The following is an 88,866-nucleotide window of genomic DNA, read 5'->3' on the forward strand; positions in this document are numbered from 1 at the left end:
TCTTCCCCGTTAAATTTCTAACCGTATATAAATTTCCGCTAACCGTATATAAATTTTTCGCTAACCGTATATAAATTTTCCGCTTACCATATATAAATTTTTCGCTAACCGTATATAAATTTTTCGCTAACCGTATATAAATTTTCCGCTTACCATATATAAATTTTTCGCTAATCGTATATAAATTTTTCGCTAACCGTATATAATTTTTCTGCTTGCCGTATATAAATTTTCCGCTTGCCGTATATAAATTTTCTGCTTGCCGTATATAAATTTTCCGCTTGCCCGAAACCACCGCTTTTCCGGCCGTGGGCAGTATTCCACAGACGCGTATCCGTCCCTCCACAATGCGGATGCCCTTTCGCCGAATCTCCTTTCGGCCTTTTTGCCGTGCGGACAAGACGCCCTGCTGTGGCCCTACGGTCGTCTCGTTCCACTGGGAATAGTCCTGAAACCGGGCTGCCGGACGGGGCTTCGGTACTCCTTGGGATGCCTTCCCGTGGCTTTGCCCGTATTGCAGATAATGAGTACTACCCTATAAAAGTGTGTAAGCCCATTTTTATTATCTTTGTATTTGAAGAAAAAAGAAAGAGAGCTTACACACTTTTATGGACAATACCGTACCCATATACTAATCCCTTTTCCTGATGGCGTCATTAGAATTTTATAATAATAATGTTCTAATGACTGATTGGGGATAAATAAAGAAGGGAACAAAGCAAACAAAAAAGGGATGCTCCTACAGGAACATCCCTCTATAGTTACAAATGAAAAGTCTGTTTAGAAGAACAGGTAGCGGTTGTCAACAACATTTGCCTTAAGAACCAAGTCCTGCATAAAGTTGCCAATGTACTGCATGCCCTGCTGTGCGCACTGCTGCATCTGCTGTGCCTCGTTGAACTTAGAACCTGCACGCATGCCCTTTCTTACAACTTGGAACACATATACACCGGCATTGCCCTTCACAGGAGCCTTGGAGAACTTGCCTGCTGCAGTAGCTGCAACAGCACCTGATAGGGCTGGTTCTGCTGCACCTGTAGCCTGAACGAAGGCAGGAGCCGCGAAGGTAATCTGATTTACCGTGCTGACCTTTGCACCCTTTGCCTGAGCGGCAGAAATACTGGCGACACCCTTCAGCTTAGCCATCAGCTGCTCGGCCTTCTTGTCCTTGATGACCTCACGTTTCAGAATTTCCTTCACCTCGGCATCATCCCAATTACGGAAACCCTGCGGATGAACGCTGGTAAGGGCTACGACCAACAGGTGATCGTTGTCGCCACACTCATAGAGAGGAGAAACGTCGCCCTGCTTGGCATCAAAGAGCCATTTAAGAGTCTCACGAGTAGCATGGATACCGGCAATATAATGCTCGGCAGTAGAAACGTTCTTCAGTTCCTGAACCTTATAGCCATACTTCACAGCGTTCTTCTCTACATCTGCCAGTGTCGGACTCTTGGCAACGAACTCAGCAAACTTGTTGTAGGCAACACTGCGCGTATTCTTGGAGAAATCGATGGTCTTCTTGATGACAGCCGCTGTTGTCTTGGTAGTCATGGCCTTCTTATCAAGCACCTGAAGGATAACATTACCCTGTGTGAGCGCAAGATTCTGCACGCCATTCACTTCGCCATTCAAAAGTGCATTGATATACTCACGGTTGTCCTGTGTCATAGAAGGAGACTGCTCGTACTGCTGTCCCGTGAACCATGTTTTCTCGCCCGTCTGGCCATAACGCTTGGCAATAGCCTCAAACTCGGCACCGCCTGCCAACGCCTTTTGGATAGAGTCAGCCTTTGCCCTTGCCTCGTCAGGAGTATTTGCCACTACCTGAATCTGACGGAACTGTACGGAGTCTGGCAACTGTGCCTTGGAGAGTACGCGAATGATATTAAAGGTATTGTCCTGCTTGTTCTCCTGCACGCCGGTCGTGCCGACTGCCAGTGAATCAATCTTTCCTGCAATGTCAGGATAAGCCTGATAGGCCTTGCTGCTGACAGGTACGCCGAGGTAGGAGATGAAGCTGCCGCTCTTGCTGATAACCTGTGTAGGGTCGGCAGCGGTGGCCAACTGCTTCTGCAAAGTGTTCATTTCCTTCACAAGTTCGTTGCGGTCGGCCTTGCTTGCTTCAATATGGAAGTCAACATACTTGATGTCGCGGGTCTCGGAAGACTGCCGGAATGCTGATTTCAGTTCCTCATACTTTGCCTTGAGGTCTTCGTCGGTAACCTTTACATCAGCATCCTTAACAGAGCTGTAGGCGAGGGAAGCCAACTGAACCTGTGCCTCCTCGTTCTCGTCCTTGAAAGCCATCTTGGCTCAGCCTTGTTGGAAAGAACGCAGCTCGCCAACAAAGCCTGATACTTCTGTGCCAACAGCTGTGAGCGCAGGTTCTTTTCAAGGAACAGCCAGTAGTTATAGACCGGCCGCATCTGCTCAGCCTGATCAGGACTGGCTGTCTTTGCCTTGTTGTAGCCATCGAGGAACTGCTTCAGGGCATTTACATCGAAACGCCCAGTCTGCTGATTGACAAACGGAGTCTGTGCCAACATCGGATTCGTACCGTCTACCAGAACATTCTGAAGTTCCTTTTCTGTAACGGTAAGTCCAACCTTCTCGGCATCGGCCTCCAACACCTTGCTGCTGACAAGCTGCTGCCAAACCTGATCCTTCACTTGATTCATTTCCTCTTCGTTGAGGTTGTCGCGTCGCATCGTGAACTTGATAGCGTCCTGATACTCTTCAACAAGTTTCTGGAAATCCTGAACGTTGACTTTCTCGCCCATAATTTCACCTACCTGCTGTCTTGCCTCACCCTTGATTCCATTGCAGGAACGGAAGGCTTCTTCGGCAATAAATGCGAAAAGACCCAAGCCGATAATAATTATCAGCGTGATGCCTCTGCGTCTGATTTTTCCTAATGCTGCCATTTTATTTATTTGTTTTTAATTATTCTTCTTGACAAATTGCCCACAAAAATACAAAGAAAAAGGCAATTAACATAATCTTTTACTAAGAAAATGTAGTTACTCCCCGACTTTCAGTTTGACGAGTTCTATCTTCGTCATCGTATTCTTGATTATCTTGAACTCAAACCTGCCTATCTTCACAACCTCATTCAGCTTCGGGAAACTCTGATATTCGTGCAGAATGAGTCCGCTGATAGTCATGTATTCATCGCTTTCGGGCAAGTCCAAATCGAACATTTCGTTCACCTTATCTATCTCTAAGCGGGCAGAGAGCACGTATTCTCCCTCCTCCGTCCGCTTGGCTACATACTTCGCATTATCGTGCTCGTCTTCTATATCTCCAAAAATCTCTTCCACAATATCTTCGAGTGAAATAATGCCGCTCGTCCCTCCAAATTCGTCCACGACAACGCCCAGACTCCGCTTCTGCTGCAAGAATATCTGCATCATCTTCTGTGCTGCCATCGTTTCGGGCACAAAGAGTATCTGCCGGATGTGCTCATGCCATTGTCTGGGATTTCGGAACATCTCCGAAGAGTGTATATAGCCCCTGATATGGTCAATGTCTCCCTTATAGACTACAATCTTGGAGTTTCCGCTTTCTATAAACATCTGCTGAAGCTCCTCCACGCTGCAATTTTCCTCGACAGCATTGATTTCCGTTCGCGGAACCATGCAGTCCCTGACCTTCGTATCGGTAAATTCGAGAGCGTTCTGGAAGATTTTCACCTCGTCCTCTATGTCCTTGTCATCCTTGGCATTATCAATAGAGCTCTGAACCAAATAGTCCAAGTCCACCTTGGTAAAGGTACCGTCATTCTCTTCCTTGCTAATGCGCACCCCGACTATTCCCAAGAATATTCTTGATATAAAAGTAGAAAAGCGGCTAATGGGCCAAAGGATGATAAAGAATATATATGCCAGCGGAGCGAAAGCAGTCAGCAGGCGGTTAGGATTGCTTTTGAAAAAAGTTTTGGGAAGGAACTCTCCTGTAAACACCACTATAATGGTAGAGCAGGCAGTATTGAGAATCACCTGTGTGGCAGGGTCAAGGTTTTGGAACAGGGTCTGATTAAGCACGCTGGCAAAAAGAATACCATAAAGAACAAGTACGATGTTATTGCCTACGAGCATCGTAGACACGAATCCGTTGGGATTGCGGTAGAATACAGCCAGACAGCGTTGGGAAATGCCGTTCTTCTCCTTGTCCATCTCCGCCAACAGCCTGTTGCTGGCAACAAATCCAATCTCCATTCCCGAAAAGAATGCAGAAAGAACCAATGTGATAACGATACCGATTATTAAACTTATATCCAACTTGACTAACGTTTAGTAACAGGACTTCTCAGACTATCTCTATGCAGGGAGTCTACCGGCATCGGAGGCATGCTGCTTTCTGGTGCCATATCTTCCTTGGCAAAGATACTCCATCCCTTTGTCTGCCTAATTTCATAATTCGTCATCTGCTCGTCGCTCCGGAACCAGTTGCCTTCAAGTTCCTTGTCGGGAGTCTTCAGATGTGAATAAGAGTGCGACCATATTTCGTGATTCCGCTCGTCCCAAAACAGCTCACTGCTCCGAAAGCTCAACCCCTGCGCTGTCAGGATACGCACCCTGCCACGGAGCTCCCACCTTCTTTCTTGGTCGAAATAAACGGCCGTATCGCATTGTATATAGCCCACCACATGTTTTTTTAAGTCGAACTGAGTCAGTAGCACACCTTTATTAAATGTCCACCGGGAAGGCTTTTTGTTGGTATTCACCTCCCATTCTTCGGCAATAATACGGTACTTGATGACACCTGAATCCGACACGAGCGTGTTGACACCGTATGTCGTCATCGTCGGGACAGAATCCTGCTCGCGGATGGCAGGCGCGGTATGCTCATGTTCGCTGCCACATGCTGTAAGCAACAACAATGCAGCAAAGACCGGAAATACTCCTGTCCTTAGCCTTGGAAGGCCTTGGTTTATGCTCATCATGACAGACACCGTTTCTTGTCTAATCAACTTTGAACTTGGCAAACCAACGCTCGTTGAACGTCAGGCCGACATTGATACGGAACATATTTTCCTTTATCAGTCCCGTTGCCTGACGGTTTACCCATTCGCCACTGATGTTGAGGATGCTTCTGTTATTATAGCTATTAATAATAGGTATGCCCACACCAAGGCTTGCGGAAATCTCACGGGGACCGTCCTGTCCGTTTATCTTCAGATAAGGAGAAGTATAGCTGACGCCTGCACGGTAGTGTATGCGGCTAAAGAAGTTCTGCGAACGCTCGCCCTTGCAATATTCACCACCGAAAGTGAACTTCTGACGGTCTTTCAGCTGCCCCGGAGCCAGCGCGTATGCCGAGACACCATTGGCAACACTAAACTGCGGCATGTCTATCTTGCCCCATTTCTGCAACTCATAGTCGAATCCCAGCTTGAGACGGTTATCGTGATTCCACATCAATCCGGCACCGAAAGTATGCGGAAGCTCCAAGGCGTTGCTGATGCTATAATGCGTCGTGTCTGTAACCGAAGTCTGCGTATTGGTCGAAATGACATCACACTCGGGGTCAGAACCCAACTTATGTCCCAAAGAGTAAGAAAGGCCCAAAGTCAGCTCGTCTGTCTTGGACATCCGCCGTGTATACTGCAATCCGAAATCCACCTTATAGCTTGCAACGTCTGTGGTATATTTCTTCGACAGCGTGTTGACATAGGCATCGCTGTACGTGTTGACGACGGAACGGTTGACGGTTCCCCAGAGGTAGGCAACATTGGCACCGAAGGCCAATCCCCTGAAAGGCTCCCATCCTACGCCAAGATAAACCTGACGGACACCCCCGTTGCCGCTGAACGTATTGGAGTAGGTCGTACTGGCGGAGGAAGGATTCTGGAAGGCATTGACGTTGATTGTATTGCTGTAGTTATATCCTACGGTTGTGTAGGGCAGCAGTCCGAAACTGACACCAACATGCCTGAAGGCACGGAAAGCAGCCACTACATACTCTATATCTGCATTTTTAGCATTTTTCTTACGTCCATTCTCCTCGAAATTGGTAAGTTGCAGACTTACTCCGGCATCGAATATAAACGAGAGCGAATCAACAGCCGAATAGGAGGCAGGGTTCTGATAGTTCACCTGATTATGCTCGTGGAATCCGTATGCCAGCCCGTTCATACCACGGTTGAAGCCCGTAGACTGGGGCGACAGCGTTCCTAACCCAAACTGGCTATAAGGAGAATTGGTGCCACTTTGTGCGTATGCAACGGACGATAGTGCTATCAGCAGACAGCCGGTCAGTATCTTTCTCATTCGTAATTTCTTTACTTTATCTGTAGTCCTAAATGTTAAGACGAGCGCAAAGTTATTAAAAAAAAACGATACCTCGGAAAAACTATACAATAATTAAATGTTAAACACTTGTCCGGCTACTATTCATGGCCTGTCAAAAGCTATGCAGACTACCCTCAACACCTTGACTTACGGCAAGCCATTTCACTGACAACAACAACTGAAAGGAGAAGAAAACAATTCAGAATTTATATGACAATATTCACTCTGAGACTTGCGCAGAATCCACCAACGCCCCACATGCAGCAAAAATGGACCAAACGACCGCCCGCCACAACTCTCTGGAAGCCAAGATGTTAAGAAGAAGAAAACGAAGCTCTTATGTTTTTTCTTTCTCATTTGTATACTTTTCATCAGCGAAACGGCCATTATCACACGATAAAACAAGCACTTCTACAAGTCGGAAGTGCCGTTCTCGGATTATCAAAGTGCCGTTTTCGCATAGTCTCCGGAGGTCTGCCACCTTCAAAGACCTTCGTTCACCACACATCAAAGCAAATTATCTCGCATCTCGGATCTATTCCACAACTTTTCAAAAAGACTTTCTCTTGTAAATAATATTACAAAACAAGACCATGACCACAGGGACAAGCCACACCTTTGTCGCAAAAGTCATCAGCCCGAAGACGACAATTGACGGCTGCGAACAAAGCACTCCGGCAAGCCTGTCAGCACAATCTCCTTCTTTTCTTTGCTTTTTCCATCCTTTTTCCGTAACTTTGCCCACTAAATGAGAAAAAGGTTCGTTCATATCGTCCTGACGGTTTTGTTGTCGGTATTCGCACAGACAATGACGGCACAGCCGTTCACCTACTCCGACTCTGTGGAAATATCGCTGCTGACATGCTCACCCGGCAGGGAGATATGGGCGGAATACGGACACACAGCCATCCGATACAACGACCTGCACAATCATCAGGACTATACGGTCAACTATGGCGTATTCTCTGAATCACAGCCTTATTTTATTCCTCGCTTTGTGTTTGGGCTGACCGACTACAGCATGGGCATCGTCCCTACCGACCTGTTCATAGAACAATACAGTTACGAAAACCGTCTGGTAACGGAACAGAAACTGAACCTGACAGCCGCTGACAAATTGGCAATCTGCAAGGCTTTGCAGGAGAACATGAAACCCGAGAATGTGGTTTATCGCTATAACTTCTTCTACGATAATTGCACCAGTCGCGCCCGGGACATTATTCTCGGTCATCTGCACGGCAAGGTAACATTCCCTCCTGCCGACAATAAAGCCACTTTCCGCTCCATGATTCACGAGTGGAACGGTAATGGAAGCTGGACACAGCTGGGCGAAGACATTCTCTTGGGCATCAATGCCGACCGAAAGACCACCAAGGCAGAACAGCAGTTCCTGCCGGACAATCTGCGCAAGGACTTTGAACGGGCTGTCTATAATGGACGCCCGTTGGTCAGTACAACAAAGACACTCAACATCAAGTCCCCGATGGTGGAAGACGAAAGGGGTTTTCCGCTTACTCCAATGGAAGCTGCCATTCTGTTTGCCATCATAGCCACGACAATACTTCTTGTTGAATACAAGACCCGTAAACTCCTTTGGGGATGGGACTTGCTGCTGATGCTCGCCAGTGGGACCATCGGAGTGGTACTCTTCACTATGATTTTCTCGCAGCATCCCTGCGTCAGTCTGAATATGATTATCTTCATCTTCAATCCGCTCGCACTGGTATTTGTCCGTCGGACTATCCGAAGCGAGTGCAGGAGAGAGAAAGGACATTGGTGGCTTCTTTGGGAAATCAGCCTGTTTATAGGCTTCATCGGGGGATTTTTCCAACACATTCCCCTTCCCGTACTCATTGTGGCATTGTTCTTGCTGCTTAATTGCGTGATGCACCAATGGATAGACCGTCATCACACGACAAACATTCCCACAATGTAGAGCACACGTCTCGCATATCCGCTCCGCAAGGACAAAACAGACAAACGACGAAGAATGAACAAATACATCACCGCGCTGCTCGTAGTATTGGCAGCAACAGGCGTAGAAGCACAGAGTTATCAGTCTGCGCTCAAGGTCGCATTGGGTGATTTCACCTTCGAAGAGATATGCCATCAGCCGGAGTTCACAGGCTTGGAGACAGAACTGCGCTCCATTATTGAAGCCTACAAGAGCATCCGAAAGGAGAAAGAGACCGAACCGGCAAAGGTGCATGCGACTGTTTATACAGAACTGCACCCGGCTCTACTTCCCTACCCTCTCTCCACCGACCCGAATTATTCCGATCACACAATACTCCCGAACGCCTCTGTGTGTTCGTCCATAACCATAAGGGCACCCAGTTCATTTCATCAGGAATAAGGCCATTATAGTAAGGTAAGGCGGAAACTTGCAGGGAGCAGACTGCCTCGTCAGGTTTTCATCATCAAGAGGATGTACCGACATCCAATATCATTCATCAGCAAATTACAAGATAAAATGAACTTCAATAAATTCTTAAAATCCCTCTTCGGAGATAAGTCCGCACGCGATATGAAACTCATCCAGCCTTTTGTGGACAAGGTGAAGGAGACTTATCCGGAAATCAAGAAACTCACCAACGACGAACTGCGTGCCAAGACCAAAGAGATACAGCAATACGTACAAGATGCAGGCAAAGAACAGCGCGACGCTATTGACGAACTGCGCAAAACCATTGACGATACGGCCATTGACGAGCGTGAGGAAATATTCGACAAGATAGACAAGCTCGACAAGGAAGCTCTCGACAACTATGAGAAGGCTCTCAACGAGGTTATGCCGTGGCCTTCTCTATCGTAAAGGATACCGCCCGCCGTTTTGCCGAGAACGAGGAGACCATCGTTACCGCGACAGACTTCGACCGTGAACTGGCTGCCGACCCTGCCAAGGACTTCATTACCATTGACGGCGACAAGGCCATCTACCATAATCACTGGACGGCCGGCGGAAACGACCTCAAATGGGAAATGGTACACTACGACGTGCAGCTTTTCGGTGGTACGGTGTTGCATCAGGGAAAGATTGCCGAAATGGCAACGGGTGAAGGTAAGACCCTCGTGGCTACACTCCCGGTGTTTCTCAACGCCCTTACCGGCAACGGCGTACACGTTGTTACGGTCAATGACTATCTTGCCAAACGCGACTCCGAGTGGATGGGACCGCTCTACGAGTTCAACGGGCTATCGGTAGACTGCATCGACAAGCATCAGCCTAATTCCCCTGCACGTCGCAAGGCATATCAGGCAGATATTACCTTCGGTACCAACAACGAGTTCGGTTTCGACTATCTGCGCGACAACATGGCAGTATCTCCCGCCGACCTTGTGCAGCGTCAGCACAACTACGCCATCGTCGACGAGGTGGACTCCGTATTGATTGACGATGCCCGTACTCCTCTTATTATTAGCGGCCCCGTACCCAAGGGCGACGACCAGATGTTTGAGGAGTATCAGCCATTGGTTCAGAGTCTGTATGAAGTGCAGCGCAAGCAGGCTACAGAGCTGCTTTCCGAAGCACGCCATAAGATTACAGAGGCGCAGAAGGCTGCCGACGACAAGACACGCAACCAGTTGCAGGAAGAAGGATTCCTTGCCCTCTATCGCTCGTTCAAGGCTCTGCCAAAAAACAAGGCACTCATAAAATATCTCTCCGAAGAAGGAATCAAGACTGGTATGCTCAAGACCGAGGAATACTATATGGCCAACAACAACCGCGAAATGCCAAAAGCCATCGAACCTTTGTATTTCGTTACGGATGAGAAGATGAATTCCAGCGACCTGACAGACAAGGGAGCAGCATGGCTTGCAAAGCAAGTGAACGACGACACACTCTTTGTATTGCCTGACATCACGACAGAACTCTCGCTCTTGGAGAAAGAAAAAGAAGAAAAGAAACTCGACGATCAGACATACATTGACCGCAAGGACGAGCTGATGAGCCACTATGGCGTGCAGAGTGAACGCGTTCACACGCTTCAGCAGTTGCTGAAAGCGTACACTATGTTTAATAAGGACGACGAATACGTTGTTCTCAATGGCGAAGTAAAGATTGTCGACGAACAGACGGGCCGTATCATGGAGGGACGCCGTTGGAGCGACGGTCTCCATCAGGCCGTGGAAGCCAAGGAACACGTAAAGGTGGAGGCTGCTACGCAGACCTTTGCCACCATCACATTGCAGAATTACTTCCGCATGTATCACAAGCTCGCAGGCATGACAGGTACGGCCTCTACTGAAGCCGGTGAGTTTTGGGACATCTATAAGCTCGATGTAGTAGAGATTCCGACAAACCGCCCTATCCTCCGCCACGACTTGGAAGACCGCGTATACAAGACTACCCGTCAGAAGTATGCTGCCGTAATTGAGGAAATCGTAGAGATGCGCAACAGCGGCCGTCCTTGTCTGGTAGGTACTACCTCTGTGGAAATCAGCGAACTGCTGAGCAAGATGCTCGACATGCGCAAGATTCCACATCAGGTTCTCAATGCCAAGCAGCACCTGAAGGAGGCGCAGATTGTGGCAGAGGCAGGTCGCTCCGTCAACGGACTCGGTGCAGTTACCATCGCCACCAACATGGCCGGCGTGGTACCGACATCAAGCTGAGCAAGGAGGTAAAGGAGGCAGGAGGTCTTGCCATCATCGGTACAGAACGACATGAAAGCCGCCGCGTAGACCGTCAGCTTCGTGGTCGCGCCGGACGTCAGGGCGACCCGGGCTCTTCCGTGTTCTACGTTTCCTTGGAAGACAAACTGATGCGTCTCTTCGGCTCGGAGCGTATTGCCAAAGTTATGGACAGACTCGGATTCGAGGAAGGAGACCGCATTGAAAGTTCCATGATTTCCAACAGCATCGAACGGGCGCAGAAGAAAGTAGAAGAAAACAACTTCGGCATCCGCAAACGTCTGCTCGAATACGACGACGTGATGAACAAGCAGCGTACCGTTATCTACGAGAAGCGTCGTCATGCCCTGATGGGTGAGCGTATCGGAATGGATATTTCCAATGCCATCTGGGACCGCTGCCTCAGCATCATCGAACGCAACGACTACGAAGGCTGCAAGGAAGAGTTCCTGAAAGTACTCGCCATGGAGTGTCCCTTCTCGGAAGGCGAATTTATCAATGGCAATAAGGAAGAACTGGCGGAGCGCAGCTTCCAGTCAGCCATGGCAACCTTCAAGCGCAAGACGGAACGCATCCAAAGCGTAGCCTACCCTATCATAAAGGAGGTGTACGAAAATCAGGGAGCGATGTACGAGCGCATCATGGTGCCCATCACCGACGGCAAGCGCGTCTACAACATTCCCTGCGACCTGAAGGAAGCATACGAGAGTGAGGCTAAGTCGGTTGTCAAGCAGTTTGAAAAGGTTATTCTCCTCCATATCATTGACGACGACTGGAAGGAGAATCTGCGTCAGCTCGACGACCTGCGCCATTCTGTGCAGAATGCTTCCTACGAGCAAAAAGACCCGCTGCTCATCTTCAAGCTCGAAAGCGTGAAGCTGTGGGACAACATGATTGACGACCTCAACAACCGGACGACAAGCGTACTGATGCGCGGTCAGATTCCAGAGATGCAACCTGCCGAGCAGGTACAGGAAGCAGCTCCCGAGGAGCGTAGCCAGCGTTACAGCGAGCAAAAGGAAGAACTGGTCGACCCGAATCAGGTGGCTGCTGCCCGACAGGACACCCGTGAGACGGCAAAGGAACCTAACCGCGTGCCTTACCGTGCAGAGAGGATGCCTCGCCCGAACGATCCCTGCCCGTGCGGTAGTGGCAAGAAGTTCAAGAACTGCCACGGACGCGGCCTCCGCTAACGGCTGTTCCGGAAAAAACACCAAAAGGAGGAAGGGCTATAGGTCTTTCCTCCTTTTCATATAATAAGCCCTACATAACGAAATCTCCTATATGTCCCATTCTCCCCATATAGCCGTCATAGGCGGAGGGGCTGCCGGATTCTTCGCAGCCATCACGGCCAAGACCGTCAATCCCCAAGCCCGCGTTGCCATCTACGAAAAAGCAGGAAAAGTACTTGCCAAAGTCGGCATATCGGGGGGTGGACGCTGCAACCTGACAAATTCGTTTGAAGAAATAAAGGATTTGAAGAACGCCTATCCCCGTGGACATAAACTCATCAAGCGGCTATTCAAATCATTCGACCATCGCGACACTTACAGGTGGTTTGAGACACACGGCGTAGCACTGACCACCCAAGACGATCAGTGTGTCTTTCCCGTTTCCCAAGATTCACAATCGGTTATAGACTGCCTGACGCGCGAAGCCCATAAGCGTGGCGTCAGGGTGCTTCTCCATCATTCCATACAGAGTGTCGAAAAAGAAACGGACGGCAAGCTACTTGTGCACTTCAAGGCAGGGAGCCGTTATCCTTCGATAAAGTCATCATCACGACAGGCGGCTCGCCAAAAGCCGACGGACTAAGCTATCTGAAAAAATTGGGTATCCAGACTATAGCCCCTGTGCCGTCGCTCTTTACCTTCACCATCAAAGAGCCGTTATTCTGCGATTTGATGGGGACGGTAGCCGAAAACGCCATCCTCTCCATCCCCTCTACCAAGTTCCACAGCTCCGGGCCACTGCTCATCACCCACTGGGGAATAAGCGGCCCTGCCACGCTGAAACTATCATCATTGGCAGCACGATACATCAGCGAACAGGACTATCGTTTTCCCCTCGCCGTCAACTGGGTGGGAAACAGCAATGCCCAAGCTGTGGCAGAACACCTGCAAGTCATCATCGCCGCCCACCCTCAGAAACAGCTGGGAAGCATCCGTCCCTTCGACCTCCCTACCCGACTTTGGCTTTACCTCTTGCAAAAAAACGGCATCAACAACACCAAACGCTGGAGCGAACTGGGCAGGAAAGGCTTCAACAAGCTGACGGAGACCCTGACCAACGACCAATACACCGTTAACGGCAAAGGCACTTTCCGCGACGAGTTCGTTACCTGTGGTGGCGTGAGCCTCTCCTGTCTCACCCCTGCCCTTGAAAGCAAAGCCTGCCCCAACTTGTTCTTTGCAGGCGAAGTTCTTGATGTAGATGCCATTACGGGCGGCTTCAATCTTCAGGCAGCGTGGACAACCGGATACATGGTCGGAAAGACTTCAGCCAAGGGAGAACAGCCTTTGTCGTAGACGGGTTGCCCTCAATCCTCCATCTTTCCGTCCATGGGCAGTTGCTGCCTTTCCAGCAACAGCTCCATGAGGTGTTTCCTGAGATTTGTATTGGCCGGCACGTCCAGCTTCCGGCGGATATGGGCGCGCACCACACCGACGTTCTTCTCCGACTTCTCGAGCAGCTGCCCTATCTCACTCATTGTCTTGCCCTGCAGAATGAGGTTGCACACATCCACCTCCGACTTAGTCAGCATCGGGAAGAGGCGCGTCAGGTCGCTGTCGTCCGCCAGATGGCTGCGCAGGCACAGACGCACGGCATTGACGAGGTGGTGCTGCGACTTCGGTCTGAGCATACGAAACAGGCGGCCGGAGTCTTCGGCTGTCGGATGGCCATCTTATAAAGTTGGGGTAATCTATTACATCTGATAGCCTACAAAGCTAACTGCTGTTCCATCACCTACCTACTGATTAACTTTTACGATTTCATTTTGCATTACGTACCACAGGTAGCCACTGACATTTTGGTATCCCATACAAATAAGGAGGGAAATATAGCGGCGTACCTGCTCCTTGTATTCCTCGCGTGGCTTGCCAAACTTAAAGTCTACGATAATCATCTCATTGCCGTCAGTCATCACTCGGTCAGGACGGTGTTCAGTAGTTTCATCGGTTTCTTTGTCATATTGCAGGATGGTACACTCGTTAAAAAGCTGCCACTTGGGAGAAAACCAGTCCTTCACCTGTACGGATTGCATGGCTACTTCGATGCGATGACGGAGTTCGGAAGAGGTTATCTCGTCATTATAGACGATGCCTTCTTGCTCCAGTTCGTTAAGTTTAGACTCAATGTCGGCTTCTGTATAGATAGTGGAGAAAAGTTGGTGAAGAATGTTTCCCATTTGTATATATCTGTTTCGCTCACCAAGGTTATCCTCGTAACCTTTGACAAAATCGCGGCTCTTGTTGCTCTGCCGGAAACTGACAACGTGAGGGAATGTCTCTATGCGGATGGGAAGCGTATGGATGGGCGAGGTAAAGGGATTTCCGTCCGTTTCTTTACTCATGCCTGCGGTTTCGACAGGCGAGAGCGAACCATATTCAAAGTGTATAGGCTCGTCGGCATTGTCGGCTGTGTAGATGCTGCCAGAAAGTCGGGCGGCGATGTTCTCAAGTGAGAGTTCGATGGCCTGCGAACGGTTGACGGTCGTTTCGTTATCCATACGCTTCTTTAGCGTACTGGCAGACATGCGTTTGCCTGTAATGAAAAGATTCTTGGCGGCACGGGTGAAGGCGACATAAAGTAAGTTCATGTTGTCCACCGTGTTCTGAAAATGCTCCTGCCGATAGTCTGACTCGTAGACGGTGCCTGTCATGGAAGTTTTTGAGAAATCGACGGGAACGACAGGGATAGCATTAAATGGTTCTTCCTTGTCTTTGGTTTCACACCAGATGGTCGTCGTCTTCTCCAATTCCCAGTCGCAGAATGGAATGAGCACATTGTCAAACTCCAATCCCTTGCTCTTATGGATGGTAATGAGACGAATGCCTTCTATCTCGTCGCTCTGTATAGTTTTGCCTGAAAGATTGTCCGACCACTCTTTTAGAAAGTCGTCAATATCGGCAGGGTGGTCGTTCAGATACTCACTGAGCGTATCGTAGAATGTACAGAGGTAGGCACTCTGTCCATCAAGGCGATTTAGTTGGAAAAGACTGAAGAGTTTGTCTACCAAGTCCATGACAGGCATCTGTATGAGATACTCGCGCTGACTGACGTACTCTGCCGGTAGCAGGCTGTTGAGGTGATGCAACTGCGCCTCGTTGCGGAGCCGCTGCAACTCTTCCTTGGCCTGATTACCCTTTTCTTTCACAGATGCAACTACGAGCAACTGGCTGTCGGTAATAGTTTTTCCAAGAACTTTCTGTTGGTAGTTGATGATGAGCCTGCCACGGGCACAATTGTCATCAGGATGAGTGAGGAGGTGAAGTGCATCTATAAGCACGTTGACGGCAAGCGAGGCGTCAAGACGAAACGCCTCATCGGAAACAATGCTTACATCATTGCCGAAACGACGAACAAAGGTATCGGCAATGTCCTGTATGACTCCCTTTGAGCGGACGAGGATAGCAATGTCTTTCTGTTGGTAGCCCTTGGCAAGCAGCTCCGCCACCGCAGTAGTCAGATAATCAAGCACGCTCTGTTTGTAATCCTTGTTGGGTAGGAGGTCTATGCGCACACAGCCCTGTTGCCCCGTGCAGTGAGGTATCTGTACTGCATCCGCATAGGCTGTTTCAAAGAGAACTTTCTGAGGAATGTTGTCGGCTTCGAGTTCAGCAGTCGTTGTCTTGATAACTTCCTCAAAGAAGACATTATTGAACATGATGATATTCTCCTCCGAACGATAATTGTGTGTCAGCGTTTGAATATCTATCTGATGTTCCGGGAAGCTGAGCCGATGTTATTAAGCAATTCCCAGTCGCCTTGTCGCCATCTGTAAATGCTCTGCTTGACGTCTCCTACAATAAGATTATGTGATTCTGCCTGTGCCAAGCAGTTATCCAAAAGTATACGGAAATTGCTCCATTGGATGGTACTCGTATCCTGAAACTCGTCTATCATAATATGCTTCAGTCTTGCACCTATCTTCTCGAAAACAAAAGGCGTATCAGTGTCGCGCATCAGTTCCTTTAGCAACGTCTGCGTGTTGCTAAGCATGAAGCGGTTGGAATCGCGATTCATCTCGTCTACCGTCTCGGCAATGGCTTGCAACAAGCGGAGTTGTGAAAGATGTGCAAGGGTGAGGACCGCAGACTGGTAGGGTTTCCATACTTCCAGTCGAAGAGCTTCCAACGCTTTCAGCTGCTCTTGCAGCGTGGTTGCAGCAAAGTCACGAATGATGGTTTTCTCCGGATTAGGACATTTCCCCGAAGTCCACTTCTCGGCAGAGTCCATACATTTAAGGACGTAATTTCTCGTATCACCAGGCGTGGGCTTGCCTTTGGCTTGGTCTGTAATCCATTTATAGAGATTAGCAGTGAAATAACTTGAATCGTCTACGTTAGCATCACGGATTACACGAAGCAAGTCCTGTCCGGTCTTGTTGAGCCGAGCCTTAGCTTTGTCGCGCATCTCTCGTAACTGACGGGTATATTGACGAAAAAACTTCTCATCCTTGAACAACTTGCCAAGCTCCCGTTCATGTTCCTTGTAGAAGTCCTTGAAGATGTTTTCTCCAAAGTCCTTTATCTTTCTGATAACATTCCATCCAAGGTTGTCCTCAATGTTGCGGTCAATATAATCGCGAATCCACGCGAGTACTTCTTGTCCCTGCTCAAGCTGTCAATGAGCTCGTCAACGGCATGGTTCTCCACCTGCGTATCGTTGAGGTCAATGCGAAGATTGGCTGTAAGATTCAACTCGTGTGCCAAATTGCGAAGCACATGCTGAAAAAAGGCATCAATGGTCTGAACGCGAAAATCGTTGTACCTATGGATAAGTAGCGAGAGTGCTGTCTGTGCGTTGGAGCGAATGACTGCTTCTGACATACCTGTTTTCACCTTCACTTGCTGCAAATAGCCATCTGAAGAGGACAATTGGTGCGCGATGCCATAGAGCTGTGAGAGGATACGCGTCTTCATTTCCTGTGTAGCCTTATTCGTGAAGGTAACAGCGAGTATTTTGCGGTAATTGTCGGGGTCTTCCACCACGAGCGAGATATATTCTACGGTAAGTGTAAAAGTCTTGCCAGATCCTGCGGAAGCCTTGTAGACGGTGAGGGGCTTGAACATAGTTTAACAGGTTGAAGAGTTAGCAGAGAACTAAACTAATTGCTGACACAGCGTGTAAGGACAGACGCTTCCGTCAGTCCCACTACAATTAGTCGTTGAGTCGGATACACGGGTGCACCTAATTCAATAAGATATGAAATCGGCAGTTACCTTAAATCTATAATCTCCGCATTGGGATATGCCTTAGCAGGAAAAACAAACAGGGCATCGGACTGATTCTTAGCGTGGAAATTACGGATGTTTATAGTCGTCCAATGTTTACCTTGCAAGAGTTTTACGGTCATTGGCAAATAATTCTTGCCAATGGTAATATACATTTGCTGTACACTTCGGGATTTGTTAGTGGCTTGCAAATGTATCCGATAAGCACCATTGATGATTTTCATCGAAAGATTATAGCCGCTGCGATACATTGTAACAAAACTATAGGGATTCATTGCTGCACGCTGTGCCTCAGTAGGGCGTGAGACATTCACTTCGTCTGTAGACTTTGTATAAGACCATTGAGTTCTACCATCATACCAAACCTTCACCTGTGGTGTGCTTGCCATGAATTTGCTTCCCTTGATAGCTATACTTCCACCTGTTCGTCTGTATGAACCGCCAGATATGGTGAAATCGGCTGCAGCTCCACCTTTGCGTCCGACGATGGCTGCTGTCTTGTCAAGTATCCGTTTTGCCTGTGTCGCGTTCTGTGCATAAAGGCTACAGCAGAGCATCAGTGCCACAACAGTAAGGAATAGTTTTGCTTTCATAATTTCTGTTATTTTTAATAGTCCCATATTTCATTTAGTTCATTCTCAACCATTCGCTAAACAAAGAGAAAGTGAACACTTTTCTGGAATAAGTCCATGGATAAGGATTTGTTTTTGGATATTACCTTTACAAGAATTGGCAACAACTACGCCCAATGAGTTTAAGATATTTATCGTAGTTTTACTACTACCTGAAGCAGGCTTTAACATAAATAATTTGTCTCTCATCGTTGTAACTCTTAAAATCCTTCATCCTAACTAGATCCCATGCAGCGATGCCAAGAGATTATTAAGACTCACCTCGTCGCTGATAAGTACCTCGCGCGGTTTAGAGCCTTGGGCAGTACCTACAATACCAGCCCTTTCCATTTGGTCCATCAGACGGCCAGCACGATTGTAACCGATGGAGAAACGACGCTGAATCATGCTTGTTGACCCTTGCTGACTGAGTACGATGGCCCGTGCAGTATCAGCAAAGAGTGGATCAAGGTTGTGAGTGTCAAGATCGCTGCTTCCCGTACCATTATCTTCTGCTATGGGTTCGGGTATTTCGAGTGGCACGACAGGACCTGGCTGGGAAGAGATAAACTTTGTGATATTTTCTACCTCGGGTGTATCGACGAAAGCACATTGTACACGGGTCGGTTCACCTCCGTTTAAAAAGAGCATGTCGCCCCGTCCTACAAGCTGCTGTGCGCCCGGACGGTCGAGGATGGTTCGGGAGTCAATCATGGCACCCACGCGGAAGGCAATGCGTCCGGGGAAGTTAGCCTTAATATTACCGGTGATAATAGTAGTCGTAGGACGCTGTGTGGCAATAATCATGTGTATGCCGACTGCACGGGCAAGCTGTGCAATACGGGTGATTGGCATCTCTATTTCCTTTCCTGCGGTGAGGATGAGGTCGCCAAACTCATCTATAATAACCACGATATAAGGCATGTATTCATGCCCCTCTTCTATATTGAGCCTATGATTGAGAAACTTCTCATTGTATTCTTTTATGTTGCGTGCTCCAGCAGCTTTGAGACGATCGTAACGCTCGTCCATCAGTACGCAGAGGCCTTTCAGCGTCTTTACCACTTTTTGCACATCAGTAATAATCGGTTCATCCATGTTCTCGTCTACAGCCGCCATAAATGGCTTGGCTATGGGTGCATAGACGCTGAACTCCACTTTCTTTGGATCTACAAGTACGATTTTCAACTCGTTCGGATGCTTTTTGTAGAGCAGGGACGTAATGATGGCATTTAGTCCGACTGACTTACCCTGCCCCGTTGCTCCTGCTACGAGCATGTGTGGTATCTTCGCCAAATCTACCATGAACACTTCGTTGGTAATGGTCTTTCCTAAAGCAATGGGAAGTTCCATCTTTGAGTCTTGGAACTTGCGTGAGTTGAGGATGGAAAACATAGAGACAATAGATGGCTTGGCATTCGGCACTTCTATGCCGATGGTTCCCTTGCCCGGCATTGGAGCTATGATACGAATACCAATAGCAGCAAGGCTGAGGGCTATGTCGTCTTCAAGGTTTTTTATTTTGGATATACGTATGCCCTGAGCTGGAGTAATTTCATAGAGTGTAATGGTTGGGCCTACCGTGGCACGGATGCTACGAATCTGCACGCCAAAGTCACTCAGAACTTTGATAATGCGGTTCTTGTTAGCTTCGAGTTCTTCCTTGTCCACATAGTTCGTCAATCGGTCGGTATCATATTCCTTAAGCAGGTTCAGTGTCGGGAACTTCCATCTTGTAAATGGTTCACGTGGATTGATGGGCATAGAAAGGTCTACCTCACCTGCTACAGTCTTGCCCTTGGCTTCTTCTGTTTTCTCTGTCTTTGCTATATCAAAACCCGGTTCGTTGCTTTCCAACTTTGAATCTTTTTCTGTTAGAACAACGGGCGCGGATGGGGTTGGAAGATTGTCTGCCTCAAACTCCACCACATTCGGCAGAGGGTCTTCAGTCGGTATTTGCGGTTCCTCAACAGGTTCAATGTAGTCGTCAACAGGCTGCTCGGTTTCTTCTCCATGACCATGTACGACGGTAAACTTCACCTTGTCTCTTATATATCCCACGGGGTTGAGCATTTTGCGAATGACCGTTATCGTCTCGGATGTAATGTAAGTGAGGAACGACACCATCACGATAAGCAGTATCGCAACAAGTCCCGGTACTCCCACCATATTTTCCATATAGAGTACGCAGAACGCTCCATGATCACCACCGGCATTGAAAATCTGTTCGCCCATCAGCGGAGCAACGAATTTGGCAAAGGTTACCGAACACCATACCATTACAAGTGCTGTGCCGAAAAACCATTTCCATAAGCTGAGCGTCTTATATGCACCCATCATCTTTACTCCACACAGCACAATGAAGAATGGGATGAGAAAAGCCGAAAAACCAAAGCATTTTGCAATGAAGAAATGAGATAAAATAGCCCCTATGGAACTGCAAACATTCTGAAACTGCCGTCCATTGTTTTCAATTTCTCCCGGGCGCAAAGACATAACGAGACTTTGGTCTGCCTGTCCCGTAGAAAAGTAGCTGATGAAAGCTATAATAATGAAAATCGCCAGACAAATCAAGATAAGACCCAATATGAAACTTGTTTTGTCGTTGATTATATTGTTGACGCCGAGTGCTTCACTGAATGTTTTCGATTTGCGCTCCGGTTTTTTCTTTACCATCTTGCCTTAAGTATTTTCCTGCAAAAGTAGCAATTCTTATGCATAATCGGGTATAATTTCAGAACTTTTTTCTAATTTTGCACCTTCAAACAAGCTGTATGAATACGATTCTATATAACAAATTCGACAAACATCGCATTGGCGAGCTTCCCCGAGTAGCTTTTCCCGGCAGAATTGTCGTCGTACTCAATGAAGCCGAGGCGGAAAAAGCAGTCGACTATCTTCTTTCGCGTGATATTCTCGGAATTGATACTGAAACACGTCCGATGTTCCGGAAGGGACAGCACCATAAGGTTGCATTGCTTCAAGTAAGCGACCGCGACATCTGCTTCCTTTTCCGTTTGAACATTATTGGCATGCCCCCGTGCATAGTCCGCCTTTTGGAAGATACGCGTGTACCCAAGGTAGGACTCTCGCTGTCCGACGACATGATGATGCTTCATCAGCGTGCACCGTTCAATAAAGGATATTTCGTTGATTTGCAGGATATGGTCAAGGAATTTGGTATAGAAGACCTGAGTCTTCAGAAACTTTATGCCAACGTTTTCCATGAACGCATCGTAAAACGGCAGCAACTATCCAATTGGGAGAATCCCATCCTTGACGACAAACAGAAGATGTATGCTGCCACTGATGCTTGGACGTGTATCCGCCTTTATGAACGTTTGCAAGAGCTGAAAGCTACGCATGGTTATGATTTGGTCGCTACTACGGAAGACCCCCAAAAAGTCGGATAACCCAAATATATACGAGAACTGGCGTTGCCTTATTCAGCAACCCTTATAACTTCTCTAACTTCCTCAAAAAATGTACAAACAAATATACTTAAAGAAAGGTAAAGAAGACAGCCTGCTACGGTTTCATCCATGGATTTTCTCCGGGGCAATCAATAAGATGGACGAGGAGATTGCCGAGGGCGACTTCGTCCGCATATTGACTCAAAAAGGCGATTTCATCGCTGTCGGACAATTCCAAATCGGCTCAATTGCTGTGCGCGTATTGTCTTTCCGCGACATCACTATTGACAGAGACTTTTGGATTAGCCGTCTGTCTGCCGCATGGGAGGTACGCAAGGCCCTGAACATCCTCCGCTCCGACAATGCCCATGGCTATTCCAACACGACCTACCGGCTTGTCCATGGTGAGGGAGACAACCTTCCCGGCCTGATAATTGACATATATGGAAAGACTTGCGTCATGCAGGCGCACTCCGTTGGAATACATGTTTGCCGCAATGAGATAGCCCAAGCCCTAAAGGCTGTTTTAGGCAATGATTTAGACAGCATTTACTATAAAAGTGAAACTACGCTGCCTTTCAAGGCAGAACTCGGGCAGGAGAACGGCTTCCTTTATGGAGAGACCGACAACGACATTGCCATTGAAAACGGACTGAGGTTCCATATTGATTGGCTCCGTGGACAAAAAACAGGCTTCTTCATTGACCAACGCGAAAACCGCAGTCTCTTGGAGCATTATGCCAAGGGGCGCAGCGTGCTCAATATGTTTTGCTATACGGGTGGTTTTTCCGTCTACGCCATGCGTGGCGGTGCAAAGCTCGTACACTCTGTGGACAGCTCTGCCAAGGCCATTGAGCTGACCAACCAGAATATTGCCCTCAACTTTCCCGACGATTCACGCCATGATGCTTTCTGCGAGGATGCCTTCAAGTATCTTGACGACCACGATGACAAATACGACCTCATCGTGCTCGACCCTCCGGCCTTTGCCAAGCACCGCAATGCGCTGAAGAACGGACTTCGCGGTTACACCCGCTTGAACGTGAAGGGATTTGAGCGTATCAGGCATGGCGGTATTCTGTTTACCTTCAGCTGTTCGCAGGTAGTAACAAAAGACCATTTCCGACAGGCGGTCTTTACCGCAGCGGCACAGGCAGGACGAAAGGTTCGTGTCCTGCATCAGCTTCATCAGCCTGCCGACCACCCTATCAACATCTATCATCCTGAAGGCGAATACCTGAAGGGACTTGTACTCTATGTTGAATAAAGTAAGCGAATATATAGCGCGGCATGGTTTGCTTGACAAAAGCAAGCCTTATATTGTTGCACTTTCGGGAGGGGCTGACAGTGTCAGCCTCTTGCTCGTCTTGAAGTCTCTTGGCTATCGTGTAGAAGCTGCCCACTGCAACTTCCAACTGCGTGGAAAAGAGAGCTTCCGGGACGAAGACTTCTGTAGGAAACTATGTAAAGAAAGAAATGTGCCATTTCATCTTATCCACTTTGACACAAGGACATACGCCTCCTTGCACAAAGTAAGCATTGAAATGGCTGCACGCGATTTACGCTACCGCTATTTTGAAGAATTAAGAAAGGACATGGGGGCTGAGGCCATCTGCGTTGCTCACCATCGGGACGATTCCATCGAGACAGTACTGCTCAATCTCATCCGCGGAACAGGACTGAACGGACTGACTGGCATCAAGCCCCGTCATGGTTGCGTCGTACGGCCGTTACTTTGCTGTTCACACGATGAAATCATGGATTATCTACGCTTGCAGCAGCAAGACTATGTTACCGACAGCAGCAACCTTGTCAATGATGTCATGCGCAACAAGATACGGCTTGACCTTCTTCCGCTTCTGGAAACCATGAATCCATCGGTGCGTACATCGTTGGTGCGGATGGCGGGGCGACTGGCGGAAGCCAATAAAATAACAGAAGCCTCGTTACAGGAAACAGCCGACTCCCTTACAACCGTCAAAAATGAAATCATTCAGTGGGAGACTGACAAGATAAATTCATATATCTCTCCCGGCTATCTACTCTTTTATCTATTGTCTCCCCATGGGTTTAATTCGGTTCAGATAGAAGAAATCACCCGTTCCATCGGCCATGCCCAGACAGGAAAGTCATGGCAATCGGCTACCCACGAGCTGATTGTAGACCGTGCCTGTCTTCTTCTTACCCCATTGAGAAAGAGAGAAGACAAGATAATGAAACTCCCCGAGACAGGCAAGTATGTCTATTCGGAAGACTTGGCAGTAAAGGTAGAAACATCCGATTTCACCGACAACTTTATCATTCCCCATAGCAAGGATACTGTCGTATTCGACAAGGACAAAGTCTCCTTTCCCCTTATATTAAGAAAGGTGCAGGCCGGCGACCGCTTTACTCCTTTCGGCATGAACGGCTCAAAGCTCGTCAGCGATTTCCTGACCGACATTAAGGCCAATGCCATAGAGAAACGGACACAGACCATCCTGACCGACAGCCGTGGAGAGATTCTCTGGCTGGTCGGGAAGCGTATTGCCCACCCCTACCGCATTTCAGACAATACCCGCGAGGTCTTGAAAATAACCATCTGCTAAATAATAACCGGAATATTTTCACGGCCTTCCATAGCATCGCCTAAGGTACGGGAGGAAGTCTGTCAGGCATAAGAAGCCCGCTGAAAAGGCTCACAGAGTGTGGGGGTAGGCACAGGGCACATCCCACATTATATATTATAGACCCTGTGTCCGCCCGAAATCCAAAAGGGAAAACTGGGAGACACAGGGCATGCTTTCAGAATTGACAGAAAATGCCTTTCTCGGGAAAATTCGCGGACAATTTCCGGAAAGCTCAAGACCATTCTGTAAAAAGCCAGCGAGCAATTCCGAAAAGGCTCGCGAGCTATTTTGAAAAAGTTGGCGAACTTTTTTAAAAGAGTTGGCGAACTTTTTCAAAAAAGTTGGCGAACTTTTCAGACATTGATAATTTGGCCTTAAAAAGGTAATGATTTCCGGGATGCTTAGAGCGATTGTCTCTGCGAGTCTGATGTCCGGTCTGCTCCACATTCCCGTCCGGAAGCAAGGCATAAGGAAGTTTCTGTGAGAATATGACTGTTACGTCGGTTTGTTATGGATAAAATTTAGGGAGAATCTGCCGATTCTCCCTAAATTTGATTGATATTCTGATGATTCTTCTATCTGATTTTTTCCAATTCAGTCTCCATCTCTGCCTGAAGTTCCTTTGCCTTTTGCGCAGCTACCTCGCGAAGTTTTCAGCCTTGCTAGCGTAGATAATGCCACGGGAGGAATTGACGAGCAGACCGCAGTCCTTGGTTATTCCATACTTGCAGACCTCCTGCAGGCTGCCGCCCTGTGCACCTACACCGGGAACGAGGAGGAAGTGGTCGGGAGCAAGGCGACGAATGTCCTCAAACATCTTGCCCTGCGTAGCTCCTACTACGTACATCAAGTTGTCGGGTGTTCCCCATTCCTGTGATTTCTTCAGGACTTTCTCAAATAGCCGTTCGCCCTGCGCGTCCTCCGTCAGCTGGAAGTCGTGGCTGCCCTTGTTGCTCGTCAGCGCAAGAAGAATGACCCACTTGCCATTGTACTCGAGAAATGGCCTGACGCTGTCCTCACCCATGTAGGGGGCTACGGTAACAGAGTCAAGATTATATTCCTCAAAGAAAGTCTGGGCATACATCTTCGACGTGTTGCCTATATCGCCGCGCTTTGCATCGGCAATGATGAAATGCCCGGGATGATTCTCCTTTATATACTGAATGGTCTTCTCAAATGCCGACATGCCCTTTAGTCCGTAGCACTCGTAAAAGGCGAGGTTAGGCTTGTAGGCTACGCAGTAGGGGGCTGTAGCGTCGATGATGGCCTTGTTGAAGGCAAGGACGGGGTCTTCCTCCTTCAGCAGATGCCCGGGAATCTTGTTGATGTCAGTGTCCAGTCCCACGCACAGGAAGGACTTCTTCGTGAAGATTTGGTTGATTAGTTGTCTGCGGTTCATGTTGTTGGGAATTAAAGGGGGGTTATAGACTTGGAGAGATGTTGAAAGAGATAAGGGAAGTCATGGAATTTGTCGCTCGTTACGCTTGCCGGGGAAGTTAAGGGACGATGCTGCTTAGGCATGGAGATAGCCCTTTTTGCATTTGTCCTTCAGCTTCTTCTGAATCCCATAACACCCTTTAACTACAAAAATTACAATTCCGACTCTTTCAGCTTCTCGGCATTTTCAGCTACCGTGAGCGCATCGATCATCTCCTGAATATCACCGTTCATAAAACCTTGTAGGTCGTGGGTGGTGAAGCCGATGCGATGGTCGGTAACGCGGCCCTGTGGAAAGTTGTAGGTGCGAATCTTGGCACTGCGGTCGCCGGTAGATACGAGAGTCTTGCGCCGGCTGGCAATGTCGTCAATATATTTCTGATGCTCGTGGTCGTAGATGTAGGTGTAGAGACGGCTGAGAGCACGCTCCTTGTTCTTCGGCTGATCGCGCGTCTCGGTACACTCTATGAGGATTTCCTCCACTTCGCCCGTATTCGGATTCTTCCACGGATAGCGCAGGCGCACACCCGATTCCACCTTGTTTACATTCTGACCACCTGCACCGCTCGAACGGAAGGTGTCCCACTTGATGTCGCCTTCGTTGATGTTCACCTCAAACTTGTCAGCCTCGGGCAGCACAGCCACCGTTGCAGCAGAGGTGTGCATGCGGCCCTGCGTCTCGGTGGCCGGCACACGCTGCACGCGGTGAACCCCCGACTCGTACTTCAGGATGCCATACACGCCCTCGCCCTCAACGGCAAAGTCTATCTCCTTGAAACCTCCCACAGCTCCTTCCGATACGGCAGTGATGGAGAGCTTCCAGCCCTTCTTGTCGCAGTAGCGTTTGTACATGTTGAAGAGGTCGCCTGCAAATAGGGCAGCCTCGTCGCCGCCTGCTCCGCCACGTATTTCCATCTGTACGTTCTTGGCATCCTCGGGGTCTTTCGGCACAAGCAGGAGCTTTATCTCTTCTTCGAGCTTCGGCTGAAGTTCTTCGTTCTCGGAGAGTTCCTCGCGTGCCATCTCCTTCATGTCGGCATCGCTCTCGTTGGCAATGATGTCCTTCGCCTCCTTGATGGTTGTGAGGCAATTGATGTAACGTCGCCGGGCATCCATGATGTCGCCCAAATCCTTGTATTCTTTCGTGAGCTTCACATAGCGCGACTGGTCGGCAATGACGCTCGGGTCAGTGATTAGCGTCGAGACTTCCTCGTACCGGGCTTCAAGTCCGTCGAGTTTTTGGAGTATGTTGTTATTGTCTGTCATGTTTCTTTTTGGGGAGTTTATTGGGAGTTAAAGGAGTTAGGGAGGTTATCGCTCGCTACGCTTCGAGGAGCTAAGGACTCATACTACTCTTGCAGTGATGCAAGACAGGCTTTGCATTTATCCCTTGATTTCTTAAGGCTTCCCTGATTTCTTTAACTCGAAAATCAATATTCAAATGTTCCGAACTCGCTTTTAATTGTCAGGCTGCGCTTGCCTTCCTCTATGTATCCTACCACCTGCGCATCGATATTGAACGACTTGCTGATGGCAATGACCTGCCCGGCAACTTCGGGGCGGACATATATTTCCATGCGATGACCCATGTTGAAGACCTGATACATTTCCTTCCAGTCTGTTCCGCTGCAATCCTTGATGGCACGGAAGAGAGGCGGAACGGGGAACATGTTGTCCTTCACGACGCGGCAGTTCTCGCCGACGAAGTGGAGCACCTTGGTCTGTGCTCCCCCTGTGCAATGAACCATTCCGTGAATCTCGGGACGCAGTTCGTCAAGCAGCCGCTTGATGACCGGGGCATAGGTACGCGTGGGAGAGAGTACCAGTTCGCCTGCCGTAACAGGACTGCCCTCAACAGGGTCGGTCAGCTGGTACTTGCCGCTGTAGACCAGCTCTTCGGGCACGGCATGGTCGTAGCTCTCGGGATAATGCTCTGCCAGATACTTGGCAAAGACGTCGTGGCGCGCAGAGGTCAGTCCGTTGCTGCCCATGCCTCCGTTGTAGCGCGTCTCGTAACTGGCTTGCCCCGTAGAGGAAAGTCCGACGACGACATCGCCCGGGCGGATATTGGCATTGTCTATGACATCCTTGCGGCGCATGCGGCAGGTAACGGTGGAGTCTACGATGATGGTGCGCACAAGGTCGCCCACGTCGGCCGTCTCACCTCCCGTAGGATAGATGCCGATGCCCATCCTGCGTATGTCTGCCAGAAGCTCGTCCGTGCCATTGATGATGGCAGAGATGACTTCTCCCGGCACAAGCATCTTGTTGCGCCCGATGGTGGACGAGACGAGAATGTTATCCACCGCGCCTACGCAGAGCAGGTCGTCGGTGTTCATCACTATCGCGTCCTGTGCAATGCCCCGCCAGACTCCGAGGTCTCCCGTCTCCTTCCAGTACATGTAGGCAAGCGACGATTTCGTGCCTGCCCCGTCGGCGTGCATGATGTTGCAATACTCCGGGTCGCCCCCGAGGATGTCGGGGATAATCTTGCAGAAAGCCTGCGGATAGAGACCCTTGTCGATGTTCTTGATGGCGTTATGCACATCTTCCTTGGCAGCACTTACGCCGCGCATCATATATCTGTTATTCATATTCTTTTGTTAGCTGATGAGCTGAGAGGCTGCAACTCCTTCATCCTGCGGCCTGCCCGTCCACTTGAAATTCAAGTGCAAAGGTAGTATATATTTGTTGATTTTGAGCCGAAGACAGCCATATTTTTTGCCTTATCCCCATACGAATGGGAAAGACCCGGAAAGGACTGACGGGAAACACCAAAGAAATTCGCGAAAAATCCATAGGGCTGACTTATTATAAAGCTGACGAGCTTTTCGGGCATTGATGATTTGCTATGAAAAGGACGATGATTTCCGGGTTGTCTGGAGCAGCCGCCTCTGCGGATTTAATGGCATCCAGCCTGCGTGAAGCTGACAACAGATCGGCAAAATCCTGACTTACACGCTTCCTGTTTTGAAATTTTATGCCTATCTTTGTGCCGTCAAAAGCAAATAAAATCAATAACAAACGAAAACTTATGAAGATTCATCTCAAGCAAATGCTCCTTGCCGCAGGAATAGCCTGCACCGCACTCACGCATACGCCGTAACGGGAAAGCCACAAGGCAAGAAGACCACAACGCCTGTCAACCCGCTTATGAAACCAAGTCCACTACCCTTTAATGCCCCTGACTTCAGCAAAATCAAGGGCGAACACTACCTGCCTGCCATCAAGGCTGCCATCGACGAGCAGCGACGGGAAATAAAAGCCATCACTGACAACCGGCAGAAACCAACCTTCGCCAACACCATTCTCGCCTACGAGCGGAGCGGACGGACGCTGGAACGTGTGTCGAATATCTTCTTCTGCGTTGCCGAAGCCCATAAGACACCCGACATAGAACAAGCCGAGACGCTCATCATCCCCCTGCTGACCGACTTTGAGAACGAGGTGAAGTTCAACCAGAAATTCTTTCAGCGCATCAAGTACGTGTACGACAACGAACGTACACGGCTCAAGGGTGAGGATGCCAAACTTCTGGAAGAAGTCTACAAGGGCTTCACTCATGCCGGTGCCCTCCTCCCACAAGCCAAGATGCAGCGCATGCAGGAGATAAACAACGAACTGGCAAAGCTCCAGCAGGAATTCGGCAACATGCTCCCCAAGGCAGCCGGCGAGGCCACAGTATGGGTAGACGACGCAAAAGAGCTTTCCGGACTTGGCGAGGCCGACATAGCCCAGTGCAAAAAAGATGCCGAGAACCGGGGAAGCAAGGCACCCTACTGCATCGTCATCACCAATACCACCCAGCAGCCCATCCTCGCCAGTCTTGACAACCGGAGCCTGCGCGAGCGCATCTACAACGCATCCATTCACCGCACCGACGGGACAGGGGCTTTCAGCACCTTCCCCATTGTAGAGAAGATAGCCCGGCTGCGTGCCGAAAAGGCTGAGCTGATGGGATTCAAAGACTATGCCTCCTACTCTCTCGACCAGACTATGGCGAAGAACACTGCCAACGTATATACCTTCCTCCGCCAGCTCATCGCGGCCTATCAGCCCAAAGCAGAGGCAGAGACTAAGGCCATTGAGCAGTATGCCCGGCAGACGCAGGGAGCCGACTTCCGCCTGCAGCCCTACGACCGTTTCTATTATTCTGCAAAAATGAAGAAAGAGCAGTACAGCTTCAGCGACGACGACGTGAAGCCCTACTTCAATCTCGACTCTGTGCTGGTCAACGGAATCTTCTATGCCGCCCACCGTGCCTATGGTCTCAACTTCCATGAGCGTAAGGACCTGCCGACATATCACAGCGACATGAAGGTTTTCGACGTGCTCGATGCCAACGGCAAGCAGGTAGCCCTCTTCTATTGCGACTACTTCCGCCGCCCCACCAAACGCGGCGGAGCATGGATGAGTGCCTTCCTCAAGCAGAGCCGCGACCGCAGCCAGCTGCCCGTCATCTACAACGTATGCAACTACGCTAAGGCACCCGAAGGACAACCAACACTCCTGACATGGGACGAGACGACCACTATGTTCCATGAATTCGGACACGGACTCCACGGCATGCTGTCCGACTGCAACTACAATACGCTCAGTGGTACGGCAGTAGCCCGCGATTTCGTAGAGATGCCGTCTCAGTTCAACGAGTCGTTTGCGAGCATCCCCGAGGTGTTCAACAACTACGCACGCCACTACAAAACCGGTGAGGCCATGCCCGAAGACTTGAAAAGCAAGATGCTCGGCTCTCTCAACTTCCAGTCGGCCTACGCTCTCGGCGAGAACCTTGCCGCAACCTGCCTTGACATGGCATGGCACTGCCTCTCCTCCTCGCAGATACCTACAGCTGACAAGGCAAAGGACTTTGAGACATCAGCCCTGAGAGAAGTCGGACTGCTCAGCACACAGATACCTCCACGCTACTCCACCTCCTACTTCAACCATGTTTGGGGCGGGGGCTACGCAGCAGGCTATTACAGCTATCTGTGGAGCGAGGTGCTTGCCGTAAACATTGCCGACTACTTTGCAGCCCACGGTGCCCTGAACCGCTCGGTAGGCGATGCTTTCCGCGCGAAGGTTCTCAGCCGCGGCAACACCCTTGACCTGATGTCTGCCTTCTCCTCCTTTACCGGCCTGCAAGCTCCCGACGCCAAGGGGCTGTTGAAAGCAAGAGGATTGTAAGGCTGCTCCAAAACGGCACTTTGGCACAACGAACAAGCCCGTTTCGCACAACGAAAGTGGCACTTTGACACAACAAAAGTGCCACTTTTGTTTTTCCATATTCTCATGCTCGCACCAATACAATAAATATTATGGTTTTGACGTTATAGTAATTGTATGAATGATCAAATGGATTTTCACTCATTGTATAATCGTCTGCTGGTGCTTGCGATATTTTCCTGTGTTGCCGTAACACTGGGAAGCTGTGGTGTGGAGCGAAACATCAAGAAAGGAGAAAAGTTCCTTTCGCTTGGTGAATATTATGATGCAGCTGCACAATTCAAGACAGCTTACCAACGCACACCACCGAAAGACAGGCAGCAGAGGGGTGAAATGGCTCAAAAAATGGCATTATGCTACGACCGTATAGCTGTTTCTCAACGGGCAATTGCAGCCTACAGGAATGTTATCCGATACAAACAGGATGATGGGGAAACACATCAACGACTGGCAGACAACCTGATGAAGAATGGAAGTTATGCCGATGCAGCAAAGGAATACCGAATAGCTCTTGATTCTATGCCTGACAACCCGGGTATTATCAGCAAGCTGCAAGCAGCTTCAGCCGCGTCAGCTACCAAGGAGCAAGGCTCGAAATATATTGTAAAGAAGATGGATATCTTCAATTCACGCCGGCAGGACTTTTCCCCCATGCTGTACGGAGACCACTTTGAGCAGCTCTATTTCACCTCTACACGCAACGAGGCACAAGGCGATGAATTGAGTGGTATCACAGGCGTAAAGCCGGGCGACATCTTTGTCAGTGAGAAAGACGACAAGGGCAAATGGGGCAATCCCCACACAATAGAATCTGGCTGAACACTGTGGCCGATGAAGGGACGCCTGCGTTCTCAGCTGATGGCAGAGAAATGTACATCACCCAGTGTCTGACCGACCCAAGCTATCCGCGCTATGCACAGATAGCCGTCAGCAATCGCTCGGATGCTGCATGGGGCAAGGCTACCAAACTCGAAATCAGTCGCGACACGCTCTCCAGCTTCGCCCATCCTGCTATTTCGCCCGACGGCAATTGGCTCTATTTTACAAGCGACATGCCCGGTGGAAAGGGCGGACTTGATATTTGGCGCGTTCGTCTCATCGGCGGTACGACAGGTGGTGTTGAAAATCTCGGAGAACCCATCAATACACCCGGCGACGAGACTTTTCCTACGTTCCGCCCCAATGGAGACCTTTATTTTTCCAGTAACGGACACGGCGGATTGGGAGGCCTTGACATCTTTATAGCCAAGGTTGGCAGCGACCGACGCTACCATTTGGAACATCCCGGCTATCCGCTCAACTCTCAAGGTGATGATTTCGGCATGACCTTTGAAGGACCTCACAACCGTGGGTTCTTCTCGTCCAACCGAGGCGACGGCCGTGGCTGGGACCACATTTATAGCTTTGAGCTTCCCGAAATTATACAGACGGTCAAAGGATGGGTTTATGAGATGGATGGCTACGAACTTCCCGCAGCGCAGGTGTTCATGGTAGGCGATGACGGAACAAACAAGAAGCTGTCCGTTAAAGGCGATGGCTCATTCGAGCAGGAGATACAACCGGGAGTCAGCTATATTATGCTTGCGACCTGCAAGGGTTTCCTCAACCATAAGGAAGAATTGCGTGTAGAGCCGGTAGGCGAGTCAAAAGAACATACAATCCAGTTCCCATTGGCAAGCATCCGTGTCCCTGTGATGATTGACAATATCTTCTACGACTTCGATAAAGCCAACCTCCGTCCCGAATCGGAAAAAGCTCTTGACGGACTTGTCAGTCTTCTCAACGAGAATCCAAATGTAACGATAGAACTCTCCGCTCATACAGACTACAAGGGATCGGCCGAATATAACAAAAGGCTTTCACAACGACGTGCCGATGCCGTTGTAGCATATCTTACGGCCCATGGTATTGCCGCTGACCGACTGACTCCTGTCGGCTACGGAAAGGAACGCCCAAAAACTGTCCGTAGGAAACTCACAGAGAAATATTCTTGGCTGAAAGAGAATGATGCCCTTTCCGAAGAGTTCATCAAGAAACTCGACAAAGACAAACAGGAAATAGCCAACCAGCTCAACCGACGCACGGAGTTTGTTGTCCTCCGTACTACTTACGGTATGTTCGACGAAAAGGGCAACCTGAAACAGCAGCCGAAACCAAAGAAAAAGGTTGAGACAGAAGAAGATGAGATTATAATAGAGTAGCAAATGCAACTTCCACAAGAATTTGAAGCCTATACCCGGGCACTCTTCGGAGACAGCCTCTACCAGTCTTTCCTTAAAGGCTTGGAAGAGCCTGCCCCCGTAAGTATTCGTCTGAATCCTTTCAAGTTCCCTGCTCATGCAACTATCAGTGACGACTTGCACCCACAGCCAGTCCCTTGGTGCAGGGAAGGCTTTTGGCTCAATAGCCATCCGAACTTTACTTTTGACCCACTCTTGCACGCAGGAGTCTATTATGTACAGGAAGCATCGTCAATGTTTCTTTCACACGTCCTTCGTCATTGGGTTAAACATCCGGTTGTAGCACTTGACCTCTGTGCTGCTCCGGGAGGCAAGACCACCTGCGCCCGTGCTGCCCTTCCCACAGGTTCGCTGCTATTCTCCAACGAACCTATAGGGAAACGTGCACAAATCCTTGCAGAGAATGTGCAGAAATTTGGACATCCCGATGTAATCGTCACCAACAATTATCCACGCGATTACAAAAAGACAAAGCTCGTTTTCGATATTATCATTGCCGATGTGCCTTGCTCTGGTGAAGGCATGTTTCGCAAGGATGCACAGGCGGTTGAGGAATGGAGCCTTCAGAATGTAAAGAACTGCCGACAGCTACAACGTAGTATCATTGCAGACATTTGGGAGAATCTTAAGCCCGGTGGTCTCCTTGTCTATTCCACCTGCACTTTCAACGCGCATGAAAATGAGGAGAATATTGCATGGATACTTAGCCAATATGACGCTCAATTGTTATCCGTACCGACAGGAGAAGATTGGAACATAACCGGTTCACTTGTCAGCAACCCATTGCCTGATGGTAACGACTTTTCCGTCTATCGATTTATCCCCGGCAGAACGCGTGGTGAAGGATTCTTCATGGCTATTATAAGAAAACAGGATAAGGATAACTATCCTGACGACAACATTAAGACCAGTAAATACATCTCCGAGGCAGAGAAAAGACTACGCATACTCTCTCATGGAGTAAAGGAGGGGATGCTGAAAGGCAAGACGATTGTTCCTGACCATAGCTTTGCCCTCTCAACCACGGCAGACAAGTCAGCCTACCCTATCCTTCCCGTTTCTTACGCGACAGCAGTTAGTTATCTCCGCCATGAAGCCATTACGCTTCCCGATAGTGCGCCACGCGGCATAATACTCCTTGCCTATCAGGGACAAACGCTCGGTTTCGTCAAAAACCTTGGCAATCGTGCCAACAATCTTTATCCGCAGGAATGGCGCATCAAAAGCAGCCACGTGCCGGAAGAACATAAAATTATTATATCAAGGAGTTGATGATGTCAAAGAAATAAGGGAATCAAGAAGCGTTTAACACAACACTAATCCTCCTGTAAATTTCACAACAACTATATATTAGAAATTCTCCCACCGCTCCATAATCCTATAAATTCAATTATAAACATGCAACAATACCTTAACCTCCTCAACCGCATCCTCACCGAAGGAACAAAAAAATGCGACCGTACAGGAACGGGAACGCTCTCTGTCTTCGGCAATCAAATGCGATTTAATATGGCAGATGGATTTCCTCTCCTTACGACGAAGAAACTCCATCTGAAGAGTATCATCTACGAACTCTTGTGGTTTCTCAGGGGAGATACCAACGTACGCTATCTTCAGGAACATGGGGTGAGAATATGGAATGAATGGGCGGACGAAAAAGGAGAGTTGGGACCCGTCTACGGACATCAATGGCGGTCGTGGCCTGACTACAAAGGCGGAACTATTGACCAGATAAAAAACGTAGTAGAGCAGATAAGATACAATCCTGACTCGCGCCGCATGCTTGTAACGGCATGGAACCCTGCGGAAGTAGACGAAATGGCGTTACCCCCCTGTCATTGCCTTTTCCAGTTTTATGTGGCTGATGGCAGGCTCTCCCTCCAATTATATCAACGCTCTGCCGATACCTTTCTTGGCGTACCTTTCAATATTGCCTCCTACGCGCTTCTACTTCAGATGATGGCACAGGTAACGGGGCTTGAGGCTGGTGAGTTTATCCATACCACAGGCGATACCCACCTCTATCTCAACCATATAGAACAGGTTCGTCTACAGCTTACCCGTGAGCCACGCCCACTGCCGAAAATGAACATAAACTCTGATGTAAAAGACATCTTCGATTTTCAGTACGAAGACTTTGAGCTAATCGAATACAATCCTTATCCACACATAGCAGGTAAAGTTTCAGTATAAAGTCTGGGAGTTGGGAAGTTATGTAGTTAGAATAAAGGTTTATACACGACGTCTTCTAAACATCATTGCAGCAAAGTACTTGGTCAACTTCCTTTAACTTCCCAAACTCTTTTAACTTCCTTAATTCTTTTAAATCCACAAACAAGATAAAATGCATATCAATATCATTGCAGCTGTGGCATCTAACCGCGCTATCGGCTATCAAAACGACATGGTTTACTTCATTCGTGAAGACCTAAAACGATTCAAGCAGCTTACGACAGGACACACCGTCATTATGGGCCGCCGCACTTTTCATTCACTGCCCAAAGGCGCATTACCCAACCGTCGCAACATCGTCCTTAGCCGAACCGAAAAAAACTTTCCCGGTTGCGAGGTCTATGCTTCTCTCTCAGAAGCGCTTGCACACATTGAAACAGATGAAGAGACATTCATCATTGGTGGAGCAACGCTCTATAAGGAAGCTCTCCCCATTGCCAACCGACTTTATCTCACCGAAATAGCAGCCGTTCCTCCCCATGCCGACGTGTTCTTTCCAGAATATGAAGATGAGGCTTGGCGTGTTGAGCTAAAAGAAGAACATGCAGCCGTCGGAGATACACCTGCTTATTCTTTCGTGGACTATATCAGGACAAAATAATTCCCGACAAACAGATTTCCTCAGAATAAAGCTAAAGAAATTAGAGTCCTACGTACTTAAAAAGTCTCTGTTTCTGCTTCGTTTTATAGCGCTCACAACAACTTTTAATATACAGAAGCCGATAATTCCTTATAGAAGGAATTTATCGGCATTCAGAAAGGCAGGGATGATAGCCCTCCCCACATTGGGGGAAGACACTATTGTCTAACTTCTCTCTAACAAGGTCTGCACAATACGCTCTGCGGAACGACCATCCCAACGGTCAGGTATGGCAGCTGATTTCCATTTTCCTGCCACCATATCGGCAACAGAGGAGCCAAGCAGCCCGGCATCTTCCCCGACAAGGACATTCGTCCCTATCTTGACAGTCTCTATATGCTCCGTATAACTATTGAGAGTGATACAGGGGACGTTATTGAACGTAGCCTCTTCAGCCACATTTCCCGAATCGGTAACTATTCCGAGAGCATGTGAAGTCAGATAGCTGAACTCCAAATACCCCAATGGTTTGACGAGATAAAGATTGTGCAAATCAAAGCCATTACGAAGGCCGAGCGCAAGCAGTGTAGACTCAGCATCCTCTCGAAGCGGAGCTATTACGGGAATCTCTCCGGCAGCCTTTAACAGGGAACGTATCATCTGCTCAAGATTGTCCTTATTTGTCAACAAAGCCTTGCGATTAAGTGTAAATACAATATAGCCTTTATCTCGAAGATGTAAATCCTTAACAGCTTCAATACCATCAAACGATAACTTTTCCATTCGTTCACGATTGTAACGGATATTGTCTATAAGGATGTTTCCAACCATATAGACCTTTGACAGCTCTGCTCCCTCTTTATTGGCTATGCTGTTATTGCTGAATCCGGCAGTAAAAAGGATGTCGGAAAGTCCGTCTATGACGAGTCGGTTGATTTCTTTCGGCATCGTGATGTCAAATGATCGTGTTCCAGCAGCAATATGAGCAAGAGTAATGGCCTGCTTTTTTGCAACAATGGCAGCTGCCATTGTTGATGCGAGGTCGTCCACCACAATGACAACATCGGTGGGATGCTCCTGTAGATACAACTCGAACTTGGACATGACTTGCCCTGTCAATTCATTAAGATTCTGACATTCTACACCCAAAAAGACATTGGGACGATGGATACAGAGGTTGTCAAAAAGATTGTCTTCGAGGGTCGGGTCTGCTGCACGGCCTGCATAGACGAGCGAGTAAGAAACAATACGGTGATTTTCAATCCCCGAAAGGCTGTTAATAGCCTGATAATGGGTGCCACCTTGATAAAATTAGGGCGCGCACCGCAGAAAATACAGAGATGTAAGTTTTGTTTTGTCATTTATGAATGTAAAATAAAAGCCCACCCTGACATTCCCAAAGAGAAAGAGAATGTCTAACGGGATGGGCGACAACATATTCTTCTTTAGTTCTTCAACCTCTACTCTCCTTTTTCCGGGAGGGTGAAAACAGAATCTTTATCCTTTGAACATATCCTTTATACCCCCTATTGACCCCAAGAGGTTGGAAGCCTCAAAAGGCAGATAGACTGTCTTTTGATTGCCACTATGCGCCATTTCCGTGAGCATTTGGATATATTTCTGCGCAATGAGATAGTTAGCGGGATTAGTGCTCTTTCCTACTGCGTCGGTAATTTTTTGGATAGCTACAGCTTCTGCTTCTGCTTTGCGAATCCGTGCTTGTGCTTCTCCTTCAGCAATAAGTATTTGCTGCTGTTTATCGGCTTCGGCACGGTTGATAGTAGAAGCTTTTTCACCTTCAGATTTGAGAATGGCAGCCTGTTTCTCTCCTTCACTTGTAAGAATCGTCGCACGCTTGTTACGTTCAGCCTGCATTTGCTTTTCCATTGCCTGAAGGACACTTTCAGGTGGCGTAATATCCTGAAGCTCTACACGATTTACCTTGATTCCCCACTTGTTGGTGGCATCATCAAGAACAGCACGGAGCTTTGTGTTTATGGTGTCGCGCGAGGTAAGAGTTTGGTCAAGCTCCATTTCACCAATGATATTACGTAGGGTTGTCTGCGTCAGTTTCTCAATGGCATTAGGAAGATTGTTGATTTCATAGACAGCCTTGAACGGATCAACAATCTGAAAGTACAGAAGTGCATTAATCTGCATCTGAATATTGTCTTTTGTGATAACGTTCTGACGGTCGAAATCGTAAACCTGTTCACGCAAGTCTATCGCATTCGTATAGGTGTAGCGTCCATTCTTTAGGGCCACAATTTCCTTTGCACGATCTATAAAAGGGATAATGAGATTGATACCCGGCTGGAGGGTGGCATAATAGCGACCGAGACGCTCTACGATTTTGGTCTCGCTCTGCGGAATAATGACAAGGGCCATCTTGGCAAAGATAATAACCAAGACGACGATTGCTATGAAAACTACGCTTGTGATTGGCATAATAATAAAATTGTTAAAGATGTGAAAGGAATTGATAGGCCTCTACCTGCACCATCGCTTCCAAAATATTATTGGAAAATATATCTGCGCGGCTGTATAAAAACACAACGCTTAAATCATGATTAACTTTCTATTGCAAATATCCATGGTCAATTGTCAATACTTTCTACACTGATAATGATGGAGTCAAGACTGCACACACGCACCTGCTGTCCTACTGATAGAGAATGATGACCTGCTGTCTGCGCTTTCCATGAATCACCATCTATCTGTACCCGTCCATATCCGTCTGGCTCAATAGCTTCCGTTACTTTCCCCACACGTCCGATAAGGGCGTCAGCATTGCTCGTCCTGCAATCACCACTACGATGGAAATACTTTAATGCAACAGGGCGGACAAAGAAGATACTCAACAACGAGACAATGGCAAAGGCTATAATCTGTGCTGCCAGGCTATCAGCTATAAGCGAGACAAGGATTCCTGCCAATCCACCAATAGCAAAACACAGAATGAAAAAGTCACCGCTGGTCAGTTCCAAAACAAGACATAAGAGACTGACAAGCAGCCACACTAACCAAAGGTTCTGAACGAAATAATCTATCATTTTGGGTCTGGTTTTATTTCGATGGTAAAGTTACAAATAAAAAACAAAACAACAAAGGAAAAGAAAGAAAAGTAAATTGAAAAGAGTTAATTTACCAATAGACTATTTAACAGACCTCCTCAAATGAAAAATATCTTTCCGAAAGCCAAAAGAAAAAACCTCTGTTTTTTTGCGCTTTCCGAAATCTTTATTATATTTGCACAAAAATTATAAGTCCTGAACAACAAAATGCAATATATCGGTCTACAGACTCTAAAGCAAGGAAAGCTGAATTTTTATTTGGCCATAGAGAGACATGCCGCTTCCCATATTAACGAAAGAGAATATTTCTTTATGCGACAAATAGACTCAACACCATCGCTATACGAGACCAAGACATACTGCATTGAGAATCGCCTACTTAAAAACTAAAGCAATATGCAAAACAAAACAACCTGTCTCTACGACAAGCACGTAAAATTGGGAGCATTGATGTCTCCCTTCGCTGGATATGAAATGCCTATCCAGTACACCGACATCACAAGTGAACACAATGCAGTCCGCCACCATTGTGGAGTATTTGATGTTTCCCACATGGGTGAGGTCATTGTTTCTGGCCATGATGCCGAGAAGTACGTTAACCATATATTCACCAACGATTTCACTGGTGTTCCTTCTGGGAAAGTTCTTTATGGAATGTTCTGCTATCCCGATGGTGGAGTTGTTGACGATACATGTATCAGCAAACTTGACACAAACCTTTACCTTATGACCATCAACGCCTCCAATATAGATAAGGATGTTGCATGGTTTGAAGAGAATGCAAAGGGTTATGATGTTGTTCTCTGCCACAAAAGCGAATACTATGGCCAGCTCGCTGTACAGGGTCCGGAGGCCGAAGAGAAAGTTCAAGAACTTTTAGGCATAAAATGCGATGACCTGAAATTCTACGAAGTGAAAACCGTAGAGAAATTTGATGAAACTATTATCATCTCCCGTACTGGCTATACTGGCGAAGACGGATTTGAAATTTACGGTACCCACAAGTTTATCGTTGACTGTTGGGACAAACTGATAGCAGGAGGCGTTACTCCCTGTGGACTTGGATGCCGCGACACACTCCGTTTCGAGGCTGGACTTCCTCTCTATGGCGACGAGCTGACAGACAAGATTAGCCCTGTCATGGCAGGTCTTTCTATGTTTGCCAAGTTCGATAAGGAAGAATTTATCGGTAAGGAAGCTTTGTTGAAACAAAAGACAGAAGGTGTAGCACAGCGTCTTCGCGGTATTGAACTGGAAGGAAATGCCATTCCAAGACATGGCTACAAGATTCTTAAAGACGGCAAGGAAGTTGGTGAAGTTACAACTGGCTATCGCCTTATTTCTGTAGATAAAAGCTGTGCAGTGGCTCTCGTTGATGCTGATATAAAGTTGGGTGATCAGGTGGAAGTACAAATCCGCAAAAAAATATTCCCCGGCACCGTCATCAAAAAGAAGTTCTACGAAACAAAATACAAAAAATAAATCAAGGCACATAGAGGAGTCCAAAGTCCACAAAGACACGTAGGAAACTATCAAAGGACAACACTATATATTAGAAAATCACAAACAATAAAAGAATAAGAATATTATGGCAAAAGTTATTGAAGGACTCTATTATTCAGAGTCGCACGAGTATGTCAGAGTAGAAGGCGAAGTAGCTTACATTGGTATAACAGACTACGCACAGCATGCACTGGGTAACGTTGTTTATGTTGATATGCCAGATGCTGACGACGAGTTTGAGCAGGAAGAAGGCTTCGGTGCAGTAGAAAGCGTAAAGGCCGCTTCTGATCTCAATTCTCCTGTTTCTATCAAGGTGCTCGAAGTAAACGAAGCTCTCGAAGATGAACCAGAACTGCTCAACAAGGACGCTTTTGAGAACTGGATTATCAAGGTAGAGCTGACAGATAAGTCGCAGCTTGACAAGCTCATGGATGCTAAGGCATACGAGGCTTTCTGTGCCCAGTAATTCCCTGCCTATTTTTCCAACACCAAATATTAATTCTCTCCATCTACACCGCATAAGCATGGTGTGGATGGAGAGGTGTGACGAATAACCCAATCTTATATTACGGAAAAGATGAACTATAAATATTTTCCACATACAGAGGAGGAAATCCAGCAGATGCTTGACAAAATCGGCGTAAAAAACTTGGAAGACCTCTTTGCCGAAATTCCTGAAGAACTTCGCTATAGGGACAAGTGGGACATACCCGAAGCCAAGAGTGAAATGGAAATCAGGTCGTTCTTTAATGCCCTTGGCAACAAAAACAAGCAGCTGACCTGCTTCGCTGGTGCTGGTGTCTACGATCATTACACACCAAGCATTGTTCCTAACATCATCGGACGTTCTGAGTTCCTGACTTCATACACCCCCTATCAGGCAGAAATTTCCCAAGGTACACTCCATTATATTTTTGAGTTCCAAAGCATGATGGCAGAACTCACGGGTATGGATATTTCCAATGCGTCTATGTATGACGGCTCTACAGCTACCGCCGAAGCAATGCTAATGGCCTTCAATGCCAGTCATAAGGCTGACACCGTGGCATATTCGGAGACTCTTGACCCAAAAATTATTTCTGTTCTCAAGACTTACGCTCACTTCCATGGCGTGAATCTGACAGCCATTAAGGCTGACAATGGAATGACCTCTGTACAAGACCTCAACGAGCAACTCGCTACAGGAAAGGTTGCAGGTGTCATCGTCCAGCAGCCTAACTACTATGGCATAGTGGAAGATTTCACAGGCTTTGCCGATGCTTGCCATAAGAGCAAAGCCCTTTTTATTATAAACAGCGTAGCTTCCGACCTTTCCTTACTGAAGACCCCGAAAGAATGGGGAGCTGACGTTGCTGTCGGCGACGTGCAAAGCCTCGGTATGCCTATGGCTTTCGGTGGCCCATACGCAGGCTATATGTGCTGTACAGAGAAACAAATGCGCAAATTGCCGGGTCGTATCGTGGGCGAAACCAAAGACAGCCGCGGACAGCGTGCTTTTGTCCTCACCCTCCAAGCCCGTGAACAACATATCCGCCGGCAAAAAGCAACATCGAACATCTGCTCCAACCAGAGTCTGATGGCCCTCTTTGTTACGATCTACCTGTCAGTGATGGGTAAGGAAGGAGTTAAGGAGGTTGCACAGACCAGCTATGACGGTGCTCACTATCTCTGCGAGGAACTGCTCAAGACGGGTAAGGCGCAACTTGTCTACGAACGTCCCTTCTTCAATGAGTTCCTTATCCGCATAGACCATCGCGATGACTTTTTCGACAAGGCAGTGGCAGCAGGTATACTTCCTGGTGTCAAGGTAGGCGAAGACCAACTACTCATAGCCGTTACCGAGAAACGCAGTAAGGAAGAAGTTGATGCACTAGTAGCACTTCTTTAATATCAAAACAGTCTCTTACAATGATAACCTACCCGAACTCTTCTCTATCAAGAGTCCGTGTAAAATAATCGCAGAAAGACAATGAACAATAAATTATACGGCAATCTGATTTTCGAACTTTCACATCCCGGACGCAGAGGTTACAGTCTGCCCAAGAATACATTCGGACATCATGAGATTCCATCCAATATAAAGAGGTCTACCGACGCTGCTCTTCCAGAGTGTGATGAGATGACAGTCGTTAGACACTACACCAACCATAGCGAAAATAATTTTGGTGTAGACAATGGGTTCTATCCTCTCGGGTCTTGTACCATGAAGTATAACCCTATCATCAATGAGGAGGTGGCAGCCATGCCTTCCTTCAGCAACATTCATCCGTTACAGCCAGAACATACCGTACAGGGTGCTTTGGAAGCGGAATACAATCTGCAAAGAGCACTCTCTGCCCTGACAGGCTTGGCTGATTTTACCCTCAATCCATACGCAGGTGCACATGGAGAGCTGACAGGTCTGATGATTATCCGCTCTTACCATCAAAGCCGCGGAGACGAGAAACGCAAGAAAGTTATCGTTCCCGATTCTGCACATGGCACCAACCCCGCTTCGGCAGCAGTTTGTGGGCTTGAGATAGTAGAGGTAAAGAGTACTTCCGAAGGATTGGTAGACGTTGAGGACCTCAAACCCCTATTGGGAGACGACATCGCAGGAATGATGATGACCAACCCCAACACATTGGGTCTCTTTGAAACCGACATTCCCGAAATAGCCAAGCTCGTACACGAATGTGGCGGACTGATGTATTATGACGGTGCCAACCTTAATCCACTCTTAGGAGTAGCCCGTCCGGGCGACATGGGATTTGATGTCATGCACATTAACCTGCACAAGACCTTCTCTACTCCTCACGGTGGCGGTGGTCCCGGCTCTGGTCCTGTTGGCGTTCGGGAAGACCTCGTAAGATTCCTGCCAAAACCACATGTAGTCAAGACTTCAGAAGGTTTCACTACAGAAAAAGGTTGCGAAACAGAATACAATGTCGAAAGCAGCCACGTCAGCACATTTTTGGGTAACTTCCTCGTCAGCCTGCGTGCCTATGTCTACATTCTCACGCTCGGAAAGGAAAACATCAAGATGGTTGGCCCACTTGCTACTCTCAATGCCAACTATGTCAAGGAGTGCCTGAAAGATGTTTACGAACTTCCGATAGATGTGCTTTGCAAACATGAATTTGTCTTTGACGGACTGAAGGACAAGAGTACGGGCATCACTACAATGGATGTTGCCAAGCGTCTGCTCGACTACGGCTATCACGCTCCTACCATCTACTTCCCGCTTCTCTTCCATGAAGCCATGATGATAGAGCCTACCGAAAACGAAAGCAAGGAGACCATTGACAGCTTTATCAGCATCATGCGTACAATAGCCCAAGAGGCCCATGATACGCCGGAGATTGTCAAGGATGCTCCACGCACAACACCTATTGGACGTGTAGACGACGTACTTGCTGCAAAGCATCCTGTCGTAACCTACCGTCAAATGCTGCAAGAAGCACAATAACACCCTCTTCATTATGACTAAGACAGATATTATTATAATTGGTGCAGGTCCCGGTGGCTATCGTGCTGCTGCCTACGCAGCCCATGAAGGCAAGAAAGTGACCATCATCGAGAAGCGCAATGCTGGCGGAACCTGCCTGAATGAAGGCTGCATCCCCACTAAGAGCTTTGCACACGATGCTGACCTCTATCGCAATCCTCTCCTTTCGTGCATTGGAGGCGGACAGGTAAAGTTCAAGTATATTCAGGAACGCAAGCAGAATGTAGTGGCACAGCTCCGGCAGGGTGTAGAATCCCTGCTGGCACAACCCGGCATCACCTACATCAAGGGGGAAGCCCGGTTTGTTTCGGAAAAGGTCATAGAGGTAAACGGAGAGCAGATGACAGCCGAGAACATCATTATTGCGACAGGTTCCCGGCCCAAGATGCTTCCTTTCCTGCCAAATCTTCAGTCAGAAGAGGGAAAGCCTTATGTGGGTAAACTCATGACTTCCACTGAATTGCTTGACATAGACTACGTGCCTTCCAACCTTGTAATCATCGGTGCAGGAGTTATCGGAATGGAGTTTGCATCAGCTTTCGAGACTTTCGGAGCCAATGTTACGGTGGTTGAGTTTATGAAGGAGTGTCTTCCTACGCTTGATTCAGACCTTGCAAAACGTCTCCGCAAGACTCTTGAGAAGCGCGGCATCAACTTCCACCTGCAAAGCGGGGTCAACAAGATAGAGCTTGCCAAGCAGGACGAGCATGAAGGACTCATGGTGCACTTCACCCAGAAAGGAGAAGAGCAGCAGGTCTTTGGCGATGTCGTTCTCGTAGCTACAGGACGTGAGCCAGTTTTGGAAAACCTGCATCTTGAAGCAGCCGGAATCGTATCAGACAGAAAAGGAATCACGGTTGACGACAATATGCAGACCAATGTGCCGGGCGTATATGCCATTGGTGACGTTAACGGGCGGCAGATGCTCGCACACGCAGCGACTTTCCAAGGTTTCCGGGCCATCAACCATATCTTGGGAAAGACCGACTTTATCCGTTTCGATATTATGCCTTCCGCTATTTTCACCTATCCGGAGGCAGCCAGTGTAGGCCTGACGGAAGATGCGTGCAAGAAAGAAGGCATCAAGTTCGTCTCCAAGAAAGGGTTCTACCGCTCCAACGGCAAGGCCATCGCTATGGAGGAGACCGAAGGTATGCTGAAATTGCTGGCAGACACCAATGGCAAACTTTTGGGCTGCCATGTATATGGTGCGCACGCAGCCGATTTGGTACAGGAAGTTGCTGCACTGATGAATCGCGATACGACCATCGATGAGGCAAAGGACATTATCCATATCCACCCGACACTTGGAGAAATCTTCCAAGATGCAATTATTTAGAAATAAATATTGCTGATTTGGGAAAAAGTATTATCTTTGCAGAAGATAAGTCGCACTGGGACGATTGGGGATAAATTCTCATAGTGCCCGTCTGCCTTTATCTTCACAGAGAGAAAGGATAAAGATTAGAGTCGTATCGATTCGATCGGGATAGTCATCAAATAAATCAGAAAAACCGGGAAGACTTCTCTTGCCAATGGCGGGCCACATAAACCGCATTTCAGCGACTAAGCCGCAAGGCCGGTGGATTACAACGACGGAGAGTTCTCTTATCATTGATACTCGGACTTTTCATCACATCGTCGATACGACTTTTCCCATTTCCTCCGTTAGAGGAACAACAGGGTGAGGCTTCCGTAAGGATGCCCCACCCTATTTTTATTGAAGGTTTCAGGGACGGATAATTCCGTTCCTGCCCATAACATTTAATCAGAGAAAACAGCTATGTTCTCAGGAATTGTAGAAGAAATGGCCACCGTAGTGGCCATAGAGCACGACAAGGAAAATATCGACTTCACCCTTCGCTGCTCGTTTACCAATGAGTTGAAAATAGACCAAAGCATCGCCCACAACGGTGTTTGTCTGACAGTTGTCCGCTTCAAGGACGACACCTATACGGTAACGGCAATGAAAGAGACCCTCGACCGCTCTAATCTGGGACTTCTCCGAATAGGCGACCGGGTTAATATTGAGCGTTCCATGTTGATGAACGGAAGGTTGGACGGGCACATTGTGCAAGGGCATGTCGACGAAACTGCCACATGCGTGGCAATGGAAGATGCCGATGGCAGCACCTACTTCACCTTCCAGTACCCTTTCGACAAGAAGCTGGCCCAACGCGGCTATTTTACGGTCGACAAAGGATCGGTTACCGTCAATGGTGTTTCCCTCACGGTTTGTGAGCCGACAGAGAACACTTTCAAGGTTGCCATTATTCCCTACACCCGTACCAACACCAACTTTGCCGACATTCAGGTTGGCTCAGTTGTCAATCTTGAGTTTGACATTCTTGGTAAATATATATCGCGCTTAAATACGCTTGCTAAATAATCATATAGAAATAGCGAGACAAACTGCAAAATCATTCGGAATATAAACCAAGTTCTGCAAGCAAATTCATACATGATTGCCGCTGCAAAGTGTAGTAGAGAATACAAAGGTCAGACTACCTTGTATAAACGACACTTTGATGATGACAAAATGAAAGTGGCACTTTCACACAACCAAAACGGCACTTTCACATCGTCAAAGTGCCGTTTTCATTTTACCACAAAAAGACATTAGAGCCTACCTATAGCAACACGTTGTTATAAAGAAGCTAAAATGTTTGATTATCAGAGATATATAGTATTTGTCTAAATAAACAGATAAGGTCTTTTTAGTATTCCTTTCCACCGTTATAGTCAATAGTTCAAAATCTCAGATGGCTTCTCTACAAAGCAATCAGCACCATGTGATGTCAGGAACTCCTTATCGCGAAATCCCCAAAGGACGCTGATACAGGGCAGACCACTATTGCGTGCCGTCATTACGTCAACATCGCTGTCGCCTACATAGACCGCATCTTTTCCCGACACTCCCAATTGGCGCAATGCCTCCATTACCGTATCAGGAGCCGGCTTCTTGCGTATTCCTTCCCGTTCGCCTATTGCCACACTGACCGTATCAGGAAAAAAATAGCGTGCAAGTTCCTGTGTAGCAGCATAAAATTTGTTGCTCACGATTGCAATGTTCTTTCCTCTTCGCTTTAACTCTTCCAGCAGTTCCATGATTCCGTCATAAGGGCTGGTCGTATCAAGGCTGTGTGCCATATAATATTCCCTAAACTTGTTGTAAGTCTCTTCAAACCGCGGATTATCCAAGCCACCGGGAACAGCACGCTCCATGAGTTTCCTTACACCATTACCCACAAACATCCTTACTTCCTCCACGCTACGCTCTGACATTCCTGCCCAACGCAAGGCATAATTGGTGCTTGTTGCCAAATCGGTCAGGGTATTCAGCAGTGTTCCGTCCAAATCAAAAATATAAGTGTTGTATTCCTTCATTGTCTATATGCTTTAGGAGAGGAGAAGGCCCGGGCTGCTTTCCCATTGCCACATTCCGACTAACATTACCCTACAGGACATCGGAACGGAATTTCTCCAGACATGCAAAAGTAACAATTATAAACTGATTATCTGCTCCAATGACTATTAAAAAATAGAAAAACCAAAGAGCTATTTACCGACTATTCCATACATGTTTGCTCCTAAATGATTATCTTTGCACACCGAAAACAGAATTATAGCAATGAGAAAAACAAAACGTAAAGTCCTCCAAGCGTACGCTCCCCCGGATTCTAACAGCACTATTCGTCATCGGAGCGATAGCCGTCTACTTTCTATTCTTTTCCGCCATGTCAAGAGACGGAGAGAAAAAGTATATCGTCATAGATGAGAATGACAATATAGACTCGGTATATAGCAAGGTGAAACCACTTGCAACAAAAACAAGCTACTGGGTGTTCAGGCAAATGGCAGCATACAGCAACTACAAAGACCATATCTGCACAGGCCGCTACGCGATAGGAACGGCCGGAGTGCTCCGCACATTCCGCCATATCAGCCACGGACAGCAGAGTCCTGCCGACCTCACCATCAAGTCGGTACGTACACTGCGCGACCTGACCAACAACATAGGAGACCAACTGATGCTCTCGCGCATTGAGCTTCTCAACCGGCTTAGCAGCAAGGAGGAATGTGCCAAATACGGATATACGCCCGAAACTATTATCGCTATGTTCGTCCCCAACACTTACGAAGTGTATTGGGATATTTCCATAGATAAGTTTCTTGAGAAAATGGATAAGGAGAGTAAGAAGTTCTGGACTTTCGAGCGCAGGCAAAAGGCAAAGGAAGACAAACTAAGCCCCGTGGAGGTTATGACGCTTGCCAGCATCGTAGACGAAGAGACCGACAATGAAAAAGAAATGCCATTGATTGCAGGAATGTATATCAACCGCCTTCATATAGACATGCCCCTGCAGGCCGACCCGACGGTGAAATTCGCTACCAAGAATTTCGAGGCACACCGCATCTATCATAAATGGCTCGATTACGACAGTCCGTATAACACCTATAAATATCATGGCCTGCCTCCGGGGCCTATCCGGATACCATCAATAGCAGCCATTGATGCCGTCCTCAACTACGTTCATCACGACTATATATATATGTGCGCCAAAGAAGATTTCAGCGGTACACACAACTTTGCCAAGACCTACGAGGAACATCAGGAGAACGCTGCCAAATATGCCAAGGCCCTGAACGAAAGGGGCATAAAATAAATTAGACCATGCCTATTTGGCGGATTGCCGGCATCAGCCTGCTAAATATAAGTTACAGACAATAAGGTGTTTATATACAAAAATGACATACATGCAAGGCATGTATGTCATTTTTACTCTTGAACCATGTAAGGATTATTCTTTTACTTTGCCGTCCAATTGATGGAGATGATTTTACCTTCCTTGACCACGGCATGAAGCTGATATTGCTTTCTTGATGTACCTCCTTCTCTTTGTATCTCCAATGTTGCAGGAATAGCCACATGCTGCTCTGCACCGCTTTCGTCCGACTTCTCAGTAGTAACTTCGTCAGCCGTCCCTAAATGCCAATTGATGGTTTTCACATCGGCTGATAGAGACGATTGCGCATGTACTCTTCTATATTTGATGCTGTAGCACCAGTAGAGCCAAGGAAACTGAAAGAGGACGCTACTGCTCCTGCTATCTTTTGCTTGTTCTTGGTGTTCATTCCAACCAACAACTGTCTTATCGCATTTATGGCAGTTGCTTGGTCTTCGGCAGACGCTGTATGGTCGAGTAATTTCTTTAGAAGCTCGTCAGCTTCCTTATTATGTGCTCCTTTCGGTTCGCGCTCTTTGTATCCTAAATAAGATTCCTCTGTATTCTTGGCTGTAGCTTCTGCCCAGTCCAGTTCGTCAAGCCGCTTCTCTATTTCAGATTTATGGGGAGAATTAGGATGGGAAGCAAGATAGGAGACATAAGCCTCGCGCGAATTGATTGCAAGAACGGTCGCCCAGTCCTCATTGTTTCGCTTCAGGCGTACAAGACATGCTTTGACGGAATCTGTATGGGCAATAGGGGCATTGGGATAATCGGTTAGAAACTTTTGCAGCACTTGTGGGTCTTTGCTTTCTATTGCCGCTATGAAGTCGTCGTTTTCGCTGTTCCTACTGGTAGTTCCCTGCTTATAGAAGAAGACAAGAACTATACTTATAATAAGAGCAATGAGAAAAGAAACAAGCAATGCTACATGATTGTTTTTCTTTTTCTCCTCTTCGGGAATATCAAGAGGCATGTCTGTTTCTGCCAATATAGGTTCGGCAATGGCTATAGGTTCGTCATTGTCTATATCAACCTCCGTGGAGACAACAGGCTCATAGCTGGAAGAATCTGTCATGGCAGGATTAGAACCAATTTCGGATGTCGTATTAATGGGCTGTTCCGATTCTTCTACAACTTGTTCTTCCCCATCTTCCTGACGAGAATCCTTCGGGAGGCTTTCGATAAAACTTTTTTGAGAAACGGCTTCGCTATGATGACAATTGGGACAAATACCTTCTTCTTTGAGATATGTTTCCCCACAATGGGAACACTTGATAAGATGTCCGGCAATCTCCACCCCACAACTGGGACAGACAGGTGCCTTATCGCTGACTTGATGCCCACACTCTGGACATTTTATAATCATTGTTTACCTTGTTTTAATTATTAAAATATTTCAAATAAAGGAAAGCGAGCCATCAGCGCCTTTTAGGGAAACGTATCTCCCGCATACTATGCCGCCCCATAAGACGACTCTTGTCAACATAGCCATTGACTCCGTTGATATGTCCCTTGCCAGTATATTGCCATGCGAATATATCCCGGCCATCATTGAGTTCAGGTTCTTTGCTTGAATACTGGGCAATAAAGAGTTTGTAACCATCCAAAGCACCGCTCAAATATCGGTTATAGAAGTTGGTATAGGTATATACAAGAGGCTTGACTCCATACTCCTTTGTCATCAGTACAAGAAACTTTTGCAGACTATCGCGTAGTGCAGCGGTACTGAGACCACCAGTGGTTTCAATGTCAACCATCGGGATTAAATCCTGTTCCTGTGGGCGACATTGCATACGGAAGTTGCGCACTTGGTCTGCCTGCGGTTGGGCAGGACGATAAAAATGGTAGGAGCCTACGTTCATTCCGTACCTTTGTGCAGCTTCAATGTTTTCAAGATACCGCTTATCTATCCTCGAACCGCCTTCGGTAGCCTTGAGATAAACGTAGTTGAGCTTGTGGTTGCTGTTTTCCGCTACGGTCTCCCACCAGACATTTCCCTGATAGTGACTCATATCCAACCCATGAATATGGTTACAAGTATCTTCACATTGAATGTAATATTGTGCCTTGATGCCTAAAAAGAAAGATAAGCATACAAGGATAAGTGATAATCGTTTTTGCATCATAATTGCAAAGATACAATATTAAATTGACATACAATATTCCGTGTTCGCGATTTTGTAGTTTGAAAAACTATTTAGTATTCTTTTGCGAAAAGAGCATCCCGTCTACCTGCCACACATCTGCCGATACGGGCAATAGGTGCAAGCATCCACATTGTCAGTAGGGGCAAATGGAATATCCGGATTATAAAGCTCTGACAATTTATCTCTCAGCAGACGGTAAAACTCCTCGGCATAGTCCGTGGCACAGACTATCTCGTCGCCATTCAGCGTAAGAACGGGAGAATAATCTTCCGCCCCTGCATGCTGAATAAAGAGAAGAGCCGGACTGACAGGATGGTGATCAGGATTCCGTTCAACGTCTTCGGTAGAGACGAGGAGGCTATAGAGCAGGGACTGAAGCTGATAGTCGGCCTTGCAGGTTATGATTTTCTTGCTGTCAAACAGTTCCTCCACCGTCTTCAATGGCTTGCTAACGCTGTTGCCCGTCTTGTAGTCTACGACACGCAGACGGGGAGAAGCTAAGGAGAGGTTGACTTCGTCAAGACGGTCAACGCGCCCCCCGACGGTTATCTGCCGCTGCGTTCCACAGACATCAATGCTTATCTGCTTGAAAACATCGAACTCGTGCTGAATGACTCGCAGTGGTGCAACACGCAGGTCGGTGCGAAGAAGCTGGCGAAGATATTTTGCAATCACCTCGTGGCTGATGAGCTGCAGGCCATTGAGCTTCGGATGCTCCTTTGTACCTTCAGGCAGCTTGAACAGCTCCACTGCGAAGGCTTCATCAATGACGGTATCTATCGTAGCCGTGGCATTGCCTGCGAAAGCCGGCTGTGCCGACTTCCCCGTCTTCAGGACATATTCTATATTCTCTGCCGTAATGACCTCACGGGGAAGCAACCGCTCATAGAGCAGCTGGGCTGCGCGGTGGAAGATGTTTCCGAAGACGCGGCTGTCTATGTCGTCCTCATCCGTATCGTCAGACTCGTTCAACCCGGCTATATACTTATAGAAGAAGCGCAGCTGGCAGCGCAGATAGGTATTGAGGGCTGTGGGCGAGACGGTCGTAAAGTCGGCAAGCCTGTCCATGACCACCTCTTCCTTCGCAACGGGCAGTGCCTCGCCTTGCATCGGTTCTTGCCCGGCCTGAAGGGCAAAACGGCCGATGGGCTGCCCGAACTCTACAAGAAGCTGAAGCATAAAGCGGCTCATCTCGCCTGTCTGACTGCCCTGAGTGGAATTGTTATACAGAATAGTTACGTCTTTGGCGCGCTGAATGAGGCTGTGGAAGTAGTAGCTGTAAACGGCCACCTTGTTGTCTATCGTCGTCAGCCCGTATGCCTTGCGGATAACATGGGGAATAAAGGAGGTGTCGCTGACTCCCTTGGGCATGTTCCCCTCGTTGCAAGAGAGAATGAGCACATGGTCGAAGTCAAGGTTGCGCGTTTCGAGGACACCCATCAGCTGTACGCCGCGCGCAGGCTCACCGTGGAAAGGAATGTTCGTGGAAGATATGAGCTGGCCGAGCAACCGCCGGAAAACGGGCAGGCTGGCCTCAAGGTCGCCTTTTTCCATCAGGCCGGAAAGACGGGTGAGAAGGGTGTACATGCGGAATACCGATTCCTCGAAAAGCGGATTACCGTTGTCTGCCCCATTGACAGCTATGCGGCGGACACAGGCTGCAAGCCATCCGGCAAGCCGGGGGATGTCTGCCTTGCCATGGGGGAGATAGGTGAAGAGGGCGTCATCCTTACAGGTAACATAGAACTGCTTCTCCGCGTTAAGGCGTCTGAGCAATTCGGCAGTTCTGTCCGTCAGAAACCTGCCGTATGGATGGCGGAGCACACGGTTCACGTTATGGAGCCGGAAAGCCTGCCCGCGCATGGAATACCCGTCGGTCTGGAGCGTGAGCAACTGACTGACCATCGACGCGATGGGCGTCTGCTGAAGCGGATACCCCGTCGTTACGTTGAGCATCTCCACCTCGTCGGGGATGCAGTGAACGGCCGTATGGAGCAGGCTTTCGTCGCAGAGCACGATGGCGGTGCGCCTGCCGTCCTTGTAGCGTTCGTCCTCGCGCAGCCACTGGGTGATGTAGCGCGCCTGAAGATTTTCGGTCGGGGCGGAAACAAAGCGGACATTCTTCGGTTGGGCGAAGCTGTCGAAAAGGCTGCTTCCGGCATCCAGCGCGTTGGGAAACTTCTCCAGCCACTGCCTAATATAGACTCCCGCCTCGTTCGTTCCGTTGAGGTAGTAATGGTCGTAATCCCAATAGAACGATGCCTTGCCTTCGCTCTGCAGACGGCCGAAGAGCTGCTGCTCTACCTTTTGCAGGACGTTGAAGCCGACGAAAACATAGTGTTCGTACTGCGTCGTCAGCTTCTGCTGTTCGGCCACCTCGCGGTAGAGCATGCCTTCATAGGCAAGCCCCTGACTGCGGAGCCGGCTGCGGAAGTCGGCATACACGTCGCTGAGCTTGCTCCACAGCGTTATGAAGCGTTCGCGCAGCACGGTGGTGTCGCCCGTGAAGTTGGCAAAAAAGCGTTGCAGCTCTTCTTTCTGATGCTGTGTCAGATAGTCGGCATCGTCCAGCTCGTGAATGTCGCGCACGTTGCGGAACACCTGCCCGGCGTCGGCCATGTTCTTGTCAATGTCGTCGAAGTCGGCAAGCAGCAGCTGCCCCCAGCCGTAAAACTCGTCAAGCTCCTCGCCGCGCCCGGTCATCGCGTTGTAGCTCTTGTAGAGGTCGCAGAGGCTCTTGACGGGGTCGGCAACGGTGAGCTGCGAGTGCTGGCGGAAGAATTCGGATATGGTGATATAGGCCGGACTCCATATCGGTCCGTCTGCGAGGGAGGCCAGGGCCCGGTTGAGGAAAAGGCTGGCACGCTTGTTGGGGAACACGACGGCTATCCGGCTGAGTTCGTGTCCGTATCGGGAAAGAATATCTTGGGCTACTTGCTCTAAAAAAGTCTTCATTGCTTTATGTTTACCCTGCAAAGGTAATCATTTCCTGACAAAATATGATTATAAAGACGCGAGTTCGGCACACGCATTTCTCACAGATATTGTAAGAATGGATTGTATTTGCATGATATTCATGCAGTTAGACAAGTTACGACCGCAGCAAACCCAACTGAAATATTCTCCTTGCCGGACGCCCCACCGGAAAGTATTTCCAATCCCGGTCAGGCCGTTGGGAAGCCCTGAAAGCATTCCGTCGCAATTCAACTCTACAGCGATGAAAAAACACCCGAGAGTAACAAAATTACCATCGGTTGGTAATCGGATTACCATTGGTTGGTAATTGAATTACCATTGGTTGGTAATTGAATTACCATTGGTTGGTAATTTAGTTACCATCGGTCGGTAATTTAGTTGCCATCAATTGGAAAACGAATCTGCGTGCCCCAATGTCCTTTGCACATTAACATAAACATACGGCTTCTTTGGAAACAGGACAGCCTATCATATCAGACTCCTTGGTAACAACGGTTTGAGGTTTTGTGCCAAAGGCATAGGAATACCTAAAAAGTAGTATAAATATGGCAATTAAATTGTGGATTTATCAGAATCTTTGTACTTTTGCAAAAGAAAAAGAGTGCAGCTACCTGATTACGTTCTCGTCAGCCATTGGAGTTTATAGTGTTAAGAATTGAAGTGATAGCCTAATCATTAATCCATTTGCCGTACGGGAGTAGCAATCATCCCTGCACTCATTTTTCTAGTGCAAAGGTAATATCCAATATCGTGTCGTGCAATACTCAAAAATCAGTATTCTCTCAAATACCTACAAATGGTGATTGTATGATTCCTATATTTTTTGTTATTTTGCACAGAGAAATTTATTCTATGAAGCGAACCAGATGAAGAATCAAAAGATGTATGAGGCCGATGACAAGATGATATTGCTCATCGGCGACAATTACGACTTGCTTCAGAGCCTTGGCAGCTTTGGCATAAACCTTGGCTTTGGCGACAAGACCGTGCGCGAGGTTTGCGAGGAGCAAGGGGTCGACGCCTATACGTTTTTGGCCGTAGTCAACTTTTCCATCAACGGATACAAGGAGTTCGACGATGCTGACAGGCTGTCCATCCCCACGCTGATGCAGTATCTGAAGGCCAGTCATAGCTATTATCTTGACTATGAACTGCCCTTCATACGCAAGAAACTCGTTGACGGACTTGACGAGAACGACAATCTGGCAAGACTGATACTGCGCCTTTACGATGAGTACGCCCACGACATCCGCCGCCACATGCAGTATGAGGAGAAGACGGTGTTCCCCTATGTGAAAGGGCTTCTCGAAGGAAAGGGGAACGACAACTATGACATTGAGACTTTCTCCAAGCACCATTCGCAGACCGATGTGAAATTGCGGGAACTGAAGAACATCATCATCAAGTACCTGCCCTCCGATGCTCACAGGAACAGCCAGCTTACCGCAACCCTGTATGACATCTACAATTGCGAGAACTGGCTGAACCAGCATGCCGACGTTGAGGAGGAAATCTTCATCCCGACCATCCGCCGTCTGGAGCAGAAGAGCAAGCAGAACGACGTCAGCGTGAAAATCTCCAGTATGATTAGCCAGAACACCGAGTCGAACGAGACACTCAGCGACAGGGAGAAAGACGTTGTCATTTGCGTCGTACAGGGAATGACCAACAAGGAAATAGCCAATCAGCTTTGCATTTCCACCAATACGGTCATCACTCATCGCCGGAATATTGCACGGAAATTGCAGATACACTCTCCGGCAGGACTGACCATCTATGCCATTGTCAACAATCTGGTGGATATCAGCAGTGTCAATCTTTAAATGACAGCAAAACGGCAGAGTTCCCGACATAAATATTTAGCCATCACTTGTGGTTTTACCGATTTATTCGTAACTTTGCGAAAATATGGAGACTGCAAGGATGAGACATAGCCGCCCGCGCATGGCGATAGTTGACCCGAACACCTTGGCAATGTTGGGATTGAAGCAGATACTACAGAATGTAGTACCTATCATTTCGGTGGAGACCTTCTCCACTTTTGAGGAGTTTGAGAAGGCTGGTCCAAATACATTCTTTCACTATTTCGTTGCCCAGAACATAGTATTGGAAAACAGGCAATACTTTACCGAACATATACAGAAGACAATAGTGCTGACCATAACCAAGGACCCAGTGCGCAGTTGTCGGGCTTTCACAGCTTTTGCATCAATGTCCCGGAAGAAGAGTTAGTGAAGACAATCCTCCGACTGGAGCAGCATGGACATTCCGGCGGAAAGAATCTTCCCGAGATGCCTCAGGTCCTAAAAAACAAGATACTGACCAACCGGGAAATTGAAGTCTTGGCGTTGCTTGTGCAGGGATATATCAACAAGGAGATAGCGGCAAAGCTCTGCATCAGCCTTACCACTGTCATAACCCACCGAAAAAACATCACGGAAAAGCTCGGCATGAAGAGTGTCTCGGCCCTTACCATCTATGCAATCATGAATGGTTATGTAGACATCAATAAGATTTAGCAACAGCCGCAAGCTGAGATTTCTGCCTAAAGCAGCGGTGCCAGCAGGTGGGCAATCCATCCCCGGAACTTCTGCCATGGTGTGCGCCATGCGTCCCAGCTTTCTTCTGTCAGCAAGAAACTGTCCTGCTTCTCATGTTCAAATAGCTGGTCAAGCTCCCGGGTAGTTTCCCTGTCAATGATGACCGCATTTTCCTCCCTGTCCCATCTAAGGCTGCGTGCATTTAGATTGGCAGAGCCGATGGTGCAGAACTGCCCGTCCACAAGGATGATTTTCGTGTGGTGGAATCCCGGCTTGTACATCCAAATCCTGCATCCAGCCTTCATCAGCTGGTGGGCGTTGTAGAATCCGCAATCGGGAGTAAGGGGAATGTCGCTCTTCACACTAAGCATGATTTCTACCTTTACCCCCCTTCCTGCAGCATTTTTCAGTGCCTGCTTCAGCTTTCGGCTGAGTGTGAAGTAGGGATTGATGATTTTGATGCTGTCCTTGGCATTGTTGATGGCATTGATATAGAAGTAACGGATGATTTCGTTCGATACTTGCGGCTCACGGTTTATGATGCCCACCATCTTGTGTCCGGCAGACTGGCACGTGTCCGGCTTGAGTCCGCTCATGTAGTCAGCGTTGGAAATGCCACGATAGTATTTGGCCCCCGATACCTGTCTGCCGGAGGCAAGATACCACATCCGCAGAAAGATTCGTTGAAGCGTGTTTACCTCGTCTCCCTCAATGCGGCAGTGCATGTCGTGCCACGCCCCTACACCTTCGTACCTTTTATATAATAGTCTGCCACATTCATGCCCCCGGTATATGCAACCTTTCCGTCAATGACGACTATCTTTCGGTGGTCACGGTTGAATATATCGTGCAACCACGGAAATTCCAATGGCTTGAACTCATAAATCTCAATGCCCTTCTCTCTGATTGCCTTCAGATGGCGTCTCTTCATGGGCTGATTGTTACTGGCATTTCCGAATCCGTCGAATACGGCACGGACCTCCACACCCTCCCTAACCTTTGCGGCAAGATGCCTGATAAGCTCTTCATTGATAGAGTCGTTGCGGAAATTGAAGTATTCAAGATGAATACTCGACCGGGCTTGGTCAATGGCCCGGAAGAGGTCGTCGAACTTTTCCTGCCCACTTGTCAGCAGTGTTACAGAGTTGTTGTGGGAAAAGCGGATGCCTTTGCTGCGCAGTTGCCTTACAATCATGGAGTCTGCACGCGTCCAGTCCAGCGAGTCCGCTTCTCTGTCGGATATGAAAATCTGGCCAAGGCACGGTGTTGCCATAGCCGTTGTTGCCATGAGAAGGGAAAAGGCGATAAAACCGCCTCTCCCAAAATATTCCTTTAATATCACGTTGTTCTGTCTCTCAAATCTTTTTCGGAAGGGCTGCACGGGGTGAGTTATCCTGTCTCTTGTCCGTTCTGTTTCTATATCATGCAGCTGTAATGGTCTACGATGCCGACCAAATTCCCATCCTCATTGCATACCAACACGGTATGAATCTTGTGTTGGTTCATTATACGCTGTATCTCTACTATCTTTGTCTCGGGCAATACAGTCTTAGGCGTAGTCGTCATAATATCGCTGACGGTATGGTCGAAGAACTCCGATTGCCATTTTTCCATGGCGCGGCGGATATCTCCGTCCGTAATGAGTCCGGCAACCTTTCCGTCCTCCAATGAGACACCAAGTCCGAGCTTGCCTTTGCTAACGTGATGATGGCTTCTCCGAGGTGCATTTCTTTCGGGATAACGGGCAACTCTTCAGACCGCATCACGTCCTGTGCCGTTGTCAGCAACCGCTTGCCAAGTTCGCCCCCGGGATGGAACTGTGCAAAATCCTTGGGCTTGAAATTGCGAACCTCCATCAGGGCAATGGCCAATGCGTCGCCCATGACAAGAGCGGAAGTAGTTGAGCTGGTCGGTGCGAGATTCAGAGGACATGCCTCTTTCTCCACCTTCACCTTGATGTGCGCTGTAGAATACTTTGCCAACAATGAATTGGGATTGGCACTCATCCCGATGATGGGGATTTCCATGTGCAGTACCATAGGGATAAAGCGCAGCAGTTCGTCGGTCTGCCCCGAGTTGGAGAGGGCAAGAACCACGTCGTCTTTTGTCATTACGCCCAAATCACCGTGGTAAACGTCAAGCGGATTGACAAAAAAGGCCGGTGTCCCCGTAGAAGCGAGAGTCGCTGCAATCTTCGCGCCTATATTGCCGCTCTTTCCCACACCCGTAACTATTACCTTTCCCTTGCAGTGGTACATCAGGCTGACAGCCCTGTCGAAGTTTTCATCGAGCTGTTCTTTCAGCCGGAGCACAGCGTCGGCCTCTTCGTCAATGCACTTTACGGCATAGCTTCTTACTTGTTTCAGTCTTTCTTCTGTATTCATGGTTTATAAAAGATTTCCGATTAGAGCGTCCAATTTGTCAAGCTCGAGCATATTGGCAGCGTCGCTCAGCCCCTTGTCCGGGTCAGGATGCACCTCGAAGAAGTAGCCTGTGGCTCCGAACGCCTTGGCTGCCATTGCCATGGAGGGCACAAACTTACGGTCGCCAACGGTTTTCCCTTCTCCGGCACTGGGTCGCTGAACGCTGTGTGTGCAGTCCATAATGACCGTGGGGACAATTTCCTTCATGTCAGGTATATTCCGGAAGTCTACCACAAGGTTGTTATATCCGAACGAATTGCCACGCTCCGTCAGCCATACTTCCCCGGCTCCGCTTTCGAGACATTTTTCTACGGGATAGCGCATATCGCGCCCGCTCAGGAACTGAGCTTTTTTTATGTTAACAATCTTGCCTGTCCGGGCAGCAGCTACCAAGAGGTCGGTTTGCCGACAAAGGAAAGCCGGAATCTGAATAACATCTACCACTTCGCCCACGGGGCCGGCCTGCATGCTCTCGTGTATGTCAGTCAGCAGCCGGAGGCCGTATCTTTCCTTTATCTCCATGAGCATTTCAAGTCCCTTATTGAGTCCCGGCCCACGGTAAGAGTGGAGACTCGTACGGTTGGCCTTGTCAAAACTGGCCTTGAATATGATGTCCGTATGGTACTTCTTGTTCAGTCTTTGAAGCTCTTCTGCTACTTTGTTCAGTAGTTCTTTGCTTTCTATGACACAAGGTCCTGCTATGAAAACTGGTTTATCTTGCATATATTCCATATCGCTTTTAGCCTTTCTTGTTGTTTCTGTTCTGTCTTCTACAATATAAAAATAATAGTACAAAGTTATATATAATAAGGAGAATTGCCAAGTATTTAACTTTTGTTTAAGTATCAAGGCGAGTTTCTGACAAGAATATTTGGTAGTATAACAAAAAAAACGCTACATTTGCAACCATAACATGTGGACAGAAGAGTACGGTCCCAATAGTTCAAGTTTAGGAAACATTAGTTTTTCAGATAACAAATAACAATTAAAAGTTAAGCAAAATGAAGAAGTTTTTGATGACATTGGCTATGGCCGTTGTTGCCGTAGCTGCAAGCGCACAGGTTTATGTTGGTGGTAATATTGGAATTGCTTCCTCAAAGCAGGGCAATGGCGACAATGTAACAACCTACAAGGTACTTCCTGAGATTGGCTACAACATTGACAAGGACTGGGCAGTAGGCACAACCATCGGTTGGGGAAAGGGTAACCCTGTAAACATTGAGGGCGAAACCAACAACTACTTCACCGTAGCTCCATACGCCCGTTATACTTTCGTGCACAGCAAGTACGTGAACGTATTCGTTGATGGTGGCTTCGGCTATACTCACTATAATCACGCTCATGTAGGCGGTGCTTCCTACAACCAGTGGGAAGTAGGCTTCAAGCCGGGTATCTCGGTAAACCTTAACCCGAAGCTCAGTTTCGTTGCACATGTCGGCTTCGCAGGATGGAAGTCTGTAAAGCGCGACGGCGCAAGCAAGGATAGCCACGCATGGGGAGTTGACCTTGACGGAAACAACATTACTTTCGGTATCAGCTACAACTTCTAAGCGGTCATACCCAGTAATCATCGTATGATATTTAGCCATCCTCTTGTCATAGGGGATGGCTAATTTTATACCTATTGGAGACACGATTGGACAATTCGGGAGATTTCAAAAGTAGGCTTTGCAAATGTTGATAAGCCGTTTAGCATGAGAAATGGGCTTTCCGGTCTAACGAAAGTGCCACTTTGACAAGCTCAAAGTGGCACTTTCACAATGCGAAAACGATACTTTCGCTTTCCCGTTTTTAACATGTTGATATTCTGGTGTTTGCTTTTATTTGTCTTCCCTTTGCCTATTTGCAAGTTATTCGTCTTGCTTTATAGGAATACGCGAGTTCGGGATAATAATCAATCACAAGACAGTGCAGAAACAGATGAATCAGATGGGGCTTAAGGCAAAGGCCAGGAAACGGCACTATCACTCCTATAATGGGGATATAGGCAAGCTTGCCCTCAATGTGATAGAGCGCGATTTCTGTACAGACAAACTAAACCAGAAATGGGCCCCGAATGTCACGCAAGTATGCATAAACGACAGGAAACTATACTTGTCACCCATATTGGAAATACTTAAAGATCATAAACATCACTCAGAGTTTGTCGCGCAAGGGCAACTGCCTGGACAATACAATGATGGAAAATTTCTTTGGTCTGATGAAGAACGGACTCTTGTATGCCAACAAGTTTGAAACCATCAGGGATTTTGAAAGGGCTTTGAGAAAATATATAGATTGGTATAACAATAAAAGAATTAAATTGAGGTTAAAAGGAATGAGCCCGGTACAATACCGAGCTCACTACTATAAAGAGTTGAATAATTAATGTCTAATTTAATGTCCAACTTTTCGGGGGACACATCAGAGCAGCGTCTTCCTTTTTACATTATAATATATAAGTCTTTATAATCTGATGATTACATCATGCCGCCCATGCCCGGGTTAGCCGGCATAGCTGGTGCCTCTTCCGGCTTGTCAACGATGAGGCACTCGGTGGTCAGGAACATGCCTGCAATGGAGGCTGCATTTTCCAAAGCAACACGGGCAACCTTGGCCGGGTCGATGACACCGGCAGCACGCAGGTCTTCGTAAACGTCCTTACGGGCATTGTAGCCATAGTCGCCCTTGCCCTCGCGGACATTGTTTACGACAACAGCACCCTCACCGCCTGCATTGGCGATAATCTGGCGCAACGGCTCCTCAATGGCACGGCAAACGATGTTGATGCCCGTCTGCTCGTCCTGATTCTCGCCCTTGAGATCCTTTAAGGCTTCCTGAGCGCGGATGTAGGTTGTACCGCCGCCAACGACTACTCCCTCCTCCGTAGCAGCACGGGTAGCGCAGAGTGCATCGTCGACACGGTCTTTCTTCTCCTTCATCTCTACCTCAGAGTTTGCACCAACATAGAGTACGGCCACGCCGCCAGAGAGCTTTGCCAGACGCTCCTGCAGCTTCTCCTTGTCGTAAGAGCTTTTGGTTGCGGCAATCTCATTCTTAATCTGAGCCACACGCTCCTGAATGGCGTCCTTGGAGCCTGCACCGTCAACAATAGTCGTGTTGTCCTTGGAAACGGTAACTTTCTTGGCCGTACCAAGCATTTCGAGCGTAGCCTTGTCAAGTGTCAGTCCCTTCTCCTCGCTGATGACAACACCGCCAGTCAGCACGGCGATGTCTTCAAGCATGGCCTTGCGACGGTCGCCGAAGCCCGGAGCCTTGACAGCGCAAATCTTCAGACCTGCACGCAGACGGTTGACAACCAGCGTGGTCAGAGCCTCAGAGTCAACATCCTCTGCTATGACGAGCAACGGGCGGCCACTCTCGGCTGCCGGCTGAAGGATGGGCAGGAAGTCCTTAACGTTTGAAATCTTCTTATCATAAATGAGGATGTATGGATTCTCCATTATGCACTCCATCTTGTCGGTATCGGTAACGAAATAGCCAGACAGGTAGCCGCGGTCGAACTGCATGCCCTCTACCACGCCGATGCTAGTCTCACGGGTCTTGCTCTCCTCGATGGTGATGACACCGTCTTTGGAAACCTTGCGCATGGCATCAGCGAGCAACTTGCCTATCTCGGGGTCGTTGTTGGCACTGACGGTAGCCACCTGCTCAATCTTGTCGTAGTTGTCGCCGACAACCTCAGCACTCTCCTTGATGAAGCCTACCACCTTGTCAACGGCCTTGTCGATACCGCGCTTCAAGTCCATAGGGTTGGCACCGGCAGCCACATTCTTCAAACCTTCGTTGACGATAGCCTGCGTGAGGATGGTTGCGGTTGTCGTGCCATCACCGGCATCGTCGCCAGTCTTGCTTGCCACGCTCTTGACGAGCTGTGCACCTGCGTTCTCGAAGTTATCCTCAAGTTCCACTTCCTTTGCAACGGTTACGCCGTCCTTGGTAATCTGCGGTGCACCAAACTTCTTACCGATAACGACATTGCGGCCCTTAGGACCAAGCGTTACCTTTACTGCGTTTGCCAACTGGTCTACACCACTCTTCAGGAGTTCGCGTGCATCTGTATCGAATTTTATTTCTTTTGCCATGATTTCTTAATTTTATCTTTGTATAACTATATATGAAAATACTACTTTTTTGGAGGGTTATTGCCACGGCCTCCACCACTTTTGTTGCCTGTTGTTGAAGGCATCCTTCCTCCTTCTTTAGACAAAGGATTGGCAGGACTTACTGTTGTTTTCCCCATATTAATTCCAAAAAGGATTTATTCCACCACTGCCAACACGTCACTCTGACGCATCATCAGATACTTCTCACCGTCGTTCTCAATCTCCGTACCGGCATACTTGCCATAGAGAACCTCATCGCCAGCCTTGAGAACCATCTCCTCATCCTTGGTACCGTTGCCCACGGCGATAATCTTACCGTGCTGCGGCTTTTCCTTCGCTGTGTCAGGAATAATGATGCCGCCTACTTTTTCTTCTGCCTGTGCCGGAAGCACGAGCACTCTGTCTGCTAATGGTTTAATTGTCATAATTATTATATTTTTTAAGTTCACTTTCCGATTCCGTTGACTACACCCGAAGGCGTATTCGACCAATATTATACGAAAACCGTGCCAACTGACAATGGCTGACAGAAATACTGACAGCGACTGACAGATTTGTCAGTCTCACCATGGCAGACTATCCTGCAAGACCCTCCCGGCCGGGAGTCTGCACGACACCGACAAGCACCGACACGGAGACGGATTTCCACTATTAATTGTACACTTCGGGAACTTTGGGAATGGCACTACCTGACTAATAAATTATGACCACCCGAGAATAATAGAATTACCACCGGCTGGTAATCGAATTACCATCGGTTGGTAACCGGATTACCATCGGTTGGTAATTGAGTTACCACCGATTGGTAATTCAACCACGGCAAGCACTACCTATCATATATTGGCCAATGCCCTGCGGATATTCTCCCTTGCCACCGCGGGACGTAAGGCATCGGCAAGGGGAAGTCCCGGCGGATTGATGCAGCAGACACGGGCAAATCCGGCAGCCAAAAGCGCGTCGCTGCCGCTCACCCTGCCTGCTATCAGCACGACGGGGATACCCTTCCGCCGGCCGTATTCGAGTACCCTGACAGGTATCTTCCCCATCAGCGTCTGGGCATCGGCACTCCCCTCTCCCGTTACTATCAGGTCGGCATCAGCTGCCAAAGTCCCGAAGCCGGCCTGCCGCAGAATAAGGTCGGCCCCCGACTCCACCTTTGCTCCCAAGAACTGGATGAAGCATAGCCCAGTCCTCCTGCCGCCCCTGCCCCATGGTCGTGCGAATGGTCTGTTCCCATGTGCCGGCTTGCCATTCGGGAAAAGGTCCGGGCACGGCGGTCGAGGCAGTCCACCATCTCCGGCGTAGCTCCCTTCTGCGGACCGAACACGGCAGCCGCCCCCCGGGGGCCATAGAGAGGATTTCCGACATCTGATGCCAGCGTTATCTCCAAGCCGTCCGGCAGGCGTTCCCGCCATGCCTCCCCAAAATTGTCTTTCAATGCTGCCAACATGCCCAAGCCGCAGTCGCTTGTGGCCGAGCCTCCAAGACCGACGATATAGCGGCGGTAGCCGCGACGGAGCGCGTCTGCCAGCAGTTCGCCCACGCCGTATGTCGTAGCCCTCAGCGGATTCAGCTCGCCGGGCTTCAGCAGGCCGATGCCGCAGGCCGCTGCAGATTCCAACACAGCCATGCCGTCGGGCGTAACGGCGTATGCAGCCCGTACAGGGCGCATTAAGGCATTGTGGCAGCCCGTTTCTATCAGCCGGCAATCCTGACTCTGCGAAAAGACACCTAACATGCCGTCCCCACCATCGCTGACAGGTACTTTCACTACCTCGGCCTGCGGATAATGCTCCCTGACACCAGCTTCGGCAGCCGCCTCTGCCTCGGCTGAAGTGAGGCATCCCTTCAGGCTGTCTATGGCCAATACTACTTTCTTCATCTTCCTTTCCTTTTTTCAACTAAGCTGCCCGTGCCCCAGTGGCAGTTTGCCTGCATGCACGCAGAGTTGTCCGCAGACACAGGCAGCCTTTCCATCCGACAAAGATATTAAGATTTCTTGAATTATTTGGAATTTACATCTAATATATCTATCTTTGCAAAATAAACAAGAAATATACTCTTTTATGAAACAATTTTTCAAATATGTCTTTGCCTCATTCGTAGGAATATTCCTCTTCAGCATAGCAACGGTAGTCTTCGGAATCATTACGATAGCCGGCATGATAGCCTCTTCACAGTCCACAGCCCCGATAGAAGACAACTCCGTCCTCGTGCTGAATCTCTCCGGGCAGCTCTCCGAGAGGGCCGAAAACAGCTTCATGGAACAGCTGCAAGGCGAAATCAGCAGCAACATCGGACTGGACAACCTGCTTGAAGGCATAAGAAAAGCCAAGGAAAACGATAATATAAAAGGTATATATATAGAGGCCGGTGCCTTCGTCCCCGACTCCTACGCTTCCATGCAAGCTGTTCGCAGGGCTTTGACAGACTTCAGAAAGAGCGGAAAGTGGATAGTGGCCTACGGAGACATCTACACGCAGGTACCTACTATCTTGCCTCCGCTGCCAATAAAGTTTATCTCAACCCACAGGGACAGATAGACTGGCATGGCCTTAGCGCACAAAGAATGTTTTTGAAAGACCTGCTCGGCAAATTCGGTGTCAAGATGCAGGTTGCCAAAGTCGGCACCTACAAGAGTGCTACCGAGCAGTTCACCGGCGACAAAATGAGCGATGCCGACCGTGCGCAGACTACGGCATATCTTAACGGAATATGGTCGGGCATCACACAGGATGTCAGCAAGAGCCGTGGTGTCTCCGTGGCACAGCTGAACCAGTATGCGGACAGCCTGATAACACTCACGGCAGCTACCGACTATATCAAGATGAAACTAGTAGACAAACTGCTCTATACAGACCAAGTGAAGAAGGAGATAAAGAAACTCCTCAAATTAGATGAATCAGACGCTATCAGCCAGATAAGTCTGGCAGATTTGTCAAAAGTCGACGAGGGCAAAATCAGCGAGGGAGAAGCCATTGCCGTCTACTACGCTTACGGTGATATTGTCGACGGGGCAGCTGGAGGAATCTTTGCCAAAGGCCATAACATCGACGCCCAGACCGTCTGCAAGGATTTGGAAGCATTGGCTAACGACGACAATGTGAAGGCTGTAGTCTTCCGTATAAATTCCGGGGGTGGCTCGGCTTATGCCTCTGAGCAAATCTGGCATCAGGTCGTAGAACTGAGAAAAAAGAAGCCTGTTGTCGTCAGCATGGGAGGCATGGCTGCTTCGGGCGGCTACTACATCTCTGCGCCAGCCAACTGGATTGTTGCCGAACCGACCACTCTGACAGGCTCTATCGGTATTTTCGGTATGTTCCCTGATTTTAGCGGACTGCTGAACGATAAGCTGGGAGTGAAGTTCGACGAAGTCAATACCAACAGAAATTCCTCTTTCGGCACACAGGCCCGTCCTTTCAATGCCGGAGAGATGCGCTATCTGGAACGCTACATAGACCGTGGCTACAAGTTGTTCCGCCACCGCGTAGCAGAGGGAAGAAAGATGAGCGACGGACAGGTGGAGAAACTGGCACAAGGACATGTCTATACGGGAGCCGATGCACAGAAGATTAAGTTGGTAGACCAGCTTGGCGGACTTGACGTCGCCATAGAAAAGGCTGCCCGTCTGGCTAATATCAAGGATTATCATACGGCCAATTATCCTGCCCCTGAGGACTGGACAACGCAGATTTTCAACGAGGCAACAGACAACAGCTACCTTGACGAGCAACTGCGTACAGGACTGGGAATATTCTATGAACCTTTCTCGCTCCTCAAATCCATTGACCGCCAGTCTGCCATTCAGGCACGTCTCCCCTATTACCTTACCATCAACTAAGGCAAGAAATAACATGTCGGAATAAAAACATGGGATGAATGGAAGGCGATTTCATCAAAATACATAAATGGCTACTCCCCTTCAGCTGGATTTACGGTCTGGGGGTGGGCTTCCGCAACGAACTCTTCGACTTGGGAATCTTAAAGAGTCGCAGTTTTGATGTGCCTGTCATCTCTGTGGGAAATATCACGGTAGGTGGTTCGGGAAAGACCCCCCATGTAGAATATCTCGTAGAATTGCTGAAAGATATAGCCCAAGTAGCAGTACTTTCGCGTGGCTACAAACGCAAGAGCCATGGATATGTATTGGCAGATAAGGATACTCCTGTGCACGAAATAGGTGATGAGCCATTCCAAATGAAGCAGAAGTATCCCCAAACCTACGTGGCTGTAGACCGTAAACGCTGCCATGGAATTGACCGGCTGACCAATGACGAGCCAACCAAAGATACCGATATAATTCTTCTTGACGATGCCTTTCAGCACCGGTATGTAAAGCCGGGTATCAATATTCTGCTGGTAGACTATCATCGGCTTATCATATATGACACATTGCTTCCTGCCGGTCGTCTTCGCGAACCATTGTCGGGTAAGCACCGTGCAGATATTGTCATCATTACGAAGTGTCCCAAGGACTTGTCGCCTATTGACTATCGCGTACTTAGCAAGGCCATGGAACTATATCCTTTCCAAGAGCTTTACTTCACGACTTTGGAATATTGCGACCTCCAGCCTGTTTTCAATGACACAGGGAAGCAGCAAATCCCGCTTGCTGCCGTAAAGGGGAAGAACATTCTTCTTCTTACCGGCATCGCTTCACCACAGCAGTTAGAGCTTGACTTGGAAGGCTATGCGGAAAACAAGAACATTGTCAGCCTGTCTTTTCCCGACCATCATGCCTTCACAAAGAAGGACGCTGCACGCATCAATGAGACTTTTTCGGAAATGGAAGAACCCAAGATAGTGGTTACAACAGAAAAGGATCAGTCGCGTCTCATTGGTCTTGAAGGACTTGACGACGCAGTACGACACAATACTTACGCCCTTCCCATCAAGGTAAAATTCATGCTTGACAAGGAAGAATTGTTTAACGACAAAATAATCTCTTATGTACGGAAAAATTCAAGAAACAGCATCTTGGCTAAAAGAAAGAATGACCACAAGCCCAAAGACGGCAATCATTCTGGGAACAGGCCTCGGACAATTAGCTTCAGAGATAACTGAAAGTTATGAATTCAGCTACAAGGATATACCAAACTTCCCCGTCTCAACTGTAGAAGGACATGCCGGCAAGCTCATTTTCGGCAAATTGGGCGGCAAGGACATCATGGCAATGGAAGGACGCTTTCATTTCTACGAGGGATACTCCATGAAAGAAGTAACATTCCCTATCCGCGTAATGTATGAATTAGGGATTCAGACACTATTTGTGTCCAATGCTTCTGGTGGAATGAACCCCGGTTTCAAGATTGGCGATCTCATGGTCATTAACGATCACATCAATTTCTTCCCGGAACATCCGCTCAACGGGCCTAATTTCCCTACTGGGCCGCGCTTCCCCGACATGCACGAACCCTACGACAGCGAGCTTATAGCACTGGCAGACAACATTGCCAAAGAGAAGAACATCCGACTTATGCACGGTGTTTATGTCGGTGTGCAAGGGCCAACCTTTGAGACTCCGGCAGAATACCGTATGTATCACAAGTTGGGCGGCGACGCTGTAGGCATGAGCACCGTACCAGAAGTTATCGTAGCACGCCATTGCGGCATCAAGGTGTTCGGTATCAGTGTCATAACAGACCTTGGCGGCTTTGAAGTACCTGTCAAGGTAAGCCACGAAGAGGTTCAGGAGGCAGCCAACAATGCCCAACCCTTTATGACAGAAATCATGCGCGAGATGATTAGAAGGTCGTAATCATACATCCCCCATCCAGCAAATTCTAACAGGCATCAACCGACAAACAACAACATGCCTTTGCAAAGCCCCTTTAAAAAAATGTGGCTCTGAAAAGGCATGACATTTTTCAGAAAATGGAAATTAAAGACCTCGGAGAGTTCGGATTAATAGACCGGCTCACCAAAGATATTATTCCCAACAATACTTCCAGCTTTTTGGGGGTAGGAGACGATGCAGCCGTCATAGACAGCCAAGGCAAGCAAACGCTTGTTACTACGCAAATGTTCATGGAAGGCGTACAATTCGACCTAACCTATATAGATATGGAACACTTGGCTTACAAGGCCGTCATGGCTACCATCAGCAATATCTTTGCCATGAACGGGACTCCCCGTCAACTATTAGTGGGTATCGGATTGGGCAAGCGCTTTAAGGTTGAGGACCTTGACCAATTCTACAAAGGACTTCGCGCAGCCTGTAACAAATGGCAGATAGATATCGTTGGAGGCGACACCACTTCATCCTATACAGGACTTGCCATCAACCTGACGTGCATTGGAGAAGCCGAAAAGAACGAGATTGTCTATCGCAAAGGAGCAAAAGAGACAGACCTCATTTGTGTTTCGGGCGATTTGGGAGCTGCCTACATGGGCCTTCAAATCTTAGAGAGAGAAAAAGTCGTTTATTACCAGCAAGTAGAAGAGTTTAACAAAAAATTGAAGGCAGCACAGCAGACAGGCGACAAAGCCAAACTGGATGCCCTCCAGAATGAACGCCAAGCCATTGCTGACTTTCAGCCCGACTTTTCTGGGAAGGAATATCTCATTGACCGACAGCTGAAACCTGAAGCAGCAGGTGAGGTGTTGCAGCAACTGCGCAATGCCGGCATACGTCCAACAGCAATGATAGATATTTCTGACGGCTTGGCAAGCGACTTAAAACATATCTGCAAGGAAAGCAATTGCGGTTGTCGTATCTACGAGAACAGAATTCCTATTGACTATCAGACAGCTGCGGCATGTGAAGAATTTAACATGAACCTCACGACGGCAGCCCTCAACGGAGGTGAAGACTACGAACTTCTTTTCACTGTACCCATTGGAGACCACGAGAAATTGGAGAAAATGGAAAACGTCCGTCAGATAGGCTACATCACAAAGGAATCCCTCGGAAAATACATTATTACCCGTGATGGCAACGAATTTGAGCTTATTGCGCAGGGATGGCAGCCCAAAGATAAAGAAAAAGCCAACAGACGTTAAAATAAAAATAAAAACAGGGGATAATTTTGCAGTACGAAATAAAAACACTACCTTTGCACTCGCAATTCAGAAATAGCGTTAACGCTAATTAAATATTGCATTAAAGAATGGTACCATAGCTCAGTTGGTAGAGCAAAGGACTGAAAATCCTTGTGTCCCCGGTTCGATTCCTGGTGGTACCACTCCTCCTTTCATTAGGGCGGTTCTCGAAAGAGACCGCTCTTTTCTTTTTGGCCACTTCGCGGCTCAGTAGATAATAAGGTGAGTATTACGAGTATAGCTTAAGTAAGTCTAAATAAAAGAATGCTTCACTTATATGAACTTCCCCAAAGAGATACAAAGGTACATATACACCACTAACTGGATTGAAAGGCTGAGTAGGAAATACAGGAGGACCATCAGCATGAGAACAGCCATCCCGTCGGCAAGGGCCGCCATATTCCACATGGAATCTAAGCTATGGAGGAAACGAAGAATGTATACAAAAGAAAAATATACCAATTCAAATGCTGGGATATAATGAAGAAAAGTGAAATGAGAAAAGATACAATAGAAAGATGACTTACACACTTCTATGGATAATATCGTGATTCCAAACGAATTATAAAGCCGTGCGCCAATGCCAAAAAGGGCATAAGGCACACGACTTTTTACTATGAATCCGTCTGAATCATATCATAGCACGGCATTATAAAAATAGCCTAATGCCACTATGAAAGATGTAATCAGACCAAAAAAGATACATATCAAACGCCATTTCATGACTTTCTTTAGCAAAACGGCTTCTGGAACAGACAGTCCCACAACCGCCATCATAAATGCAAGCGCAGTACCGACAGGAATACCTTTGGCTACAAAAACCTCGATAATGGGTACTATGCCTGCGGCATTTGAATACATAGGTACAGCAAAAACAACAGACAAAGGAACGGCAAGCAAATTGTCTTCTGACATATATTGTTCAAAAAATCCTTCGGGTACATAACCATGCATGAAAGCTCCTATACCAATACCTACAATGATATAAAAGAGAACTCCTCTGACAATAGCCCATGCTTCTTTCAATATCAATGGCAACCGGTTGAAGAATGGCGTATGCTCCTTCTCCCATACGGCCGAATCAGATGAGGAAGTAAGCTGCATCTGCCTGACCCAATCGCTCAGATAAGGTTCCAAATTCATTCCACCTAAGACTATTCCGCCTATCATCCCAAGCAGAATACCGCTAATGACATAGATTACGGTAACGCGTAAGCCGAACGTACCCAGAAACATGGCAACGGCAACCTCGTTGACCAAGGGAGACGTTATAAGATAGGAAAAGGTAACGCCCAATGGTATGCCTCCTTTGACAAAGCCAATAAACAACGGTATTGACGAACAAGAACAAAAAGGGGTTATTGCACCGAATAAGGCTGCAAAGAAGTATTGCAAGCCATATAGTTTGCGCGAGGTGAGATATTCTCGCAAACGCTCAATGGGGAAATAGGCATTTATGATACCCATTACCGCACTTATAAAAAATAGCAGTATAAAAATCTTTATTGTATCATAGAAAAAGAAATTGACCGATTCCCCGAAAGCAGTAGAAGCACCTAAACCGAGGACTTCATACACCATGAAGTCTGCAAATCTCTGTATCATATATTATAATCTTTATACTTGTAAAACTTTACTGACGATTTATTCACTGCCAATGTAAACAAAACAATGGCTTTCATACCATACCAGAACTGAGAAAAAGATAATATACACCAATGAGAATAAAAAGTATGGCGACAATGGTGCTAAGCCACTTCTGGAAAATTTGCACGCGGTTATAGAACTTGCCAATCTTTGCTACACTATAAGCCAATATCCAAGCAACAATAATGACGGGAATACTCGTTGCAAATGCAAATACTACCGGCAACAAATAGCCTTCACCTTCAGCGGCCGACATAGGAATCAACATTCCGAAATAAAACAATCCGCTTGTAGGACAAAATGCCATGGCAAATAGAACTCCAAGAAACAGGCTGCCCACCGAACCGCTCATTCTCTCCGTCTTTTCAGTTGCAACAAAACCAAAACTGATAAATCTCAGCCTGTCTCCAAACAACATGAACAGCCCTATTGCTATAAGTGCAGGGGCGAGCAGCCACTCCCCCCACATGTTTATAGTTTTCTGTATAGCAAACATGTCAGCTCCTTTACGCAAAATGGCAATAAGAACTGCTCCCAATGAAGAGTAAGCCAAAATGCGTCCCAAAGCATATAAGATACCATTTCTGAATATCTGACTGCGACTATCCATATCCTTGCTGATAAATCCGACGGCTGTTATATTTGTAGCCAACGGACAAGGGCTTACGGCAGTAAGCAAACCGAGCAAAAAAGCTGTGATAACAGGTATCTCGCTATTATCTAACAATGAATTCAAAAACTCCATGACAAAGATTATTTTATCAAATTCATTATTTTCTGTTTCAGTGCTCTCTTGAATACATCTTTCCTATTACGAGCATATTGAAAACCCAAACGGGTCATATTATTGCGCACCTCTTTCCCGTTTTTCCATCTGTTTACATAGAGAGAAGACCAACTTACATGATATTTATCTGCAATTTTCTCACCATAAGGTGTCGAAATATCTATATCCTTAAAGCGAACCTTACCTTTTCTGACCCATCCTGCCAAATCTTTATAAACAACTTCTTTCGCATATTTCTCAATAGCTCTACAGCTTACACAACGCTGTTTGCCATGAAAATACAGCACCTCTACATAGGTTTCCGATTTCGTTTGAGCAAACAATGAAAGAGAAAGCAAACAAGCGATGGGAAATAATAGAAACCTTTTCATATAACAGACTTACTTAACTAATATTTCTTTCACTTCTTTGGCAGAAAGCCTGCCTTTCGCAGCGACCTTACCATTGACAACAAGAGCCGGCAGAGTCAGTACATTATATTCCATGATTTTCATCAAATCTTCTTCTTTTATAACCACAGCATCCAACGCATATTCCTTCACAATTTTCTCAACAACGGCATATAACGCCTTACAATTTGCACAGCCAGTTCCTAATACTTTGATTTCCATAATTACATTAATTTCACATTAAACGGTATTCGCAAAACAACGAACATAAATCCTAAAAAAGGGAATTATTTGCAATATCATTCATACTTAGATATACAAATTCCGAAAAACTCCCTGAAAAGTTCACAAGCCAACATCCAATTATTAATATTGATGCAATATTTCACCTTCGGAGTTTCCACCTCACCTTGTATTAGTCCAGCATCTTTCAATTCCTTCAAATGTTGAGAAACCGTAGCTTTGGCAATAGGAAGCTCTTCATGAATGTTACCGAAATAACATGTTTTCTGCTTCGCCAAAAAATGAAGAATAGCAATTCGGGCAGGATGTCCCAAGGCTTTGGCAAACCTTGCTAACTGCTCTTGCTTCACTGTATAATCTTTTCTTTCTTCCATAACTTATATTGTTCGCAAATATACGAATAATATTTGTATCATCAAAAAAATAACACCGAAACTTGATATACAGGATGTAATAAAGAGTTTTCAGGCCCTATTTTGTCTGAAAAATGATTTCAGGCGTGATGAAAATCTGGTAGGCTGAAACCTTTCAAATATCCTTTATTTATTACCTTTACAGCATTTGGAAACTTATGAATAAACGAATGAATATCTGACTGAGAAACAGAGCATTTCAGAACTGGCAGTTACCCACAAATGTTCAGAGAAGACCATACGCCGTCGCCCGCCATTGGTTGCAAAGACCCATTGAGAGCAAGCAAGATAGATTTATAGGCTGCAAGCCTTGCAGAAATTTCCTCTTTAACAATATTCTTCGTAATTTTGTAAACCTAACAACAAATAAGCATAAAATGGAAAAAGAATTCGTCCCCTTGGACTTCGACCTGCCCGAGGACAAGAGTCAGCATATCATCAAGGTCATCGGGGTGGGTGGCGGTGGCTGTAATGCCGTCAACAACATGTACAGCGAGGGCATCGACAACGTAACCTTTGCGGTTTGCAACACCGACAGCCAGTCGTTGGCACATTCGATTGTCCCTGTCAAGATTCTCCTTGGCAAGGGTCTCGGGGCAGGAGGCGTACCTGAAACGGGAAAGGCTGAGGCGGAACAAAATATCGAAGACATCAAGCAGCTCCTGAGCGACGGCACGCAGATGGTCTTCGTTACAGCAGGAATGGGTGGTGGAACAGGAACCGGCGCAGGGCCAGTCGTTGCTGGGGTTGCTAAGGCAATGGGCATCCTGACTATCGGTATTGTTACAATTCCTTTTTACTTCGAGAAGAAAAAGAAAATAATCAAGGCCATCAAGGGCGTAGAGCAAATGCGCAAGAATGTGGACGCCTTGCTGATTATCAACAACGAACGTCTCTGCGATGTGTACAGCGATTCGCAAATTCCTGTCAAGGAGGCTTTCAGGCGTGCTGACAATATTCTTCTCAATGCCACGAAAAGCATCTCCGAGCTGATAACCGTGGAGGGCGACATCAACCTTGACTTCCGCGACGTGGAGAATACGCTGCGAGGTGGAGGTGGTGCCATCATGGCGATGGGGCGTGCCAAGGGCGAACGGCGTGTAGAGAATGCCATTGTCAATGCACTTGACTCTCCCCTGCTCTACGGCGGCGACATCAGTCAGGCACAGCGCATCCTCTTCAATATCTACACGAGCAACGACAAACCACTCTTCGTGGAGGAAATGAACGAGATTGATGTCTTTATGGATACGCTCGACCCAAACATTGAGGTTATATGGGGAACAAGCAATGACGACTCTTTGGGAGAAGATGCCAAAGTTACCATTCTTGCCACAGGACTTGACAACAAATCGGTGAATTTAGAACGAGAGGCACCTGAAGACACAACCGATTATTACAACGAAATTATCAAGCAGCTATATAGGCCTGTCAGAAAACAGCCCCTATCACCAGAACAAAACAAACACCCCACAGAGGAGCCAATGCAGACGGAGCCAATCCCCACGGAACCGGAGTTTATCGTTGAACCGACGACTATTCCCGAACCTGCCGTCGAAGTCGCTCCGACCGATTCGTACAGCAATGAAGAACAGCAGTCAATGCGCCCATCTTTCATAGAACGGTTAAAAATCCGTATGCGGCAGCTTGCCAACGAGATGATGCAGGAAGGGGAGGAATAAGCCATGGCAGAGAACATCACGCAAACGCCCGAACAATTGGCTGACATTGTACACAGGGCAAGCCGGCGGCTGATAGGCTTAGGCCGCTACGACCTTCTGCTGCAAGCTGTCGGCGGCTCTTCCGTCATAGAAGAACTCCGCATAGAAGTGGCAAAAGGCAGGCTGTCGCCCCTCGTCATCACGTCCGACTACCGTTTTCTGCTTCCAGCCATCAACAAGGAAGTAGAACTGACACCTGTCCACAAGGCTGTCTACCTATTCTTCCTGAACCATCCGGAGGGGATAGAGCTGAAACGGTTGGCAGACCACCGGCAAGAACTTCTGCAACTTTACTACAAGACGGCTCGCCTCTCCGACAACGAAAAGATAGAAGAGAGCATTGACCATCTTGTCAATCCGCTTGACAATGCCATCAATGAGAAATGCTCACGCATCAAGAAAGCCTTCTGCGACATCATGGATGAGTATGCGGCCAGCTACTACGTCATCAGCAGCCATCGTAAGAAATTACTCTCCAATCCCACTCGCGTCTGGTATCAACGTCTGAAAATCATAACCTTGCCCCGGCATCTGGTTGTTTGGGAACAAGAACACGAAAGGAGTATATAAGACAGATGGTATAAGCACACATACAAACAGACGATAAGCATCTATTGATATCTGGATGGAAATCCATAGATGCGTCAGTCTGAAATAAGAGGATTAATACTGCCCTTTATACGAAAAGGTAAGAAATTGTCTCTACAATTTCTTACCTTTTATGCTTGTATTCTATACTTTACCTCCCACTCCGGGATGGAAAATAGACATTTATGCACCCTCAAACTCTTTCAGGAACCTTGTATCATTCTCGGAGAAAAGCCGGAGGTCGCTCACACGATATTTAAGGTTGGCAATACGCTCAACACCCATACCGAAAGCGTAACCCGTATAAACATTAGGGTCAATCCCACAGGCTTCAAGGTCGTGTGGGTCTACCATTCCACAGCCAAGAATCTCCACCCAGCCGGTATGCTTACAGAATCCACAACCCTCTCCGCCACAGATATTGCAGCTGATGTCCATTTCAGCACTTGGTTCTGTGAACGGGAAATAGCTCGGGCGCAGACGGATTTTCGTGTCGGCACCAAACATTTCACGGGCGAACGTGAGCAGAACCTGCTTAAGGTCAGTGAAACTGACATTCTTGTCAACGTAGAGCCCTTCTACCTGATGGAAGAAGCAGTGGGCGCGTGCCGAAATAGCCTCATTGCGGTAGACACGCCCCGGACAAAGCACCCGGATAGGCGGCTCATGGGTTGACATATAGTGAGCCTCATCGTTTGAAGTATGGCTGCGAAGAAGCACGTTTTTCGTAACATCCATCGTGCTGCTGCGTTCAATGAAGAAAGTATCTTGCATGTCGCGTGCAGGATGGTCAGCAGCGAAGTTCAGCATTGTAAAGACATGCTGGTCGTCGTCAATCTCCGGTCCCTGATAGAGCGTGAAGCCCATGCGACCGAAGATATTGATGATTTCGTTCTTGACAAGCGTGAGCGGATGGCGTGTTCCAAGACCTATGGGATAAGCTGTGCGGGTCAGGTCAATGTCGTCGCTCTGTGCCTCGTTCGTACCAAGCTGCTCTTTGAGCTGGTTGATTTTCTCCTGTGCACTCTGCTTAAGCTCGTTGATTTTCATTCCGACAGCCTTTTTCTGGTCGGCCGCCACATTGCGGAATTCACCCATCAGCGCATTTATTTCACCCTTCTTGCTGAGATATTTCAGACGAAGCTGTTCTACGTCGTCGGCACTCTTTGCCGTAAGCGTGCTCACTTCCTTGAGAAGTTCTTCTATCTTGTCTAATAACATACTGCTTGATTATTTTCCTGCAAAGGTACGATTTATAATCGGAACGGAGAAATTACCCCAAGATAAATTTACCGTTTTACTATCTTATTAGAAATAAATATCGTACATTTGCACCAGATTTGAGACGATAAAACAAGAATATGAGAAAAGCATTTTTACTTGTAGTGTTTGCTTGTATGGCAATGGTAGCTGTTACCACGGGGTGTTCCAACAAGAAAGCGGAAGCAACTGACAGCCCGAGTATTGACTCTACGGCAATGATTGATACAGCCGACACGGTTGACTCCGCCACCGAGGTCATTGCAGAAACCCCGATGCCCAAGGCAGCCGACCAGCTGTTTGATGATTTCTTCTTCAATTTCATCGCCAACAAGAAGCTGCAACGCAGTCGTATCAAGTTCCCCCTGCCCGTGGTTATGGGAGACAAGACCTTGCAGATGAAGCGTGAGCAGTGGAAGACCGACCATTTCTTCCGCCGACAGGGCTATTACACGCTTATCTTCGACAATGCAAAACAGCTTGAAGCCGCAAAATCTACCGACATTGACAGCGTTATCGTTGAGAAGATTCACCTGAAGCAAGGACTTGTAGAGCAATATTGGTTCGACCATCAGGAAGGGAAATGGCTGCTGAGTCAGATTCGCCACGTATCATTCAACGACAGCTATAACTCGTCATTCTATGCGTTCCTGCCCAAGTTCTTTGCCAGCGACGGCAGAGGATATATCAAAGACCCACTTCCCTACTCCGGGCCTGATCCCAACGGTGAGGAGACGACGACTATCAACACGACCATTCCTGCATCAGAATGGATGACATTTCTCCCCGAGATACCGAGCGACATGATTTACAATATTCTCTACGGGCAGCCTTATACCGAAAGCAACAAGAAGATTCTCACCTTCCGCGGACTTTCCAACGGCATGGAAACGCAACTCGTCTTCCGTCGCAATGGCAAAAATTGGCAGTTGGTGAAGATAAACGCATACTAAACTAAAAGAGAAGCAGACCCGTGCTGACGCGCGGTCTGCTTTTTCTTTGTCATATATTCCTCTTGGAAATAAAACAGAACAGCAGAAAACAGCAATACAAAAAAATGAGAGCATATCACGACTATAGCCTGTTAAAGCACAACACATTCGGCATTGATGCACGATGCAGACGTTTTGTAGAGTATGAATCCGTAGAAGAAGCGCAGCAGTTGGTATGCTCTCTGACAGAGGAAGACCGTCCACTGCTGCTTCTCGGAGCCGGAAGCAATCTGCTGCTGACGGGCGACTATAACGGCACGGTGCTTCATTCGGGCATCTCTTACATTGAACAACTCGATGACGAGCGTGTGCGTTGTGGTTCAGGTTACGTATGGGACGACTTCGTTGACTTCTGCATCAGCCACAACCTGTATGGAGCAGAGAATCTGTCCATCATTCCCGGGGAGTGCGGTGCCAGTGCCGTACAGAACATTGGGGCATACGGAGCAGAGGCCAAAGACCTGATAGAGGACGTAGAAGCCGTAGAGATAGCCACGGGCAAAGTACACCATTTCACAAACGAGGAATGTCAATACAGCTATCGCCAAAGCCGCTTCAAGCACGACTGGCGCGACAAGTTCCTCATTACCTCAGTTACCTATCGCCTCTCCAAGACCTATCAGCCACAACTCGACTATGGCAATATCCGTGCAGCCTTGGCACAACGGGGCATAGATCAGCCGACGGCAGTCCAGCTCCGCCAGACCATCATTGACATACGCAATGCCAAGCTCCCCGACCCGAAAGAGACGGGCAATGCCGGCAGCTTCTTCATGAATCCCATAGTCTCCCGTGCCAAATATGAAGCCTTGGCGGCAGAATACGGAAACATGCCTCACTATACCATTGATGCCGGGCACGAGAAGATTCCTGCCGGATGGATGATAGACCAGTGCGGATGGAAGGGCAAGGCCTTGGGACGTGCAGGTGTCTACGAGAAGCAGGCCTTGGTGTTGGTCAACCTTGGCGGAGCTACAGGCACAGAGGTTGTTCGCCTTTGCGAAACCATTCAGCGAGACGTGAAGGAGAAGTTCGGAATAGAAATACACCCGGAAGTAAATCTGAAATAAAGACCTTTCCACCGCCCCTCCCAAGAAAGAGAAAGTGCCTGAAAGAAAGCTCCACCATCAGAAAAATAAAGGCAAAGCATCTGCCGGAACGCTCATCGCTATACACAGATAGAAATAAAACAGCCTTGTTATAAAATAATCAGAACATCAGGTTAAAGAAATAATCGAACAGGGGCATTTAATTCAATAAACAACAGAAACTTTGAACCAACACGAAGATACAAATAGCGAACACCCTGTCAGGACTCCCCTCCCTTCAGAGGGGTTGGGAGAAGCCTTGTTCCTCGGTACAGGCACGTCCAGCGGCGTCCCCGTCATCGGCTGCGACTGTGAGGTATGCCGGAGCAGCGACCCACACGACAAACGCTTGCGCACCTCTCTCTTGTTGGAAACCTCCGACACCCGTATTCTGATAGACTGCGGACCTGACTTCCGGCAGCAGATACTTCCACTTCCATTCAAGAAGATAGACGCAATCTTACTGACACACATCCACTACGATCATGTGGGTGGGATAGACGATGTACGCCCTTATTGCAAGCTCGGCGACATTGATGTATTTTCCAACGAGCATACCTGCCGAGGCTTGCGCCACAACTTTCCCTATTGTTTTACGGATGAGCTTTATCCCGGTGTCCCCAAGCTGAATCTCCACACGGTTACACCGCATCATCCGTTCCGAGTAGGCAGTGTGGACGTCTTGCCGATTGAAGTCATGCACGATACGTTGCCCATCCTTGGCTTCCGCTTCGGCAGGTTCGCTTATATTACCGACATGAAAACCATTGCCGACTCAGAACTTCCCTATCTCAAAGGGGTGGAAACCTTAGTCGTCAATGCTCTCAGATGGCAAAAGCCCCACCATTCCCACCAACTCATTCAGGACGCTATTGATTTCAGCCGCTGCATTGGAGCAAAACAAACTTACCTAACCCACCTGACCCACAATATCGGGTTGCACAACGAAGCTGAGGCACGTCTGCCCGAAGGCGTCCACTTTGCCTACGACGGACTGCGAATAAGCGTATGACATTGTTCTCCTGTACAAATAAAGAGATATGAAGAAAAAGAACGTTACACTTATCATCGTCTTCATGGCCGCCTCACTGCTTAATAGCTGCAGCGTGCTGCGCGGTCTTTCGCTCGACGGCCCATCCGGCCCCGATATGTACGAATACAAAAAACTCGACCGCGACACGATATTTAAGGGAACGGATACCTTTCACTTTCCGCCTGCCTCATCCGGCAGGTGGATAAAGGGCAGCCAACATCTGAAGTACGGAAAACACGGAGAGGGCAGACTTGACTCGCTAATAGCGAAATGGTTCGGCAAAGATTGCCAGCTGCTCATCGTCCACAACGACAGCATAGTCTACGATCAATGGGTTGAACCTTATTATCCCGGTGAAAACTCCACGGTGTTCTCCGTTACCAAGTCTCTCACAAGCCTGCTGTGCGGAATTGCCGTGGACGAGGGCTACATCAGGAGCGTGGACGATTCCGTTACCGACTATCTGCCCGAACTGGCACAATACAACCCTACATTTAGCAAGTTGCGTATTATCCACTTGCTCAATATGCAGGCCGGATTTAGTTTCGACGAACATTACTCGCTCTCCCTCAAGGATGCCACCAAGATTTTCAAGATAGCACGGCTGCAGTACGGCAGTGATTTCACAAAGCTATTCCGCCACATCAAGTTCAAGAATCAGCCCGGTGAGAAATACGAATATAATAGTCTGACTGCTGCCTTGCTCAGTTGGATTATTGAGCATGCAACAGGGAAGACATACGCAGAATATATGACAGAAAAGATATGGCAACCTTTGGGAATGGAACACGATGCCTGATTACTATCGACAGCCGCCGGCACCACCACGCCCACGGCTTCGGAGGAATGGCAACCAATGTCTACGACCTTGCCAAAATCGGCCGGCTATACCTGAACCGCGGATTGTGGAATGGCAGGCGGATAGTCAGCGAGCAATGGATTGACAACTCGCTCGTCCCGACCAAAGAGAACAAGGGCTATCACTACAATTGGTATCACCAATACTACGACGACAATGCCGCCAATCCTTCGTTCTATGCTCTGGGACTTGGCCATCAGGTTATCTACATCAATCAGGCAAAGAATGTCATCATCACGTGGGTGGGAAACAACAACGATGCACCTTTCTGGGAAATCAAGTTCTTCGATACACTTTGCAATAAGTTTTTCTAATGTCCTTTTCGTGCGGAAGCATTTTCTTGTCAGTACAGAAACCATACAGAAAATACACCCGTAGACAAGAAGAGCGAGCATATCATAGGCGAAGAACATATTAGTAGGGAGTTCTTCATGACATCTTAAGTTCTGTCCGTAAATACTTGGAAAACAAACAGATACAGACACAACAAACGAAAGTGCCCGTTTCATCGGATGAAACGGGCACTTTGACCTTACAGGCAAGTCCCTTTCGCTGACCGAAAGTGGCACTTTCATCGCATCCGGCAATCCTACCCGGCACACGGCAGACTCTTTTCTACACATTCATAGACAAGTCTACACCCAACCCGGACAGCTGTCTAAAGGCTGCCAGTATCGTCTCCCGTTCTGCCATAGTCTCAAAAACACCGACAGAAATCAGACCGAAAAGGCTCTCGGAACACAGCAAAATATCGCTAAAAACATGGCGCAGAGGTTATTAATGCTTATGCACAAAAGCATTACATTGTGGCAAAAATAACTTAAATCTATAGAAGATAAGTTATAAAACCCACCTGTTTAGATAGCCTTATTTGGAAAATCTTACTTTATATCGTAAATTTGCAGTGTGTTTTTCATGGTATTAGATTTAAGGTTAACAAAAGGTTGGGACTACAGCGGTAGTCCTTTTTTATTTCTTCTTTCTCCCAAACAGCTTAAAATCCTTGCCCCCACCAAATTTCCTATACAGCTTCCATCCGAGGATAAGCCCGTCAAGCACTCCGGCTCCCGTACTCATCATTCCCGAGAAACGCTGGGTGGGCGTAGCATTTTCTTTCGGCTTATGGAACACCCCATTCCATAATGCGGTCATCTTGTTGCTGTCCTTGGTTATATCGTTCAACAGCTGTGCCTTGCGCAATCTTATTTCGCTGAGCGTATGGTAAATCGGCTCATTGGATATATTGTTTGCCATAAACTATCGGGACATTAAAAGACGCGCCAAGAACCTTACAAGCGGACGCTCCACAAGGCGATGGCGGAATACGATGAAAATAATGAGCAGGAACAGATAGAAGAATCCCACGATAAAAAATGCACCTACCAAAGAGCCTACAAGCGTTTGCAGAATGTAGACCGCACCGAAGGAAAGATAGATAAGCGCAATGAAAAGGAGAACAACGAACACGCCCACAACGGCAATGGCTGTCAGCAGGCGGACAACTTTCTCTATTACATCGAGCTTCACGTATTCTTTCTGAAGCCCGATGTAATGTTTCAGCACTTCTATGAGTCGTGCTATGGTTTCAACGTTGTTGTCGTTAGAGAACATCTACTTCGCTTAGAGCGTATCAACAGCTGCGTCCTTGATGTCTTCTACAAACTCGTCGGTTTCCTTGCGGCTGAGTTTGATGTCATGCTTCTTGCAGAAATCGTCAACAGCGTCAGAAATCTTTGTACGTGTGTCTGTTCCCTTCTCCGGTGCCATAAGAAGGCCGAGAGCTGCGCCAGCGATAGCACCGCCAAGGAATGCGCCAATGTAACCTAATGTCTTCATAATCCTAATTTATTAATATTTATAGATACTGATTCGTATTATCATTCGCAAATATAGCAAAAGTTTCGCGTACGGCAATCGTTTACTATACTTTTTTGTGTTAAATTAATTGTAAATCTTTTATTTAACAAAGTTTAGAGCCGTTATATCTTATCATTTCCTTCTTATTTTGTATCTTCGCAGATAAAACGATAATTTAGGTATAATCAATAAAACTGTAAACAAGATTATGAAGAAACTGATGGTTTTAGGCGCAGCAGTATGTGTTGCTTTGTCTTTCACAAGCTGCAAGTCGAGCGAGAGTGCTTACAAAAAGGCTTACGAGAAAGCAAAGGCACAGGAACGCACGGGCTATAACGAGAATACGACCAGCAACGAGAGCACGGATGTCCCCGTTGTGGCACCTGTTGAGACACAGCCCGTTACAGAGACGCGCGTCGTTGACAACTACGACAACGAGGCTGTACGCCGCGAGAACGTATCCGTTGTGAATGGCGCAGGCTTGCAGAGCTACAGCGTCGTTGTTGGCTCTTTCGGCGTGAAAGCCAATGCAGAGGGCCTGCAGCAGCGTCTGAACAATGCCGGCTACAACGCACAGATAGCCTACAACGCTGGCAACAACATGTATCGTGTCGTAGCCACAACCTTCGACAGCAAGGCTTCTGCCGTACAGAGCCGCAACCAGCTCCGCTCACAGTATCCTGACGCTTGGCTGCTCGCAAAGTAGGCATGGGCAGGATTCTGTCAATAGACTACGGAAAGAAACGAACAGGACTGGCAGTTACCGACCCGTTGAAGATTATTGCCAACGGGTTGGTAACTATTCCTACGTCCGAACTGGACAACTACCTGAAGCAGTATATAGCCCGTGAGCAAGTGGAGCAGATAGTCATTGGCCGCCCTACCCGGCTCAACGGACAGCCAAGCGAAAATCTTGCACGGTAGAGCAGTTTGTCAACCGATGGCGCAAGACCGTGCCATCGATTCCCATCGACTATTTCGACGAACGGTTTACTTCCGTCATAGCCCATCAGGCAATATTGGCAGGAGGCGTGAAGAAGAAGATGCGGCGGGAAGACAAGGGACTTGTCGATGAAATTTCGGCCACCATCATCCTTCAGGATTACATGCGGTCGAAGGGACTTTAGACCCAATCCGGCTCTATTAGCCCCGACAAAAAACAAACAGTAAAGAACAAAGAATGGTATTACCAATATACACTTACGGACAGCCTGTGCTTCGCAAGGTGGCCGAGGATATTCCTACCGACTATCCCGGCCTGCAGGAACTGATACAGGACATGTTCGAGACCAACACCGCCAGCGATGGCATAGGCTTGGCCGCCCCACAGATAGGCAAGCCCATCCGGGTCGTCATCATCGACTTGGATGTCATTTCCGACCAGTTGCCGGAATACAAGGGCTTCAAGCACGCCTTTATCAACGCACATATCCTTGAGTTTGACGACACGGAAACCGACACATCCGAAGAAGGCTGTCTCTCACTGCCGGGTATTCACGAGAACGTTACCCGTCCGACACGCATCCACGTGAAGTATCTCGACGAGAACTTGCAGGAGCACGACGAATGGGTGGAAGGCTACTTGGCGCGCGTCATGCAGCATGAGTTCGACCATATTGACGGCAAGGTGTTCACAGACCATCTCTCGCCTTTCCGCAAACAGATGATAAAAGGCAAGCTGAAAGCTCTCCTGACAGGGCGGTTCAAGTGTGCCTACAGGGTGAAGGTTGCAAAGCGATAAAGCTGACAAGATGTAGGGACAGACGCCCTCGTCCGTCCGAAGACACCAAAGCGGACAGACAGGGCGTCTGTCTCTACATTCTGTTCTGCAGCAGCATTGATTCTGTATTTTATCTCTCACAAGTCCTTCACCTCCCTCCAACTTCCTTAACTTCCCAATCTCTCCCCACCCTCTCACCCGTACAAAATGCGCAGCCTCCTGACAGCTTTGCTGATGGCACTGACGATGCCTGCCTCCGCCCAATACAACATCAAGAGATTGATGGAGGAGGGACGGCGGTCGCTCGACCAAGGCTATTATGTAGCCGCGATGGAGATTTTCTCGCGCATCACCGCCCTCAAACCGCAGCTCTACGAAGCGTGGTACCTGATGGCTCTGTCCAAATACCATTTGGAAGACTACAAGGGAGCAGATGCCGATTGCAGCAAAGCCCTCGCCTTGCAGCCTTATATCCCCGACATATTCGAGCTTTACGGCATGACGTGTATCCGGGAAGAGAAGTACGACAGCGCCATCGTGGCCTATACGCATGCGCTCGAAATCAATCCCGACAACAGGGAGTATTGGTTCAACCGCGCCTATTGCCTCTACGCAAGCGGCAATCTCAAGGAGGCACAGCAGCAGTTGTCATATATATTAAAAAGGTGGAGCGATTTTGCAGAAGCCTCTGCCCTCCGCAAGGAAATTGCCTCCGGTGCGAAGCCCCATCGCCGTCCGTCTGCTTCCTCACGGACAGAACTGCCCAGACTGAACAGCCTCAACCGCGGAACGTGGCTTATGCAGCAAATGCCAAAGGAGGAGATAAAGAACGATAAGTAATATGCATCAACTTTCTGATTTTTATAGCTATATGAGAAAAGCAACTTTTACCTTGATTATATTATTAGCATATTTCATTCGTGCCTATTCACAATCTCCGTCTTTCAACAACCCCAATCAAGGGAACATGCCTTTTGCCCCCCAAATGACCACTTTGGACACTGCGCTCATTAAAGTATATTATAAATTAGAGTTCAAAAAAGATTCGACCCAAGAAGACAAGACAGAGGCACAAACAATATTGTTGTTGGGGGATAGGTATACATTGTTTACAGACTATTATTTGTTCATGTCCGACTCAATAGCCCAAGCAGTTGACAAGGAAAAAAAAGGACAATTAGAAGCGACATCTAAACTTTTTAATCTTTGGGGACAGAAGAAGTATAAACAATGGAACATCTGCGATTTACGTAACAATATCGTTATCAAGCGCGAACAAGTAGAGGCCCGGTATTACGAATATGAAGAGAAACTGCCTATCATAGATTGGCATCTTATAAATAAGGATACACTTATCAATGGACTAAAATGCGGTAAAGCTACCTGTAAATACAGGGGTAGAGATTATATAGCTTGGTATCTGAAGGACATTTCCCTTCCCTTTGGCCCATACTTGTTCTATGGACTACCGGGCCTAATTGCCATTATCAAAGACAGGAAAGACAACTATGTCTTTACGCTAAACGGCTTGGAAGACAATCTACCCTACTTAGCTCCTATCTATTTCACACAAACAACTTTATTCTACAAGGACACCCGGGAAAAGATAAGGGCTACCATTCAAAAAATATATAATCGCCCTACAGACATAATGTTGCAAGACCCCATTATGAAAATAGATGCAGGGACAATGCAAAAACTGGATAGAAGTTCAGAACCCTACAACCCCATAGAGTTGGAATAAATCCGGCAGCAGACGAGGCCTCTGCCCCTATACATTATATATATAATCGCATGCTATGCCGAAACGATTTCTCTTCATATCCGTGCTGCTGAACCTCGCCACCATTGCCTGCGCACAAAGGATGGCAGGACAGGTAGTAGTAGCCGAAACGGGCAAGCCCCTGCCACGCACCACCTGCAAGCTGGTTACGCAAACCGACTCGCTGCTAAGCTACTGCATTGCCGGCAACGACGGTTCGTTCGCCCTGCCCCTGCCGCCCAAGGCAGATGCCGCCATCTTCTCCTGCATGGGCTACGAGAGCCAGCGCATCGACAAGGCGCAGCTGACCGAGAAGATGAAGATAAGAATGGAACGTGCCGCCCACGCCCTGCCCGACGTCATCGTGAAAGCCCCTGCCATCATAAGGCGGAAAGACACGCTCGACTACAACGTCGCCTCGTTCGTGGGCAAGAACGACAAACATCTCGAAGATGTCATCAAGAAGATGCCCGGCCTTGAGGTGTTGGAGAACGGTACCATCCGCTATCAGGGCAAGGCCATCGGCGGCTTTCAGATAGAGGGACAGAACCTCTTGGGGGGCAGATACAATCAGGCAACGCAGAACATGCCCGTAGAGGCGGTCGCCACGGTGCAGGTGATGGAGAACGACCAGCACGTGCGGGCGTTGAAGGACAAGATCTTTTCCGACAAGACTACGCTCAACATCAAGCTCAAGCGCGACTACAAGACAAAGCCGTTCGGCGAGGCGGCCGTCAGTGCAGGCGGATTCCGCCCGTTCGCGTGGGACGGCAGGCTGACGCTGCTCAACATTGCCGCCAAGAACCAGACGCTCATAACCACCGAGACCAACAGCACGGGCAGGCGGCTGTCCGGCTTCTCGCCCGACCATTTCGACATGGCCTCCCTCCGCAGCACGCACCTCGTACCGATGGGGATGCTCGACGACATTACCCTGCGCCTGCTTCCGCTGAAAGCGAAGCGACACACCGACAACCGCTCCTACAGCATCGGGGCGAACCACCTTTTCGCCCTGTCAAGATATTCCTCGCTCGTCGTCAACCTTTCCTATATTAACGACCGGGAGACCGACAGGGACAGCACCTACAACGAGTTCGGAGGCACAACCACCTTCCGCCTCTCGGAGACCAACCGACTCACCAAGCGTTCGCACACGATGCTGCCCACCGTGAAGTATGAGCTGAACGCCAACAAGATTTATCTGGAAGACGAACTGAAAGCCTCCGTCAGCAAGACCACTGCCGACAACCGCATGCAGAGCAACGGCAGACCGGCCGACAACGCCCTGACACGCCGCCCCGACTACATTCAGAACCATCTGCAAATGATAGTCAACACCGGCAGCAAGGTCGTCTCGCTCCATTCCCTCGTCCGCTACTACGACGACCACGAGCAGCTCCGCGCGCCTTTCGTCCGGCACCTCCGCCACCGGCAGCTGCTGGCCGAGCACAGCGTAGGGACGAGCTTCTCCCTTCTCCGCAACATGCTCGGGCTGGAATACTCCAACGAATACCTGCGCGAAGACTATTTCCTCTCAGCCAACGAAACGGCAAACTCGCTCTTCATCCACACGCTGCGCCCCAACTATCAGCTCAACAAGGGCCGCAGCAGCCTGTCGATAGCCCTGCCCGTCAGCTTCGCCTCCGTCCGCATACCGTGGAAACCCGACAGCAACGCCGACCGCGTCTACCTCTCGCCCTCCGTCAGCTGGAACTACCGCCCCAACGCCTTCCTCATACTGCAACTGGGAGCAGCCTATAAGGAAACGGCCGCAGACGAGCCGCTACTGAACGAGAGCTACTACTCCAACTACCGCACGCTCCACACCACCGCCGACCGGACGGGATGGACGAAGCGGTGGAGCACGACCCTCTCGCTGTCGTACCAGAGCATCCTGCACCTGATGACGTGGTACTTCCTTGCCAACGCCTCGTGGGACAAGAGAGACCACTACTTCGCCTACTCCTACACGCCCGAAGCCACGCTCCGCCTGCCCGTCTGGGAGGACAACCGGCAGCGTTCGCTCTTCGTGCAGACGAGCCTGCAAAAGGCGTTCGCAAAGGGCGTCAGCCTCAAGACGTCGCTCAGCTACAACAGCATGGAACTGCTAACGGCACAGAACGGCACGGTGCAGACCTTCCGCTCCAACGCCCTCTCGCTGACGGCAGACTTCATCTATGCCGCCCTCTCGTGGATGAACCTCTCCTGTTCGGCCACGGGCAACGTCGGCTGGTACGCCCACCGGCCCGAAACCCGCATGAAGAGCCTCTACACCGACCTCAGCCTGTCGCTCTATCCCGTCGCCCACCTCGCCCTCACCGCCTCGTTGGATTATCACCTTTCCGAAATCAGCCAAGCGTCTACAGGCACAACTCCTTCGTCGACGTCTCCGCGGAATACACCCCGGGCAGGCGGCTCGGCTTCTCGCTTCGTGCCGTCAACCTGCTCGACCAGCGCGAATACGTCAACACATCGGTGAGCGTACTCAACTACGGCTACTTCAGCAAGCCCCTGCGGGGGCGCGAAGTGCTGTTCGGAATCAGCTGGAAATTCTGAACCGTCCAAGTGCGACAGCCCTTGCTTCCGTCCGTTTCGGAAGGCCGTTTGGAGGGCGGAAAATTTGTATGCGGTTAGCGGAAAATTTATATACGGTTAGCGGAAAATTTATATACGGTTAGCGGAAAATTTATATACGGTTAGAAATTTACGGGGAAGCGGTTAGCGGAAAATTTATATACGGTTAGAAATT

Annotated in this window: 62 protein-coding genes, 1 tRNA gene and 16 pseudogenes; 43 read left to right on the plus strand and 36 right to left on the minus strand. The window is 48.1% G+C overall.

All coding sequences use genetic code 11. From position 1 onward, the window contains the following. From JCM15908_RS15175 to bamG, 5 genes and pseudogenes are all read right to left on the minus strand, one after another. The coding region (locus tag JCM15908_RS15175) for a hypothetical protein (protein ID WP_234396415.1) at nucleotides 1-295 on the minus strand (295 nt) is incomplete at its 3' end. A gap of 485 nt (nucleotides 296-780) precedes the next feature. Next, a pseudogene (locus JCM15908_RS13185) lies at nucleotides 781-2,927 on the minus strand (peptidylprolyl isomerase). A 96-nt stretch (nucleotides 2,928-3,023) separates the two neighbouring features. After that, nucleotides 3,024-4,283 carry a hemolysin family protein gene (locus JCM15908_RS08320; RefSeq protein WP_025002993.1) on the minus strand — a complete coding sequence of 420 codons (1,260 nt, stop codon included), beginning with the start codon at nucleotides 4,281-4,283 and terminating at the stop codon, nucleotides 3,024-3,026. 5 nt (nucleotides 4,284-4,288) lie between these two features. Next, nucleotides 4,289-4,945 carry an LPS export ABC transporter periplasmic protein LptC gene (lptC, locus tag JCM15908_RS08325; RefSeq protein ID WP_036893029.1) on the minus strand — a complete coding sequence of 219 codons (657 nt, stop codon included), beginning with the start codon at nucleotides 4,943-4,945 and terminating at the stop codon, nucleotides 4,289-4,291. Between the two features lie 22 nt (nucleotides 4,946-4,967). Continuing rightward, nucleotides 4,968-6,275 carry a BamG family beta-barrel-assembly machinery protein gene (gene bamG / locus JCM15908_RS08330; protein WP_025002995.1) on the minus strand — a complete coding sequence of 436 codons (1,308 nt, stop codon included), beginning with the start codon at nucleotides 6,273-6,275 and terminating at the stop codon, nucleotides 4,968-4,970. A gap of 769 nt (nucleotides 6,276-7,044) precedes the next feature. Between bamG and JCM15908_RS08340 the strand changes: the two genes are divergently transcribed. The 4 genes and pseudogenes from JCM15908_RS08340 to JCM15908_RS13195 all read left to right on the plus strand — a co-directional run bounded on the left by JCM15908_RS08340 (nucleotide 7,045) and on the right by JCM15908_RS13195 (nucleotide 13,459). Beyond that, nucleotides 7,045-8,232 carry a lipoprotein N-acyltransferase Lnb domain-containing protein gene (locus JCM15908_RS08340; RefSeq protein WP_025002997.1) on the plus strand — a complete coding sequence of 396 codons (1,188 nt, stop codon included), beginning with the start codon at nucleotides 7,045-7,047 and terminating at the stop codon, nucleotides 8,230-8,232. Between the two features lie 54 nt (nucleotides 8,233-8,286). After that, nucleotides 8,287-8,652 (plus strand): hypothetical protein, encoded by a 366-nt coding sequence (locus JCM15908_RS08345; RefSeq protein WP_025002998.1) that lies wholly within the window; start codon nucleotides 8,287-8,289, stop codon nucleotides 8,650-8,652. A 117-nt stretch (nucleotides 8,653-8,769) separates the two neighbouring features. After that, nucleotides 8,770-12,124, plus strand: a pseudogene (gene secA, locus JCM15908_RS15385) (preprotein translocase subunit SecA). A 91-nt stretch (nucleotides 12,125-12,215) separates the two neighbouring features. Further along, nucleotides 12,216-13,459: pseudogene (locus JCM15908_RS13195) on the plus strand (BaiN/RdsA family NAD(P)/FAD-dependent oxidoreductase). An 11-nt stretch (nucleotides 13,460-13,470) separates the two neighbouring features. On the opposite strand, the gene JCM15908_RS08360 reads toward JCM15908_RS13195, so the two are convergent. The 5 genes and pseudogenes from JCM15908_RS08360 to JCM15908_RS08375 form a co-directional block, all read right to left on the minus strand. Next, the gene (locus JCM15908_RS08360) at nucleotides 13,471-13,794 is read right to left on the minus strand and encodes a helix-turn-helix transcriptional regulator (RefSeq protein ID WP_025002999.1); all 324 of its coding nucleotides are present in this window, start codon (nucleotides 13,792-13,794) and stop codon (nucleotides 13,471-13,473) included. Between the two features lie 108 nt (nucleotides 13,795-13,902). After that, nucleotides 13,903-17,227: pseudogene (locus JCM15908_RS13200) on the minus strand (UvrD-helicase domain-containing protein). A gap of 146 nt (nucleotides 17,228-17,373) precedes the next feature. Beyond that, complete coding sequence (gene lolA1, locus JCM15908_RS08370; RefSeq protein WP_373277419.1) at nucleotides 17,374-18,009, minus strand: outer membrane lipoprotein periplasmic chaperone LolA1; 636 nt, start codon at nucleotides 18,007-18,009, stop codon at nucleotides 17,374-17,376. A gap of 18 nt (nucleotides 18,010-18,027) precedes the next feature. Continuing rightward, on the minus strand, nucleotides 18,028-18,210 hold the full coding sequence (locus JCM15908_RS15190) for a hypothetical protein (RefSeq protein WP_148295562.1): 183 nt from the start codon (nucleotides 18,208-18,210) through the stop codon (nucleotides 18,028-18,030). A 30-nt stretch (nucleotides 18,211-18,240) separates the two neighbouring features. Beyond that, nucleotides 18,241-20,676: an FtsK/SpoIIIE family DNA translocase gene (locus JCM15908_RS08375; protein WP_025003001.1), complete on the minus strand. Its 2,436-nt coding sequence runs from the start codon at nucleotides 20,674-20,676 to the stop codon at nucleotides 18,241-18,243. Between the two features lie 98 nt (nucleotides 20,677-20,774). Between JCM15908_RS08375 and JCM15908_RS08380 the strand changes: the two genes are divergently transcribed. From JCM15908_RS08380 to tilS, 3 genes are all read left to right on the plus strand, one after another. Beyond that, complete coding sequence (locus JCM15908_RS08380) at nucleotides 20,775-21,413, plus strand: 3'-5' exonuclease (protein ID WP_025003002.1); 639 nt, start codon at nucleotides 20,775-20,777, stop codon at nucleotides 21,411-21,413. Nucleotides 21,414-21,483: 70 nt separating this feature from the next. Next, nucleotides 21,484-22,680 (plus strand): class I SAM-dependent rRNA methyltransferase, encoded by a 1,197-nt coding sequence (locus JCM15908_RS08385; RefSeq protein ID WP_025003003.1) that lies wholly within the window; start codon nucleotides 21,484-21,486, stop codon nucleotides 22,678-22,680. Continuing rightward, nucleotides 22,670-24,001 (plus strand): tRNA lysidine(34) synthetase TilS, encoded by a 1,332-nt coding sequence (tilS, locus tag JCM15908_RS08390; protein WP_025003004.1) that lies wholly within the window; start codon nucleotides 22,670-22,672, stop codon nucleotides 23,999-24,001. The genes JCM15908_RS08385 and tilS overlap by 11 nt, the downstream gene beginning before the upstream one ends. Before the next feature lie 596 nt (nucleotides 24,002-24,597). Here tilS and pyrF read toward each other — a convergent pair. The 3 genes and pseudogenes from pyrF to JCM15908_RS08410 all read right to left on the minus strand — a co-directional run bounded on the left by pyrF (nucleotide 24,598) and on the right by JCM15908_RS08410 (nucleotide 28,053). After that, nucleotides 24,598-25,421 (minus strand): annotated as a pseudogene (gene pyrF / locus JCM15908_RS13205) (orotidine-5'-phosphate decarboxylase). Between the two features lie 191 nt (nucleotides 25,422-25,612). Further along, nucleotides 25,613-26,725: a peptide chain release factor 1 gene (gene prfA, locus JCM15908_RS08405; protein ID WP_025003005.1), complete on the minus strand. Its 1,113-nt coding sequence runs from the start codon at nucleotides 26,723-26,725 to the stop codon at nucleotides 25,613-25,615. 164 nt (nucleotides 26,726-26,889) lie between these two features. Continuing rightward, on the minus strand, nucleotides 26,890-28,053 hold the full coding sequence (locus JCM15908_RS08410; RefSeq protein WP_025003006.1) for an AIR synthase-related protein: 1,164 nt from the start codon (nucleotides 28,051-28,053) through the stop codon (nucleotides 26,890-26,892). Between the two features lie 440 nt (nucleotides 28,054-28,493). Here JCM15908_RS08410 and JCM15908_RS13210 point away from each other — a divergent pair. The 5 genes and pseudogenes from JCM15908_RS13210 to JCM15908_RS08440 all read left to right on the plus strand — a co-directional run bounded on the left by JCM15908_RS13210 (nucleotide 28,494) and on the right by JCM15908_RS08440 (nucleotide 35,752). Continuing rightward, nucleotides 28,494-30,640: pseudogene (locus JCM15908_RS13210) on the plus strand (M3 family metallopeptidase). 168 nt (nucleotides 30,641-30,808) lie between these two features. Beyond that, nucleotides 30,809-32,880: pseudogene (porE, locus tag JCM15908_RS13215) on the plus strand (PorE family type IX secretion system protein). A 3-nt stretch (nucleotides 32,881-32,883) separates the two neighbouring features. After that, on the plus strand, nucleotides 32,884-34,191 hold the full coding sequence (locus tag JCM15908_RS08430) for a methyltransferase RsmF C-terminal domain-like protein (RefSeq protein ID WP_025003007.1): 1,308 nt from the start codon (nucleotides 32,884-32,886) through the stop codon (nucleotides 34,189-34,191). A 126-nt stretch (nucleotides 34,192-34,317) separates the two neighbouring features. Continuing rightward, nucleotides 34,318-35,112 (plus strand): thymidylate synthase, encoded by a 795-nt coding sequence (locus JCM15908_RS08435; RefSeq protein WP_025003008.1) that lies wholly within the window; start codon nucleotides 34,318-34,320, stop codon nucleotides 35,110-35,112. Nucleotides 35,113-35,263: 151 nt separating this feature from the next. Then, nucleotides 35,264-35,752, plus strand: a complete 489-nt coding sequence (locus JCM15908_RS08440; RefSeq protein ID WP_025003009.1) for a dihydrofolate reductase — start codon at nucleotides 35,264-35,266, stop codon at nucleotides 35,750-35,752. A gap of 204 nt (nucleotides 35,753-35,956) precedes the next feature. On the opposite strand, the pseudogene JCM15908_RS13220 reads toward JCM15908_RS08440, so the two are convergent. The 3 genes and pseudogenes from JCM15908_RS13220 to JCM15908_RS08455 form a co-directional block, all read right to left on the minus strand. Further along, nucleotides 35,957-37,092 (minus strand): annotated as a pseudogene (locus tag JCM15908_RS13220) (UDP-N-acetyl glucosamine 2-epimerase). A gap of 136 nt (nucleotides 37,093-37,228) precedes the next feature. Next, nucleotides 37,229-38,179, minus strand: a complete 951-nt coding sequence (locus JCM15908_RS08450; protein ID WP_025003010.1) for an SPFH domain-containing protein — start codon at nucleotides 38,177-38,179, stop codon at nucleotides 37,229-37,231. A gap of 149 nt (nucleotides 38,180-38,328) precedes the next feature. Beyond that, the gene (locus JCM15908_RS08455) at nucleotides 38,329-38,784 is read right to left on the minus strand and encodes an NfeD family protein (RefSeq protein ID WP_025003011.1); all 456 of its coding nucleotides are present in this window, start codon (nucleotides 38,782-38,784) and stop codon (nucleotides 38,329-38,331) included. Between the two features lie 417 nt (nucleotides 38,785-39,201). Here JCM15908_RS08455 and gcvT point away from each other — a divergent pair, with 417 nt between their 5' ends. The 6 genes from gcvT to JCM15908_RS08490 all read left to right on the plus strand — a co-directional run bounded on the left by gcvT (nucleotide 39,202) and on the right by JCM15908_RS08490 (nucleotide 46,184). Then, nucleotides 39,202-40,287 (plus strand): glycine cleavage system aminomethyltransferase GcvT, encoded by a 1,086-nt coding sequence (gcvT, locus tag JCM15908_RS08465; protein ID WP_025003013.1) that lies wholly within the window; start codon nucleotides 39,202-39,204, stop codon nucleotides 40,285-40,287. A gap of 106 nt (nucleotides 40,288-40,393) precedes the next feature. Continuing rightward, on the plus strand, nucleotides 40,394-40,774 hold the full coding sequence (gene gcvH, locus JCM15908_RS08470; protein WP_025003014.1) for a glycine cleavage system protein GcvH: 381 nt from the start codon (nucleotides 40,394-40,396) through the stop codon (nucleotides 40,772-40,774). A gap of 111 nt (nucleotides 40,775-40,885) precedes the next feature. Next, nucleotides 40,886-42,196: an aminomethyl-transferring glycine dehydrogenase subunit GcvPA gene (gcvPA, locus tag JCM15908_RS08475; protein WP_025003015.1), complete on the plus strand. Its 1,311-nt coding sequence runs from the start codon at nucleotides 40,886-40,888 to the stop codon at nucleotides 42,194-42,196. Between the two features lie 81 nt (nucleotides 42,197-42,277). After that, nucleotides 42,278-43,756, plus strand: a complete 1,479-nt coding sequence (gene gcvPB / locus JCM15908_RS08480; RefSeq protein ID WP_025003016.1) for an aminomethyl-transferring glycine dehydrogenase subunit GcvPB — start codon at nucleotides 42,278-42,280, stop codon at nucleotides 43,754-43,756. 13 nt (nucleotides 43,757-43,769) lie between these two features. Next, nucleotides 43,770-45,134, plus strand: coding sequence for a dihydrolipoyl dehydrogenase (lpdA, locus tag JCM15908_RS08485; protein ID WP_025003017.1), 1,365 nt, complete (start codon nucleotides 43,770-43,772; stop codon nucleotides 45,132-45,134). 444 nt (nucleotides 45,135-45,578) lie between these two features. Beyond that, nucleotides 45,579-46,184, plus strand: a complete 606-nt coding sequence (locus JCM15908_RS08490) for a riboflavin synthase (RefSeq protein WP_025003018.1) — start codon at nucleotides 45,579-45,581, stop codon at nucleotides 46,182-46,184. Nucleotides 46,185-46,537: 353 nt separating this feature from the next. Here JCM15908_RS08490 and JCM15908_RS08495 read toward each other — a convergent pair whose 3' ends face one another. Further along, complete coding sequence (locus tag JCM15908_RS08495; RefSeq protein WP_025003019.1) at nucleotides 46,538-47,182, minus strand: HAD family hydrolase; 645 nt, start codon at nucleotides 47,180-47,182, stop codon at nucleotides 46,538-46,540. 290 nt (nucleotides 47,183-47,472) lie between these two features. Here JCM15908_RS08495 and mltG point away from each other — a divergent pair, with 290 nt between their 5' ends. Beyond that, nucleotides 47,473-48,462 carry an endolytic transglycosylase MltG gene (mltG, locus tag JCM15908_RS08500; RefSeq protein ID WP_051530785.1) on the plus strand — a complete coding sequence of 330 codons (990 nt, stop codon included), beginning with the start codon at nucleotides 47,473-47,475 and terminating at the stop codon, nucleotides 48,460-48,462. A gap of 143 nt (nucleotides 48,463-48,605) precedes the next feature. Here the strand turns inward: mltG and JCM15908_RS15195 are convergent, their stop codons facing one another. The 4 genes from JCM15908_RS15195 to JCM15908_RS08515 all read right to left on the minus strand — a co-directional run bounded on the left by JCM15908_RS15195 (nucleotide 48,606) and on the right by JCM15908_RS08515 (nucleotide 53,627). Next, nucleotides 48,606-48,806, minus strand: coding sequence for a hypothetical protein (locus JCM15908_RS15195; RefSeq protein WP_234396417.1), 201 nt, complete (start codon nucleotides 48,804-48,806; stop codon nucleotides 48,606-48,608). Next, complete coding sequence (locus tag JCM15908_RS13225; protein ID WP_234396418.1) at nucleotides 48,803-49,891, minus strand: zinc ribbon domain-containing protein; 1,089 nt, start codon at nucleotides 49,889-49,891, stop codon at nucleotides 48,803-48,805. Before JCM15908_RS13225 ends, JCM15908_RS15195 begins: the two co-directional genes overlap by 4 nt. A 52-nt stretch (nucleotides 49,892-49,943) precedes the next feature. Then, nucleotides 49,944-50,651 carry a glycoside hydrolase family 25 protein gene (locus JCM15908_RS08510; protein ID WP_025003021.1) on the minus strand — a complete coding sequence of 236 codons (708 nt, stop codon included), beginning with the start codon at nucleotides 50,649-50,651 and terminating at the stop codon, nucleotides 49,944-49,946. Nucleotides 50,652-50,753: 102 nt separating this feature from the next. Then, complete coding sequence (locus tag JCM15908_RS08515) at nucleotides 50,754-53,627, minus strand: PD-(D/E)XK nuclease family protein (protein WP_025003022.1); 2,874 nt, start codon at nucleotides 53,625-53,627, stop codon at nucleotides 50,754-50,756. A gap of 887 nt (nucleotides 53,628-54,514) precedes the next feature. Here JCM15908_RS08515 and JCM15908_RS08520 point away from each other — a divergent pair. Together JCM15908_RS08520 and JCM15908_RS13230 are read left to right on the plus strand one after the other, a co-directional pair. After that, nucleotides 54,515-55,471 (plus strand): LuxR C-terminal-related transcriptional regulator, encoded by a 957-nt coding sequence (locus tag JCM15908_RS08520; protein ID WP_025003023.1) that lies wholly within the window; start codon nucleotides 54,515-54,517, stop codon nucleotides 55,469-55,471. 85 nt (nucleotides 55,472-55,556) lie between these two features. Next, nucleotides 55,557-56,167, plus strand: a pseudogene (locus JCM15908_RS13230) (response regulator transcription factor). A gap of 26 nt (nucleotides 56,168-56,193) precedes the next feature. Here JCM15908_RS13230 and cls read toward each other — a convergent pair. The 3 genes and pseudogenes from cls to kdsA form a co-directional block, all read right to left on the minus strand. Beyond that, a pseudogene (gene cls, locus JCM15908_RS13235) lies at nucleotides 56,194-57,461 on the minus strand (cardiolipin synthase). Between the two features lie 143 nt (nucleotides 57,462-57,604). Beyond that, nucleotides 57,605-58,572 (minus strand): annotated as a pseudogene (locus JCM15908_RS13240) (KpsF/GutQ family sugar-phosphate isomerase). Between the two features lie 3 nt (nucleotides 58,573-58,575). Next, nucleotides 58,576-59,334, minus strand: coding sequence for a 3-deoxy-8-phosphooctulonate synthase (gene kdsA, locus JCM15908_RS08540; RefSeq protein WP_025003024.1), 759 nt, complete (start codon nucleotides 59,332-59,334; stop codon nucleotides 58,576-58,578). Between the two features lie 278 nt (nucleotides 59,335-59,612). On the opposite strand from kdsA, the gene JCM15908_RS08545 reads away from it, so the two are divergent. Both JCM15908_RS08545 and JCM15908_RS15610 read left to right on the plus strand, forming a co-directional pair. After that, nucleotides 59,613-60,161 carry an outer membrane beta-barrel protein gene (locus JCM15908_RS08545; protein ID WP_025003025.1) on the plus strand — a complete coding sequence of 183 codons (549 nt, stop codon included), beginning with the start codon at nucleotides 59,613-59,615 and terminating at the stop codon, nucleotides 60,159-60,161. A gap of 593 nt (nucleotides 60,162-60,754) precedes the next feature. After that, the gene (locus JCM15908_RS15610; RefSeq protein ID WP_373277420.1) at nucleotides 60,755-60,979 is read left to right on the plus strand and encodes an IS3 family transposase; all 225 of its coding nucleotides are present in this window, start codon (nucleotides 60,755-60,757) and stop codon (nucleotides 60,977-60,979) included. A gap of 91 nt (nucleotides 60,980-61,070) precedes the next feature. Here JCM15908_RS15610 and groL read toward each other — a convergent pair whose 3' ends face one another. From groL to JCM15908_RS13250, 3 genes and pseudogenes are all read right to left on the minus strand, one after another. After that, a complete protein-coding gene (gene groL / locus JCM15908_RS08555; protein ID WP_025003027.1) occupies nucleotides 61,071-62,696 on the minus strand; it encodes a chaperonin GroEL in 1,626 nt (541 codons plus the stop codon). Between the two features lie 176 nt (nucleotides 62,697-62,872). After that, the gene (locus JCM15908_RS08560) at nucleotides 62,873-63,142 is read right to left on the minus strand and encodes a co-chaperone GroES (protein ID WP_025003028.1); all 270 of its coding nucleotides are present in this window, start codon (nucleotides 63,140-63,142) and stop codon (nucleotides 62,873-62,875) included. Nucleotides 63,143-63,550: 408 nt separating this feature from the next. Continuing rightward, nucleotides 63,551-64,599: pseudogene (locus JCM15908_RS13250) on the minus strand (glycerate kinase). A gap of 184 nt (nucleotides 64,600-64,783) precedes the next feature. Between JCM15908_RS13250 and sppA the strand changes: the two are divergent. The 6 genes and pseudogenes from sppA to JCM15908_RS14665 all read left to right on the plus strand — a co-directional run. After that, a pseudogene (gene sppA, locus JCM15908_RS13255) lies at nucleotides 64,784-66,558 on the plus strand (signal peptide peptidase SppA). Between the two features lie 38 nt (nucleotides 66,559-66,596). Further along, on the plus strand, nucleotides 66,597-67,781 hold the full coding sequence (lpxK, locus tag JCM15908_RS08575) for a tetraacyldisaccharide 4'-kinase (RefSeq protein WP_025003029.1): 1,185 nt from the start codon (nucleotides 66,597-66,599) through the stop codon (nucleotides 67,779-67,781). Next, on the plus strand, nucleotides 67,666-68,475 hold the full coding sequence (locus JCM15908_RS08580) for a purine-nucleoside phosphorylase (protein WP_084607851.1): 810 nt from the start codon (nucleotides 67,666-67,668) through the stop codon (nucleotides 68,473-68,475). The genes lpxK and JCM15908_RS08580 overlap by 116 nt, the downstream gene beginning before the upstream one ends. Nucleotides 68,476-68,591: 116 nt before the next feature. Beyond that, the gene (locus JCM15908_RS08585) at nucleotides 68,592-69,719 is read left to right on the plus strand and encodes a thiamine-phosphate kinase (protein ID WP_025003031.1); all 1,128 of its coding nucleotides are present in this window, start codon (nucleotides 68,592-68,594) and stop codon (nucleotides 69,717-69,719) included. 109 nt (nucleotides 69,720-69,828) lie between these two features. Next, nucleotides 69,829-69,901: transfer RNA gene (locus JCM15908_RS08590), tRNA-Phe, on the plus strand. A 125-nt stretch (nucleotides 69,902-70,026) separates the two neighbouring features. After that, a pseudogene (locus JCM15908_RS14665) lies at nucleotides 70,027-70,280 on the plus strand (transposase); the annotation flags it as partial. A gap of 114 nt (nucleotides 70,281-70,394) precedes the next feature. Here the strand turns inward: JCM15908_RS14665 and JCM15908_RS08600 are convergent. From JCM15908_RS08600 to JCM15908_RS13260, 5 genes are all read right to left on the minus strand, one after another. Next, on the minus strand, nucleotides 70,395-71,363 hold the full coding sequence (locus JCM15908_RS08600) for a permease (RefSeq protein WP_025003032.1): 969 nt from the start codon (nucleotides 71,361-71,363) through the stop codon (nucleotides 70,395-70,397). 73 nt (nucleotides 71,364-71,436) lie between these two features. Then, on the minus strand, nucleotides 71,437-72,150 hold the full coding sequence (locus JCM15908_RS08605) for an aromatic aminobenezylarsenical efflux permease ArsG family transporter (RefSeq protein WP_025003033.1): 714 nt from the start codon (nucleotides 72,148-72,150) through the stop codon (nucleotides 71,437-71,439). Nucleotides 72,151-72,158: 8 nt separating this feature from the next. After that, nucleotides 72,159-72,563 carry a nitrophenyl compound nitroreductase subunit ArsF family protein gene (locus tag JCM15908_RS08610; RefSeq protein WP_025003034.1) on the minus strand — a complete coding sequence of 135 codons (405 nt, stop codon included), beginning with the start codon at nucleotides 72,561-72,563 and terminating at the stop codon, nucleotides 72,159-72,161. Between the two features lie 9 nt (nucleotides 72,564-72,572). Continuing rightward, nucleotides 72,573-72,803: a thioredoxin family protein gene (locus tag JCM15908_RS08615; protein WP_025003035.1), complete on the minus strand. Its 231-nt coding sequence runs from the start codon at nucleotides 72,801-72,803 to the stop codon at nucleotides 72,573-72,575. A 77-nt stretch (nucleotides 72,804-72,880) separates the two neighbouring features. Beyond that, nucleotides 72,881-73,198, minus strand: coding sequence for an ArsR/SmtB family transcription factor (locus JCM15908_RS13260; RefSeq protein WP_036893025.1), 318 nt, complete (start codon nucleotides 73,196-73,198; stop codon nucleotides 72,881-72,883). Between the two features lie 208 nt (nucleotides 73,199-73,406). Between JCM15908_RS13260 and JCM15908_RS15675 the strand changes: the two are divergent. From JCM15908_RS15675 to JCM15908_RS08630, 3 genes and pseudogenes are all read left to right on the plus strand, one after another. Further along, nucleotides 73,407-73,502, plus strand: a pseudogene (locus JCM15908_RS15675) (IS256 family transposase, variant Zn-binding type); the annotation flags it as partial. 112 nt (nucleotides 73,503-73,614) lie between these two features. Continuing rightward, complete coding sequence (ftsZ, locus tag JCM15908_RS08625) at nucleotides 73,615-74,919, plus strand: cell division protein FtsZ (protein ID WP_025003036.1); 1,305 nt, start codon at nucleotides 73,615-73,617, stop codon at nucleotides 74,917-74,919. A gap of 3 nt (nucleotides 74,920-74,922) precedes the next feature. Continuing rightward, entirely contained in the window at nucleotides 74,923-75,528 is a 606-nt protein-coding gene (locus JCM15908_RS08630) for a hypothetical protein (protein ID WP_025003037.1), read from the plus strand. A gap of 201 nt (nucleotides 75,529-75,729) precedes the next feature. Here JCM15908_RS08630 and pheS read toward each other — a convergent pair whose 3' ends face one another. Then, the gene (pheS, locus tag JCM15908_RS08635; protein ID WP_025003038.1) at nucleotides 75,730-76,767 is read right to left on the minus strand and encodes a phenylalanine--tRNA ligase subunit alpha; all 1,038 of its coding nucleotides are present in this window, start codon (nucleotides 76,765-76,767) and stop codon (nucleotides 75,730-75,732) included. Nucleotides 76,768-76,907: 140 nt separating this feature from the next. On the opposite strand from pheS, the gene JCM15908_RS08640 reads away from it, so the two are divergent. The 5 genes from JCM15908_RS08640 to JCM15908_RS15200 all read left to right on the plus strand — a co-directional run bounded on the left by JCM15908_RS08640 (nucleotide 76,908) and on the right by JCM15908_RS15200 (nucleotide 81,092). Continuing rightward, entirely contained in the window at nucleotides 76,908-77,759 is an 852-nt protein-coding gene (locus JCM15908_RS08640; protein WP_025003039.1) for a DUF4348 domain-containing protein, read from the plus strand. 68 nt (nucleotides 77,760-77,827) lie between these two features. Further along, complete coding sequence (murB, locus tag JCM15908_RS08645) at nucleotides 77,828-78,868, plus strand: UDP-N-acetylmuramate dehydrogenase (protein ID WP_262498843.1); 1,041 nt, start codon at nucleotides 77,828-77,830, stop codon at nucleotides 78,866-78,868. Between the two features lie 265 nt (nucleotides 78,869-79,133). Beyond that, nucleotides 79,134-79,898 carry an MBL fold metallo-hydrolase gene (locus JCM15908_RS08650; protein ID WP_234396423.1) on the plus strand — a complete coding sequence of 255 codons (765 nt, stop codon included), beginning with the start codon at nucleotides 79,134-79,136 and terminating at the stop codon, nucleotides 79,896-79,898. A gap of 28 nt (nucleotides 79,899-79,926) precedes the next feature. Then, on the plus strand, nucleotides 79,927-80,718 hold the full coding sequence (locus tag JCM15908_RS13265; protein WP_234396420.1) for a serine hydrolase domain-containing protein: 792 nt from the start codon (nucleotides 79,927-79,929) through the stop codon (nucleotides 80,716-80,718). Continuing rightward, nucleotides 80,685-81,092: a serine hydrolase domain-containing protein gene (locus JCM15908_RS15200; RefSeq protein WP_234396421.1), complete on the plus strand. Its 408-nt coding sequence runs from the start codon at nucleotides 80,685-80,687 to the stop codon at nucleotides 81,090-81,092. The genes JCM15908_RS13265 and JCM15908_RS15200 overlap by 34 nt, the downstream gene beginning before the upstream one ends. Nucleotides 81,093-81,747: 655 nt before the next feature. On the opposite strand, the gene JCM15908_RS08660 is transcribed toward JCM15908_RS15200, so the two are convergent. The 3 genes from JCM15908_RS08660 to JCM15908_RS08670 are packed head-to-tail and all read right to left on the minus strand — an operon-like array spanning nucleotide 81,748 to nucleotide 82,614. Further along, complete coding sequence (locus tag JCM15908_RS08660; protein WP_025003042.1) at nucleotides 81,748-82,032, minus strand: hypothetical protein; 285 nt, start codon at nucleotides 82,030-82,032, stop codon at nucleotides 81,748-81,750. Between the two features lie 3 nt (nucleotides 82,033-82,035). Next, nucleotides 82,036-82,389, minus strand: coding sequence for a phage holin family protein (locus tag JCM15908_RS08665; RefSeq protein WP_025003043.1), 354 nt, complete (start codon nucleotides 82,387-82,389; stop codon nucleotides 82,036-82,038). Between the two features lie 9 nt (nucleotides 82,390-82,398). Further along, nucleotides 82,399-82,614 (minus strand): YtxH domain-containing protein, encoded by a 216-nt coding sequence (locus tag JCM15908_RS08670; protein WP_025003044.1) that lies wholly within the window; start codon nucleotides 82,612-82,614, stop codon nucleotides 82,399-82,401. 229 nt (nucleotides 82,615-82,843) lie between these two features. On the opposite strand from JCM15908_RS08670, the gene JCM15908_RS08675 reads away from it, so the two are divergent. From JCM15908_RS08675 to JCM15908_RS13275, 6 genes and pseudogenes are all read left to right on the plus strand, one after another. Further along, nucleotides 82,844-83,341 (plus strand): SPOR domain-containing protein, encoded by a 498-nt coding sequence (locus tag JCM15908_RS08675; RefSeq protein WP_025003045.1) that lies wholly within the window; start codon nucleotides 82,844-82,846, stop codon nucleotides 83,339-83,341. A gap of 2 nt (nucleotides 83,342-83,343) precedes the next feature. Continuing rightward, a pseudogene (gene ruvX, locus JCM15908_RS13270) lies at nucleotides 83,344-83,762 on the plus strand (Holliday junction resolvase RuvX). A 53-nt stretch (nucleotides 83,763-83,815) separates the two neighbouring features. Continuing rightward, nucleotides 83,816-84,376 (plus strand): peptide deformylase, encoded by a 561-nt coding sequence (def, locus tag JCM15908_RS08685; protein ID WP_025003046.1) that lies wholly within the window; start codon nucleotides 83,816-83,818, stop codon nucleotides 84,374-84,376. Nucleotides 84,377-84,562: 186 nt separating this feature from the next. Next, nucleotides 84,563-85,195 (plus strand): tetratricopeptide repeat protein, encoded by a 633-nt coding sequence (locus tag JCM15908_RS08690; RefSeq protein WP_025003047.1) that lies wholly within the window; start codon nucleotides 84,563-84,565, stop codon nucleotides 85,193-85,195. Nucleotides 85,196-85,226: 31 nt separating this feature from the next. Continuing rightward, nucleotides 85,227-86,099: a GLPGLI family protein gene (locus tag JCM15908_RS08695; protein ID WP_025003048.1), complete on the plus strand. Its 873-nt coding sequence runs from the start codon at nucleotides 85,227-85,229 to the stop codon at nucleotides 86,097-86,099. Nucleotides 86,100-86,154: 55 nt separating this feature from the next. Continuing rightward, on the plus strand, nucleotides 86,155-88,596 hold the full coding sequence (locus JCM15908_RS13275) for a peptidase associated/transthyretin-like domain-containing protein (protein WP_234396422.1): 2,442 nt from the start codon (nucleotides 86,155-86,157) through the stop codon (nucleotides 88,594-88,596). Nucleotides 88,597-88,866 lie beyond the last annotated feature (270 nt).

It is taken from the genome of Prevotella dentasini JCM 15908 (assembly GCF_000614065.1).
GTDB lineage: Bacteria > Bacteroidota > Bacteroidia > Bacteroidales > Bacteroidaceae > Prevotella > Prevotella dentasini.

Bases quoted from the DNA above. Each gene is read 5' to 3' on its own strand.
- lptC (WP_036893029.1), bottom strand. From the start codon at position 4,945: ATGAGCATAAACCAAGGCCTTCCAAGGCTAAGGACAGGAGTATTTCCG.
- JCM15908_RS08450 (WP_025003010.1), bottom strand. From the start codon at position 38,179: ATGCCAATCACAAGCGTAGTTTTCATAGCAATCGTCGTCTTGGTTATT.
- gcvH (WP_025003014.1), top strand. From the start codon at position 40,394: ATGGCAAAAGTTATTGAAGGACTCTATTATTCAGAGTCGCACGAGTAT.
- bamG (WP_025002995.1), bottom strand. From the start codon at position 6,275: ATGAGAAAGATACTGACCGGCTGTCTGCTGATAGCACTATCGTCCGTT.
- JCM15908_RS15200 (WP_234396421.1), top strand. From the start codon at position 80,685: ATGGCAACCTTTGGGAATGGAACACGATGCCTGATTACTATCGACAGC.
- gcvPB (WP_025003016.1), top strand. From the start codon at position 42,278: ATGAACAATAAATTATACGGCAATCTGATTTTCGAACTTTCACATCCC.
- JCM15908_RS08560 (WP_025003028.1), bottom strand. From the start codon at position 63,142: ATGACAATTAAACCATTAGCAGACAGAGTGCTCGTGCTTCCGGCACAG.
- gcvPA (WP_025003015.1), top strand. From the start codon at position 40,886: ATGAACTATAAATATTTTCCACATACAGAGGAGGAAATCCAGCAGATG.
- groL (WP_025003027.1), bottom strand. From the start codon at position 62,696: ATGGCAAAAGAAATAAAATTCGATACAGATGCACGCGAACTCCTGAAG.
- lpxK (WP_025003029.1), top strand. From the start codon at position 66,597: ATGGAAGGCGATTTCATCAAAATACATAAATGGCTACTCCCCTTCAGC.
- JCM15908_RS08695 (WP_025003048.1), top strand. From the start codon at position 85,227: ATGAGAAAAGCAACTTTTACCTTGATTATATTATTAGCATATTTCATT.
- JCM15908_RS08600 (WP_025003032.1), bottom strand. From the start codon at position 71,363: ATGATACAGAGATTTGCAGACTTCATGGTGTATGAAGTCCTCGGTTTA.
- JCM15908_RS08515 (WP_025003022.1), bottom strand. From the start codon at position 53,627: ATGAAGACTTTTTTAGAGCAAGTAGCCCAAGATATTCTTTCCCGATAC.
- JCM15908_RS13275 (WP_234396422.1), top strand. From the start codon at position 86,155: ATGCCGAAACGATTTCTCTTCATATCCGTGCTGCTGAACCTCGCCACC.
- JCM15908_RS08675 (WP_025003045.1), top strand. From the start codon at position 82,844: ATGAAGAAACTGATGGTTTTAGGCGCAGCAGTATGTGTTGCTTTGTCT.
- gcvT (WP_025003013.1), top strand. From the start codon at position 39,202: ATGCAAAACAAAACAACCTGTCTCTACGACAAGCACGTAAAATTGGGA.
- JCM15908_RS08435 (WP_025003008.1), top strand. From the start codon at position 34,318: ATGCAACAATACCTTAACCTCCTCAACCGCATCCTCACCGAAGGAACA.
- lpdA (WP_025003017.1), top strand. From the start codon at position 43,770: ATGACTAAGACAGATATTATTATAATTGGTGCAGGTCCCGGTGGCTAT.
- JCM15908_RS08640 (WP_025003039.1), top strand. From the start codon at position 76,908: ATGAGAAAAGCATTTTTACTTGTAGTGTTTGCTTGTATGGCAATGGTA.
- JCM15908_RS08665 (WP_025003043.1), bottom strand. From the start codon at position 82,389: ATGTTCTCTAACGACAACAACGTTGAAACCATAGCACGACTCATAGAA.
- JCM15908_RS08430 (WP_025003007.1), top strand. From the start codon at position 32,884: ATGCAACTTCCACAAGAATTTGAAGCCTATACCCGGGCACTCTTCGGA.
- JCM15908_RS08410 (WP_025003006.1), bottom strand. From the start codon at position 28,053: ATGAATAACAGATATATGATGCGCGGCGTAAGTGCTGCCAAGGAAGAT.
- JCM15908_RS08610 (WP_025003034.1), bottom strand. From the start codon at position 72,563: ATGAAAAGGTTTCTATTATTTCCCATCGCTTGTTTGCTTTCTCTTTCA.
- JCM15908_RS08455 (WP_025003011.1), bottom strand. From the start codon at position 38,784: ATGATAGATTATTTCGTTCAGAACCTTTGGTTAGTGTGGCTGCTTGTC.
- JCM15908_RS08660 (WP_025003042.1), bottom strand. From the start codon at position 82,032: ATGGCAAACAATATATCCAATGAGCCGATTTACCATACGCTCAGCGAA.
- JCM15908_RS08380 (WP_025003002.1), top strand. From the start codon at position 20,775: ATGAATACGATTCTATATAACAAATTCGACAAACATCGCATTGGCGAG.
- ftsZ (WP_025003036.1), top strand. From the start codon at position 73,615: ATGGAAAAAGAATTCGTCCCCTTGGACTTCGACCTGCCCGAGGACAAG.
- JCM15908_RS13260 (WP_036893025.1), bottom strand. From the start codon at position 73,198: ATGGAAGAAAGAAAAGATTATACAGTGAAGCAAGAGCAGTTAGCAAGG.
- JCM15908_RS08490 (WP_025003018.1), top strand. From the start codon at position 45,579: ATGTTCTCAGGAATTGTAGAAGAAATGGCCACCGTAGTGGCCATAGAG.
- prfA (WP_025003005.1), bottom strand. From the start codon at position 26,725: ATGACAGACAATAACAACATACTCCAAAAACTCGACGGACTTGAAGCC.
- JCM15908_RS08375 (WP_025003001.1), bottom strand. From the start codon at position 20,676: ATGGTAAAGAAAAAACCGGAGCGCAAATCGAAAACATTCAGTGAAGCA.
- pheS (WP_025003038.1), bottom strand. From the start codon at position 76,767: ATGTTATTAGACAAGATAGAAGAACTTCTCAAGGAAGTGAGCACGCTT.
- JCM15908_RS13265 (WP_234396420.1), top strand. From the start codon at position 79,927: ATGAAGAAAAAGAACGTTACACTTATCATCGTCTTCATGGCCGCCTCA.
- JCM15908_RS08340 (WP_025002997.1), top strand. From the start codon at position 7,045: ATGAGAAAAAGGTTCGTTCATATCGTCCTGACGGTTTTGTTGTCGGTA.
- tilS (WP_025003004.1), top strand. From the start codon at position 22,670: ATGTTGAATAAAGTAAGCGAATATATAGCGCGGCATGGTTTGCTTGAC.
- JCM15908_RS08630 (WP_025003037.1), top strand. From the start codon at position 74,923: ATGGCAGAGAACATCACGCAAACGCCCGAACAATTGGCTGACATTGTA.
- JCM15908_RS08580 (WP_084607851.1), top strand. From the start codon at position 67,666: ATGTACGGAAAAATTCAAGAAACAGCATCTTGGCTAAAAGAAAGAATG.
- JCM15908_RS08690 (WP_025003047.1), top strand. From the start codon at position 84,563: ATGCGCAGCCTCCTGACAGCTTTGCTGATGGCACTGACGATGCCTGCC.
- JCM15908_RS08585 (WP_025003031.1), top strand. From the start codon at position 68,592: ATGGAAATTAAAGACCTCGGAGAGTTCGGATTAATAGACCGGCTCACC.
- JCM15908_RS08520 (WP_025003023.1), top strand. From the start codon at position 54,515: ATGAAGAATCAAAAGATGTATGAGGCCGATGACAAGATGATATTGCTC.
- JCM15908_RS08495 (WP_025003019.1), bottom strand. From the start codon at position 47,182: ATGAAGGAATACAACACTTATATTTTTGATTTGGACGGAACACTGCTG.
- lolA1 (WP_373277419.1), bottom strand. From the start codon at position 18,009: ATGGGACTATTAAAAATAACAGAAATTATGAAAGCAAAACTATTCCTT.
- JCM15908_RS08360 (WP_025002999.1), bottom strand. From the start codon at position 13,794: ATGCTCAGACCGAAGTCGCAGCACCACCTCGTCAATGCCGTGCGTCTG.
- JCM15908_RS08440 (WP_025003009.1), top strand. From the start codon at position 35,264: ATGCATATCAATATCATTGCAGCTGTGGCATCTAACCGCGCTATCGGC.
- JCM15908_RS08670 (WP_025003044.1), bottom strand. From the start codon at position 82,614: ATGAAGACATTAGGTTACATTGGCGCATTCCTTGGCGGTGCTATCGCT.
- JCM15908_RS08345 (WP_025002998.1), top strand. From the start codon at position 8,287: ATGAACAAATACATCACCGCGCTGCTCGTAGTATTGGCAGCAACAGGC.
- kdsA (WP_025003024.1), bottom strand. From the start codon at position 59,334: ATGCAAGATAAACCAGTTTTCATAGCAGGACCTTGTGTCATAGAAAGC.
- JCM15908_RS08510 (WP_025003021.1), bottom strand. From the start codon at position 50,651: ATGATGCAAAAACGATTATCACTTATCCTTGTATGCTTATCTTTCTTT.
- JCM15908_RS13225 (WP_234396418.1), bottom strand. From the start codon at position 49,891: ATGATTATAAAATGTCCAGAGTGTGGGCATCAAGTCAGCGATAAGGCA.
- JCM15908_RS15190 (WP_148295562.1), bottom strand. From the start codon at position 18,210: ATGAGAGACAAATTATTTATGTTAAAGCCTGCTTCAGGTAGTAGTAAA.
- JCM15908_RS08385 (WP_025003003.1), top strand. From the start codon at position 21,484: ATGTACAAACAAATATACTTAAAGAAAGGTAAAGAAGACAGCCTGCTA.
- JCM15908_RS08615 (WP_025003035.1), bottom strand. From the start codon at position 72,803: ATGGAAATCAAAGTATTAGGAACTGGCTGTGCAAATTGTAAGGCGTTA.
- JCM15908_RS08545 (WP_025003025.1), top strand. From the start codon at position 59,613: ATGAAGAAGTTTTTGATGACATTGGCTATGGCCGTTGTTGCCGTAGCT.
- JCM15908_RS08605 (WP_025003033.1), bottom strand. From the start codon at position 72,150: ATGGAGTTTTTGAATTCATTGTTAGATAATAGCGAGATACCTGTTATC.
- def (WP_025003046.1), top strand. From the start codon at position 83,816: ATGGTATTACCAATATACACTTACGGACAGCCTGTGCTTCGCAAGGTG.